General features: G+C 71.8%; 99 protein-coding genes, 1 tRNA gene, 10 pseudogenes and 1 riboswitch (1 of these 111 running past the window's edge). Of the genes and pseudogenes, 56 read left to right on the top strand and 54 right to left on the bottom strand.

Annotated elements, in window-relative coordinates:
- From Sfulv_RS16590 to Sfulv_RS16570, 5 genes and pseudogenes are all read right to left on the bottom strand, one after another.
- A protein-coding gene (locus tag Sfulv_RS16590; protein ID WP_173314715.1) for an acyl-CoA carboxylase subunit beta crosses the window boundary here: on the bottom strand, positions 1-758 show its 5' portion. 850 nt of this gene lie to the left of the window's left edge; only the first 758 of its 1,608 coding nucleotides appear in the window; it begins with the start codon at positions 756-758; its stop codon lies off the left edge, out of view.
- Entirely contained in the window at positions 755-2,476 is a 1,722-nt protein-coding gene (locus Sfulv_RS16585) for an acyclic terpene utilization AtuA family protein (RefSeq protein ID WP_173317925.1), read from the bottom strand. The genes Sfulv_RS16590 and Sfulv_RS16585 overlap by 4 nt, the downstream gene beginning before the upstream one ends.
- 199 nt (positions 2,477-2,675) lie before the next feature.
- The gene (locus tag Sfulv_RS16580; RefSeq protein ID WP_173314712.1) at positions 2,676-3,629 is read right to left on the bottom strand and encodes an EamA family transporter; all 954 of its coding nucleotides are present in this window, start codon (positions 3,627-3,629) and stop codon (positions 2,676-2,678) included.
- A 218-nt stretch (positions 3,630-3,847) separates the two neighbouring features.
- Positions 3,848-6,639: pseudogene (locus Sfulv_RS16575) on the bottom strand (FAD-binding and (Fe-S)-binding domain-containing protein).
- A gap of 104 nt (positions 6,640-6,743) precedes the next feature.
- Positions 6,744-8,462, bottom strand: coding sequence for an LCP family protein (locus tag Sfulv_RS16570; protein ID WP_173314709.1), 1,719 nt, complete (start codon positions 8,460-8,462; stop codon positions 6,744-6,746).
- 313 nt (positions 8,463-8,775) lie between these two features.
- On the opposite strand from Sfulv_RS16570, the gene Sfulv_RS16565 reads away from it, so the two are divergent.
- From Sfulv_RS16565 to serC, 7 genes are all read left to right on the top strand, one after another.
- Positions 8,776-10,269 carry an ATP-binding protein gene (locus Sfulv_RS16565; RefSeq protein WP_173314707.1) on the top strand — a complete coding sequence of 498 codons (1,494 nt, stop codon included), beginning with the start codon at positions 8,776-8,778 and terminating at the stop codon, positions 10,267-10,269.
- Positions 10,266-10,703, top strand: a complete 438-nt coding sequence (locus Sfulv_RS16560) for a roadblock/LC7 domain-containing protein (RefSeq protein ID WP_173314704.1) — start codon at positions 10,266-10,268, stop codon at positions 10,701-10,703. The genes Sfulv_RS16565 and Sfulv_RS16560 overlap by 4 nt, the downstream gene beginning before the upstream one ends.
- The gene (locus Sfulv_RS16555; RefSeq protein WP_173314701.1) at positions 10,700-11,071 is read left to right on the top strand and encodes a DUF742 domain-containing protein; all 372 of its coding nucleotides are present in this window, start codon (positions 10,700-10,702) and stop codon (positions 11,069-11,071) included. The genes Sfulv_RS16560 and Sfulv_RS16555 overlap by 4 nt, the downstream gene beginning before the upstream one ends.
- A complete protein-coding gene (locus tag Sfulv_RS16550; RefSeq protein WP_173314698.1) occupies positions 11,052-11,696 on the top strand; it encodes a GTP-binding protein in 645 nt (214 codons plus the stop codon). Before Sfulv_RS16555 ends, Sfulv_RS16550 begins: the two co-directional genes overlap by 20 nt.
- Entirely contained in the window at positions 11,693-12,940 is a 1,248-nt protein-coding gene (locus Sfulv_RS16545) for a cytochrome P450 (protein ID WP_173314695.1), read from the top strand. The genes Sfulv_RS16550 and Sfulv_RS16545 overlap by 4 nt, the downstream gene beginning before the upstream one ends.
- Entirely contained in the window at positions 12,937-14,145 is a 1,209-nt protein-coding gene (locus Sfulv_RS16540) for a cytochrome P450 family protein (RefSeq protein WP_173314693.1), read from the top strand. Before Sfulv_RS16545 ends, Sfulv_RS16540 begins: the two co-directional genes overlap by 4 nt.
- A gap of 87 nt (positions 14,146-14,232) precedes the next feature.
- On the top strand, positions 14,233-15,351 hold the full coding sequence (gene serC, locus Sfulv_RS16535; RefSeq protein ID WP_173314690.1) for a phosphoserine transaminase: 1,119 nt from the start codon (positions 14,233-14,235) through the stop codon (positions 15,349-15,351).
- Between the two features lie 121 nt (positions 15,352-15,472).
- Here serC and Sfulv_RS16530 read toward each other — a convergent pair whose 3' ends face one another.
- Genes Sfulv_RS16530 through Sfulv_RS16520 form a run of 3 tightly spaced genes read right to left on the bottom strand, consistent with a single transcriptional unit; the run spans position 15,473 to position 17,119 of the window.
- A complete protein-coding gene (locus Sfulv_RS16530) occupies positions 15,473-15,889 on the bottom strand; it encodes a DUF4259 domain-containing protein (protein WP_173314687.1) in 417 nt (138 codons plus the stop codon).
- 13 nt (positions 15,890-15,902) lie between these two features.
- Positions 15,903-16,595, bottom strand: a complete 693-nt coding sequence (locus Sfulv_RS16525; protein ID WP_173314684.1) for a class I SAM-dependent DNA methyltransferase — start codon at positions 16,593-16,595, stop codon at positions 15,903-15,905.
- 11 nt (positions 16,596-16,606) lie between these two features.
- Positions 16,607-17,119, bottom strand: coding sequence for a GNAT family N-acetyltransferase (locus Sfulv_RS16520; protein WP_173314681.1), 513 nt, complete (start codon positions 17,117-17,119; stop codon positions 16,607-16,609).
- 82 nt (positions 17,120-17,201) lie between these two features.
- On the opposite strand from Sfulv_RS16520, the gene Sfulv_RS16515 reads away from it, so the two are divergent.
- Positions 17,202-17,330 (top strand): hypothetical protein, encoded by a 129-nt coding sequence (locus tag Sfulv_RS16515; RefSeq protein WP_371874673.1) that lies wholly within the window; start codon positions 17,202-17,204, stop codon positions 17,328-17,330.
- 10 nt (positions 17,331-17,340) lie between these two features.
- On the opposite strand, the gene Sfulv_RS16510 is transcribed toward Sfulv_RS16515, so the two are convergent.
- Positions 17,341-18,336, bottom strand: a complete 996-nt coding sequence (locus tag Sfulv_RS16510) for a WD40 repeat domain-containing protein (protein WP_173314678.1) — start codon at positions 18,334-18,336, stop codon at positions 17,341-17,343.
- Positions 18,337-18,394: 58 nt separating this feature from the next.
- Here Sfulv_RS16510 and Sfulv_RS16505 point away from each other — a divergent pair, with 58 nt between their 5' ends.
- Positions 18,395-19,090: a GDSL-type esterase/lipase family protein gene (locus Sfulv_RS16505; RefSeq protein ID WP_246353146.1), complete on the top strand. Its 696-nt coding sequence runs from the start codon at positions 18,395-18,397 to the stop codon at positions 19,088-19,090.
- Between the two features lie 131 nt (positions 19,091-19,221).
- Here Sfulv_RS16505 and Sfulv_RS16500 read toward each other — a convergent pair whose 3' ends face one another.
- The 4 genes from Sfulv_RS16500 to Sfulv_RS16485 all read right to left on the bottom strand — a co-directional run bounded on the left by Sfulv_RS16500 (position 19,222) and on the right by Sfulv_RS16485 (position 22,524).
- Complete coding sequence (locus tag Sfulv_RS16500; protein WP_256668955.1) at positions 19,222-19,857, bottom strand: TetR/AcrR family transcriptional regulator; 636 nt, start codon at positions 19,855-19,857, stop codon at positions 19,222-19,224.
- A gap of 134 nt (positions 19,858-19,991) precedes the next feature.
- On the bottom strand, positions 19,992-20,561 hold the full coding sequence (locus Sfulv_RS16495; RefSeq protein WP_173314669.1) for a DinB family protein: 570 nt from the start codon (positions 20,559-20,561) through the stop codon (positions 19,992-19,994).
- Between the two features lie 253 nt (positions 20,562-20,814).
- Positions 20,815-21,090, bottom strand: coding sequence for a hypothetical protein (locus Sfulv_RS16490; protein WP_173310095.1), 276 nt, complete (start codon positions 21,088-21,090; stop codon positions 20,815-20,817).
- A gap of 534 nt (positions 21,091-21,624) precedes the next feature.
- Positions 21,625-22,524, bottom strand: a complete 900-nt coding sequence (locus tag Sfulv_RS16485; RefSeq protein ID WP_173314666.1) for a radical SAM/SPASM domain-containing protein — start codon at positions 22,522-22,524, stop codon at positions 21,625-21,627.
- Positions 22,525-23,254: 730 nt separating this feature from the next.
- On the opposite strand from Sfulv_RS16485, the gene Sfulv_RS16480 reads away from it, so the two are divergent.
- The 3 genes from Sfulv_RS16480 (at position 23,255) to Sfulv_RS16475 (ending at position 25,258) form a co-directional block, all read left to right on the top strand.
- Positions 23,255-24,091, top strand: coding sequence for a helix-turn-helix transcriptional regulator (locus tag Sfulv_RS16480; RefSeq protein ID WP_256668954.1), 837 nt, complete (start codon positions 23,255-23,257; stop codon positions 24,089-24,091).
- Positions 24,007-24,471: an NsdA family TPR-like regulatory protein gene (locus Sfulv_RS31800; protein ID WP_503827470.1), complete on the top strand. Its 465-nt coding sequence runs from the start codon at positions 24,007-24,009 to the stop codon at positions 24,469-24,471. The genes Sfulv_RS16480 and Sfulv_RS31800 overlap by 85 nt, the downstream gene beginning before the upstream one ends.
- Before the next feature lie 370 nt (positions 24,472-24,841).
- Positions 24,842-25,258, top strand: a complete 417-nt coding sequence (locus Sfulv_RS16475; protein WP_173314663.1) for an SSI family serine proteinase inhibitor — start codon at positions 24,842-24,844, stop codon at positions 25,256-25,258.
- A 24-nt stretch (positions 25,259-25,282) separates the two neighbouring features.
- On the opposite strand, the gene Sfulv_RS16470 is transcribed toward Sfulv_RS16475, so the two are convergent.
- Positions 25,283-25,777, bottom strand: coding sequence for a cupin domain-containing protein (locus Sfulv_RS16470; protein WP_173314661.1), 495 nt, complete (start codon positions 25,775-25,777; stop codon positions 25,283-25,285).
- Between the two features lie 71 nt (positions 25,778-25,848).
- Here Sfulv_RS16470 and Sfulv_RS16465 point away from each other — a divergent pair, with 71 nt between their 5' ends.
- From Sfulv_RS16465 to Sfulv_RS16455, 3 genes are all read left to right on the top strand, one after another.
- Positions 25,849-26,637 (top strand): SDR family oxidoreductase, encoded by a 789-nt coding sequence (locus tag Sfulv_RS16465; RefSeq protein ID WP_173314658.1) that lies wholly within the window; start codon positions 25,849-25,851, stop codon positions 26,635-26,637.
- Positions 26,638-26,868: 231 nt separating this feature from the next.
- Positions 26,869-28,845, top strand: coding sequence for a serine/threonine-protein kinase (locus tag Sfulv_RS16460; protein WP_173314656.1), 1,977 nt, complete (start codon positions 26,869-26,871; stop codon positions 28,843-28,845).
- Positions 28,846-28,949: 104 nt separating this feature from the next.
- Positions 28,950-29,948 (top strand): aldo/keto reductase, encoded by a 999-nt coding sequence (locus tag Sfulv_RS16455; protein WP_173314654.1) that lies wholly within the window; start codon positions 28,950-28,952, stop codon positions 29,946-29,948.
- Positions 29,949-30,206: 258 nt separating this feature from the next.
- On the opposite strand, the gene Sfulv_RS16450 is transcribed toward Sfulv_RS16455, so the two are convergent.
- Together Sfulv_RS16450 and Sfulv_RS16445 are read right to left on the bottom strand one after the other, a co-directional pair.
- Positions 30,207-31,541: an MFS transporter gene (locus Sfulv_RS16450; protein ID WP_173314652.1), complete on the bottom strand. Its 1,335-nt coding sequence runs from the start codon at positions 31,539-31,541 to the stop codon at positions 30,207-30,209.
- A 90-nt stretch (positions 31,542-31,631) separates the two neighbouring features.
- A complete protein-coding gene (locus tag Sfulv_RS16445) occupies positions 31,632-32,072 on the bottom strand; it encodes a MarR family winged helix-turn-helix transcriptional regulator (RefSeq protein ID WP_173314650.1) in 441 nt (146 codons plus the stop codon).
- 131 nt (positions 32,073-32,203) lie between these two features.
- Between Sfulv_RS16445 and Sfulv_RS16440 the strand changes: the two genes are divergently transcribed.
- Complete coding sequence (locus Sfulv_RS16440; RefSeq protein ID WP_173314648.1) at positions 32,204-32,419, top strand: hypothetical protein; 216 nt, start codon at positions 32,204-32,206, stop codon at positions 32,417-32,419.
- A gap of 40 nt (positions 32,420-32,459) precedes the next feature.
- Here Sfulv_RS16440 and Sfulv_RS16435 read toward each other — a convergent pair.
- Positions 32,460-33,916, bottom strand: a pseudogene (locus Sfulv_RS16435) (NCS2 family permease).
- Positions 33,917-34,142: 226 nt separating this feature from the next.
- Here Sfulv_RS16435 and Sfulv_RS16430 point away from each other — a divergent pair.
- A complete protein-coding gene (locus tag Sfulv_RS16430; RefSeq protein ID WP_173314646.1) occupies positions 34,143-34,436 on the top strand; it encodes an ABC transporter permease family protein in 294 nt (97 codons plus the stop codon).
- 30 nt (positions 34,437-34,466) lie between these two features.
- On the top strand, positions 34,467-36,887 hold the full coding sequence (locus Sfulv_RS16425) for an HAD-IC family P-type ATPase (RefSeq protein WP_173314644.1): 2,421 nt from the start codon (positions 34,467-34,469) through the stop codon (positions 36,885-36,887).
- Between the two features lie 9 nt (positions 36,888-36,896).
- Here the strand turns inward: Sfulv_RS16425 and Sfulv_RS16420 are convergent, their stop codons facing one another.
- From Sfulv_RS16420 to Sfulv_RS16410, 3 genes and pseudogenes are all read right to left on the bottom strand, one after another.
- Positions 36,897-37,754, bottom strand: coding sequence for a DUF5707 domain-containing protein (locus Sfulv_RS16420; RefSeq protein WP_173314642.1), 858 nt, complete (start codon positions 37,752-37,754; stop codon positions 36,897-36,899).
- Positions 37,755-37,904: 150 nt separating this feature from the next.
- Positions 37,905-41,110 (bottom strand): annotated as a pseudogene (locus Sfulv_RS16415) (sacsin N-terminal ATP-binding-like domain-containing protein).
- A 365-nt stretch (positions 41,111-41,475) separates the two neighbouring features.
- Positions 41,476-42,420 (bottom strand): DUF3027 domain-containing protein, encoded by a 945-nt coding sequence (locus Sfulv_RS16410; protein ID WP_173314640.1) that lies wholly within the window; start codon positions 42,418-42,420, stop codon positions 41,476-41,478.
- A gap of 551 nt (positions 42,421-42,971) precedes the next feature.
- Between Sfulv_RS16410 and Sfulv_RS16405 the strand changes: the two genes are divergently transcribed.
- From Sfulv_RS16405 to Sfulv_RS16390, 4 genes and pseudogenes are all read left to right on the top strand, one after another.
- Entirely contained in the window at positions 42,972-44,423 is a 1,452-nt protein-coding gene (locus Sfulv_RS16405; RefSeq protein WP_173314639.1) for an MFS transporter, read from the top strand.
- Positions 44,420-44,902: a DUF2771 domain-containing protein gene (locus Sfulv_RS16400; RefSeq protein ID WP_173314638.1), complete on the top strand. Its 483-nt coding sequence runs from the start codon at positions 44,420-44,422 to the stop codon at positions 44,900-44,902. The genes Sfulv_RS16405 and Sfulv_RS16400 overlap by 4 nt, the downstream gene beginning before the upstream one ends.
- A gap of 17 nt (positions 44,903-44,919) precedes the next feature.
- Positions 44,920-45,632: pseudogene (locus Sfulv_RS16395) on the top strand (futalosine hydrolase).
- Positions 45,604-46,488 carry a 1,4-dihydroxy-6-naphtoate synthase gene (locus Sfulv_RS16390; protein WP_173314637.1) on the top strand — a complete coding sequence of 295 codons (885 nt, stop codon included), beginning with the start codon at positions 45,604-45,606 and terminating at the stop codon, positions 46,486-46,488. The pseudogene Sfulv_RS16395 and the gene Sfulv_RS16390 overlap by 29 nt, the downstream one beginning before the upstream one ends.
- 44 nt (positions 46,489-46,532) lie before the next feature.
- On the opposite strand, the gene Sfulv_RS31235 is transcribed toward Sfulv_RS16390, so the two are convergent.
- Entirely contained in the window at positions 46,533-46,916 is a 384-nt protein-coding gene (locus tag Sfulv_RS31235; protein ID WP_173314636.1) for a cold-shock protein, read from the bottom strand.
- A gap of 167 nt (positions 46,917-47,083) precedes the next feature.
- Here Sfulv_RS31235 and Sfulv_RS16380 point away from each other — a divergent pair, with 167 nt between their 5' ends.
- Positions 47,084-47,317, top strand: a complete 234-nt coding sequence (locus Sfulv_RS16380; protein WP_173314635.1) for a hypothetical protein — start codon at positions 47,084-47,086, stop codon at positions 47,315-47,317.
- On the opposite strand, the gene Sfulv_RS16375 is transcribed toward Sfulv_RS16380, so the two are convergent.
- Both Sfulv_RS16375 and Sfulv_RS16370 read right to left on the bottom strand, forming a co-directional pair.
- Positions 47,297-47,965: an HAD family hydrolase gene (locus Sfulv_RS16375; protein ID WP_173314634.1), complete on the bottom strand. Its 669-nt coding sequence runs from the start codon at positions 47,963-47,965 to the stop codon at positions 47,297-47,299. The genes Sfulv_RS16380 and Sfulv_RS16375 overlap by 21 nt on opposite strands.
- Positions 47,966-48,033: 68 nt before the next feature.
- Complete coding sequence (locus Sfulv_RS16370) at positions 48,034-49,113, bottom strand: hypothetical protein (RefSeq protein WP_173314632.1); 1,080 nt, start codon at positions 49,111-49,113, stop codon at positions 48,034-48,036.
- A gap of 63 nt (positions 49,114-49,176) precedes the next feature.
- On the opposite strand from Sfulv_RS16370, the gene Sfulv_RS16365 reads away from it, so the two are divergent.
- The 3 genes from Sfulv_RS16365 (at position 49,177) to Sfulv_RS16355 (ending at position 56,282) form a co-directional block, all read left to right on the top strand.
- On the top strand, positions 49,177-51,723 hold the full coding sequence (locus Sfulv_RS16365; RefSeq protein WP_173314630.1) for a helicase C-terminal domain-containing protein: 2,547 nt from the start codon (positions 49,177-49,179) through the stop codon (positions 51,721-51,723).
- Between the two features lie 294 nt (positions 51,724-52,017).
- Positions 52,018-53,661, top strand: coding sequence for a DNA repair helicase XPB (locus Sfulv_RS16360; RefSeq protein ID WP_173314628.1), 1,644 nt, complete (start codon positions 52,018-52,020; stop codon positions 53,659-53,661).
- Between the two features lie 527 nt (positions 53,662-54,188).
- Positions 54,189-56,282, top strand: coding sequence for a HelD family protein (locus tag Sfulv_RS16355; RefSeq protein ID WP_173314625.1), 2,094 nt, complete (start codon positions 54,189-54,191; stop codon positions 56,280-56,282).
- 47 nt (positions 56,283-56,329) lie between these two features.
- On the opposite strand, the gene Sfulv_RS16350 is transcribed toward Sfulv_RS16355, so the two are convergent.
- Together Sfulv_RS16350 and Sfulv_RS16345 are read right to left on the bottom strand one after the other, a co-directional pair.
- On the bottom strand, positions 56,330-56,485 hold the full coding sequence (locus tag Sfulv_RS16350; RefSeq protein ID WP_173314623.1) for a hypothetical protein: 156 nt from the start codon (positions 56,483-56,485) through the stop codon (positions 56,330-56,332).
- Positions 56,486-56,505: 20 nt separating this feature from the next.
- Entirely contained in the window at positions 56,506-57,195 is a 690-nt protein-coding gene (locus Sfulv_RS16345; protein ID WP_173314621.1) for a copper homeostasis protein CutC, read from the bottom strand.
- Positions 57,196-57,435: 240 nt separating this feature from the next.
- Between Sfulv_RS16345 and Sfulv_RS16340 the strand changes: the two are divergent.
- Positions 57,436-59,711: pseudogene (locus Sfulv_RS16340) on the top strand (heavy metal translocating P-type ATPase).
- Positions 59,712-59,770: 59 nt separating this feature from the next.
- On the opposite strand, the gene Sfulv_RS16335 reads toward Sfulv_RS16340, so the two are convergent.
- From Sfulv_RS16335 to Sfulv_RS16325, 3 genes and pseudogenes are all read right to left on the bottom strand, one after another.
- The gene (locus Sfulv_RS16335) at positions 59,771-60,643 is read right to left on the bottom strand and encodes a 5-oxoprolinase subunit C family protein (protein ID WP_173314619.1); all 873 of its coding nucleotides are present in this window, start codon (positions 60,641-60,643) and stop codon (positions 59,771-59,773) included.
- On the bottom strand, positions 60,640-61,323 hold the full coding sequence (locus Sfulv_RS16330; protein WP_246353141.1) for a 5-oxoprolinase subunit B family protein: 684 nt from the start codon (positions 61,321-61,323) through the stop codon (positions 60,640-60,642). Before Sfulv_RS16330 ends, Sfulv_RS16335 begins: the two co-directional genes overlap by 4 nt.
- A pseudogene (locus tag Sfulv_RS16325) lies at positions 61,320-62,068 on the bottom strand (LamB/YcsF family protein). The gene Sfulv_RS16330 and the pseudogene Sfulv_RS16325 overlap by 4 nt, the downstream one beginning before the upstream one ends.
- A gap of 143 nt (positions 62,069-62,211) precedes the next feature.
- Here Sfulv_RS16325 and Sfulv_RS16320 point away from each other — a divergent pair.
- The gene (locus tag Sfulv_RS16320; RefSeq protein ID WP_173314617.1) at positions 62,212-62,892 is read left to right on the top strand and encodes an HD domain-containing protein; all 681 of its coding nucleotides are present in this window, start codon (positions 62,212-62,214) and stop codon (positions 62,890-62,892) included.
- A 66-nt stretch (positions 62,893-62,958) separates the two neighbouring features.
- Positions 62,959-64,203 (top strand): Cmx/CmrA family chloramphenicol efflux MFS transporter, encoded by a 1,245-nt coding sequence (locus tag Sfulv_RS16315; protein ID WP_173314615.1) that lies wholly within the window; start codon positions 62,959-62,961, stop codon positions 64,201-64,203.
- Positions 64,204-64,272: 69 nt separating this feature from the next.
- On the opposite strand, the gene Sfulv_RS16310 is transcribed toward Sfulv_RS16315, so the two are convergent.
- Positions 64,273-64,545, bottom strand: a complete 273-nt coding sequence (locus tag Sfulv_RS16310; protein ID WP_173314613.1) for a DUF4031 domain-containing protein — start codon at positions 64,543-64,545, stop codon at positions 64,273-64,275.
- A complete protein-coding gene (locus Sfulv_RS16305; RefSeq protein ID WP_173314611.1) occupies positions 64,542-64,907 on the bottom strand; it encodes a DUF8819 family protein in 366 nt (121 codons plus the stop codon). The genes Sfulv_RS16310 and Sfulv_RS16305 overlap by 4 nt, the downstream gene beginning before the upstream one ends.
- 74 nt (positions 64,908-64,981) lie before the next feature.
- Here Sfulv_RS16305 and Sfulv_RS16300 point away from each other — a divergent pair, with 74 nt between their 5' ends.
- From Sfulv_RS16300 to Sfulv_RS16285, 4 genes are all read left to right on the top strand, one after another.
- A complete protein-coding gene (locus tag Sfulv_RS16300; protein ID WP_173314609.1) occupies positions 64,982-65,899 on the top strand; it encodes a MurR/RpiR family transcriptional regulator in 918 nt (305 codons plus the stop codon).
- Between the two features lie 93 nt (positions 65,900-65,992).
- A complete protein-coding gene (murQ, locus tag Sfulv_RS16295) occupies positions 65,993-66,970 on the top strand; it encodes an N-acetylmuramic acid 6-phosphate etherase (RefSeq protein ID WP_173314607.1) in 978 nt (325 codons plus the stop codon).
- Positions 66,971-67,019: 49 nt separating this feature from the next.
- Positions 67,020-68,534 carry a PTS transporter subunit EIIC gene (locus tag Sfulv_RS16290; RefSeq protein WP_173314605.1) on the top strand — a complete coding sequence of 505 codons (1,515 nt, stop codon included), beginning with the start codon at positions 67,020-67,022 and terminating at the stop codon, positions 68,532-68,534.
- 128 nt (positions 68,535-68,662) lie between these two features.
- On the top strand, positions 68,663-69,016 hold the full coding sequence (locus Sfulv_RS16285) for a PRC-barrel domain-containing protein (RefSeq protein WP_173314603.1): 354 nt from the start codon (positions 68,663-68,665) through the stop codon (positions 69,014-69,016).
- A 186-nt stretch (positions 69,017-69,202) separates the two neighbouring features.
- On the opposite strand, the gene Sfulv_RS16280 is transcribed toward Sfulv_RS16285, so the two are convergent.
- Positions 69,203-69,436 (bottom strand): hypothetical protein, encoded by a 234-nt coding sequence (locus Sfulv_RS16280; RefSeq protein WP_173314601.1) that lies wholly within the window; start codon positions 69,434-69,436, stop codon positions 69,203-69,205.
- On the bottom strand, positions 69,426-69,668 hold the full coding sequence (locus Sfulv_RS16275) for a hypothetical protein (protein ID WP_173314599.1): 243 nt from the start codon (positions 69,666-69,668) through the stop codon (positions 69,426-69,428). The genes Sfulv_RS16280 and Sfulv_RS16275 overlap by 11 nt, the downstream gene beginning before the upstream one ends.
- 114 nt (positions 69,669-69,782) lie before the next feature.
- Here Sfulv_RS16275 and Sfulv_RS30485 point away from each other — a divergent pair.
- The 4 genes and pseudogenes from Sfulv_RS30485 to Sfulv_RS16260 all read left to right on the top strand — a co-directional run.
- Positions 69,783-70,016: pseudogene (locus tag Sfulv_RS30485) on the top strand (Scr1 family TA system antitoxin-like transcriptional regulator); the annotation flags it as partial.
- A gap of 103 nt (positions 70,017-70,119) precedes the next feature.
- Positions 70,120-72,534: a glycoside hydrolase domain-containing protein gene (locus Sfulv_RS16270; RefSeq protein ID WP_173314597.1), complete on the top strand. Its 2,415-nt coding sequence runs from the start codon at positions 70,120-70,122 to the stop codon at positions 72,532-72,534.
- A 20-nt stretch (positions 72,535-72,554) separates the two neighbouring features.
- Positions 72,555-72,992 carry a hypothetical protein gene (locus Sfulv_RS16265; RefSeq protein WP_173314595.1) on the top strand — a complete coding sequence of 146 codons (438 nt, stop codon included), beginning with the start codon at positions 72,555-72,557 and terminating at the stop codon, positions 72,990-72,992.
- Between the two features lie 16 nt (positions 72,993-73,008).
- Positions 73,009-73,659 carry a hypothetical protein gene (locus Sfulv_RS16260; protein ID WP_173317923.1) on the top strand — a complete coding sequence of 217 codons (651 nt, stop codon included), beginning with the start codon at positions 73,009-73,011 and terminating at the stop codon, positions 73,657-73,659.
- A gap of 87 nt (positions 73,660-73,746) precedes the next feature.
- Here Sfulv_RS16260 and helR read toward each other — a convergent pair whose 3' ends face one another.
- Positions 73,747-75,891 (bottom strand): RNA polymerase recycling motor ATPase HelR, encoded by a 2,145-nt coding sequence (helR, locus tag Sfulv_RS16255; RefSeq protein WP_173314593.1) that lies wholly within the window; start codon positions 75,889-75,891, stop codon positions 73,747-73,749.
- Between the two features lie 433 nt (positions 75,892-76,324).
- Here helR and Sfulv_RS16250 point away from each other — a divergent pair, with 433 nt between their 5' ends.
- Positions 76,325-76,774, top strand: coding sequence for an RICIN domain-containing protein (locus Sfulv_RS16250; protein ID WP_173314592.1), 450 nt, complete (start codon positions 76,325-76,327; stop codon positions 76,772-76,774).
- 12 nt (positions 76,775-76,786) lie between these two features.
- Here Sfulv_RS16250 and Sfulv_RS16245 read toward each other — a convergent pair whose 3' ends face one another.
- Positions 76,787-77,332 (bottom strand): MarR family winged helix-turn-helix transcriptional regulator, encoded by a 546-nt coding sequence (locus Sfulv_RS16245; RefSeq protein ID WP_173314590.1) that lies wholly within the window; start codon positions 77,330-77,332, stop codon positions 76,787-76,789.
- Between the two features lie 126 nt (positions 77,333-77,458).
- Here Sfulv_RS16245 and Sfulv_RS16240 point away from each other — a divergent pair, with 126 nt between their 5' ends.
- Positions 77,459-78,436, top strand: coding sequence for an EamA family transporter (locus Sfulv_RS16240; RefSeq protein WP_173314588.1), 978 nt, complete (start codon positions 77,459-77,461; stop codon positions 78,434-78,436).
- 373 nt (positions 78,437-78,809) lie between these two features.
- Positions 78,810-79,694, top strand: coding sequence for a hypothetical protein (locus Sfulv_RS16235; protein ID WP_371874671.1), 885 nt, complete (start codon positions 78,810-78,812; stop codon positions 79,692-79,694).
- A 23-nt stretch (positions 79,695-79,717) separates the two neighbouring features.
- Here Sfulv_RS16235 and Sfulv_RS16230 read toward each other — a convergent pair whose 3' ends face one another.
- On the bottom strand, positions 79,718-80,164 hold the full coding sequence (locus Sfulv_RS16230; protein ID WP_173314586.1) for an excalibur calcium-binding protein: 447 nt from the start codon (positions 80,162-80,164) through the stop codon (positions 79,718-79,720).
- 248 nt (positions 80,165-80,412) lie between these two features.
- On the opposite strand from Sfulv_RS16230, the gene Sfulv_RS16225 reads away from it, so the two are divergent.
- Positions 80,413-81,708, top strand: a complete 1,296-nt coding sequence (locus Sfulv_RS16225) for a hypothetical protein (RefSeq protein ID WP_173314584.1) — start codon at positions 80,413-80,415, stop codon at positions 81,706-81,708.
- Between the two features lie 11 nt (positions 81,709-81,719).
- Here Sfulv_RS16225 and groL read toward each other — a convergent pair whose 3' ends face one another.
- From groL to thrC, 4 genes are all read right to left on the bottom strand, one after another.
- Positions 81,720-83,342, bottom strand: coding sequence for a chaperonin GroEL (gene groL, locus Sfulv_RS16220; protein ID WP_173314582.1), 1,623 nt, complete (start codon positions 83,340-83,342; stop codon positions 81,720-81,722).
- A gap of 363 nt (positions 83,343-83,705) precedes the next feature.
- Positions 83,706-83,912, bottom strand: a complete 207-nt coding sequence (locus tag Sfulv_RS16215) for a cold-shock protein (RefSeq protein ID WP_173314580.1) — start codon at positions 83,910-83,912, stop codon at positions 83,706-83,708.
- A 450-nt stretch (positions 83,913-84,362) separates the two neighbouring features.
- The gene (locus tag Sfulv_RS16210) at positions 84,363-84,638 is read right to left on the bottom strand and encodes a MoaD/ThiS family protein (protein ID WP_173314578.1); all 276 of its coding nucleotides are present in this window, start codon (positions 84,636-84,638) and stop codon (positions 84,363-84,365) included.
- A gap of 31 nt (positions 84,639-84,669) precedes the next feature.
- Positions 84,670-85,962, bottom strand: coding sequence for a threonine synthase (gene thrC, locus Sfulv_RS16205; RefSeq protein ID WP_173314576.1), 1,293 nt, complete (start codon positions 85,960-85,962; stop codon positions 84,670-84,672).
- Between the two features lie 18 nt (positions 85,963-85,980).
- Positions 85,981-86,108, bottom strand: a riboswitch (SAM riboswitch).
- A gap of 152 nt (positions 86,109-86,260) precedes the next feature.
- On the opposite strand from thrC, the gene Sfulv_RS16200 reads away from it, so the two are divergent.
- Genes Sfulv_RS16200 through Sfulv_RS16190 form a run of 3 tightly spaced genes read left to right on the top strand, consistent with a single transcriptional unit; the run spans position 86,261 to position 88,899 of the window.
- Positions 86,261-87,211, top strand: coding sequence for a glucosyl-3-phosphoglycerate synthase (locus Sfulv_RS16200; RefSeq protein WP_173314574.1), 951 nt, complete (start codon positions 86,261-86,263; stop codon positions 87,209-87,211).
- A gap of 37 nt (positions 87,212-87,248) precedes the next feature.
- Positions 87,249-87,509: a hypothetical protein gene (locus tag Sfulv_RS16195; protein WP_173314572.1), complete on the top strand. Its 261-nt coding sequence runs from the start codon at positions 87,249-87,251 to the stop codon at positions 87,507-87,509.
- Between the two features lie 10 nt (positions 87,510-87,519).
- On the top strand, positions 87,520-88,899 hold the full coding sequence (locus Sfulv_RS16190; protein WP_173314570.1) for an alpha,alpha-trehalose-phosphate synthase (UDP-forming): 1,380 nt from the start codon (positions 87,520-87,522) through the stop codon (positions 88,897-88,899).
- Here Sfulv_RS16190 and otsB read toward each other — a convergent pair.
- From otsB to Sfulv_RS16175, 3 genes are all read right to left on the bottom strand, one after another.
- Entirely contained in the window at positions 88,876-89,727 is an 852-nt protein-coding gene (otsB, locus tag Sfulv_RS16185) for a trehalose-phosphatase (RefSeq protein ID WP_173314568.1), read from the bottom strand. The genes Sfulv_RS16190 and otsB overlap by 24 nt on opposite strands.
- A 76-nt stretch (positions 89,728-89,803) precedes the next feature.
- A complete protein-coding gene (locus tag Sfulv_RS16180) occupies positions 89,804-90,040 on the bottom strand; it encodes a DUF3263 domain-containing protein (protein WP_173314561.1) in 237 nt (78 codons plus the stop codon).
- Between the two features lie 41 nt (positions 90,041-90,081).
- Complete coding sequence (locus Sfulv_RS16175; protein WP_173317920.1) at positions 90,082-91,359, bottom strand: ABC transporter substrate-binding protein; 1,278 nt, start codon at positions 91,357-91,359, stop codon at positions 90,082-90,084.
- 184 nt (positions 91,360-91,543) lie between these two features.
- On the opposite strand from Sfulv_RS16175, the gene Sfulv_RS16170 reads away from it, so the two are divergent.
- Both Sfulv_RS16170 and nagA read left to right on the top strand, forming a co-directional pair.
- Entirely contained in the window at positions 91,544-92,476 is a 933-nt protein-coding gene (locus Sfulv_RS16170; RefSeq protein WP_173314559.1) for an ROK family protein, read from the top strand.
- Positions 92,476-93,630 (top strand): N-acetylglucosamine-6-phosphate deacetylase, encoded by a 1,155-nt coding sequence (gene nagA, locus Sfulv_RS16165; RefSeq protein ID WP_173314557.1) that lies wholly within the window; start codon positions 92,476-92,478, stop codon positions 93,628-93,630. Before Sfulv_RS16170 ends, nagA begins: the two co-directional genes overlap by 1 nt.
- Positions 93,631-93,747: 117 nt before the next feature.
- On the opposite strand, the pseudogene Sfulv_RS16160 reads toward nagA, so the two are convergent.
- Both Sfulv_RS16160 and cdgB read right to left on the bottom strand, forming a co-directional pair.
- Positions 93,748-94,715 (bottom strand): annotated as a pseudogene (locus Sfulv_RS16160) (carbohydrate-binding protein).
- Between the two features lie 143 nt (positions 94,716-94,858).
- On the bottom strand, positions 94,859-96,511 hold the full coding sequence (cdgB, locus tag Sfulv_RS16155; RefSeq protein ID WP_173314549.1) for a diguanylate cyclase CdgB: 1,653 nt from the start codon (positions 96,509-96,511) through the stop codon (positions 94,859-94,861).
- Positions 96,512-96,883: 372 nt separating this feature from the next.
- Between cdgB and Sfulv_RS16150 the strand changes: the two genes are divergently transcribed.
- Positions 96,884-97,390 carry a flavin reductase family protein gene (locus Sfulv_RS16150; RefSeq protein ID WP_173314542.1) on the top strand — a complete coding sequence of 169 codons (507 nt, stop codon included), beginning with the start codon at positions 96,884-96,886 and terminating at the stop codon, positions 97,388-97,390.
- Positions 97,391-97,457: 67 nt separating this feature from the next.
- Here the strand turns inward: Sfulv_RS16150 and arfB are convergent, their stop codons facing one another.
- Complete coding sequence (arfB, locus tag Sfulv_RS16145; RefSeq protein ID WP_173314540.1) at positions 97,458-97,892, bottom strand: alternative ribosome rescue aminoacyl-tRNA hydrolase ArfB; 435 nt, start codon at positions 97,890-97,892, stop codon at positions 97,458-97,460.
- A gap of 184 nt (positions 97,893-98,076) precedes the next feature.
- On the opposite strand from arfB, the gene Sfulv_RS16140 reads away from it, so the two are divergent.
- Positions 98,077-98,652 carry a TerD family protein gene (locus Sfulv_RS16140; protein WP_173314538.1) on the top strand — a complete coding sequence of 192 codons (576 nt, stop codon included), beginning with the start codon at positions 98,077-98,079 and terminating at the stop codon, positions 98,650-98,652.
- Positions 98,653-98,869: 217 nt separating this feature from the next.
- Here the strand turns inward: Sfulv_RS16140 and Sfulv_RS16135 are convergent, their stop codons facing one another.
- Positions 98,870-100,309, bottom strand: a complete 1,440-nt coding sequence (locus tag Sfulv_RS16135; protein ID WP_256668951.1) for a M1 family metallopeptidase — start codon at positions 100,307-100,309, stop codon at positions 98,870-98,872.
- Positions 100,310-100,615: 306 nt separating this feature from the next.
- Entirely contained in the window at positions 100,616-101,173 is a 558-nt protein-coding gene (locus Sfulv_RS16130; protein WP_173314536.1) for a GlcG/HbpS family heme-binding protein, read from the bottom strand.
- Between the two features lie 220 nt (positions 101,174-101,393).
- Between Sfulv_RS16130 and Sfulv_RS16125 the strand changes: the two genes are divergently transcribed.
- From Sfulv_RS16125 to Sfulv_RS16115, 3 genes are all read left to right on the top strand, one after another.
- Positions 101,394-102,716: a sensor histidine kinase gene (locus Sfulv_RS16125; protein ID WP_256668950.1), complete on the top strand. Its 1,323-nt coding sequence runs from the start codon at positions 101,394-101,396 to the stop codon at positions 102,714-102,716.
- Positions 102,713-103,351, top strand: coding sequence for a response regulator (locus Sfulv_RS16120; RefSeq protein ID WP_173314534.1), 639 nt, complete (start codon positions 102,713-102,715; stop codon positions 103,349-103,351). Before Sfulv_RS16125 ends, Sfulv_RS16120 begins: the two co-directional genes overlap by 4 nt.
- Before the next feature lie 205 nt (positions 103,352-103,556).
- Complete coding sequence (locus Sfulv_RS16115; RefSeq protein WP_173314532.1) at positions 103,557-104,057, top strand: hypothetical protein; 501 nt, start codon at positions 103,557-103,559, stop codon at positions 104,055-104,057.
- A gap of 93 nt (positions 104,058-104,150) precedes the next feature.
- Here the strand turns inward: Sfulv_RS16115 and Sfulv_RS16110 are convergent.
- The 3 genes and pseudogenes from Sfulv_RS16110 to Sfulv_RS16100 form a co-directional block, all read right to left on the bottom strand.
- Positions 104,151-104,869 (bottom strand): annotated as a pseudogene (locus tag Sfulv_RS16110) (pentapeptide repeat-containing protein).
- A 172-nt stretch (positions 104,870-105,041) separates the two neighbouring features.
- Positions 105,042-105,518 carry a GNAT family N-acetyltransferase gene (locus Sfulv_RS16105; RefSeq protein WP_173314530.1) on the bottom strand — a complete coding sequence of 159 codons (477 nt, stop codon included), beginning with the start codon at positions 105,516-105,518 and terminating at the stop codon, positions 105,042-105,044.
- Positions 105,519-105,593: 75 nt separating this feature from the next.
- Positions 105,594-106,568 (bottom strand): aminoglycoside phosphotransferase family protein, encoded by a 975-nt coding sequence (locus Sfulv_RS16100; RefSeq protein ID WP_218901248.1) that lies wholly within the window; start codon positions 106,566-106,568, stop codon positions 105,594-105,596.
- On the opposite strand from Sfulv_RS16100, the gene Sfulv_RS16095 reads away from it, so the two are divergent.
- Together Sfulv_RS16095 and Sfulv_RS16090 are read left to right on the top strand one after the other, a co-directional pair.
- Positions 106,539-106,688: a hypothetical protein gene (locus tag Sfulv_RS16095; protein WP_173314526.1), complete on the top strand. Its 150-nt coding sequence runs from the start codon at positions 106,539-106,541 to the stop codon at positions 106,686-106,688. The genes Sfulv_RS16100 and Sfulv_RS16095 overlap by 30 nt on opposite strands.
- A 63-nt stretch (positions 106,689-106,751) precedes the next feature.
- Positions 106,752-108,152 carry an NAD(P)/FAD-dependent oxidoreductase gene (locus Sfulv_RS16090; RefSeq protein WP_173314524.1) on the top strand — a complete coding sequence of 467 codons (1,401 nt, stop codon included), beginning with the start codon at positions 106,752-106,754 and terminating at the stop codon, positions 108,150-108,152.
- Between the two features lie 2 nt (positions 108,153-108,154).
- On the opposite strand, the pseudogene Sfulv_RS16085 reads toward Sfulv_RS16090, so the two are convergent.
- The 4 genes and pseudogenes from Sfulv_RS16085 to Sfulv_RS16070 all read right to left on the bottom strand — a co-directional run bounded on the left by Sfulv_RS16085 (position 108,155) and on the right by Sfulv_RS16070 (position 110,834).
- A pseudogene (locus tag Sfulv_RS16085) lies at positions 108,155-108,618 on the bottom strand (DUF1990 domain-containing protein).
- Between the two features lie 88 nt (positions 108,619-108,706).
- The gene (locus Sfulv_RS16080; protein ID WP_173314520.1) at positions 108,707-109,096 is read right to left on the bottom strand and encodes a peptidase inhibitor family I36 protein; all 390 of its coding nucleotides are present in this window, start codon (positions 109,094-109,096) and stop codon (positions 108,707-108,709) included.
- A gap of 214 nt (positions 109,097-109,310) precedes the next feature.
- Entirely contained in the window at positions 109,311-110,267 is a 957-nt protein-coding gene (locus Sfulv_RS16075) for a hypothetical protein (protein WP_173314518.1), read from the bottom strand.
- A gap of 490 nt (positions 110,268-110,757) precedes the next feature.
- Positions 110,758-110,834, bottom strand: a tRNA-Thr gene (locus Sfulv_RS16070).
- A gap of 201 nt (positions 110,835-111,035) precedes the next feature.
- On the opposite strand from Sfulv_RS16070, the gene Sfulv_RS16065 reads away from it, so the two are divergent.
- The 3 genes from Sfulv_RS16065 to Sfulv_RS16055 all read left to right on the top strand — a co-directional run bounded on the left by Sfulv_RS16065 (position 111,036) and on the right by Sfulv_RS16055 (position 113,607).
- A complete protein-coding gene (locus Sfulv_RS16065; protein WP_173314516.1) occupies positions 111,036-112,172 on the top strand; it encodes an ABC transporter ATP-binding protein in 1,137 nt (378 codons plus the stop codon).
- 263 nt (positions 112,173-112,435) lie between these two features.
- Positions 112,436-112,852 (top strand): hypothetical protein, encoded by a 417-nt coding sequence (locus Sfulv_RS16060; RefSeq protein ID WP_173314514.1) that lies wholly within the window; start codon positions 112,436-112,438, stop codon positions 112,850-112,852.
- A 35-nt stretch (positions 112,853-112,887) separates the two neighbouring features.
- On the top strand, positions 112,888-113,607 hold the full coding sequence (locus Sfulv_RS16055; protein WP_173314512.1) for a nucleotidyltransferase family protein: 720 nt from the start codon (positions 112,888-112,890) through the stop codon (positions 113,605-113,607).
- The last annotated feature ends 37 nt before the right edge of the window (positions 113,608-113,644 follow it).

Here is a 113,644-nt window from a genome sequence, read left to right as displayed (position 1 = left end):
TGCCGGAGCGCGTCCTGCTCGTCGACGGCGTAGTGGTCGGCGAGGCCGGACGTACGGGCGTGCATCTCGGCGCCGCCGAGCGACTCGTCGTCGCTCTCCTCGCCGGTCGCCATCTTCACCAGCGGCGGTCCGCCGAGGAAGACCTTCGACCGCTCCTTGATCATCACGGTGTGGTCGGACATGCCGGGGACGTACGCGCCTCCGGCGGTCGAGTTCCCGAAGACGACGGCGACGGTCGGGACACCGGCGGCCGAGAGCCGCGTGAGGTCACGGAACAGCGCCCCGCCCGGGATGAAGACCTCCTTCTGCGAGGGCAGGTCCGCGCCCCCCGACTCGACGAGGCTGACGCACGGCAGCCGGTTGGCGAGGGCGATCTCGTTGGCCCGCAGGGCCTTCTTGAGCGTCCAGGGGTTGGAGGCACCACCGCGCACGGTCGGGTCGTTGGCGGTGATCAGGCACTCGACGCCCTCCACCACCCCGATCCCGGTGACGAGCGAGGCACCGACCGCGTGGCCACTGCCCCAGGCGGCGAGCGGCGACAGCTCCAGGAACGGGGTGTCCGGGTCCACCAGGAGCTCGATCCGCTCCCGGGCCAGGAGCTTGCCGCGCTCGCGGTGGCGGGCCACGTACTTCTCGCCGCCGCCCGCGAGCGCCTTGGCGTGCTCGGCGCCGAGCTCGGCGAGTTTCGCGAGCATGGCCTCGCGGTTCGCGGCGTACTCGGGGCCGGTGGTGTCGAGGGCGGTGGGCAGGACGGTCATCCGTTCACCTCCGTGGGGTCCAGCAGTGACACGGGGACGGGCAGGCACCGGGACCGCAGCCACTCCCCCAGCGCCTTGGCCTGCGGGTCGAACCGGGCCTGCGCGGCGACGCCCTCACCCAGGAGCCCGTATACGACGAAGTTCAGGGCGCGCAGCCGGGGCAGGACGTGGCGGACGACGGTGAGCGGCCCGGTCTCCGGCAGCAGCTCCTTGAAGCGCCCGACGGTCAGCTCGTGGGCCAGCCAGCGCCAGGCGTCGTCGTCGCGCACCCACACCCCCACGTTGGCGTCGCCGCCCTTGTCGCCGCTGCGGGCCCCGGCGATCCTGCCGAGCGGGACGCGGCGGGTCGCCTGTGCGGAGAGCGGGGGAGGCAGTGCGGGCTCCGCGACCGGGGTGAGCACCCGGGTCCTCCCGGGTGCGGGCACCCGCACCCGGCGCCCGCCGGCCAGGACGGCCAGGTGTTCCACCTCGGCGGCGGGCACGGAGGCGGCCTCGAACACCCCGTAGGGCGCGCCCCTGCCGGGCGGGGCGGTGACGTGGAAGCCGGGGTAGCTGCCGAGGGCCAGCTCGACTGCGGCCCCCGACACGGCCCGGCCGGCCACCTCGGCGTCCTGGTCGCGGACGACGAGCCGCAGGAGGGCACTGGCCGTCTCCTCGCTGTCCGCGTCGGCGTGGTCCGTGCGGGCCAGCTCCCACCGCACCTCGGCGGGGCGCCTGCCGGACCGGTCGAACGCGTCGTCGAGCTGTTCGCGTACGAGCCGCGCCTTCGCCTCGACGTCGAGGCCGGTGAGGACGAAGACGACCTCGTTGCGCCACCCGCCGAGCCGTACGAGCCCCGCCTTGAGCGTGGGCGGCGGGGCCTCGCCGCGCACCCCGGAGATCCGGACCCGGTCCGGCCCGTCCCGCGTCAGCCGTACGGTGTCGAGCCGGGCGGTCACGTCGGGACCCGCGTACCGCGCGCCGTCCGTCTCGTACAGCAGCTGCGCGGTCACCGTGCCGACGTCCACGACACCGCCCGTACCGTCGTGCTTGGTGATGACGCACGATCCGTCGGTGTGGATCTCGGCGAGCGGGAAGCCGGGTCTGCGGACGTCGTGGTCGCCGAAGAACGCGTAGTTGCCCCCGGTCGCCTGGGTCCCGCACTCCAGTACGTGCCCGGCGACCACGGCCCCGGCGAGGGCGTCGTGGTCCTCGGGCCCCCAGCCGAAGTGGGCGGCGGCGGGTCCGGTGACGAGGGCGGCGTCGGTGACCCGCCCAGTGACGACGACGTCGGCTCCGTCCCGCAGGCACGCGGCGATCCCGGCGCCGCCGAGGTAGGCGTTGGCGGCGAGGAACCCCTCCGGTACGGGCAGGCTGTCGCCCTCGACGTGGGCGACACGTACCGGCACACCCACCTCGGCGGCCAGCTCCCTGATCGCGGCGGCCAGTCCGGCCGGGTTGAGCCCCCCGGCGTTGGCGACGATCCGCACTCCCCGCTCGTGCGCGAGCCCGAGCCCTTCCTCCAGCTGCCGCAGGAAGGTGGCGGCGTATCCGCGCCCCGGGTTCTCGAAGCGGCTGCGGGCCAGGATCAGCATGGTGAGCTCGGCGAGGTAGTCACCGGTCAGGACGTCGAGCGGGCCATCGGTGAGCATCTCGCGCACGGCGTCGAAGCGGTCACCGTAGAACCCGGACGCGTTGCCGATCCTGAGCGGGCCCCCCGGCCGCCCCGGCCCCGTCAGCGGGCCGCGCAGATCGTCGAGCACGGGCACGGCTGCGGCGTCGGACACGGTGCACTCCCTCGGGGCGTGGCGGTGTGCCCAGGAGCATGGCAGCGGGCCGATAAACAAGCAAGCATGCTTGCATGATTATGGCGGGAACGGTCAGCCCGCGAAGGCCCGCTCCCCCGTGGACGCGTGAGCCGGGCCGGCCCCTCTCCCGTCAGGCGTCCGCCTTGCGGCGGCCGTCGCCCGTCTGGCTGCGTACCGCGCCCATGCTCGCGCCGATGACCAGGGCGATGGCCAGGGCGTCGGTGGTCGACAGGGCCTGGTCGAGGACGAGGAAGCCCGCGGTCGCCGCGATGGCCGGTTCCAGGCTCATCAGGACCGCGAAGGTGGAGGCAGGGAGGCGGCGCAGGGCGATGAGTTCGAGGGTGTACGGGAGGACCGAGCTCAGCAGGGCGACCGCGGCGCCCAGCGCGACCGTGGACGGGACCAGAAGTGCGGAACCGGCGTCCCAGACGCCCAGGGGCAGCGAGAGGGCGGCGGCCACGACCATCGCCAGGGCCAGCCCGTCCGCCTGCGGGAAACGGCGGCCGGTGCGGGCGCTGAACACGATGTAGAGCGCCCACAGCACACCCGCGCCGAGGGCGTACGCCGCGCCCAGCGGGTCCAGCCCGCCGAGTCCGCCGCCACCGAGCAGGAAGACCCCGGCGACCGCGAGGGCCGCCCAGACCAGGTTGACCAGGCGGCGCGAGACGATCACCGAGAGGGCGAGCGGGCCCAGCACCTCCAGGGTGACCGCGACGCCCAGCGGAATCCGCTCGATCGACTGGTAGAAGAGGATGTTCATGCCGCCCATCACCGTGCCGAACGCGAGGACGGTCCCCCAGTCCGCCCGCGAGTGGCCGCGCAGCCTGGGCCGGCACACGAGCAGCAGGACGACGGCCGCGGCGACGAGCCGGAGGGTGACGACACCGAGAGCGCCCGCCCTGGGCATCAGCAGGGCCGCGATCGCCGCGCCGAACTGCACGGAAAGACCCCCGGCGACCACCAGGGCGACCGGGCCGAGCGCCACTCCCCGGCCGCTCTTCCCGCCGGGCCCGGGCAGCGCGGACACCGCTTCCGGTACGGCGACTGCTGCGGCCGGTTCTGCGGCACTGCGCGGGACGTCCACGGGGGCGGCCTTCCAGAGAGGGATATCAGTGCATTGGGATGCACCACTCAATACAACATACTGCACTCAACGCCTGCGGCTCACCCCTTCACCGTAGAGGCCGCTGCGGATCGGCCACGCCTGGTCCGCCTCGGCCCGTACACCACCCCGCCGCTCAGGGCCTGGCAGGAGCTGGGCCGGGGCACACAGCGGGCAGGTGACCCGGAGTGACCGGAAACTCAAGCCTCCAGCCCTTCCGCCAGCACCTCCGCCAGGTGCCTGGCCCGCCTGCCCGCCAACTGCTCCAGCTGGGTCCGGCACGAGAAGCCGTCGGCCAGGAGTTCCGTGCCGGGCGCTGCCGCCCGTACGGACGGCAGCAGTTGCTCCTCCGCACAGGCGACCGACACCTCCCAGTGGCCGCGCTCGAAGCCGAAGTTCCCGGCCAGTCCGCAGCAGCCCCCGCTCAACTCCCCTGTCAGCCCGGCACGTTCCCGTAGCCGGCGTTCGGCCGCGTCACCGAGGACCGCGTGCTGGTGGCAGTGCGTCTGGCCCGCGACCGGGCGGTCCAGGCGCGGCGGAACCCAGTCGGGCGCGTACTCCTCCACGTACTGGGCGAAGGTGCGCACGGACGCCGCGAGTCCGGCGGCGCGCGGGTCGTCGGGGAGCAGTTCCGGCAGGTCCGTACGGAGTGTGGCGGCGCAGCTCGGTTCGAGCACGACGAGCGGAGTGTCCGGGACCACCCGGTCCAGGGTGCGGCGCATGACCTTCCTCGCCGCGTCCAGCTGGCCCGTCGACACATAGGTGAGCCCGCAGCACACCCCGCGCTCCGGGTGGAGGACGGTCTTGCCCGCCGCTTCCAGGACGCGCACCGCCGCCCGGCCCACCTCCGGCGAGAGGTGCTCGGTGAACGTGTCGGGCCACAACGCCACCACCTCATCGTGTGCCCCGGTCACCGCCCCCCGGGGGACACGCCCGGCGGCCCACCGCCCGAACCGTTCCCGCGCCAGCACCGGAAGGGCGCGTTCCGGTGCGATTCCGGCGAGGCGCTTCACCACAGCGGCGAGCGGACCGATCCGGGCCAGCGCGTTGAGCCCGCCCGCGAACGGGGCCGCGAGGCGCAGCCACCGGGGCAGCCGGCCCAGCGCGTAGTGCGCGGCGGGCCGCAGCCGCCCTCTGTAGTGGTGGTGCAGGAACTCCGCCTTGTACGTGGCCATGTCCACGCCCACCGGGCAGTCGCTCCGGCAGCCCTTGCAGGACAGGCAGAGGTCGAGCGCGTCCCTGACCTCCGTCGACCGCCAGCCGGTCGTGACAAGCTCCCCGGCCAGCATCTCGTGGAGCAGCCTGGCCCGGCCCCGGGTGGAGTGGGCCTCCTCCCCGGTCGCCCGGAACGAGGGGCACATGACGTCCGCCCCCGCCGCCCCCGCCGTACGGCACTTGGCGACGCCGACGCAGCGGCGTACGGCCGCCGAGAAGTCACCGCCGTCGTGCGGGTAGCCGAAGGCCACGTCGACCGGGCGGCTCGGCAGCACGTCGAAGCGGAGGTTCTCGTCGAGTCGGGCGGGGCGGACGAGGATGCCCGGGTTCATCCCGCCGTCCGGGTCCCAGAGGTCCTTGAACCGGGCGAACACGCCGACCAGCTCGTCCCCGTACATACGGGGGAGCAGTTCCGCGCGGGCCTGCCCGTCCCCGTGCTCGCCGCTGAGCGAGCCGCCGTGCCCGGCGACGAGGTCGGCCAGCTCCTCGGAGAAGCGGCGGAACGCGGCCACGCCCCGGGGGCTGAGCAGGTCGAAGTCGACGCGCACGTGGATGCAGCCTTCACCGAAGTGGCCGTACGGCGTGCCGCGCAGTCCGTGCGCGGTGAGCAGGGCGCGGAAGTCGCGCAGGTACGGGCCGAGGCGGGCGGGCGGTACGGCGCAGTCCTCCCAGCCCGGCCACGCCTCACTGCCGTCCGGCATCCGGGTGGCGGTGCCCGCCGCGTCCTCGCGGATGCGCCACAGGGCGCGTCGGGCCGAGGCGTCCGTGACGACGGTGGTGCCGAGGGAGCCATCGGAGCGGGCCACCCGCACGATCCGTTCGGCGTGCGCCCGTGCTTCGGCCGGGGTGGTGCCGCCGGTCTCGACGAAGAGCCACGCCCCGCCGCGCGGCAGGCCGGCCGGTTCGCGTACGAGGTCGGCGGCCATGCCCTCGACGGTGAGGGGGCGGTAGGGGAGGAGGCCGGGTACGGCTTCGGCGGCGGCCGGCTCGTCGGCGTATCCGAGGACGGCGAGTGCGCGGGCCTCCGGGGCCTCCACGAGTCGTACGGTCGCCTCGGTCAGCACGGCGAGGGTGCCTTCGCTGCCGCAGTAGGCGCGGACGAGCCCCGTCCCCCGGTCGTGCTCGGGGAGCAGCGCGTCCAGGGCGTAGCCGGAGATGCGGCGGGGGAGGTCGGGGAAGCGGGTGCGCAGAGGTACGAGGTGGGCGGCGATCAGCTCCGGAAGCCCCTGGAGGGTGTCCGCCCCGCCGCGAGCCTGAGCGCCTCGCCGCCGTAGCGGATGACGGACAGGGCGTGGACGTTGTCGGCGGTGGTGCCCCAGGCGACGGAGTGCGAGCCGCAGGAGTTGTTGCCGATCATGCCGCCGAGGGTGCAGCGGCTGTGGGTGGACGGGTCGGGGCCGAAGGTCAGTCCGTGCGGGGCGGCGGCGGCGCGAAGGTCGTCGAGGATCACGCCTGGCTGGACGACGGCGGTACGGGTGTGGGGGTCCAGCTCCAGGACGGAGCGCATGTGGCGGGTGAGGTCGAGGACGACGCCGGTGCCGGTGGCCTGGCCCGCGATGGAGGTTCCGCCGCCGCGCGGCACGACGGGGACGCCGTGGGCACGGCAGACGGCGAGGGCGGCCGCGACGTCGTCGGCGTCGCGCGGGGCGACGGTGCCGAGGGGGACGCGGCGGTAGTTGGAGGCGTCCATGGTCGTGAGGGCGCGGGCGGACGTACCGAAGTCCACCTCTCCGCGGACTGCGGCGGCGAGGGCGTGGGCGAGGTCGGAGCGGGCCATGGGTTCAGCATGGCGTGTCCGGGGGTCCCGTCCTCAGGCGCCGGACCGGCCGTGTCGTGGTGCCCCGGTCCCTACGGCCCGCTCGGGTTGGCCCCGGGGGCCGTCTACTTCGCGCAGACCGGCTTGTCGGCTTCCACGCGCTGGATGCCCTCCGGGGTCTTGGACGGCGGGGTCAGCGGCGTGCCCGCCGCCGTGAAGTCCGGGCCCAGGGTCAGCCGCATCGGTTCCGTCCCGCCCGAGTCCGTCGTCGTCGGCTTCAGGGCGGAGACCGAGAGGCCCATCAGGTCGGCCAGCCGGCGGGCCTGATCCGCCTGGTCGGGGCCGTAGACGAGCTGCGTCTTCGCGACCTTCTCCGGCGCGTTGGCCCTGTTGCTCGACTGGAGGACACCCTGCGCGTTCTGGAGCCAGTCGATGGCCTCCTGCGCCGACCCGGCCGGCGCACCGCCGTTGTAGACGTCGACCCGTACGTCCGCCGACGCGGCCCGGGGCCCCTTGAGTTTCGCCTCCGCCTGCGCCTTCTTCTGCTTCTTGACGTCGGTGAGGGAGATGTCCTCGCGGATCATCGAGAAGAGCTGCGGTGCCCTGGCCCTGTCCAGGACGACCGTGGCCTTGACCGTCTCGGCCGGGTTGTCGACGACCGGCACCGTCGTGAAGGTGATGTTCTTGACGTCGACGGAGCTCAGCTCCATGCCCAGCTTGCGGAGCTGGTTGATGTCGTCGATCCGCTCGTCGACCGTGAGCGCCTTCGTCGCGGCCTCGGCGAGCTTCCACATCTTCGTGGGGCTGGTGAGCGTCTCGTTGGACTTCAGCTTCCGCATCAGCGAGCCGAGGAACTGCTGCTGGATCTCGATGCGGCTCAGGTCACCGCCGAACCCCACGGACTTGCGGGTGCGCAGGAAGGCCAGCGCCTGTTCGCCGTCGAGCGTGTGCTCGCCCTGGGACAGTTTGAGGTGGGACTTGTCGTCGTCGATGTCCTTGGCCAGGCAGACGTCGACGCCGTCGACCGCCGTGGTCAGCGTCTTCACGGCGTTGAAGTCCGCGACCATGAAGTGGTCGACCTTGACGCCGGTCAGCTCGGTGATGGTGCGCATGGTGCAGCTGGGGGTGCGGTCGAACTGCCCGAGGCTCTCGTTGAACCGGGTGCCCGGCGTGCCCGGGATGTCCTTCACCGTGCCGTCGCTCTGGGTGGTCGGGCAGACCGGGATGTCGGTGATCAGGTCGCGGGGGATGCTGAGCGCGGTGGCGTTGGTGCGGTCCTTGGAGACGTGCAGCAGGATCGTGGTGTCGGCGTGGCCGACGCTGCCCGCGTCGCCGTATCCCTCGTTGCCCGCGCCGGTGCGCTTGTCCGTGCCGATCACCAGGACGTTGATCGCCCGGTCCTGGCTGAAGCCCCCGGTGCCCGCGCCGTCGTCGGCCACGGCGGTGAGGTTGCCGTTGAAGTGCTGGTAGAGCAGGTAGCCGCCGGCGCCGACGGCCACCAGCAGGAACGCGGTGACCCCGCCGGTCCAGGCCAGCGCCTTCTTCTTCCTGGCCTTCGGCTTGGGCCTGCGGCGGCCGGGCGGCTGTTCGGCCGTCTGGCGGGAGGAGCGTCCGCGCGACTGCCGGGACGCCTGCGGGTCCGGTCGGCGGCCGCGCTGGCCGGGCACCGTGGCCCGCTCGCCTTCGGCCGGCCGGCGGCGTGCGGAGCGGCCGGGTGCGGCGGGGGCGGGCGGTTGCTCTGCGGTCGGCGTCAGTCGCAGTTCGTAGTCGCCGGTGTCCGGGTTGAGCACCCACTGGTCAGCGGGGTCGACAGCCTCGCCCCGACCACGGCCTTGCGCGTCCACGGTTCCCTGCTTCCTCGATCGGGCTACTCAGCCTATCCGTCCGGCTCTCCTGGCGATTCGGATGCCGGAAGAAGATGGTCACATCCGGTTTCCCGACCCCGGGGGGCACGTGGTGAGCCTTCACCGGCCCGGTGGCACCCCTCCCGAAGGATCAATCAGAAATGACCACAGAGAATCCCCAAACGAGTCGTCAATTCTCCTATAGTTGCCGAGTCTTGATCAGCAATTCTCAGCTCCAGTTGTGACGTTCCGACCTTCATGGGCTGAAGAATCCCGATTGCCCCGCCCGTACCGTCCGCCCCAAGGACTCCGCTTGCGCCCCATATTCCGGCCGACCGCACTCGCCCTGCTGGTCTCCGCAGCCGTAACCGGTTCCCTGTGCCTGTGGGCGGTCGCCGCCGCCCCCGCGTCGGTACGGACCACGCTGGCCTGGGGAGCGGGCACCGCCGCCGCGCTGCTCTGCGCCGCCGTGACCGTCGCCGTCCACTCCCTGCTCACCGCGCGCGCACTGCGCGCGATGCGGGCCGCCGACGCCCAGCGGTTCACCGCCGAGACCTCACGGCTCGTCTCCTCCTCGGCGGCCGAGGCGCAGCGCTTCACCGCCGAGACCGCCAGGATCAGAGCCGCCGCCGCCACTGAGACCGCCCGGGTCAACGCCCAGGCGGCCGCCGAGACGGCCCGCATCACCTCCGAGGCCGCCGCCGAGTGCGACCGCCTCGGCGCCGAGGTGACACGGCTGGCGGCCCGCGCCAAGCACAGCGAGACCGAGCGGTCCGCCGCCGTCGCCGCCTGCGCCAACGCGGCGGGCCGGATGCAGGCCCTCGCCACGAGCATGCTGGCCGACCTGCGCGAGATGGAGCACCGGCACACGGCCGAGGACGTGCTCGGTGATCTCCTGCACCTGGACCACCGCACCGCCCAGGCCGGCCGGCTGGCCGACTCCATCGCCGTACTGACCGGGGCACGCTCCGGCCGCCGCTGGGCGAAGCCGATCGTCATGGAGTCGATCCTGCGCGGCGCGATGGGCCGTATCGGCAGCTACCAGCGGGTGCGTCTGCACTCCACCAGTGATGTGGCGATCGCCGGGCACGCGGCCGAGGGCATCATGCACGCACTCGCCGAACTCCTCGACAACGCGGCGAACTTCTCACCGCCCACCGCCGAGGTGCACGTGTACGTCGAGGAGGTGCCGGCCGGCATCGTCGTCACCGTCGAGGACAGCGGCCTGGTGATGAGCGAGGTGCAGCTGCGCCGCGCCGAGCGTGCCGTGTCCTCCGCCGCCCAGGACCTCACCGGCATCTCCGGCACCCGGCTCGGTCTCGCCGTCGTCGGCCGGCTGGCCCGCAAGCACGGCCTCACCGTCTCCTTCCGGCCGTCCGCGCGCGGCGGCACCGGCGCGCTGATGATGCTGCCGCACGAGCTCATCTCCCGCGCGGCGCCGACGCCCGAGCCGGTCCCGGCGCACGCGCCGGCGGCGGACACCGCCCCGGTCACCGCCCCGGACACCGTCCGGAGCGCCGCCCCGGGCCCCGTACAGGAGCCCACCGCCGGCTCCCCGCCCCGCGAAGAGCACGGCGCCGCGTCGGAGACGACCGGCTCCCTCCCCCAGTTCGGCGAGAGCGGCCTGCCCAAGCGCCGCCGCGGACGCACCCTCGCCGCCGCCGAATCCCGTAACGGAGGCGTCACCACAGACGCCGACGCCTCCCGGCCCCGCACCACCGACCCGAAGGTCCAGGCAGCCCGCTTCAGCACCTTCAGCAAGGCGGTACGAGCCAACTCCCCGCACCTGGAAGGCGACACCCGATGACCGCGACCACCGACGAGAAGCTCAACTGGCTGCTGGAGGGGCTGCTCGACCGCACGCCCGGCGCCCGGCACGCCCTCGTCCTGTCCAGGGACGGCCTCAAGCTGTGCCGCACCCCGGAGCTCTCCGTCGACCAGGCCGACCAGCTGGCCGCGATCTCCGCCGGCATCCAGAGCCTCTCGCACGGCGCGTCCATCGAGTTCGGTGACGGCACCGGCGGCGTACGGTCCGCGATGGCCGAGTTCTACGGCGGGGTCCTGTTCATCGTCGAGGCGGGCGCGGGTGCCCACCTCGCGGTCGTCGCCTCCGAGGACTCCGACGTGGGCCTCGTCGGCCACAACATGAGCGAACTCGTCGAGCAGCTCGGCGAGCACCTCGTCGCCCCGCCGCGCACCCCCGCCGAAGCCGCCGCCGACGCGGAAACCGCGGACGTATGACGGCGGAACCCCGTCGCCGCCCGGGCCGCGACGACGACCCGGACCGGCTGTACACCCTGACCGGCGGCCGCAGCCGGTCAGGGTCAGCCGCCTTCGACCTGGTGACGCTCGTCGTCTCCGAATGCGAGCCGGCCCCCGGCATGCAGTCGGAGTACGTCGCGATCCTGCGGATGTGCGAGCGGCCCCGCGCCCTCGTCGAGATCGCCGCGAGCCTGAACCTGCCCGTGAGCATCGTGCGCATCATTCTGTGCGACCTGCTCGACACCGGCAGGATCAGCGCCCGCCACCCCCGGACCTCCCGTGTCGCGGACCGCCTCCCCGACCCCGACCTCCTGGAACAGGTGCTCGTTGGACTCCGCAACCTCTGACCGTGACGCCCTGCAGGCGACGGCCGACAACGGCCTCAAGATCGTCGTCGTCGGCGGCTTCGGGGTCGGCAAGACCACCATGGTCCGTTCCGTGAGCGAGATCCGTCCGCTCAACACGGAGGAGACCATGACGCGCGCCGGCGAGGCGGTCGACCACCTCGACGGCGTGCAGTCCAAGACGTCCACCACGGTCGCCTTCGACTTCGGCCGCATCACGCTCGACGCGCACTCGGTCCTCTACCTCTTCGGCGCGCCGGGACAGGAGCGCTTCTGGTTCCTGTGGGACCGGCTGTTCTCCGGCACCCTCGGCGCCGTCGTCCTCGTCGACACCCGGCGCCTCTCCGACTCCTGGTACGCGATCGACCGGCTGGAACACCACGGGACGCCGTTCATCGTCGCGTGCAACGACTTCGGCGGTCCGTTCCACAGCGAGCAGCAGCTCCGGGACGCCCTCGACATCGCACCCGACGTACCGCTCGTCGAGTGCGACGCCCGGGACCGTTCGTCCAGCAAGTACGTACTGATCACCCTGGTCGAACACCTTCAGCAGCTGGCTGCCGCCCGCGCCCCGGAAGCGGCCCTGACGGCGGCCCCCGCCGCCATGACTCCGGAGCCCACCCCGTGAACCAGTGCCCCGTGTCCCACGGCACCGCGTCCCAGCCCGTGCCGCTCTCCGGCCCGCGGTTCCAGGCCGACCCCGTCCAGCTGTACCGGGACATGCGCCGCGACCACGGCGCCGTCGCCCCGGTCGTCCTCGACGGCGACGTGCCCGCCTGGCTGATCCTCGGCTACCGCGAGCTGCACCAGGTCACCGGCGACCCGGTGCTGTTCAGCCGGGACTCCGGGCTGTGGAACCAGTGGGACCGCATCCCCGACGACTGGCCCCTGCTGCCGATGATCGGCCGCGGGCAGCCGTCGATCCTCTACACCGTCGGCGAGCGGCACAGCAGGCGCGCGGCGATGATCAGTGACGCCCTGGAGGGCGTCGACCCGTTCGCGCTCAAGCGGTACGCGGAGGAGTTCGCCGACGGCCTCGTCGACCGGTTCTGCTCCACGGGCCGTACGGACATCATCGCCGAGTACGCGATGCTGCTCCCCGCCCTCGTCCTGGCGAGGATCTACGGCTTCTCCAACGAGACCGGGGCGGCGCTCGTCGGCTCGATCAACGACATGATCGACGGCCGGGAGCGGGCGTTCGCCGGGCAGACGCACCTCGCCACGTCGATGGTCCAGCTCCTCGTGGACAAGCGCGCCGAGCCCGGCGACGACGTGGCGACGCGCATGCTCGCCAACACGGACGGCTTCTCGGACGAGGAGATCACCCAGGACCTCATGGTCATGATGGCCGCGGGCCACCAGCCGACCGCCGACTGGATGGGCAACTCGCTGCGGCTGATGCTGACCGACGACCGCTTCGCCGCCTCGCTTTCGGGCGGCCGGCACAGCGTCGGCGAGGCGATGAACGAGGTGCTCTGGGAGGACACCCCCAGCCAGAACGTCGCCGGCCGCTGGGCCGCCCGCGAGACCCGCCTCGGCGGGCGTCACATCGCCGCCGGTGACCTGCTGCTCCTCGGCATCGCCGCCGCCAACGGCGACCCGCAGATACGGACCGACGGCTCGGCGCTCACCGGCGGCAACAACGCCTTCCTCTCGTTCGGCCACGGCGAGCACCGCTGTCCTTTCCCCGCCCAGGAGACCGCCGAGGTCATCGCCCGTACCGGTATCGAGGTACTCCTGGACCGGCTGCCGGACGTCGACCTCGCGGTGGCCGAGGAGCAGTTGACGCGGCGCCCGTCCCCGTGGCTGCGCGGTCTCACGGACCTGCCGGTCCGTTTCACTCCCACGCCCGCCATCGGAGGCAAGCAATGACCCGGATCGCCCTCGACCCCTTCGTCACCGATCTCGACGCGGAGAGCGCCGCGCTGCGGGCGGCCGGGCCGCTGGCCGAGGTCGAACTGCCCGGCGGGGTGCACTGCTACGCCGTCACCCGCCACGCGGAGGCGCGGGCGCTGCTCACCGACAGCCGGGTGGTGAAGGACATCAACGAGTGGGGCGCCTGGCAGCGCGGCGAGATACCCATGGACTGGGCGCTGATCGGCCTGGTCAACCCGGGCCGCTCCATGCTGACGGTGGACGGCACCGAGCACCGCAGGCTCCGCACCCTGGTCGCGCAGGCGTTGACGGTGAAGCGGGTGGAGCGGCTGCGGGCGGGCATCGAGGCGCTGACGCACGCGAGCCTCGACCGGCTCGCCGCGCTCCCCGAAGGCGAGCCGGTCGACCTGAAGGCGGAGTTCGCCTACCCGCTGCCGATGAACGTCATCAGCGAGCTGATGGGCGTGGACGCCGCCGACCACCCCCGCCTCAAGGAACTGTTCGAGATGTTCTTCTCGACGCAGACGCCGCCGGAGAAGGTCCCGCAGATGATGGCGGACCTCGGCGCCCTCTTCGGCAAGATCGTGGACGGCAAGCGGGCGGACCCGGGCGACGACCTGACCAGTGCCCTGATCGCGGCCTCCGAGGACGGGGACCGGCTCTCCGACGAGGAGATCGTCAACACGCTCCAGCTGATCGTCGCGGCGGGCCACGAGACGACGATCAGCCTGATCGTCAACGTCGTGGAGGCGCTCCAGACCCATCCGGAGCAGCGCGAGCGGGTGCTGAACGGCGAGATCGCGTGGGAGGACGTGATCGAGGAGACGCTGCGCTGGAACTCGCCCACATCGCACGTCCTGATCCGGTTCGCCACCGAGGACGTGCCGGTCGGTGACCGTGTCCTGCCCAAGGGTGAGGCACTGGTCGTCTCCTTCGGCGCGCTCGGCCGCGACGAGGAGCAGTACGGGCCGACCGCCGGCGACTTCGACGCCACCCGCTCGCCCAACCGGCACATCGCCTTCGGCCACGGCCCGCACGTCTGCCCGGGCGCGGCGCTCTCCCGCCTCGAAGCGGGTGTCGCCCTGCCCGCGCTGTACGGGCGTTTCCCGCAGCTGGACCTCGCGGTTCCGGCCTCCGAGCTCCGCAACAAGCCGATCGTCACCCAGAACGACCTATTCGAACTCCCGGTCCACCTGGGCTGACCCGGGGGGGGTCCACGACCCGGAGCACGCGTCTCACCGGACGGACAAGGTCCTCGGCCGTCCACCGGACCGACTACGCTCCGGCTCGTGGCCGACATCCAGATCCCCGCTGACATCAAGCCCGCCGACGGACGCTTCGGCGCCGGTCCCTCCAAGGTGCGGACGGAGGCGCTCGACGCGCTGGCCGCCACCGGCACCTCCCTCCTCGGTACGTCCCACCGCCAGGCTCCGGTCAAGAACCTGGTCGGCGAGGTACGTGACGGTGTGCGCAGCCTCTTCTCCCTCCCCGAGGGGTACGAGGTCGTCCTCGGCAACGGCGGCTCGACCGCCTTCTGGGACGTGGCGACGCACGGTCTGATCGACTCCAAGTCCCAGCACCTCAACTTCGGCGAGTTCTCCTCGAAGTTCGCCAAGGCCGCCAAGCTCGCCCCGTGGCTGGCCGACCCGACCGTCATCGCCTCCGACCCGGGCACGCACCCGGACCCGCGGGCCGAGGCGGGCGTGGACGTCTACGCCTTCACCCACAACGAGACCTCGACGGGTGTCGCCGCGCCGGTCGAGCGGGTCGCGGGCGCCGACGAGGGCTCCCTGGTCCTGGTGGACGCCACCTCGGGTGCGGGCGGCCTGCCCGTCGACATCACCGAGACGGACGTCTACTACTTCGCCCCGCAGAAGTCCTTCGCGTCGGACGGCGGCCTGTGGATCGCGGTGTTCTCGCCAGCAGCCCTGGACCGCGCCGCGCGCATCCACGCCTCGGGCCGCCACATCCCCGAGTTCTTCTCGCTGCCGACCGCGATCGACAACTCGCTGAAGAACCAGACGTACAACACCCCGGCCCTGGCCACGCTGTTCCTCCTGAACGAGCAGCTGAAGTGGATGAACACCCAGGGCGGCCTGGACTTCACCACGGGCCGCACCGCGCAGTCGGCGCGCAACCTGTACGGGTGGGCGGAGGAGTCGAAGCACGCGACGCCGTTCGTCACCGACCCGGCGAAGCGCTCGCAGGTCATCGGCACGATCGACTTCTCGGACGACATCGACGCCTCGGCGGTCGCGAAGGTGCTGCGCGCCAACGGCATCGTCGACACCGAGCCGTACCGCAAGCTGGGCCGCAACCAGCTGCGCGTGGCGATGTTCCCGGCGATCGACCCCTCCGACGTCCAGGCCCTGACGGCCTGCGTCGACTACGTGATCGAGAAGCTGTAGCGGTCACGCCCGCGAGAACGGCCCCGCACGCTCCGGCGCGCGGGGCCGTTCTGCTCCGCGCCCTCGCCTCCCCCGGCCGCGCCCGCCGCACCGGCCGGGAGGGACCGCTCTCACCCGGCCCTCAGACCACCGCCTCCGCCAGCACCTTCCGGAGCCCGGTGACGCCCGCCGCCCACTGCTCGCCCGCCCCCGCGCCGGCCCACAGCCCGGGGAGTTCGGAGTTCTCCCCCACCACCCGGTCCAGGGCACTCACGGCCAGGCCGCGCAGCTCCGGGTCGAGCGGGGGCAGCGGTTCGTCCGGCCCGTACGGGGTGGTCACCGGCGCTCCGCCCGGGCACTGGGCGGCGATCAGCGCGGCGGCGGCCACCGCCACCACGGCCTCCTCGGAGTCGAGGTACTCCTCGCGCCCCGTCCGTGTCACCGCCGTCAGAGCGTCCCGCAGCAGGGCCTCGCGCTTGTCGGACGGCGCGTCGTCCAGGCCACCGCCGAAGTCCGCCGCGGTGTCGTTGTCGAAGTGCCCGATGTCCCAGGTGCCCATGGTGAACTCCCCCTCAGTTGGTGCCCCCATCCTCGCGCGCACCACTGACAACCGGCTTCCTCGCCAGCAGGAACGCCTGCGGGATCTTCTCCGGGAAGTCGCTCCCGGTATCGGCCTCCCGGACCGTCCGGGCCGTGGGCGTCAGCCCCGCCCCGGCCAGCAGCCCGGCCACCCACTCCGGCCGGCGCCGCCGGAAGTCGAGGTCGACGTCCCGCCCCCACGCCTCCGTCAGGCGCAGCACCTCGTCACCCGCCTGGAATGCCAGCAGGAGGTGGCCGCCCGGGGCGAGCACCCGGTGGAACTCGGCGAACGCGCCGGGAAGCCGCTCGTCCGGCACGTGGATCGTGGAGTACCAGGCCAGCAGCCCGCCGAGGCCGCCGTCCGGGAGGTCGAGGCCGAGCATCGACCCCTCGTCGAACCGCAGACCGGGGTAGTGGCGCCGAGCCACGGCCAGCATCCCCGGGGACAGGTCGATGCCGAACACGTCGGCGCCGAGACCGTGCAGAAAGGCCGTCACCCGGCCCGTCCCGCAGCCCACGTCGGCCAGCGGGCCGCCGCCCCCGTTCCGTACGAGTTCGGCGAAGCCCGTCAGCAGGGCCCGGTCCATGGGCTTGGCGGCCAGTTCGTCCTGGAAGCGGGCGGCGTAGTCGTCGGCGAGGACGTCGTAGGAGGCCCGGGTGGCGCTCAGGAAGTCAGCAGTGGTCATGGACGCGCACCCTAGGGGCCCGGCGCTTGTAGGCGCCACCGCACCTCGCCGTCCTCCAGCACGCCGGTCGGCGCGAGCCCGGCCGCCGCCGCCACGGCGGCGGACGCGGCGTGACGCGGGTGGATGTGCGCCACGACCGTACGGACCGCTCCGCCGTCCAGCAGGTGCGTGACCAGGCCCTTCGCCGCCTCCCTCGCGTACCCCCGGCCCTGCCACCGGGTCCCCACCACCCAGGCCACCTCGGCCAGGGGACCGCGTACGGTCGCCTGCACATAACCGACCAGGCGGCCTTCGGCGCGCTCCCGGAGCACCCAGTTCCACCAGAGCTCGGCGGGGTCGGGCGATCCCGCGCTCTGGCGTTCGTACCGGGCCCGCAGCATGTCCTCGTCCTCCGGAGCGCCCCCGGTATAGGTGTGCAGCGCCGGGTCGAGGAGGACGGCGGCCATCTCCCGGGCGTGTCCGGCCTCCAGCGGCAGCGCGTCGAGGCGCGCGGTGGTGAGGGGTCGGGGTCCGTTGATCGGCATGAGGGGAGAGCGTAGGCCGTGCGGCGGCCCGGAGTGACGCGGCGGCCGGTCCGTGCGGCGACGGACGGGCTCCAAGGAGGACGTGCACGCCGCCAGGATGCTCTCTCGCGAGTACCCGGCCCCGCAAGGCGTTCTCGTCCCGCCGGCCCGCAGGTTCAAGCGGGACCGGACGCTCCGCTACGAGCTGCGCCCCCTCACCGACGAGGACTGAACCGGCGGGCTCAGCCGGCCCGGCGCCGCCTTCCCAGGACCAGCGCGCCGACCACCGCCGCGGCGACGACCGCGGCGCCGAGCGTGGCGCTCCCCTTCCGGCCGTCCTCCCCGCCGCCGGCCGGGCCGGTGCCCGCGGTACTCCCGTCCCCTGGCTTCCCCGAAGGCGGCGTACCACCGCCGCCCCCGCCTTCCGTGTCCACCCGCACCACACCGCTGCCCGTCCCCTCCGAGCCGAACATCAGCGCGGAGCCGTCCGCCGTGTACGTCACCGACTCGGCCTGTCCCTGGAACGGCGCGTCCACCCGGTCGTCGTCGCCCAGCCTGCCGTCCTCGAAGGCGTACCGGCGAGCGCTGAAGTAGGACCGCAGCACCAGGTGCCTGCCGTCCGGCGAGAACGCGCCGTCCGTCACCCACGGCACCTCGCCCACCCGCCGGAACACGTTGGTCCCTCCGGTGGAGAGCCGGGCGGGCCCCTCGTAGAGGCCGCCGCCGTCCTCGTTCTTCGAGGCGATGTAGACCCGCCCGGTCCTCGGGTGCACCATCATCGCCTCGGCGTCGCGCGCCCCGTCCGCGTACGTCACGTCGAACTGGGTCGCCCGCACCGTGGCGTCCCGCAGCCGCTTCGGCTCGGGGAGGCGGTAGATCCAGACATGGTCCCAGGACCCGTCGAGGTTGTCGCCGATGTCACCGACGTACAGATTCCCGTCCGGCCCGACCGAGACCGCTTCGACGTCCCGGGGCTCCCCCACCCCCCGCAGGGTGAGCGTCGCGACGGTCTTCCCGGTCCTGGAGTCGACGGCGTACAGGTAGGGGCCGTCCTCACTGTCGTTGTGCGTCCAGTAGACGCCCGGGTGGAGCCGGCTCGCGGCGAGGCCGCTGGACTCCGTGACCCGGGGGTCCTCGATCGTGAAGCTCTGGTCGGCCCCCTCGTCGGCCACGGCCGGGACCGCCCCCGTCAGGACGAGCAGGAGGGCGGCCCCGGCAGCAGTCAGATACGCACGCATGGCACAAGTGTCCACCGTCACGTCGCAGGCCGGAGCCGGGATCGGCAATGATTGCGCCATGCGTTTCCTCTGCGTCGGTGACTCCATGACCATCGGGAGCTCCGGCGACTTCACCTGGCGCTACCGCATGTGGCAGCACCTCGAAGCGACGATGCCCGGCGGCTACGAGATGGTCGGCCCCCGCACGGAGCTGTACGACGCCGGGGCGAACGCCCCCGTCGCCCACGCGTACGGCGACCCCGCCTTCCCTGTCGCCGCCCGCGGGCACCTGGCCGGGTGGGGTGAGGGCTGGCTCCACCTGGCACCGGCGATCGGGCGGGCGGTCGCGGCGGCCCGCGCCGACGTCCTGCTCGTCTCGCTCGGCCTGATAGACCTCGGCTTCTACACGGACTGCGAGCAGACCGCGGCGAACGCGAGGGCCTTCATCGCGGCGGCCCGCTCCGCGAACCCGCGGGTCAGGGCCGTGCTCCTCCCGGTGATCCCGAACATCCGCGCCGAGTCCGACGCCCTCTTCGCCGACGAGTGCGAGCGCTTCAACGTGCTCCTCGCCAAGGCCGTGGCCGACCTGGACGAGCCGGCGTCGCCCCTTCTGCTGGCCTCGCACCCCACGGCGTACGACATCCACGAGGACACCTACGACGGCACGCACCCCTGCCCCTCCGGGGAACACAAACTGGCCGCCGCCTTCGCGGACGCGATGCACCAGGCATGGGGCATGGGCGGTCCGTACGTGGCCGCGGAAGCCGCCGGGTGAGTGCTCCGGGCTGTGCGCGGCCCACCCGCGGCCCCCGGCGGCCGTTCGTACGGCGGGGTGGCTTCACGGACGGTCCTCGTTCCGCGTGCGGGGCGGGGGACCCGGTGCCACGGGGCGTGCCGGCCGCCGCCCTACTCGGTCGTCAGCAGCGTCAGCGCGAGGTGCGTCAGCTCGCCGGACACGTCCTGCGGCCTCGCCCGGCGGGGCCGGCGGCTGTGGTGGGCCATGAGTTCGTGGATCGTGTTGACCATGACGATGACGTCGGCCCTGTGGTCCGTGTTCACCGCCTCGCCGCGCCCCACCGCCCGCGCGGTCGCGGCGGTGTAGAACTCGACCCACGCCTCCCGCCAGCGGCGGCAGTGCTCGTCCACCGCCCGGCTGACACCCAGCACCTCGACGAACGCCACGCGCGCCTCGCGCGGGTCCCGTGTCACGGCGTCCACGTACGCGTCGAAGAGCCGCCGCACCCGTACCGGCGCGGTACACGTGTCGATGTCCACGGCGAGCTGGACGTTCTCCGCCGCGCGCATCCCGTTCGTGGAGACGCGGTTGTGCAGCGCGATCAGCAACCCCTCCGGGGACTCGTACTCCTCCCGGAACACGGCCTCGGCCACCCCGGCCTCCTCGCACAGGGCCTCGACGGACGTATGGGCGTACCCATACAGTCCGAACAACTCAAGCCCCGCTTCGAGCAGTCGTTCCCGCAGGCGCACCCGAAGCCGGTCCCCCGACGCTCCGGTCCGCTGCTTCAGCTTGGTGTCCGTCACCGATTCCTCCTCAGGCCAGGGGCACAGCAGAGGGGTTTCCCTCACCTCTGCCATCGATGCCGAGCCATTCTCCTCGCCCGGGGGACGAGTTCACCAATCCGCCACACCGGCGGACCGATGAACTCGACGCCGCGTCACTGACCCACCCGCCCGTCGACGCACTCCCGCAACAGGTCGGCCTGCCCGCAGTGCCGGGCGTACTCCTCGATCCTGTGCACCATCAGTTCACGGACCGCGACCCCGTCCCTCCCCAGGCGCTCGCCGAGATCGGGGTGTTCGGCCAGCACGGCGTCGGTCGCGGCCTGCTCGCGCTCCAGGGACGCGAACGCGGCGTCCACCTGAGCCTGTTCGGCGACCGCTCCGAGGAAGTCCGCGTCCCGTGCGCCGTAAAGCTTCGGCAGCGGATCGCCTTCGCTGATCCAGTTGCGCCAGTCCCGTTCCACCTCCGCGAGGTGCCGGACCAGGCCGAGCAGCGACATCGTCGACGGCGGCACCGACCGGCGGGCCAGCTGCTCCGCGTCCAGGCCCTCGCACTTCATCAGCAGGGTCAGGCGGTAGTCCCTGAGAAAGTCCAGCAGCGTGGCGAGCTCACCTTCCGTACCGCCGCCTTCGCTGTTACGGGGATCGTCGTCCGGGTCCACCCACATGTCGGGGTAGGTGGTGGCCCGGGTCCATCGTGCGGGCTGATCGCTCATGCGCGCCATGGTCGTCCGCGAAGACCCGGCCCGCCAGTGGTTTTGCGGGCCGCGCGGCCTCGAACCCCGCGCCGGACCCGGGGGCCGCGCCGGGCGCCGACCGTATGTGCGTTCGCCGGGTGGCACCGACGCCACCGGGGAGCCTGCCCCGCCGATCACCTCGGCCCCGCCCGTCCGGATGACCCGCGGGGCCGGGACTCGGCCAGGACGCCCAGAGTCAGTTCGTGCAGCAGCCCCGGACCTCGGTACCGGGGGGCCAGCGTTAGGCGGCGACGGTCTGCGGCGGCAGAAGGAAGAACATGCTGCGCTCGCCGATGCCGGAGCGGACGATCGGTCCGGCCTGGAAGTCGGTGAACTGCATGATCTCGTACGCGATCTGTTCGCAGAGCAGTCCGATCACCCGTACCGCGTCGAAGTGGATTCCGGCGTGCCGCAGGGCGTGCCCGGAGGCGGGGCCCCAGGCCGGTACCGGATCAAAGTGAACTTCGCTGTTCCATGCGCATAGCGTTGCGGCCGACACGTAACGTGACCAGCGCACATGCTCCGCGAGCAGCGGTGTAGGAAAGAGGTGCCCGTGAATCAAGGGAACCCTAGGTTCCCGCGAAGCCCTGACCTGGGGCTATGACCAGGCAGCAAAAAGCCCCGCCCATGCGCCACGGGGGACGGACGCACGGACGGGGCAGTCAAGGGCCTGACGGTCAGTGAGGGGCTTGTACGGGGGCGCTCTGTTCCCTCAGCTCAGACAACCGCCGCTGATACAGGGGGCCGATTGCGTGCGCACCCCTGGCCTTGCTCGGGGTGGCCTGTTCGATCAGGTGATGGGAAACCGCCCTGAGATGAGCGGCCCAAGCAATCACATGCTGTTGAGCCGTCCGCCCACATTCCTGCGGTTCACCGGGGAGACACAACGGGAGTTCCGGACCGAGCTTGTTCGCTGCGTGCCGGACGTACCGAGCGATGGTGAGCCATTCGCCCTCAGTCCGCCGAATGGCGTTGCCTTGCTCCTCCCATCCCCACGGGCCGAAGTCGTCCCCGTGATCGTCCATGTGTGCGCTCCCTCATGATCAGCGGATTAGGCCGGTGCAGCGATGGTAGCGGCGCTCTCCGCTTCTCTGGGGTCGCAGTGCCCGACCGAGGGAACGCAAGGACCGCAGGGGCCGCACATGGGCAGAAATTGCGGAGGAGTGCACGACTGGACGCCACCCTCGTGAACCGCTGTGATCTCGGCCGCAACGTCGGTCATCTGCGCCCCGCCCCAAATATCGGAGATCGGCATTTCCAGCACGTTGCCCATGGTCAGGAATCGACCGAGGACGCACGGCCAAACATCACCGGTCGGCCCGATGGCGCACTTCTCGTGGGCGCAGTGTCCGCACAGGTCTGCAATGGTCGGGGCAGCCCCATTACTTGCCCGTCCGAAAGCGCGGGTCCGGTCTCCGCCAACTGTGCCGACACCGAGCGTCGTAAGGTCCTGCGCCGCTTCCTGTACGCGCTGCCCGCCTCGCACGGCGACGACTCCACCCCGCAGTGGGATACCGAGCGCGAGCGCCTTTTGCACGTTGGCGCGTGTCTTCTTGTGTGCCCCTCGGAGTTGCGTCACCTGGTCGTGTTCCTCGGTGCTGTCCGAGTAGTACGACGTGGCGAGCTTGACGCCGTATTCCGTGAATGCGTCCCACAGTTCCGGGCGGATATGGGTCATGTTCGAGAACACCTCGATACCGAGGTCCCGCCCATGCGCATGCTTGATCAGCGCGGGCAGACTCGGGTAAAGCGTCGGCTCTCCGCCGATGAACTGAACGTCTACGGTGCCCATGTCGGCAAGCTGGTCAATCACGTTCAACCAGTCCTGCACGGCCATGGTTCCGTGCGTTCCCCTGGGCCCGCTGTCCGCGTAGCAGTGATCACAGAATTCGTTGCAGAGTCCTGTGATCTCGAGCCACGCGAATAAGAGTCGGTTGCCGGCAGCGCTCATAGCGTCTCCTTGAGACGGTGGGTGGTTGGTGCCCCGCCCCTGCCGAGATTCGAATGCGTGGGGAAACGAATTCGGATGTGTCCGGCAGGGGCGGAGACCAGAGGCGGCCGGTAGCGGCCAGCGTGAGAATCGCCGTACTGGACGCGGCGACCGTGAAGACGAATACGGACCACCCGAAACGACGTACGTACTTCACGGGTTCTCTTGGAGCTGCACGCAGTGGGGGCATTCGTCGGGGTGGAACGGCGACGGGGGATGCACCGGCCCCGGCAGGCAGACCACGCCAGACCGCATATCCAGCGCGCCGCCGTACTGGTCCCACCAACCCGCCGGTGAGTCCGCGTACGGCCCGTGCGGGTCGTCAATGAGGCTGACCAACTCAGGCTCTGGGAGAGCGCGCGCAGGACGCTCCTGCGCCTTCACGGGAACGCTCATGCGTGCACGTCCTTGAAATGCCGGGCAAGCCTGACGTTGCAGTCACTCACGCCGCTACCGTCACCGTTGGCCCGCGCTCGGTCCCGGTTGTGTGCGAGGTGGTCGCAGTGCGCGCACCCCGGTACGGGCTTGGGGTCCGGCTCCATGCCACAAGGGAGGTCAACGGCCCTGTCCTGTGTCGTCTGAGTGGCGGTCATCTCGTCCCCTTGGTTGGCGATCCGGCGTCCACACTCCGACCGAAATGAATCTCGGTCCAGCGGCCACGTGTCGGCCAACTGTCGGCCAGACTGGACACATGAGCAGCGAAATCGGGGCCAACATCCGGCGCGAGCGTGACCGCCTCAGATGGAGTCAGGCACGGCTGGCGCGTGAGGTGTGCCGGGCCGCCGGCATTGCAGGTGAGCCGGTCGGCCGTCAGGAGGTCAGCCGATGGGAGACAGGCAAGCGCACGCCCCGCGAATGGCTGCCGTTCCTCGCTGCCGCTCTGGGCGTGACCGTGGATACCCTCAGCACCCCTCAGAAGCCCGCTGTGCCCCCTTTGCCGACCCTGGCTGACTTCCTGCCCGAAGAGGACCCGCTAAGCCCGCTGGAAAGCCGTACAGGGCGTCGCGTCGGGATAGGCACCGTGGACGAACTACAGCAGCGCGTTCATGGGCTCAGGCTGGCTGATGACGTGCTGGCAGGTGGGGACCTGATCCGCCCGGCGCTCCGGGACCTTCGGCGCGTTGTGAAGCTGTACCGAGAGAGCACGCACACCAGCGACGTGGGGTGGCAACTCCTCAGACAAATCGGAGAGTTGGCACAGATTGCCGGATGGATTGCCAGTGACGCCGGGCAGCACGAAGAGGCAGAGCGCATTTACCGGCTAGGGATCAGCGCAGCGAGGCAGGCTGAGGACCACACCCTTGCCGGAAACCTCGCTGGATCGTTGGCCTACCAAATGAGCAACACAGGGCGGGAAGCCGAAGGGCTCATCTTGGCTCAGGCAGCGTTCCGGGACTCACAGGCCGAAGCCCCCCGAAAGCGCGCGCGCTGTATCTGGACCGTGTGGCGTGGGCTCACACGAAAGCCGGAGGAACGGAGAACGGGCAACAGGCTGTACGCGCGCTGGGGGAAGCTGGACAAGCTCTGAGCGAGGACAGCGAAGGTACGGAATCACCCGCCTACCTGTATTGGGTCGACGCCGGCGAACTCCGGGTCATGGAATCCCGGGTCTACACAGAGCTTCACCGACCCTTGCGCGCCGTGCCCTTGCTCCGGGAAGTCCTCAGCGGCTATGACGCCACGCATACCCGAGAAATGGCTCTTTACCTCTCTTGGCTGGCCGTGGCGCTGGCTGACGCCAACGAACCAGAAGAGGCGGCAGCCGTAGCCGAGCGGGTCATTTTCCTTGTAACTGACACACCGTCAGCAAGAGTGGCGGAGAGAGTGCGCGTCATTCTCGGTCGCTTGCAGAATTACGCGGACGTGCCGGAAGTCGCTGCCCTACTCGCTGAACACCCGGCAGCCTAGAAACACAGAAAGCCCCGTACCGGCCACCTCGGGACGGCATCGGATGACCCTTCTGTTCTTGGGGAGGAAGCGCACATCGTCGCACGCTCAGTGGGCGGGCCCCGGGCAGGAGGAATCGCAGAGGATCTGATCAACCTTCACTCAAATCTGATTCTCCTGTGCAGCAAAGACCATAAGCGGGTGGATGATCAGCCAGACCATTTCACTGTGGAGCGGCTCCGGCCAATCGAATCGGAACACGACACTTGGGTGCGTTCCAGGATTGATGCCGGGCGGGATCGCGCGGTTCTCGCCCGTCCATGGCTCGAACGCGACGATCCCCAGGTCCGGGCCGGGAGTGACGTGTTCACGGCCAGGTCGTTAACCGACCATGAACAAGCTCACCGCCGCGGTCGCGGCCGTTCTCCTCGGTACCGGCCTGGCCGGTACGGCCCACGCCTCCACCGCCGCCGCCCCCGGCCCCGCCCCCTCGATCGCCGTCGAGGAGGCCCAACTGGCCCTGACCGTCTCCGATGCCGAGGGGACCTGGTCCCGCGCGGTCCTGCTCACGTGTCCCGCTGCCGCCGTCCCCGGCCACCCCGACCCCGCAGCCGCCTGCGCCGATCTGACCCGGGCGGGCGGGGACCTCGACGCGCTGCCCGGCGATCCCCACTCGTGCACGAGGGAGTACGAGCCGGTCATCGCCCAGGTGAGCGGCGCCTACCGGGGCCGGCCCGTGGCGTGGAGCAGGACGTACCCCAACGCCTGTCTGCTGGACGCCGGGACCGGGAGCGTCTTCCGCTTCTGACCGCGAACGGCGCCGGACCCTTCCTCAGCGCCCCGTTCGCCGCTCCCCGCACCCGGCGCAGAACGCCGTCGCCACGCCCTCCGCGACCCGGCCGCACGACGGGCAGACCCGGTCCAGCATGCAGGGCGCCTCGCCGCCCTCGGCCAGGATTGCGGGGGCGGGCGGGGGCGTGACCGACAGGCCGGGGCGGCGGCGGTGGACCGTCAGGTACGACAGCCCTTCCGGGCCCGCAGCCAGGGCGCGGCGGGAGGTGCGGGGCAGCCAGGTGACCGTCGTCGGGGTGAGGTGCAGGGTGTCCCGGCCCGTCGTGAGACGGCCTGAGCCCGCGAGGACGACCACGAGCACGTCGAGGGTGTCCTCCTGGTGCTCGGCCACCTCCGCTTCCGCTGGCAGGTGCACCAGGTTGGCGTCCAGCTCCCTCCGCGTCTCGGCCAGGTGCCATACGGCGCCCCGGTCGCCCGGGGCGAGGGAGGCGAGCACGTCGTCGAGTACGGCCAGTACGCGGGGGGTGGCGGTCACGGCGTCCAGGCTACGCCCGGGTACCGCAAAGCAGTTGCGGCTCCCCGCGCCCTCGCGGATGATCACCTGCCGTGACCACCACCGGACTTCGTCGCCCCGTCGCCCTGATCACCGGCGTCGGACGTACCGTCGGCATCGGGGCCGGGATCGCCCGGCGGCTGGCCGCTTCCGGCTGGGACATCGCCTTCACCTACTGGACGCCGTACGACGAGCGCATGGCGTGGGGAGTCGAAGAGGGCGCCCCGAAGGCCGTGTCCGACGCGTTGGGCGCGTGCGGGGCGCGGTCCACCGCCGTGGAGGCGGACCTCTCGGACCCGGGCGCCCCGTCCAGGATCTTCGACGAGGTGGAGCGGTGTCTCGGCCCGGTCACCGCTCTCGTGCTCAGCCACGCCGAATCGGTCGATTCGGGGCTGCTGGACACCACGGTGGAGAGCTTCGACCGGCACTTCGCCGTCAACGCCCGCGCCACCTGGCTGCTGATCCGCGAGTACGGGCTCCGCTTCCGCGCGGGGGACACGAGCGGCGACGGGGGCGGGCGCGGCCGGATCGTCGCGCTCACCAGTGACCACACCGCCGGCAACCTGCCCTACGGGGCGAGCAAGGGCGCACTCGACCGGATCACGCTGGCCGCCGCCCACGAGCTCGCCCATCTGGGAGTCACCGCCAACGTGATCAACCCCGGCCCCGTGGACACCGGATGGATGACGCCGGAGACCCGGGAAGCCTGTCGCGCGGCCACGCCGCTCGGCCGCCTGGGCACTCCGCGGGACACCGCTCACCTGGTGGAGTTCCTGTGTTCTCCGCAGGGTCAGTGGGTCAACGGTCAGTTGTTGAAGAGCAACGGCGGGTTCGCTTCCTGACCTACGCGCCTCACCTCCTCGCGCCCCGCCTTCCCGCCCTCGCCCATCCCGCCGTGGCCGACCGGGGACAACCCGGTATCCGCTCGACCCGGCGGAAAAGAGGGGGCCGGAACCCACCCGGAGGACAGGGCCGTCCGGGTCGTTGCCGAATCGCAAGTCGCGGTAGGGCCTGCCGGTTTGGGTGTACGTCTACTGTGGGCCTGATCCACGAAGTGCACAGGGGGAGGTCGTATGCCCGGAGAGGACATGGCCGGTGGCGCTGCGGACACCGGTCCCGAGGAGTGGGCGGACGCCCGTCTCCGGGGCGGGGCCGACGCACAGGCGGCGCAGGACCCGCCCGAGACGGTCCGGCATACGGGTCCTCCCGCGCCGGGGATGGTGATCAACGCCCGCTACGAGCTGGTGGCCCCGGTCGGCCACGGCGGGATGGGCGAGGTCTGGAAGGCGTACGACACCAAGCTCCGCCGCTTCGTCGCGCTCAAAGGGCTCCTCGACCGGAACGCGATGACCGGCGCGTCGCAGGCCGAGGCGATGGCGCGGGCGCGGCGCGAGGCGCAGGCCATCGCCAAGATCGAGCACCCGAACGTGGTGACGGTCCACGACCAGGTGGAGACCGACAGCCAGGTGTGGATCGTGATGAAGCTGCTCGACGCCAGGAGCCTGGCGGAGGTGCTGCGGAGCGAGGAGACGCTCACCGTGCCGAGGGCGGCGCGCATCGGGCTCCAGATCCTCCAGGGCCTCCGTGCGGTCCACGCGGCGGATGTCGTCCACCGGGACGTGAAGCCGCACAACGTGGTGGTCGGCGAGGACGGGCAGGCGATCCTCGTCGACTTCGGCATAGCCACCTTCGACGGTGCGCTGGCGGTCACCCAGGCGGGGGCGGTCATCGGCACGCCCGAGTACCTGGCGCCCGAGCTCTTCGACTCCTCGGCGCACGGGCCCCGTACGGCCACACCCGCGTCGGACCTGTGGGCGCTGGGCGTGACGCTGTACGAGATGACCGAGGGCCGCACCCCCTTCCCGGGGCCGAACGCGTGGGAGGTGCAGGTCACCATCGACACGTCCCCGGTGCCGCCCTTCCAGTACGCCGGCCCCCTGGCCCCGGTCATCGAGGGGCTGCTGACCAGGGACCCCCGGCAGCGTCTGAACGCGCCCGAGGCCGAGGCGATGCTCCAGCGGCTCCTGGACCCGAGGGCCGCGATCGCACCCACCCCGTCCGCGCCACCGCCGGAGCCGGACCCGGTGCCGGTCAGGCGCCGTGCGCCGCGCGGCCGCAGGGCGGGAGCGCTGGCGCTGGGTGCCGTCCTGCTGGCCGGGGCCGGCTGGTTCGCCCTGCCCCTGCCGGGTGACGACCCGGACGAGAAGGACGGCAAGCGGGCCGGGTCGGGCGGGAGCGGCACGCGGGAGCGGTGGAAGGACACCCATCCCCTCCTGAAGATCGGCGTCAAGGACGATCAGCCGGGGCTGAGCAAGTTCGACCCGAAGACCCGCACGTACGCGGGGTACGACATCGACCTGGCCTACGAGATCGCCGAACGCATGGGCTACGCGCGTGACGAGGTCGACTTCACCACCGTCGCCACCGACTACCGGAGCACCGCTCTCAAGGTGAAGCTGGTGGACCTCGTCATCGCCTCGTACAGCATCACCGAGGAGCGCAAGACCGCGCCGCCCACCGGCTACAGCGTCGACTTCGCGGGTCCCTACTTCGAGGCGAGCCGGGGGTTCCTGGTGCGCGAGAAGTCGAGCAGGTACGACATCGAGGACACCAGTGACCTCCAGACGCTCCAGGTCGAGGTGTGCACCGCCCGGGACTCCACGTACGAGAAGTGGCTGCCGGAGGCCGGGTTCAAGCTGGTCGAGTCACCGCCCAACACCTACCAGGACTGCCTGGACAAGCTGCTGGACAGGTCCTCGGACATCTACGCGGTGGCCACGGACGACGTGATCCTCGCCGGGTACGTGAAGGAGAACCCGGGCAAGGTGCGCCAGCTGGAGAACGTCGGGGGCGCGGAGGGCTACGGCGTGGGCATGCGCCCCAAGTCGCCGCTCCTCAAGAGCGAGGTGTGCGCCTCCCTGAAGGACATCATGTCCGGCCAGGTCTGGGAGGACCTGTACCGGAAGAACCTCTCCCCGCTCACGGACCGGAAGAACCCGCCCGGTCTGCCGGACCTGACCGAGTGCGAGGTCCAGAGCGCAGGTCCATAGGTGGCTCACCACGGCGGCCGCAGGTGAATCCTTCCGGATGTGACCTTCCGCGCCCGGCGCCGCCTCTTGCTTCGAGCGCGCTCGAAGGCGTTGGCTTGGGTGTCATGAAGTACACGCAGCTCGGACGCACGGGACTCAAGGTCAGCCGACTCGTCCTCGGGACGATGAACTTCGGACCGCAGACCAACGAGTCCGACAGCCACGCCATCATGGACTCCGCCCTGGAGGCGGGAGTCAACTTCTTCGACACCGCCAACGTGTATGGGTGGGGGGAGAACAAGGGACGCACCGAGGAGATCCTCGGCACCTGGTTCGCCGGGGGCGGTGACCGCCGCGACAAGGTCGTCCTCGCCACCAAGGTCTACGGGAACATGGCCGCCGCGGACGGGGACGCGTGGCCGAACCACGACAAGCTCTCCGCGCTCAACATCCGCCGGTCCGTCGAGGCCAGCCTCAAGCGGCTCCAGACGGACCACATCGACCTGTACCAGTTCCACCACATCGACCGGTCGACCCCGGTCGAGGAGATCTGGCAGGCCATCGACGTACTGATCCAGCAGGGCAAGATCCTGTACGCGGGTTCGTCGAACTTCCCCGGCTGGGGGATCGCCCAGGCGAACGAGACCGCCAGGCGGCTCGGTTCGTACGGCCTCGTCAGCGAGCAGTGTATCTACAACCTGATGCAGCGCGGCGCCGAGATGGAGGTCATCCCGGCCGCGCAGGAGTACGGCCTCGGTGTCATCCCGTGGTCGCCGCTGCACGGCGGGCTGCTCGGCGGCGCGATCCGCAAGGAGCGCGAGGGCGGGGGCGCCCGGTCCACCTCGGGGCTCTCCGGTGAGGCGCTGGCCGACCCGAAGGTGCGGGCGCAGATCCAGGCGTACGAGGATCTGCTCGACAAGCACGGCCTCGAACCCGGCGAGGTCGGTCTGGCCTGGCTGCTGACCCGGCCGGGCGTGACGGGGCCGATCAGCGGCCCGCGCACGCAGGAGCAGCTCGACTCGGCTCTCCGCGCGATCGAGCTGGAGCTGCCGGACGAGGTGCTGGCCTCACTGGAGGAGATCTTCCCCGGCCCGGGACCGTCCCCGGAGAACTTCGCCTGGTAGCCGGTGGCAGGCAGCCGGCGCGACCAGTAGTCAGTGCGGCCGTGGCGGCCGTCCTCGTTCATCCTCCGAGGGCGGCCGCCACGGCGACGACGAGGAACATGAGCACGAGTACGGCGGCCATGATGCGGTTTCTGGTCTTCGGGTCCACCCACCGAGCGTAACCGCCCCGCCGGGCGCCCCGGCGCCGAGGCCGCCCACGACAGGTCCGCCGCCCTCCTCCCCAGGTCGTCCCCGCGGGAGGAGGGCGCTTCCACGTGCTCAGGCCGCCGTCGCCAGCTGCTCGCGCGGGACGAACCGTACGTGCGGGTGGCCCGGGCGCAGGTCGACCTTGAGGCGCAGGCCGCCCACGCGGGCCAGGGCGAAGCCCACGCCCAGGGCGGCGAGCAGCGAGAAGACGCCGCCGGCCGCCATGCCCGTCCGGACCCCGTAGGCGTCGCTGATCCAGCCGACGATCGGGGCGCCCACCGGCGTACCCCCGGCGAAGACCATCATGTAGAGGCTCATCACCCGGCCGCGCATCGCGGGATCGGCGGCCATCTGGACGCTCGTGTTCGCGGTGATGTTGGTGGTCAGGCCGAGCATGCCGATCGGGACCAGCAGCAGCGAGAACATCCAGACGGACGGGGACAGGGACGCGGTGATCAGCAGCAGGCCGAACGCGCTGCCCGCGACCACCAGCATCCGCAGCCGGGTGGAGCGGCGGCGGGCGGCGAGGAGGGCTCCGGCGAGCGAGCCCAGGGCCATCAGGATGTTGAAGAACGAGTACATCCCGGCGCCGCCGTGGAAGATCTCGTCCGCGAAGGCCGACAGCCAGATGGGGAAGTTGAAGCCGAACGTGCCGACGAAGCCGACCAGGACGATCGGCCAGATCAGCTCCGGGCGGCCCGAGACGTACCGCAGGCCCTCTCTCAGCTGGCCCTTGGCGCGGGGCACGGTGACCGACGCGTGCATCTCGTCCGCCCGCATCATCAGCAGGCAGACGAGCGGGGCCAGGAACGAGAGCCCGTTGAACATGAAGGCCCAGCCGCTGCCGACCGTCGTGATCAGGACGCCCGCGACGGCGGGGCCGATCAGCCGGGCGGACTGGAAGTTGGCGGAGTTCAGGCTGACCGCGTTGCGGAGCTGCGCGGGGCCGACCATCTCGGAGACGAACGTCTGGCGGGCCGGGTTGTCGACCACGGTGACCATGCCGAGCAGGAAGGCGATCAGGTAGACGTGCCAGACCTCGACCGCGCCCGAGAGCGTCAGGGCGGCCAGCGCGAGACCGCACAGGCCGAGCATGGCCTGGCTGACGAGGAGGATCTGCTTCTTCGGGAGGCGGTCGGCGATGACACCGCCGTACAGACCGAACAGGAGCATGGGGAGGAACTGCAGCGCCGTCGTGATGCCTACGGCGGTGGCGGACCCGGTGAGGCTCAGGACGAGCCAGTCCTGCGTGATGCGGGACATCCAGGTACCGGTGTTGGAGATCACGGCGCCCGTGGCGAACAGGCGGTAGTTACGGATCTTCAGCGACGAGAAGGTCCCGCCGGTCTTGCTCTCGTGGGTGGAAGTCGGTGCGGGGGCGGAGTCTGCTCCGGATCCCGTACTCAAAAGGGTTCGCCTCCTCGGGTGTGTACGGCGTTCTGCGTGACGGGGACGTGACTGCGGGCGCTCCGGCGGTGGACCGGGGCGCCCGTGGGGTCACAGGTGGGCGAGCTTCTCCAGTACGGGGGCCGCGGCCCTGAGCGTCGCCCACTCGTCCTCGTCCAGGCCGTCGACGAGATGGGTGAGCCAGACGTTCCGCTTGGCGCGGCTCTCTTCGAGCATGGCTTCCGCCTGCTCGGTCTGGCTGACCATCTTCTGCCGACGGTCATCGGGGTGCGGTTCCAGCCGGACCAGTCCCTTGGCTTCCAGCAGCGCGACGATGCGGGTCATCGACGGAGGCTGTACGTGCTCCTTGCGGGCCAGCTCACCGGGGGTGGCGGAACCGCAGCGGGCGAGAGTGCCGAGCACCGACATCTCGGTGGGGCTCAGCGACTCGTCGACTCGCTGGTGCTTCAGGCGGCGGCTCAGCAGCATCACGGCGGAGCGGAGGGAGCTCACGGCGGCCGCACTCTCGCCGTCGTGGATCGGGTCAGGCATGTTCGTTAGCGTAACTCATTACCTACGCTAAAGACCACTTGGCCGTACGCAAACAAGACACTGCTCACCCGAACGAGTGAGACCGCTCCGCAAAGTGACGCGAGAGGCTCGCGGCCGTAACCCTGCTTCCCATGGGATCGACAGTGCTCAGCCTGCGGATGGACGGTGAGCTGCTCGACCGGCTCCGGCGCCATGCCGCCAGACGGGGAATGAGCGTCCAGGACTACGTGGTCCGCACGCTCGTCCGCGACGATTTCGACGAACGCTTCATGGCGGCCGTCGACGAGACGGAGAAGTTCTACGGGGCGGACCCGTGCCCCGTAAACCCGGGCGACCGGGTCACGTAGCGCGAATCCGCCCCGCAGGGGGTGCGGCGAGGAGTGCCCGTCACGTCAGGCCGAGCGCCGGCATCGCGTAGTAGAAGACGAAGACCGCCGAGACCACGTACATGGCCACCGGGACCTCACGGCCCCGTCCGGCCGCCAGGCGCAGCACGCAGAAGGCGATGAAGCCGACGCCGATGCCGTTGGTGATCGAGTACGTGAACGGCATCATCATCATCGCGAGGAACGCCGGGACCGCGAGCGTGTAGTCGCTCCAGTCGATGTCCCGTACCGAGCCCGCCAGGATCAGGAATCCGACCGCGAGCAGGGCGGGCGTCGCCGCCTGCGACGGGACCATGGTCGCCAGCGGCGTCAGGAACAGCGCCACCGAGAACAGCAGACCGGTCACGACGCTCGCCAGCCCGGTGCGGGCTCCCTCACCGACGCCTGCCGTGGACTCCACGAAGCAGGTGGACGCCGACGAGGAGCTCGCTCCGCCGGCGGCGACCGCGATGCCGTCGACGAGCAGCACCTTGTTGATGCCGGGGAAGTTGCCGTCCTTGTCCATCAGCTCCGCCTCGTCGCCGACACCGAGGATGGTGCCCATCGCGTCGAAGAAGCAGGAGAGCAGCACGGTGAAGACGAACAGCGCGCCGGTGAGGTAGCCGACCTTCGCGAAGCCGCCGAAGAGGCTGACCTGGCCGATCAGCCCGAAGTCCGGCGAGGCCACCGGGTTGCCCGGCCACTCGGGGACGGTGAGCCCCCATGCCTGGCCCGGCAGGTCCGCGAGCGCCTCGATGACCAGCGCGACGGCCGTCATGGCCACGATGGAGATCAGGATCGCGCCCGGCACCTTGCGCACGATGAGCGCGAGCGTCAGCAGCGAGCCGAGGACGAAGACCAGCACCGGCCAGCCGTTGAGGTGGCCGTCGCCGCCGAGCTGGAGCGGCACCGTGGTGTGGGCGAGGTCGGGGATGCGGGAGACGAAACCCGAGTCGACCAGGCCGATCAGCATGATGAAGAGGCCGATACCGATCGCGATGCCCTTGCGGAGCGACTTCGGTACCGCGTTCATCACGCGCTCCCGCAGCCCGGTCGCGACCAGGAGCATCACGACGACGCCCGCCAGGACGACCATGCCCATGGCGTCAGGCCAGCTCATCCGGGGGCGAGCTGGAGGGCGACGACGGTGTTGACGCCGAGCCCGGCGGCGAGCGCGATCGGCACGTTGCCGATGACGCCCATCAGGAGCGTGGAGAACGCGGCGGTCAGCACGGTGGCGGTGACCAGCTGGCCGTTGTCGAGCTGGTTGCCGTACATGTCCTTCGCGCTGCCCAGGATGATCGGGTTCAGCACGATGATGTACGCCATCGCGAAGAAGGTGGCGAATCCGCCACGGACCTCGCGGGCGACCGACGACCCCCGCTCGGAGATCTTGAAGAACCGGTCCAGGCCGCCGTGCGGCTGCGGAGCCGGCGGCTGCTCGGAGTCGACCGGAGCGGTGGCCGAGGGGGCATGGATGACCTCAGTCGTACGTAGGAGAAGGCACGGGACACACGGGACGAGGAAAAAAAGCGAAGGGCCGCTGCTCGCCTTTGGACGATCCGACGAATGATTCGAGACAGTCCCAGGCGGATTCAGTATGAATATATAAGTCGAAGATCGCTATCTCCGCGCGTAGACCCCTGGGCCGACTGCCCGCAGGCGGCCCGGCACCACCCGCACAGCAGCCCCCTAGACTGAGCCCATGGAGAAGTGGACACCGAAACACGAGGCGCCCGAGCCCCTGGAGGGCCCCGTCGTCGCCACCGTCACGGGCGGCACGATCCTCTGGTTCGTCCTCTTCCTCGTCCAGCTGCCCTTCTACGGCTGGTTCGACGACCGCGGACACACCTGGTGGATCTGGACCCCGCTCGCCGGTGCCGGCCTCGGCCTGATCGGCATCTGGTACGTACGGGGCCGTGAGGCCGCCCTCACCCGCGAGGCCGCCCGCGCGCACGCGGGTGCCGGGGACGCGGAAACCGGCCCGTCCGGGGGGTGAACCGGGCGTTCCGCCCTTACGGTCGGAACCATGACGCAGCGCATCGACGCCGGCTCGGAACTCGACCCCGTACACCCGATGCGGCCACCCGTGTCGGCCCACCGGGCGCACGGCCTGACGGCGGCCGAGGTCGCCGAACGGATCGCGCGGGGCGAGGTGAACGACGTACCGGTGCGCTCCTCGCGCTCCGTCACCGAGATCGTCCGCGCCAACGTCCTCACCCGCTTCAACCTGATCATCGGCGTGCTCTGGGCGATCATGCTGTTCGTCGCGCCGATCCAGGACAGCCTCTTCGGCTTCGTGATCATCGCGAACACCGGTATCGGCATCGTCCAGGAGTGGCGTGCCAAGAAGACCCTCGACGGCCTGGCCGTCATCGGCGAGGCGAAACCCACCGTGCGCCGCGACGGGACAGCCGCCGAGCTCTCCACCTCCTCGATCGTCCTGGGGGACGTCATCGAGCTGGGCCCCGGTGACAAGGTCGTCGTGGACGGCTCCGTCGCGGAGGCCGACGGCCTGGAGGTCGACGAGTCGCTGCTCACCGGTGAGGCCGACCCGGTACTCAAGCACCCCGGCGACCAGGTGATGTCCGGAAGCTTCGTCGTGGCGGGCGTCGGCGCGTTCACCGCGACCAAGGTCGGCCGCGAGGCGTACGCCGCCCAGCTCGCCGAGGAGGCGTCCCGCTTCACGCTCGTACGCTCCGAGCTGCGCAGCGGGATCTCCACCATCCTCAAGTACGTCACCTGGATGATGGTGCCGACCTCGGTGGGCCTGATCATCAGCCAGCTCGTCGTCGAGGGCGACGACTTCAAGGACTCGGTGGCCCGGACCGTGGGCGGGATCGTCCCGATGATCCCCGAGGGCCTGGTCCTGCTCACCTCCGTCGCCTTCGCGATCGGTGTCGTACGCCTGGGCCGCAAGCAGTGCCTCGTCCAGGAGCTCCCCGCCATCGAGGGGCTCGCCCGGGTAGACGTGGTGTGCCTCGACAAGACCGGCACGCTCACCGAGGGCGGCATGGACGTCTCGGGGACCCGGCCGCTCAACGGCTGCGACGAGGCGTACGTCAGGCAGGTGCTCGGCGCTCTCGGCGCTTCCGACCCCCGGCCCAACGCCAGCCTCCAGGCGGTCATCGACAGCTACCCGCAGGACGGCGGGTGGCGGTGCACCGGGACGCTGCCCTTCTCATCGGCCCGCAAGTACAGCGGCGCCGCGTTCGACGAGGGCGGCGGGCGGAGCTCGGCCTGGCTGCTCGGCGCACCCGACGTGCTGCTCCCCGGGGACGACCCGGCGCTCACCGAGATCGACCACCTCAACGAGCAGGGGCTCCGGGTGCTGCTCCTCGCACGGGCGGCCGGCGCGCTGGACGCCCCCGGCGTCGCCGAGGGGGCGGAGCCGGCCGCGCTCGTGGTGCTGGAGCAGCGGCTGCGTCCCGACGCCCGGGAGACGCTGGCCTACTTCGCCGAGCAGCACGTGGCGGTGAAGATCATCTCGGGCGACAACGCCGTCTCGGTCGGCGCGGTCGCCCGCAAGCTCGGCCTCGCGGGCGCCGAGCACACCCTGGACGCCCGCCGGCTGCCCGCCGACCGCGAGGAGATGGCGGCGGCCATGGAGCGGAACGCGGTCTTCGGACGGGTCACCCCGCAGCAGAAGAGGGACATGGTCGCCGCCCTCCAGTCACGCGGCCACACGGTCGCGATGACGGGCGACGGCGTCAACGACGTCCTCGCGCTGAAGGACGCGGACATCGGCGTCTCGATGGGCTCGGGTTCGGAGGCGACCCGTGCGGTGGCCCAGATCGTGCTGCTGAACAACAGCTTCGCGACCCTGCCGTCCGTCGTGGCCGAGGGCCGCAGGGTCATCGGCAACATCACCCGTGTCGCCACGCTGTTCCTGACGAAGACCGTCTACTCGGTGCTGCTGGCGGTCCTGGTCGTCTGCTTCCAGGTGGAGTACCCGTTCCTGCCCAGGCACCTGACGCTGCTGTCGACGCTCACGATCGGCGTACCCGCGTTCTTCCTGGCCCTGGCCCCGAACAAGGAGCGGGCCCAGCCGGACTTCGTACGCCGGGTGATGCGGTACGCGGTTCCCTCCGGCGTCATCGCGGCGGCGGCCACCTTCACCACGTACCTGGTGGCGCGGCACCACTACGCCGGGACCGGCGCCCTCAGCGCCGAGACGAGCGCGGCGACACTCACGCTGTTCCTCGTCTCGATGTGGGTGCTGGCGATCATCGCCCGCCCGTACACCCCGTGGCGGCTCTGCCTGGTCGCCGCGATGGGAGGGGGGTTCCTGCTCGTCCTGGCCGTGCCGTGGCTCCAGGACTTCTTCGCCCTGAGGCTGGTGGGCGCGTCCATGCCGTGGACGGCTGTGGGGATCGCGGCGGTCGCGGCGGCTGCCCTCGAATGCGTCTGGCGACTGGTCAGCCGCCGCTATCCCGCTCAGGTGTGGTGACCCGGCCGACTAGCGCACGTCGACGTAGTCACCGGCGGCCGAGACGGCCGGGGTGGTGGACGTACCCGCGAACGAGTAGCGCCAGTAGCCGTCCGCCGACGCCGTGACCGAGGTCTTCAGCGAGCCGGTGGAGCTGGACGTGACGGTCTTGACCGTCGTGTAGGTGGAGGTGCCCACCTTGCGGAACTGGAGCTTCACGGGCTGCTGGGTGTAGCCCAGGTAGGTGCCGGTGTTCCAGTTGGCGCGCGTCAGGGCGCCGGTGACCGTGAGGGCCTTGCCCTTCGCGACGGGCTCGGGGCCGGCGTTGACCGTCAGCTTCGAGAAGCGCTGGAGGTAGGTCTTGGAGATGTAGTCGCTCTCCCCGATCTGCCCGTCCCTGGACACCACGGCGGCGCCCACCTTCCAGGTGCCCGCGTTCGTGTTGTACAGCTCCGCCGGGTCGAAGGTGACGGTCATCCGGCACGTCGTGGTGGTCGCGTTGTCCTCGGCGCAGACGGCGTTCTCCTCGTCCTGGAGGATGCCGTAGCTGTTCGGGTCGTCGATGCTCGCGCCGTTCCAGACGTATCCGAAGATGTCGTACACGCCGCTCGGGTGGGTGGCCGTGATGGCCAGGCTGTACCTCTGCTTCGACTTCGTACCGACGACGACCGGCTTGCCGCCGTTGACGACGGCCTTGGTGAAGACCGGGAGCTCCTCGGCCGCGGCGGAGGAGCTCGAACCGGCGAAGCGCTCGGCGCCGGCCTTCGGCATCGAGAGTTTGTGGTCGTTGGACCACGTGCGGCCGTCGTCGGCCTGCGCGGCCGGGACGACGAGGGCGGACAGAGCCAAGGCGCCGGAAACAGCGGCAACGGTGGCACGAATACGCATGTGTTCCCCAGTGGAGAAAGGGGTCCCGCGGTCTGTGGCTCACCCTGCGGGGCCCGTGTGGTCTATGAGTCTGGTGACTCGATAGACCAGACGGGTCTGCGTAGCGAATGGTTGTACGAGTCATGAACCTGACGTGAAGATCACACGACCTCAGTCGAACCAGCGGTCCCGCGCCAGCTCCTCCGTACGGGAGGGGTCCTCCAGCAGCGCGGCCACCTCGAAGCGGCGCGGCCACTGCCCGGCCGCCCAGGCCAGCCCCGCCGCGACCCCCTCCAGCGTGGCCGCGTGCACCACCCCGTCCGGGGTGCGGCGCCAGTCCAGCTCGACTCCGCCCGCCCGCAGTTCCTCGTGCTCGACGTAGGTGTGCGGGGTTCCGGCGCCGAGCAGGGCGCGCACCGGGTCGGGTACGCGGTGCTCCTCGCCCTCGCTCGTCACCTCGGCCTCGACCGTCTCACCGAGCCTGCGCACCTGGAGGATCTCCGCCAGCTCGGCGGCGCGCGCCGGGGCCACGGGCAGCAGCGGCAGCCCGGCGGTGAGCGGCAGCAGGTCGGGCGCGTCGGCGATCACGGCGTCCGCCGCGTCGACGACCCGCACCTCGTCGTCGACGACGGCCCGCAACTCGTCGGCCAACGTGACCTGCTCCGGGTCGAGTCCGGCCAGGGCGGTGTACAGGGAGTGCAGCTGTACGGGGGCGACGGGCCGCTCCTCGTCCGCGAGCCTGCCCAGCAGCTCGGCCGCGCCGCCCGGTTCGTCCAGGAGGGCGTCCACGGAGGTCCGCACACCGAGGGCGCGCAGCACCTGGGCGTCGTCGAAGCCGGTCGCGTCGACGGAGTCGTAGAGCCCGGCCAGCCGCGGGTCGCCGCCCGCGGCCCGCAGCCCGGCGGGGCGCCGGCCGTCGAGCACGGGGTGGTCCCGCAGCCACCAGGCGGTGTACGGGCGCACGGACCGGGTCGTACCGTCCGGGAGGAGCACCCGCACCGGCTGGGTCAGCGCGTCGCGCAGCGGGGGCCGGGCGAGCATGGCGAGCGCCTGCGGCCAGGCGTCGTCGTCGACGAGGTCCAGGTCGCGCACGGCGACGAGTTCCGTGGCGACGGGCGGCACCGGGGTGTCGGGCAGCTGGTCCAGCACGTCCTCGCACCACACGTCGACGGCGTCGAGCAGACCGGCGTCGTCCGGTTCGGCGAAGTCGCTGTCGCGCGGCTCCAGGTCGTCGGGGTCGAGGACCACGTCGGTGGCCCGCACGAGTGCGAACGTGGCCAGCACCCCGCAGGCGGTGAGCGGCTGCTCGCCCCAGCGGTCGGCGAGTTCCTGGTCGCAGAGGGCGAGTTCACCCTCGCGCATGATCTCGGCGAACGGGCTGGCGGGCAGCACGAGTTCACCGGCGGGCGCGGGCTCGCCGTCCTCGTCGGGGAGGGCGAGCGCCCCCAGCCAGGGTTCGTCCCCGGGGGCGAGCTCCGCGTCGCGTACGAGCGTGAGGACGGTCTCCGCGAGTTCGTCGCCGTCCAGCGCGTCCTCGTCCCACACCTCGCCCGCGTCCATCGAACCGGCGACGGCGGCCCGCACCTGCGGGGTCGTCAGGACGGCACGCGGCGTCGCGGGCAGGGCGCCCAGCTTCTCCAGGAGCGGGTGGGCGGCGCCCGGATGGGCGACCTTCAGCCCCAGGCGGGAGAGCCGGCCCAGCACGGGCCCGGTGAGGGCGTCCGGGAGCGGCAGGAGGACCTGGCGGGGGCCGATCGTCGTACGGGGCTTCTCCTGCTCCGGCGCGTCGGGGTCCCCGGCGAGCGGGACGGGCAGCCCGGAGAGCCGGTCGGGGTCGACGCCCGCCAGGCTGTCGTAGAGCCGCCGCCACCACTCCGGCTCCCGTTCGAGTCCGGCGAGGCGGTCGATGGCCTCGGTCAGCGGGACCCGGGCGACGCCGAGGCTGCGCAGTTCGGCGCGGCGTTCCAGCCCGGCGGGCAGCAGGCAGGGCAGCACCTCGGCGAGTACCCGCACGGTCTGTGCGCCGACCCCCTCCACGACCTCGGCCTCGACGGGCCGCAGCGCGGTGGTGGTCCGGCCGGGGCCGCCGTCGCCCGGGGTCTCCCAGCTGGCCCACTGGTCGGGTTCGGCGGACGGCTCGCGGGGTGCGGCGGGCTCCAGGAACGCGATGCGGGGCAGCCGCTCAAGGATCGCGCCGCGCAGCGCGCCGTCCAGTTCGCCCTTGCCGAGCGGGCCGGGGACGAGGTCGATCGTGGTGGTGGAGACGGGCTGCCATCCGGCGAGCAGTTCCGCGTACGCGTCGGCCGCGCGCTGCACCAGGTAGTCGGTGAGCGGGCCGGGGGCGGGGTGGCGGCGGGTGGTGTCGAGCGGCAGCGAGGCGATGAGCAGGGCGGGCACCCCGAGGGGTTCGTCGGTGGGCGTCGGGGCGTGCACGACGGCGGCGGTACGCGGGAACCGCGGGGCGCCCTCCGCGTCCACGGGGACGGCCCAGGTGACCGACCAGTGCGGGCGCAGACGCTCCTCGACGGGCCGGTCGATGAGCAGTCCGGGCTCGACGGGGCCGTGGACGGAGACGGTGCGCCAGCGGGTGAGGCCGCGCGCCGAGTCGTCGACGTGGGTGTAGGCGCCGTGCCGGGAGCGGCGCAACGTCCTTACGCCGTCCGGGGTTTCGATGACGATCTCTTCGAGACCGGGGAGCGCGAGGAGCAGGGCGTCGTCCACGGCGGTGAGCAGCCGGCCGACGAGGTCCTCGGCGCCGCCGTCGCGCAGCGGGAGGACGACGACCGTGTCGTATCCGTCCGGCGCGGTGCCCTCGGCGGGCAGCGGGAGCCGGAGCAGCGGTACGTGGCCGTCGCGGCGGCGCAGCTCCTCCCCAGGCCGGGGCTGCCGACCGCGGCCTGCCGGGCGAGGTCGCGCGCCTCGGGGAGGGACCAGCGGACGCCGCCGTGGCGGCCGATGACGGCGGGCTCGTCGCTGACGGCGAGGACAGCGGCGAATCCGACGCCGAACCGCCCGACCGCGGACTCGTGTCCGTCCCGCTTGGCGGAGGCGCGCAGGGTGCTCAGCGACTCGACCCCGGTCGCGTCGAGCGGGGCACCGGTGTTGGCGGCGGCGAGGACGGCGGGCGTGTCCTGTACGCCGGGGGTCGCGGGGCGCAGGGTCAGGCGGAGCCGGCCGGGTACGCCCGCGCGGGCGGCGGCGTCGGCGGCGTTCTGGGCGAGCTCGACGACGAGGCGGTCACGGTAGCCGCCGAGGACGAGGTCCTCCTCGGCGTTGGCGTCCTCACGGAACCGGGCGGGCCCGGCGCCCCAGGCATCGAGCACCCCGCGCCGCAGCCGTGCCGTTCCGAACGGATCGGCGCCCTCGGTCGCATTCATGCCCACGCTCTGACTCCGCTCTGTGCTGCGGGTACCCGGTGTACCCATGACGCCAGTGTGCGCCCGAAGGTACCGCGAGCCCGCGGCGAGCGGTGCGGAGCACGTGCCGGGAGTGACCGGATGTCCTCGTCCCGGGCGCCCTCCGGCGGAGGAGCGCAGGACTCCCCCTCGACTCGCGGAACCGACGGAGCCAGGGGGTTCCGCGAGCACTCCGGGTGCGCGCCCGAAGGGCGTGGTCCACGGCGTCCGGCGCGTGCGACCGCACCGCGGAGTACCGGCCGTCTACCGGACGTACTCGGCCGGTGCGACGACGAGGGGCATGCCTGCCAGGCGTCGCGGGCCGGGCGGGGATTCGCGGACACCCCCTAGGAGTGGCCGAGATCCTCCGGCGATCCGCCATCGTCCACCGGCACCGACCCGCTGTCCCGCGCGGGCCGCAACGGATAGTCGTCCACCTGCAAGGTGTCCAGCGCGTGGGGCGCCGGCTTCGGCGGCTTCGGCATGACCGCGGCCTCCGAGTGCCCACCGCACCCGTACGACAGGGAGACCACCCGGCCGTCCGCCGGAGCGAACTCGTTCGCGCACACCCCGAACGCCTGCTTCAGCGAGCCCGACAGCGGGACCAGGAAGGCGCACGTGTCACACGCGGCGGGCGCCGCCTGCGCCATCGGGGTCTTCGCGCCGTACGCCTCTTCCCACCGGTCGGCCGCCACATGCAGCCCGTACCGGGAGAGCACCCGCGCACGCCGTATGCCCAGCTCGTCCGCGACCGCGCCGATCGAGCCGCGGCTCGGGGTGCGGGGCAGCGTCGTCAGCTCCGCGTCCTCCGCGTCGACGAGGTCGGCCAGGTCCTCGGAGAGGCGGGCCTCCTCGGACTCGACGGAGTTCGGCGGGGGCTCGTCCTCGCCCGTGTAGCCGGGCTCCAGGCGGAGGTCCTCCGCCTCGGTGGGCAGCAGGTCCCCCGGCCCCATGTCACCGGGCCGCAGCCGCTCGCTCCACGGCACCCACTCGGGGGCGAGGAGGGCGTCGGGGCCGGGCAGCAGCACCGTCTCGTCGAGGGTGATGTTCTTCGCGCGGGAGGCCCTGGTGAGCGTCACCGCCCAGCGCCAGCCCCGGTAGCCGGGCTCCTCGCACTCGAAGAAGTGCGTGACGACCCGGTCCCCCTCGGAGATCAGGGACACATGTTCACCGACCACCCCCGGCGAGGCGGCCTCTTCGGCCGCCGCACGGGCGAGGTCTACCGCCTCGGCGCACAGACGGTCGGGCGCGGGGGTACGGGCAGTACGGCTTCGCGTCGTCGCAGCACTCACAGGTCTCGCTTCTCTCCATACGCCGTGTGTCGAGCGCGCCAGCTGCTGCACGATTGCCGATTTCGGCCATGACAGCTGCGGACGGAGCGGACCTGGGGGCCGCGTCGACGTCCACACCCGTTGTGCCTGCCTCGGGCGCGCCTTCTGTCACCCATTCTGCGGGATCGCCGAGAGGCGCGCGGCCAAGAACAACCGTCGGTGGCGCGTTACGCACGCTACCCTCTCCGCCGCTCTCCGCCCACCTGCGTGTCCCAAACGAGGCCGTATCCGGTGCGGTGTCCGGTGCCACGGCCTCCGGCGTGTCCCAGGCCGGAGGCGTCGCGGACCCGATTCCGGGCGGTTTCCGGCCCGGAGAATTGCCTCGCGATCCGCGGCGTCCCCACCGCGTGCGCCCCGCCGGACGCCGCGCCCACCGTGCCGCCGGGTGGCCCCTCCCCGTCCCGTCCCCCGCCCCGCCCGGCACCCCGCCCGCTGACCCGACAGGGCGTCGTCCGCCGCGCGGCCGCGCGGATCATGGTTCAGCACGCCGGTGGTTGGGGCACTATGACGGGGTGGCTGCCGCCAGGTCGCAGGAAGGACCCGGCCCGCTGAGCACGGTGGGCCGGTCGATGGGCCGCGCCCTGCACCGGCCGTTCACGGGTACGGCGAAGGGCATCCGCAAGGCGACCCACGCCCACGGCGCGGGTGAGTCGGGGCTCGGCAAGCTGATCGAGCTGCACGCGGTGAACGGCGCGGGTGACGTCATGATCACCATCGCGCTCGCCTCCACGGTGTTCTTCTCCGTACCGACGGACGAGGCCCGCGGCCGGGTGGCGCTCTACCTCGCCGTCACGATGCTCCCCTTCACCCTGCTCGCCCCGGTCATCGGTCCTCTGCTGGACCGGCTGCCGCACGGCCGCCGCGCCGCGATGGCCGGTGCGATGCTCGCCCGGGCGATCCTCGCGATCGCGATGTCGGGGGCGGTCGCCACCGGCGGCCTGGAGCTGTATCCGGCGGCGCTGGGCGTCCTGGTGTGCTCCAAGGCGTACGGGGTCGTGCGCAGCGCCGTCGTGCCACGGCTCCTGCCACCCCGCTTCTCCCTGGTGAAGGCCAATTCACGGGTGACCCTCGCGGGCCTCCTGGCGACCGGGGTGGCGGCCCCCATCGGGGCCGGGCTCCAGAGCGTCGGCTCGGCGTGGCCGCTCTACGGCGCCTGCGTGATCTTCGTCGCCGGGACGTTCCTCGCCTTCACGCTCCCGCACAAGGTCGACTCAGCCAAGGGCGAGCGCAGGGCGCGCCTGATCGTCCCGCACCAGGAGGAGCAGCCCCGTCCGCAGCCCGCCAGGAAGGGCGGCAGCACCAGGGTCGACGGCGACAGGCGGGCCCGGGAGAGGCCGCCGGGGCTGCGCTCCGTCGGCCCCTCCGTCCTGCACGGCCTCCAGGCCAACGCCGCCCACCGGGCCCTGTCCGGCTTCCTCATCTTCTTCCTGGCGTTCCTGCTGCGCGAGCACCCGCTGGCCGGCCAGAGCGCCGCCGTGTCGCTCGGCATCGTCGGCGTGGCGGCGGGCCTGGGCAACGCGTGCGGTACGGCGGTGGGCTCCTGGCTCAGGGCCCGCGGCCCCGAGGTGATCATCGCGACCGTGCTGGGCCTCGCGCTCGGCGTCGCCGTGCTCACCACGGTCTTCTTCTCCACCGTCATGGTCGCCGCGCTCGCCTCGGTCGCGGGCTTCACCCAGGCCCTGTCCAAGCTGTCGCTGGACGCGATGATCCAGCGGGACGTGCCCGAGGAGGTGCGGACGTCGGCGTTCGCGCGCTCGGAGACCCTGCTCCAGATGGCCTGGGTGATCGGCGGCGGTATCGGCATCGCCCTCCCCCTCAACTCGGTGCTCGGCATGTCGGTCGCCGTGGGCATCCTCTGCCTGGGCGCCGCGACCGCCGTACGGGGGCTGCTGGGTGCCGCGCGGCGCGGCACGCCGCACCCCGCGCGGCGTGAGCCCGGGCGACCGATAGCCTTCCGCCCATGACCGTTGCGTTCTTCTCAGGTAAGGGCCGCCGAACGGGCGTCGCCCTCGGTGCCGTCTCCGCGGGCCTCCTCGTCCTGTCCGCCTGCGACAAGCCGACGCCGCTCGCGACCGTGACGGTCGGCGACACGTCCAAGGGCGCCGAGGCGTCCTGCTACAACGACGGCAAGCCTCTCAAGGAGTCGGTGATCCAGGGCTGCCTGAACGACAAGAAGGCGGAGCACACCGTCCAGGTCGCGATGGACGACAAGGTCCGCTTCGGGGTGGACCCGGAGATCGCCGACACCGGCTGGACGCTCTTCATCAACGGCCAGCAGGCCGAGCAGGAGCCGTACAAGAAGACCTACCGGTCGATCCCGGGCAGCGCCTTCTTCTCCAGCCAGACCGGCGAGACCACGAACCAGACGCAGATCAGCATCGTGGAGACCAAGGGCAAGAAGCTCACGGGCATCTGGCACTTCCAGTTCAAGAAGACCTCCTGACCTCGCGGGACCCCGCCGTGCGCGTGCTCGTCGTGACCGCTGTCCCCGTCGAGAGGGACGCGGTCACGCGTGCGTTCGGGGACGGAGGGCCGCAGGTGCGTTCCGTACCGGGTGCGGAGCTCCACCGGGCCGGTGGCCTGGACGTCCTGGCGGGCGGCGCGGGTCCGGCGGCCGCGGCGGCCTCGGCCGCGTTCGCGCTGGCCGCCGCCACCGTCCCGTACGCACTGGTCGTCTCGGCCGGTATCGGTGGCGGCTTCCCGCCCGCACCGCCCGGTTCGCTCGTCGTGGCGAGCGCCGTCGTCGCCGCCGACCTGGGGCGGAGACCCCGGACGGGTTCGTCCCCGTCACCGGTCTCGGCTTCGGGCGCGACCGGTATGTACCGCCGGCCTCTCTGGTACGTACGGTGGCATCGGCCACCGGTGCCGTGTCCGGCGAGATCCTGACCGTCTCCACGGTGACCGGCAGCGCGGCACGCGCCGAGGCGCTGCTCGCCGCGCACCCGGGCGCCGTCGCCGAGGCCATGGAGGGGGCCGGTGTCGCCGAGGCCGCCGAGCGGTTCGGCGTACCGGTGCTGGAGCTGCGGGCCGTCTCCAACGCCGTCGGTCCCCGCGACCGGGCCGCCTGGCGCATCGGCGAGGCCCTCTCCGCGCTCACCGGGGCCTTCGGGAAGATCGCCCCCGTACTGGAAGGCTGGACTCCGCATGACCGACGACCCGACTGCCCCCGCTGACCCCTCGGCCGCCGGCGCGAAGCTGCGCATCGCCTTCTCGCCGTGCCCGAACGACACCTTCGTCTTCGACGCCTGGGCGCACGGCCGGGTCCCCGGAGCACCCGCGCTCGACGTCACGTTCGCCGACATCGACCTCACCAACGGCATGGCCGAGCGCGGCGAGTTCGACGTGCTGAAGGTCTCCTACGCCGTCCTGCCGTGGGTCCTGGAGGAGTACGCGCTGCTGCCCTGCGGCGGTGCGCTCGGGCGGGGCTGCGGGCCGCTGGTCCTGACGCGGGAGCCGGGCGCCGATCTGACGGGCCGCACGGTCGCCGTGCCGAGCGAGCGCTCCACGGCGTACCTGCTGTTTAGGCTGTGGGCCGCCGAGGTCGTGCCGGGCGGGGTCGGCGGGATCGTCGTCATGCCGTTCGACGAGATCATGCCGGCGGTGCGGGACGGCCGGGTCGACGCGGGGCTCGTGATCCACGAGGCCCGTTTCACCTACCGGAATTACGGCCTCCACAGCCTCGCCGACATGGGCGAGCACTGGGAGGCGGCCACGGGGCTGCCGATCCCGCTCGGCGCGATCATCGCCAAGCGGTCGCTGGGCCGGGAGATGCTGGAGAAGTTGGCCGATTCGGTCCGTACGTCGGTACGGATGGCCTGGGACGATCCGGAGCGGTCCCGGCCGTACGTGCTGGAGCACGCCCAGGAGATGGACCCGGCCGTGGCCGAGCAGCACATCGGGCTGTACGTCAACGAGTTCACGGCGGATCTGGGCGAGGCCGGTTACGCGGCGGTCCGCGGACTGCTGACGCGCGCCGCGGCCGAGGGCCTGGTTCCGCCGCTCGGCCGGGACGCGCTGACGTCTCTCTGACCGCCCGGGTGCGTGGGGCTGCTCCCTGGGGGCAGCCCGCCGGGCTACACGTCGAGCTGGTCGGCGACGGCGCGGAGCAGACCGGCGATCTGGGCGCCCGCCGCCTTGTCGGGGTAGCGGCCCCGCTCCAGCATCGGCGTGATGTTCTCCAGCAGCGTCGTCAGGTCCTGCACGATCGACGCGAGCTCGTCCGGCTTGCGGCGCTGCGCGGCCGCGACGGACGGGGTGGGGTCGAGGATCGTCACGGAAAGGGCCTGGTCACCGCGCTGGCCCGCGACGACGCCGAACTCGACCCGTTGGCCGGGCTTGAGTGCGTCGACGCCGGCGGGGAGGACCGACGAGTGGACGAAGACGTCGGCGCCGTCGTCGCGGGACAGAAAGCCGAAGCCTTTTTCCGGATTGAACCATTTGACCTTACCCGTGGGCACGTCTGTCCTCGTCCTCGTACTCGTCGGTGCGCGGGAGAGCCGGCAAACGGCTCCGGATAGCAGTACAGCGGGTCCCCATGACCCGCCATGCCCCAGGCTAATGGCCCAGGGGCCGGTGACAAGACGTCGCCCGATGGTTCCTCCGGGCTGGGAACTACCCTGGCCGGGTGAGTACTACTCCTTCCGGCGCCGGTGACCGGCTCGTACAGGTCGGCGCGATCGTCTTCTTCGTCGGCGCGGTGGCCACACTGGTCACTGTGGCCCCGCTGTTCCTGGGCACCGACCCCTTCCCGACCATCGCCTACGCGGTGTCCATGCTGATGGGCGTGGGCTTCCTGATCGCCGGGGCGGGGGTCGTGCGGAGCGTGTGGCTGAGCAGGTCAGAACCGTCCGGCACCTGACGCGGCCACCCAGGCGGACAGCCGGGCGGGGAAACCGGTGAGGTCGGGCAGGACCGCGTCAGCGCCCGCCGCCCACAGCTCCTGCGCGTCGCACGGGCCCGTCGTGACGGCGACCGACAGGCAGTTCGCGGCCTTCGCGCCCCGGACGTCCGCCGTGTGGTCGCCGACGTAGACGCCCGCGCCGTGCGCGAGAAGCGCCTCGGCCTTGGCCTCCGCCCAGAGCCGGCCGATGACCGCGTCCGGTTCGATGCCGAGGTGGGCGAGGTGCAGCTTCGCGCTCGGCTCGTGCTTGGCGGTGACGACGATCGCCCGGCCGCCCAGGGCCCGCACGGCGGCGACGGCCTCCCGGGCGCCGGCCAGGGCGCCGGTCGGGGTGATCGCGTGCGTGGGATAGATCTCGCGGTAGCGGTCCGCCGCCGCGGCGACCTCGGCCGCCGGGAACCAGTTGGCCAGCTCGTGCTCGACCGGCGGCCCGAGCCGGCTGACCACGAGGTCGTAGTCGACGGGGACCCCCGTCTCCTCGGACAGCGCCCGGTAGTTGGCCCGGATGCCGGGCCGGGAGTCGATGAGCGTCATGTCGAGGTCGAAGCCGACCGTCGGCGGGTTCATGGGCGGGGTCTGCTGCGGGGTCTGGGGATGCGAGGCCATGCGGCCCATTGTGCCGACCCGCCCCCGGTCAGCCCTCACCCGTTCGGCCGTGCGGGCCGTGGCTGGACTCAGGCCGCTCTGCGGGAGCGCCAGACCAGGTAGAGCGCCGAGGCCACCGCTGCCGTGCGGAGAACCACCGGCCAGGTGGCCGTGAGGGCTTCGCCCATGCCGCTCTCCGGGATCGGGGCACCCCATCTGCCCTCCAGGCGGCCCCAGAGCCAGACCAGGGCTCCCGCGACCACGAGGCCGGGCAGGCCCATGACCGCCCACTTCGCCTCGGCCCGCGACAGTCTGCGGGAGCTGTAGGCGAGCAGCCAGCCGCCTGCCAGGGCCAGCCACGAGCCCATGACGGCGCCCGCGACCAGCAGGGCGGCGGCCAGGAGCAGGAGGGGGTGCGTGAGGCGCAGGCGGGCGGTGTGCGCGGTACCTGCGGTGTCCGCCGGTACGTCGGCGGTCCGCTCGACCAGTTTCCTGCGGCGGCGCAGGCGCGGTCTCCGGCGGGGGCGGGGGGCCGGTTCCTCCGCCGCCTCCTCGGTCTCCTCCCGCGCCTCGTCGGGATGTTCCACGGGCGGCGGTCTCAGCATCTCCGGGATCTCCACCCCGCCGAAGAAGCCCGGCACGCTCACCCCGTCGCCGAGCGGCCCCGGTTCGACCCGCCACCACTCGGCCCCCGCGCCCGGCGCGGACGGCGCGCCGTCCAGACCCGACATGTGAGGGGCCTGCGGCGACGGCCAGCCCGGCACCGGGTCATCCGGCTCCTCCGACCCCTCCGCGGGGGCCGGAGGAGCCGGTGCCGACGCGCCCTTGCGGGAAGTGTCTTTGCGGAGCAGTCCGCGTCGCGGCCGGGGCACGGCGGGCGGGCTCTTCGCCTCCGGTTCCGCCGCCGTGCGCGGCGCGGGCAGCGACACCGTCCCGTCGGCCGACCTCGCCGCCGCGGCGACCAGTTCGTCCGGGTCCCCGAGCCTGCCGATGATGCGCCGCACCACCGTGGGGGAGTCCGCGCCCGCCGCCCCGCGCTGCCGCTCGATCTCGACCCGGAGCGTCGACACGAGCCTCATCCGCACGCCCGAGGACAGCTGTTGCTGCTGGGCCAGGTCACCGACCCGGCTCAGATAGTCGTAGACGAGCTGGTCGCTCTCGATACCCACTCGGTCGTTCCCCTCTACCCGCGCTGCCCCGACCGTAGCGTTTCAGCGGCTACCGTGGGACGGATGGGGACGACCACACCACCGCGCACGCTCGCCGAAGCCCTGCGCGCCAGGGGCGACGAATCGCTGGCACGGCTTCTGCGTGCCCGCCCCGACCTGCTCAGCCCTGTGCCGAACGACATCACCCAACTCGCCACCCGGGCAGGCACCCGGGCCTCCGTCGTCCGCGCCCTGGAGCATCTGGACCGCTTCGCGCTCCAGACCGCGGAGGCGCTGGCCGTCGCGCCGGACCCGGCTCCGTACGGCACGCTGCTCTCCCTCCTGACGGGTGACGGCCAGGACGACGGCGACCACCGCGACGACGCCGGCGCCGCGATCACCGCCGCGCTGCCCGCCGCCCTCGCGAACCTGCGCGAACAGGCCCTGGTCTGGGGCGAGGACGAGCGGCTTCGCCTGGTGCGTACGGCACGCGAACTGCTCGCCCCGTCCCCGCAGCACCCCTCCCCCACCGGGCTCGGCCCGACCGTCGCCGAGGCCACCGCGGGCATGTCGCCCGGCCGGCTCCAGGAGATCCTGACCGCGGCGGGACTGCCCGCCACGCACGACCCGGTCTCCGCGGTGACCGCGCTCGCCGGGCTGTTCACCGACCGGACGCGGATGGCGGCCCTGCTGGACACCGCGCCGGTCGAGGCGCTGTCCGTACTGGACCGGCTGGTGTGGGGCCCGCCGTACGGGGAGGTCACGCCGAACCCCACCCCTCCCGTGAAGTGGCTGCGCGACCGGGGGCTGCTCCTTCCGGTGTCGACCCGCACCGTCGTACTGCCGCGCGAGGCCGCGCTCCATCTGCGGGCAGGGCGCGCCCACCGCGTACCGGAACCGGTGGCGCCGACCGTCGAGGCGGCCGCCGAGCGCGATCCCGAGGCTGTGGACAGGGCAGCCGCGGGCCAGGCGTTCACGGCGCTGTCCACGATCGAGGAGCTGCTGAAGCTCTGGAACGGCGGCGGCCCCGCCATCCTCCGGGCGGGCGGGCTGAGCGTGCGCGAGCTCAAGCGCGCCGCCGCCGCGATGGACGTCTCCGAGCAGGTCGCCGCCTTCTGGGTCGAACTGGCCTACGCGGCGGGGCTGCTGGCAGCCGACGGGGAGACCGACGAGCGGTACGCGGCGACACCCGCGTACGACGACTGGCTCGAACTCCCCGTCCAGGACCGCTGGGTCCGCCTCGCCACCGCCTGGCTCGCCGCCACCCGCACCCCCGGCCTGGTCGGCGGTCAGGACGCCAAGGGCCGGGCGCTCTCCGCGCTCGGCCCCGAACTGGACCGCTCCGCCGCACCCGAGGTACGCCACCGGGTACTGGCCCTGCTCGCCGGGCTGCCCCCCGGGACCGCGCCCGACCCGGCCGGCCTGCTGGCCCGGCTGCGCTGGGAACGCCCGCTGCGCACCGGAGCCCGGGGCGGGCCGGCCACCCCGGCCGGTTCCTCCGCGGGTACCCCGTCCCGGGCCGCGGGCACGGGGTACAGCGCGCCGCCGGCCGCCGCGGCCACCGCCCCCGGCGACACGTCCGACCTGCGCTCCCGGCTCGCGCTGTGGACGCTCAACGAGGCGGAACTCCTGGGCGTCACCGGCCGGGGCGCCCTCTCCTCGCAGGCCCGCGCCCTCCTGGCCCAGGGCCCCGGGGAGGCCGCCGCACGCCTCGCCCCGCTCGTCCCCGAACCCCTCGACCACGTGCTGCTCCAGGCCGACCTGACGGCCGTCGCCCCGGGCCCCCTGAAGCGGCCCCTCGCCGAGATGCTGTCGGTGCTCGCGGACATCGAGTCGAAGGGCGGCGCGACCGTCTACCGCTTCACGCCCGGTTCGGTACGCCGGGCCCTGGACGCCGGGCAGGCCGCCACCGACCTGCACGCCTTCCTCGCCGCGCACAGCCGTACGCCGGTTCCGCAGCCGCTCAGTTACCTCATCGACGACGTGGCCCGCCGCCACGGCCATCTGCGGATCGGCTCCGCCTCCGCCTACGTGCGCTGCGACGACGAGGCCGTACTCAACGAGATCCTCGCCGACAAGCGTTCGGCGGCCCTGCGGCTGCGCCGGCTCGCACCGACCGTGCTGGCCGCCCAGACCGATCCGGCGTCCCTCCTGGAGGGGCTGCGGGAGATGGGTTTCGCACCGGCCGCCGAGTCCGCCGAAGGGGACGTCCTGATCACCCGGGCCGGTGCCCGGCGCACCCCGCCCCGCTCGGCCCCCACGCCGGTCCCCGAGGGGCCTCCCGTCCCTGACGACACGCTGCTGGGCGCCGCGGTCCGGGCGATCCGCGCCGGGGACACGGCGGCCACGGTCGTCCGCAAGGACGGGGCGGAGGCGGCGTCGGCCGGCTCCCTTCCCCGTACGACCGCAGCCGAGACCCTGGCCACGGTCCAGGCCGCCGCCATGACGGGCTCCGCGGTGTGGATCGGCTACGTCAACGCGGAGGGCTCGGCCAGCCAGCGGGTGATCGCCCCGGTGCGGGTCGAGGGCGGCTTCGTCACGGCCTTCGACCACACGGCCGACGAGGTCCGGACGTACCCGCTCCACCGCATCACGGGCGTCGCGGAACTGGCCGACGACACGGGGGCCTGACTCGGGGGCATGACTTGGGGGCCTGACGCTAAAGCCTGCCCCTCGCCGTGCCCGGCGGGTCCGTGCCCGCCGCGCCCCGACCGGCAGAAGGCCCTCCACCGGGCCGGGCGGCCGCCGCTCGCCTCGGTCCCGGGCGGCCGGACGGACCGGAGGTCTCCCGGCTCCGGGCGGCGGCGGTGTGACGGAGCCGTCCGCAGCCCGCGCCTCCGAGCCACGCACCGATGGCCCCGCATGCGGCACACTGGACGTTTGGCCGCATCCGTGGCCGCACCCCCGCAGAAAGGGCCGAGGCGCGTGACCGGACCTCTCATCGTCCAGAGCGACAAGACGCTGCTCCTCGAAGTCGACCACGAGCTGGCGGACGCCTGCCGTCGCGTGATCGCCCCCTTCGCGGAGCTGGAGCGTGCGCCCGAGCACATCCACACCTACCGGGTGACCCCGCTCGGCCTGTGGAACGCCCGCGCCGCCGGGCACGACGCCGAGCAGGTCGTCGACGCGCTGGTGGAGTACTCCCGCTACCCCGTGCCGCACGCGCTCCTGGTCGACATCGCCGAGACGATGGCGCGGTACGGCCGCCTCACCCTCTCCAAGCACCCGGTGCACGGCCTCGTCCTGACCACCACCGACCGTCCGGTACTGGAGGAGATCCTCCGGTCCAAGAAGGTCGCGCCGCTCGTCGGAGAGCGCATCGACCCGGACACCGTCGCCGTGCACCCCTCCGAGCGCGGGCAGATCAAGCAGACGCTGCTCAGGCTCGGCTGGCCCGCCGAGGACCTCGCGGGTTACGTCGACGGGGAGGCGCACCCGATCGAGCTGGCCGAGAACGGCTGGGCGCTGCGCCCGTACCAGAAGCAGGCGGTCGAGGGCTTCTGGCACGGTGGCTCCGGAGTCGTCGTCCTGCCCTGTGGCGCGGGAAAGACACTGGTCGGAGCCGGTGCGATGGCCGAGGCGAAGGCGACCACGCTGATCCTGGTCACCAACACCGTCTCGGCCAGGCAGTGGAAGAGCGAGCTGGTGAAGCGGACCTCGCTGACCGAGGAGGAGATCGGCGAGTACAGCGGTACGCGCAAGGAGATCCGGCCGGTCACCATCGCCACGTACCAAGTGCTGACGACCCGCCGCAAGGGCGTCTACCCGCACCTGGAGCTGTTCGACTCCCGTGACTGGGGCCTGGTGATCTACGACGAGGTGCACCTGCTGCCCGCTCCCGTCTTCAAGTTCACCGCCGACCTCCAGGCGCGGCGGCGGCTCGGCCTCACGGCGACCCTGGTGCGGGAGGACGGGCGCGAGTCGGACGTCTTCTCGCTCATCGGGCCGAAGAGGTTCGACGCCCCGTGGAAGGAGATCGAGGCGCAGGGCTACATCGCGCCCGCCGACTGCGTCGAGGTACGGGTCAATCTGACCGACACCGAGCGCCTCGCCTACGCGACGGCGGAGGCCGAGGAGAAGTACCGGTTCTGCGCCACCACGGCGACGAAGCGGAAGGTCACGGAGGCCCTGGTCGCCAAGCACAAGGGCGAGCAGACCTTGGTGATCGGCCAGTACATCGACCAGCTCGACGAGCTGGGTGAGCATCTGAACGCCCCGGTGATCAAGGGCGAGACGAGCAACGCCCAGCGCGAGATCCTCTTCGACGCCTTCCGGCAGGGCGAGATCAGTGTCCTGGTGGTGTCGAAGGTCGCCAACTTCTCGATCGACCTCCCGGAGGCCACCGTCGCCATCCAGGTGTCGGGGACGTTCGGCTCGCGTCAGGAGGAGGCGCAGCGGCTCGGGCGGGTGCTGCGGCCGAAGGCGGACGGGCACGAGGCCCGGTTCTACTCGGTGGTGGCGCGCGACACGATCGACCAGGACTTCGCGGCGCACCGCCAGCGGTTCCTGGCCGAGCAGGGTTACGCGTACCGGATCGTGGACGCGGACGAGCTGCTGACGGAGAGCTGACCGGCCGCCGCCCGCCGGCTCGCCGCCCGCCGTGCGGTTCAGCGGTGGCGGCGGGCGCCCGCCTCCTGCGCGTACTCGCCGAGGACGGCCACGCGGAACGCGGTGGGAGAAAGACCCCGGCGGCGCGCAGTGCGTCCCCGGCGCGGTGGGGGCGGTGCTGACCGGTGACCGCGCTCGCGCCGTGCGCGGGCCCGGGTCTCCGGGGGTGCGGAACCACTGTGCTCATGTGTTCCATGGTGCTCCTGTCCGGCCCGGTGGGGCACCGGGCCGCGGGCGTGACCGCCGTTCCGGCGCGGCGGGGCGCGCCCTTTCCCGTTCGACCGGGCGGGCCGCCGTGGATACAATCGCCGGTCTGCCCGCCTCCCGCACCGTGGTACCGGCCCTCCGCCGGCAGCCGGGGGAGCGCCGCCGGCCGGACGGAAACCGGCCCGCACCCGCGCGAACGTCCCTGAGCGGATCACGTCGCCCTCCCGTCGTACCGGAGGCCGTGGTCCGCCTTCCACGCGTTGAAAGTCGGAGGCGACACCGTGCCCGCGCACGAAGCAGAGAGCGACACCCCCACCACCGGGCCGATCGGCTCCCCGGACCCCCTGACACGCGAACGCGCCCGTCTGACCGCCTCCCGTGCCGCGCTCCGCGCGATGCGTGAGGACGTGCAGGCCCTCGACCTCCGCGACGTCACCGCGAACTGGGTCAACTCCGTCGTGCTCCAGGCGCAGATGGACGACCGCGTCAAGGCACTCGCAGACCTCTCCCACACCCCGCTGTTCTTCGGACGCCTCGACTATCTGCACCCGGTCGGTGCGGAGCGGGCGGAGGGTGCCGGGGGCGAGCGGTTCTACATCGGGCGCCGCCACGTCCATGACGCCCACGGCGATCCGATGGTCATCGACTGGCGCGCGCCCGTCTCCCAGCCGTTCTACCGGGCGTCCAGGAAGGACCCGCAGGACGTGGGCCGGCGGCGACGGTTCGGTTACACGGGCGGCGAGCTGACCGCGTACGAGGACGAACACCTCACCGGCCCGGCCGAGCCCGCGCGGACCAGCAGGCTCCTCCAGGCGGAGATCGAGCGGCCCCGCGTCGGCCCGATGCGCGACATCGTGGCCACGATCCAGCCCGAGCAGGACGAGATCGTACGCGGCGGGCTCGGCGGGACGGTGTGTGTGCAGGGAGGGCCCGGCACCGGGAAGACCGCGGTCGGCCTGCACCGGGTCGCCTACCTGCTGTACGCGCACCGCGAGCGGCTGGCCCGCACCGGGACCCTGGTGATCGGGCCGAACCGGTCCTTCCTCCACTACATCGAGCAGGTGCTGCCCGCCCTGGGTGAGCTGGAGGTGAAGCAGGCCACCGTCGACGACCTGGTGACGGCGCACGTCGAGGTGCGTGGCACGGACGACGCCCCGGCCGCCGTGGTCAAGGGCGACGCCAGGATGGCGGAGGTCCTGCGACGGGCGATCCGTTCGCACGTGTCGCCGCCGGCCGAGCCGGTCATGGTGGTGCGCGGTTCGCGCCGCTGGCGGGTGCCCGTGCACGAACTGACGGAGATCGTCGACGAGTTGCTGGCCCGCGACATCCGCTACGGCGCCGCCCACGAGGCACTCCCGCAGCGCATCGCACACTGCGTCCTGACCCGGATGGAGGAGGCGGGCGAGGCTCCCGACGACCGGGTGCAGAACGCGGTGGCCCGCACCCCCGCGGTGAAGGCGGCCGTCAAGGCGTGCTGGCCCGCCGTCGACCCCGCGAGACTGGTGCTGCGGCTCCTCTCCGACCCGGAGTTCCTCGCCGCGCACGCGGACGGCCTCCTCACCGACGAGGAGCAGAAGAGGATTGTCTGGTCCAGGCCGCCGCGCGGCGTGAAGTCGGCGAAGTGGTCGCCGGCGGACGCGGTGCTTATCGACGAGGCGAGTGACCTGGTGGCCCGTACGCACTCGCTCGGCCATGTCGTCATCGACGAGGCGCAGGATCTGTCACCGATGCAGTACCGGGCGGTGGGCCGCCGCTGCTCGACCGGTTCGGCTACGGTGCTCGGCGACCTCGCGCAGGGCACGACACCGTGGTCGACGGAGAGCTGGGAGCAGGCGCTGTTCCACCTGGGCAAGCCGGACGCCCTGGTCGAGGAGTTGACCGCGGGCTTCCGTGTGCCCCGCGAGGTGATCGCGTACGCCTCGCGGCTGCTGCCCGCGATCTCGCCGGGCCTGGCCCCGGTGGAGTCGGTGCGTGAGTCGCCGGGCTCCATGGCGGTACGGCAGGTGGCGGACCCGGCCGGGCTGGCCGCCGCGGTGGTCGCGGCCTGCGAGGAGTCGCTGGCCCACGAGGGGTCGATCGGCCTGATCGCCGCCGACGCCCGGGTCCCGGCGCTCGCCGCGGCCCTGGAGGCGGCGGGCCACGCGTACCTCTCACCCGGTGACGAGACGACCGCCGAGTCCCGTCTGACGCTGGTCCCGGCCTCGCTGGCGAAGGGTCTGGAGTACGACTACGTGGTGCTGGACGACCCGGCGGCCGTGGTCGACGGCGAACCGGACGAACGCACGGGCCTGCGCCGCCTGTACGTGGCGCTGACCCGGGCGGTCTCCGGTCTGATCGTGCTGCACGCGGCCCCGCTGCCGGAGGCTCTGGCGTGACGCCGCCGGTGTGAGCCCCGGCCGTCCCGCCCTGCGCCGACCCCGCCCTACGCCGTCCCCGGCCGTGATCCGTCCGGCCGGGGCGCGGGGACGGCCGCGACCGTCACATTCCCGTCGGGCAGGTACGCGATGAGCACCTCGCCCCCGAGCGGGTGGAGCCAGAAGAAGGTACTCCGGTGGCTTCCGTAGCCGTGGGCGCGCACGCTTCCCTCCCTCCCGGCCCTCACCCGTCCAGGGCCGCTCGCCACTTCCGTACCGCCGCCGTGTCGACCGGTGACGACCAGCCGCCGGGACGGGCCGCCCCGCCGATGTGGACGGCGTCGACACCGCCGGCGAGCAGGCGCGGGAGGTGGTCGAGACGGAGGCCGCCGCCGACGAGGATCTGCGGCTCGTAGCCGGGTGTACCCGAGCGGGACGCCTCGGCCAGCAGGGTCGGGACGCCTTCATCGACGCCGCTCGCCGCGCCCGCCGTGAGGTAGGTGTCCAGACCGGGGAGGTCGGCGAGGGTCTTGCGCAGGGCGTCGCGGTCGGCCGCGCGGTCGATCGCCCGGTGGAAGGTCCACCGGCAGCCGTTCAGCTCGGCGACGAGCCGTTCCACGGCGACCAGGTCGGCGTGACCGTCCCGGTCGAGGAAGCCGAGGACGAACTCCTCCGCCCCCTCGGCCCGCATCTCGCGGGCCTTCTCCACCAGTACGTCCATGTCGCCGGCGGCGAATCCGTCCGCGACCCTGAGCATGACGCGCAGGGGAAGGTCCACCGCGGACCGGATCTCGGCGAAGGTCTCGCGGGACGGTGTCAGGCCGTCCGCTGCCATGTCGGCGACCAGTTCGAGGCGGTCCGCACCACCCGCCCGGGCAGCGATCGCGTCCGCCGCGTCGAGCGCGATCACCTCCAGGACTGCACGGTTGCTCATAGGTCCCCATTCCTCCAGATAACAGCCATAGGTCTAGTCCAATGCCAGCCTACGGGTCGCACGCCGGAAGGTGCGGCTCCCCATGTAAACGTGCGGAGAAGGTGATCCGCGAGACCGCACCGCCGAGGGCGCGCGCACCGCTTGCCTTCGATAGGGGCCGGGGGTATACATAGGGGGAGCAGATACCCCTAGGGGGTATAGTGATCTGGTATCAGTGGAAGAAACATCCGGGAGGAACCCGTGTCCGCGCACACCGCCACACCCGACTCCGCCGAGGCCGGCGCCGCCGCCGAGGTCGAGCTCGCCATCGGCGGCATGACCTGCGCCTCGTGCGCGGCCCGGATCGAGAAGAAGCTGAACCGGATGGACGGCGTCGAGGCGACCGTCAACTACGCCACCGAGAAGGCCAAGGTCAGCTACCGGGGCGCGGACATCTCCGTACGGGACCTGATCGCCACCGTCGAGGCCACCGGGTACACCGCGCTGGAGCCCGCTCCCCCGGCACCCGCCGGGGACGCCGCCCCCGCGAGCCCGAGGCCGACGAGCTGCGCCCGCTGCGGCAGCGGCTGCTGACGGCCGTCGCGCTCGCCGTGCCCGTCATCGCGATGGCGATGATCCCGGCGCTCCAGTTCGACTACTGGCAGTGGCTCTCCCTCACCCTCGCCGCCCCCGTCGTCACCTACGCGGCCTGGCCCTTCCACCGCGCCGCCTGGACCAACGCCCGGCACGGCGCCGCCACGATGGACACGCTGATCTCGGTCGGCACCTCGGCCGCGTTCCTGTGGTCGGTGTGGGCGCTCTTCTTCGGCACCGCGGGCATGGTGGGGATGACCCATCCCTTCGAGCTGACCATCGGCCGCAGCGACGGCGCCGGGAACATCTACCTCGAAGCCGCCGCGGGAGTCACCGCGTTCATCCTGGCCGGGCGGTACTTCGAGGTCCGCTCCAAGCGGAAGGCGGGAGCCGCGCTCAAGGCACTCCTGGAGCTCGGCGCCAAGGAGGTCACCCTCGCGCGCGACGGCGCGGAAGTGACCGTCCCGGCCGCCGATCTCCGGGTCGGGGACCGTTTCGTGGTCCGGCCGGGCGAGAAGATCGCCACCGACGGCACCGTCGTCGACGGCTCATCGGCGGTCGACGCCTCCATGCTCACCGGCGAGTCCCTGCCCGTCGACGTCACCCCCGGAGACCCCGTCACCGGCGCCACCCTCAACGCGGGCGGCCGGCTCGTCGTCGAAGCCACCCGGGTCGGCGCCGACACCCAGCTCGCCCGGATGGCCAGGCTCGTCGAGGACGCCCAGAACGGCAAAGCCGCCGCCCAGCGCCTCGCCGACCGGATCTCCGCCGTCTTCGTCCCCGCCGTGATCGCCCTCGCACTCGGCACGCTCGGCTTCTGGCTCGGCAACGGCGCCGGACTCACGGCCGCGTTCACCGCCGCCGTCGCCGTACTCATCATCGCCTGCCCCTGCGCCCTGGGCCTCGCCACCCCCACCGCCCTCATGGCCGGCACAGGACGCGGCGCCCAGCTCGGCATCCTCATCAAAGGACCCCAGGTCCTCGAAACCACCCGCCGCATCGACACCATCGCCCTGGACAAGACCGGCACCATCACCACCGGCCACATGACCCTCCTGCACATCCACACCACCCCGGCCACCACCCAGAACGACGCACTCCGCCTCGCCGGAGCCCTCGAACACCACTCCGAGCACCCCATCGCCCAGGCCATCACCACCCACGCCACCACCCACCTGGGCACCCTCCCCACCCCCCAGAACTTCACCAGCCTCCCCGGCCTCGGCGTCCACGGAACCGTCGAGGGACACGCCGTGCTCGTCGGCCGGGAACGACTCCTCGCCCAGCGGGAGATCCACCTGCCGGTCGAACTGGCCCGCGCCAAGGCCGCGGCCGAGGCCGCCGGGCGTACGGCGATCACGGTGGCCTGGGACGGGGAGGCACGGGCGGTGCTCGAAGTCGCCGACGCGGTGAAGGACACCAGCGCCGAGGCGATCCGCCGGCTGCGGGCCCTCGGGCTGACCCCGATCCTGCTCACCGGCGACAACGAGGCCGTCGCACGGGCGGTGGCGGCCGAGGTCGGGATAGACGAGGTGTACGCGCAGGTCATGCCGGAGGACAAGGGCGGCCTGGTCAAGCGCCTCCAGGCCGAGGGCCGTTCGGTCGCCATGGTCGGCGACGGCGTCAACGACGCCGCCGCCCTCGCCCAGGCCGACCTGGGCCTGGCGATGGGCACGGGGACGGACGCCGCGATCGAGGCGAGCGATCTGACACTCGTACGCGGAGACCTGCGGGCCGCGGCGGACGCCATCCGGCTGTCGCGCCGGACGCTCGGCACGATCCGCACGAACCTGTTCTGGGCCTTCGCCTACAACGTGGCCGCGCTGCCGCTCGCCGCCGCGGGACTGCTCAACCCGATGATCGCGGGGGCCGCGATGGCCTTCTCCTCGGTCTTCGTGGTCGGCAACTCACTGAGGCTGCGGGGCTTCAAGGCGGCGGTGTAGGCCGGTCGGGGAACGGTCGGGGGCGGGTGGAGGGACGGGCCCCGCCGCGGGCGTCCCCCTCACCCCAGGACGAACCGCACATCCGCCCCCGGCCCCACCCGCGCCGCCCCCGCGAGCGCCCGCTCCGGTACGACCCCGATCACCGGGTAACCGCCCGTCGTGGGATGGTCGTTGAGGAACACCACAGGCCGCCCGTCCGCCGGCACCTGGACCGCCCCCAGGACCACGCCCTCGCTCGGCAGCTCATCGCCCCGGGCCCGCTCCAGCGCGGGCCCGTCCAAGCGCAGCCCGATGCGGTTGCTGCGGTCCGAGACCCGGTACACCGCCGTGGTCAGCGTCCGCAGCGCGGTCTGCGTGAACCACGTGTGCCGGGGCCCCGGACGCACCGGGAGTACGAGCCCGGCGGGCGCCGCCCCCGGCCAGGGCACCGCGTCCGGGACCGGCGGACAGGAGCGCCCCGGCCGCCCCAGCGGCAGCACGTCCCCCTCGCGCAGAGGCGCGGGCCCCAGCCCCGAGAGCAGGTCGGCGGAACGGCTGCCCAGCACCGGATCGACCGCCACTCCTCCCGCGAACGCCAGATAACTCCGCAGTCCGCTCACCGCGGGCCCCGCCTCCAGGACCGCGCCTTCCGGTACGCGGACGGGCGCGCCCCACGCCGCCGCCCGGCCGTCCACCGTCACCCGGCACACCGCACCGCCCACGACGGCGACCACGAACCCGCCCGTCGCCACCGCCCGTACCGCGCACCCGGTGACCGTCGTCTCCAGCGCCGCCGCGGACTCCGCGTTGCCGACGAGCCGGTTGGCGAGGCGGTACGCCGGAGCGTCCAGGGCCCCGGCCCGCCCCACGCCCAGGTGGGCCCAGCCGCCACGGCCCTGGTCCTGCACGGTGGTCAGCGCCCCGGCCCGCACCACCTCCAGCCCCCCGGTCACCTCCGCGCCCCCGGAGGCACGGGCACCGGCACGAACCGCACCCGCGTACCGGGAACCAGCAGCGCGGCCGGTTCGCGGGCCGGGTCCCAGAGCGTGCCCGGCTCCGGCATCCGCCCGATGAGCTGCCAGCCGCCCGGCGAGTCACGCGGATACACACCGGTGTACGGCCCCGCGAGGGCCACCGCCCCCGCCCCGACCCGGGTACGGGGCGTCGCCCGCCGCGGCACCCGCAGATGCTCCGGCAGCCCCGTCAGATAGCCGAATCCGGGCGCGAACCCGCAGAACGCCACCCGGAACGCGGTCTCCGCGTGCGTCCTCGCCACCTCGGCGACCTCCACACCCCACGCCTCGGCGACGTCCGCCAGGTCCGGGCCGTCGTAGACGACGGGGATCTCGACCTCGTCCCCCGGCGCCCGGCGCAGCTCGGGAACGCGCCAGGACGCGATGTCCGCCGCGAACCGTTGCGGCCCCGGACCGCCGCCGGGGTACGTGATGCCGTCCAGGAGTACGGTCCGCGCCGCGGGGACCATGTCGCGCACGGCGGGCAGCTCCCCGTCCGCGCGCCGCCGCAGCAGCTCCGCGTAGAGGGCTTCCGCCTGCTCCCCCGACGCGCACTCGACCAGCAGGGCGTCCGTCCCGACGGGCAGCATGCGCAGGACGGAGAAGGCCGGCGTACTCATACGAAGGACCGCACGCCGACGCCCGCGTCCTCCAGCGCGGCCCTGACCCGGCGGGCGAGCGCCGCCGCGCCCGGGGTGTCGCCGTGGACGCACAGGGAGCGGGCGGCGACCGGTACGCGCGTGCCGTCGCGTGCCGTGACGCTCCGGTCGAGGGCCATCCCGAGGCTGCGGGCCACGACCTCGTCCGGGTCGTGCACGACCGCCCCGGGCTCTCCGCGCGGCACGAGCGTGCCCTGCGGGGTGTACGCGCGGTCGGCGAAGGCTTCCTCGACCGGGGTGAGCCCGGCGGCCCCGGCCCGGGCGAGCAGCCGGGAGCCGGGCAGGCCGAGGACCGCGAGCCGCCCGCCCGCCAGCACCACGCCCGCGACGACGGCGGCGGCCTGCTCGTCGTCCCGGACGACCCGGTTGTAGAGCGCGCCGTGGGGCTTCACGTACGAGACCGCCGATCCGGCGGCCTCCGCGAAGACCCGCAGGGCCCCGATCTGGTAGGCGACCTCGGCGGTCAGCTCGGCGGCGGGCACGTCCATCCGCGGCGCCCGAACCCGGCGAGATCGCGGTACGAGACCTGGGCTCCGATCCGTACGCCCCGCTCCGCCGCCACCTCGCAGACGCGCCGCATGACGGAGGGGTCGCCCGCGTGGAATCCGCAGGCCACGTTGGCGCTGGTGACCGTGGCGAGCAACGCGTCGTCGTCGGTGAGCGTCCACTGCCCGAAGCCCTCGCCGAGGTCCGCGTTGAGATCGATGCCGGGCCCCCCGCCGATGTCCGTGCCCGTATCCGTACCTGTACCGGTATCCGTATCCGCATCCGTGCCGAGGTCTGCCACAGCCGCAAGCTAGCGAGTGTCCGACCGTCCGACAAGCGCGACTCCCGCTCTAGAGTCGCCCCATGACCGACAGCAGCGACCACAGCGACCCGGGCGACAGCGCCGGGGCCCGCCTCCGTACCCGCTGGCGCGAGACCCTTCTCGCCGTCCGGGACGGCGCCGAGGACCCCGACCCGCTGCCGTACGCCGACAACCTGCTGGCCCGCTGGGCCGAACCCCAGCGGCGCTACCACACCACCGCCCACCTGGCCGCGGTCCTGGACCGGATCGACACGCTGGCCCGCCATGCGGCGGACCCGGACGTGGTGCGCCTCGCCGCCTGGTTCCACGACGCCGTCTACCGCCCGGACCGCTCCGAGAACGAGGAACGCAGCGCCGTACTGGCCGAGCGCGCCCTGTCCGAGGCGGGCGTGCCCGCCGACGCCGTCGCCGAGGTGGCCCGGCTCGTACGGCTCACCGTCACCCACGACCCGGCGGACGGCGACAGCGACGGGGAGGTGCTGTGCGACGCGGACCTGGCGGTCCTGGCGTCCGGCCCCAGGGAGTACGCGGAGTACGCGGCCCAGGTGCGCGAGGAGTACGCCTTCGTACCCGACGAGGCGTTCCGCGAGGGCCGGGCGGCGGTGCTGCGCCGGCTCCTCGGGCTGCCCTGCCTGTTCCGCACCCCGCACGGGAGCGAGGTGTGGGAGCCGAGGGCGCGGCAGAACCTCACGACCGAGCTGGAACTGCTGTCGGGAATGTGAGCGCCGGAGGGGGCGTTACCGCATGTCATGCCCGACTCCGTCTCCCGCCCCTCCCGTCGCGCCCCCATGCCCTTGGCCGTCTACATCCTGGGGCTCTCGGTCTTCGCCCTCGGTACCAGCGAGTTCATGCTGTCCGGGCTGCTGCCACCGATCGCCGACGACATGGACGTCTCCATTCCGCAGGCCGGCCTCCTCATATCGGCCTTCGCGATCGGCATGGTGGTCGGCGCCCCGCTGCTCGCCGTGGCCACGCTGCGGCTGCCGCGCCGCACCACCCTCATCGCGCTGATCTCGGTCTTCGGCCTCGGTCAGATCGCGGGCGCGCTGGCTCCGACGTACGAGGTGCTCTTCGTGTCGCGTGTGGTGAGCGCCTTCGCCTGCGCGGGTTTCTGGGCCGTCGGGGCGGCCGTCGCCATCGCGATGGTGCCGGTGAACGCGCGGGCGAGGGCCATGGCCGTGATGATCGGCGGGCTGTCGATCGCCAACGTGCTGGGCGTGCCGCTCGGGGCGTTCCTCGGTGAGCACCTGGGCTGGCGTTCGGCGTTCTGGGCGGTGGGCGCGGCGTCCGCCGTGGCGCTGGCCGGGGTGGCGACGCTCATCCCCCGTATCCCGCTCCCGGCCGAGAAGCCGCAGCTCAAGCGGGAGATCTCGATCTACCGGGACCGGCAGGTCCAGCTCTCCGTCGTCATCACGGCGCTCGCGGCCGGTGGTGTCTTCTGCGCGTTCAGCTACCTCTCGCCGCTGCTCACGGATGTGGCGGGGCTGGGATCGGGCTGGGTGCCGTGGGTGCTGGGGCTGTTCGGTGCCGGCGCGCTGATCGGTACGACGATCGGCGGCCGGCTCGCGGACGCGCACCTGTTCGGGGTGCTGCTGAGCGGGATCACGGCGTCCATGGTCTGTCTGGTGGCGCTGGCCCTGTTCGCCTCCAGCCCGGCCGTCGTCGTCGCGCTGGCCTTCCTGCTGGGACTCTCGGCGTTCTTCACGGCGCCCGCGCTCAACGCCCGCATGTTCAACGTGGCGGGCGCGGCCCCGACCCTGGCCGGTGCGACGACGACGGCCGCGTTCAACCTCGGCAACACCAGCGGGCCGTGGCTGGGCGGCACGGTGATCGACGCGGGCCTCGGTTTCGCGGCGACGGCTTGGGCGGGGGCCGCGATGACGGTGCTGGCGCTGGTGACGGTGCTCTTCTCGCTGCGGCTGCACCGGGGAGCGGGCACCCCGGCCCGCCTGGTCGCCTCGGCGAAGTCCCCGGCGGGCGCGGACACAGCGGACACAGCGGATGACGACCCGTGGGTGAAGACACCCGGGTAGGAACACACGGCTGAGGACTTACGGCTGAACGCTCGGCGCCCGTGCCGGCGGAGCGCCGCGCCCCTGCCGCTATCCCGGCGCGGGGCGCCCCTTCGGTCTGCGCAGACCCGCCGCCGTCAGGCGGCGCACCAGCTCCTTCGACCCGACCTCGCACGCGCCGCCCCGCACGGCCCTGGCGTACCGCTCCGCCGGTACGTCGTAGTGGTCGCGGTCGAAGGCGCGCGGCGGGCAGCCGATCGAGGCCGCGAACGCGTGCAGCTCGTCGAACGAGACGTCACTGACCAGGTGCGACCAGAGCAGCCCGTGCCCCGGCCAGTCCGGCGGGTCGATGTAGAGCGTCAACGTCGCAGCACCCCGCCGAGGCCGCCCACGGGGGCGACCCGCACGGCGGCCTTCGTGCAGACCCACTGCGGATCGGGGCCGAGTTCGGGTTCGACGTCGAGCGCGTGCGGGCCGTCCTCGCAGACCGGGCACAGGGGCCAGCGCCCGTACCTCTCCAGCAGGGCGTCCTGCACGTCCTGGGCGATCAGCCCGGCGACGAAACCCGCGCCGTCGGGCCACTGCTCGACCCACCAGCGCCGGTGCGTCACGGCGTCCTCGACCAGCGAGACGATCTCGGCATCGGCGACGTCGCCCGCGACGAGATCGGCCATGACAAGGGCCCGGGCCGAGTGCAGCGCCTGTTCCAGGGGGTTCATCTCCATGCGGCCATTGTCCCTCGAAGGAAGAGGCGCCAGAGGGGCTTGACGACCCCACCCATTGAAAATATCTTTCAAATGTGACCAATGAAGTGAAGGAAAGTTTCAAGGGCGATTCGCCGCCCGCCCCTGCCGCTCTGGCGGCCAAGGTCCGGACCCTCGCACCGTCCATGACCCGCTCCATGCAGCGGGTCGCCGAAGCCGTCGCGGGGGACCCTGCCGGGTGCGCCGCCCTCACCGTCACCGGTCTCGCCGAGCTCACCGGCACCAGCGAGGCCACCGTGGTCCGCACCGCCCGCCTCCTCGGCTACCCCGGCTACCGCGACCTGCGCCTCGCGCTCGCCGGCCTCGCCGCCCACCAGCTGTCCGGCCGCGCCCCGGCCGTCACGGCCGACATCACGGTGGACGACCCGATCGCCGAAGTGGTCGCCAAGCTCGCCTACGACGAGCAGCAGACCCTCGCCGACACCGCGTCCGGCCTGGACACCGTGCAGCTCGGCGCCGCCGTCGCCGCCGCGTCGACCGCGCGCCGCATCGACATCTACGGCGCGGGCGCCTCCTCGCTCGTCGGCCAGGACCTCGCGCAGAAGCTCCTGCGCATCGGCCTGATAGCCCACGCCCACGCCGACCCCCACCTCGCGGTCACCAACGCCGTACAGCTCCGCTCCGGTGACGTGGCGATCGCGATCACCCACTCGGGCTCCACGAGCGACGTCATCGAGCCGCTGCGGGTCGCCTTCGACCACGGGGCGACGACCGTCGCGATCACCGGCCGCCCCGACGGCCCGGTCTCGCAGTACGCGGATCACGTCCTGACGACGTCCACGGCCCGCGAGAGCGAGCTGCGGCCCGCCGCCATGTCGAGTCGCACGAGCCAGCTCCTGGTGGTGGACTGCCTGTTCATAGGCATCGCGCAGCGTACGTACGAGACGGCGGCCCCCGCGCTCGCCGCGTCGTACGAAGCGCTCGCGCACCGCCACAGCCCGCGCACGCGCTGACCACGCCGTCCGGCGACCGCGCGCCCCGGCCCCCGGGCTACCGCACCACCGATCCACCGAACGTACGAGATCGAGAAAGCAGAGCCGCTCTCCATGACCTCATCCACTGACACCGACGCCGACACCGCCTCCCCCGCCGTCTCCGCCGGATACGGGGAGCTGCGCGCCGAGCTCGCCACGCTCACCACCGAGGCGTTCCGCCCGGAGCTCGCCGACATCGACCGGCTGCCGACGCGGGAGATCGCCCGGATCATGAACGGCGAGGACAGCACCGTCCCCGCCGCCGTCGCCGACAAGCTCCCGCAGATCTCCGCCGCGATCGACGCCACCGCCGCCCGCATGGCGCGCGGCGGCCGGCTGGTCTACGCGGGCGCCGGTACGGCGGGCCGCCTCGGCGTCCTCGACGCCAGCGAGTGCCCTCCCACCTTCAACACCGACCCGTCCGAGGTCGTCGGCCTCATCGCGGGCGGCCCGGGCGCCATGGTCAAGGCGGTCGAGGGCGCCGAGGACAGCAGGGAACTGGCCGCCGCCGACCTCGACGCACTCGCCCTCACGGAGAACGACACCGTCGTCGGCATCTCCGCCTCCGGCCGCACTCCGTACGCGATCGGCGCCGTCGAGCACGCCCGCGCCCTGGGCGCGCTGACCATCGGCCTGTCCTGCAACGCGGACTCGGCGCTCGCCGCCGCCGCCGAGCACGGCCTCGAAGTGGTCGTCGGCCCCGAGCTGCTCACCGGCTCCACCCGCCTCAAGGCCGGTACGGCGCAGAAGCTCGTCCTCAACATGATCTCGACGATCACGATGATCCGGCTCGGCAAGACGTACGGGAATCTGATGGTCGACGTCCGTGCCTCCAACGAGAAGCTGCGGGCCCGCTCCCGCCGCATCGTCTCGCTGGCCACCGGCGCGTCCGACCAGGAGATCGAGGCGGCGCTCGCCGCCACGGACGGCGAGGTGAAGAACGCCATCCTGACCATCCTCGGCCAGGTCGACGGCCCCACCGCCGCCACACTCCTCAGCGAGTCGGACGGCCACCTCCGCGCCGCCCTCGCGGCCGTACACACCACCTGACCCACCCGGCACCGCTCCCGTACCCCCGCACAGCAAGGCACCACGCCCCATGGCTACTGAAGACAAGAACCGCGCCACCGCCGCCGCGATCCTCCCGCTCGTCGGCGGCGCCGCGAACGTCAGCTCCATCGCCCACTGCATGACCCGGCTCCGCCTCGGCCTGCACGACCGCTCGCTGGTCGACGACGAGGCGCTCAAGGCGATCCCCGCCGTGCTGGGCGTGGTCGAGGACGAGACGTACCAGATCGTCCTCGGGCCCGGCACGGTCGCCCGGGTCACTCCGGAGTTCGAGCGCCTGGTCGAGGAGGAGCGGGCGGCCGCCCCCGTCGTCCACACCTCCGAGGAGCTGGCCGCCCAGGGCGCGGCGATCAGGGCGCGGCAGAAGGCGAGGAACGCCACCCCGTTCAAGCTCTTCCTGCGCAGGATCGCCAACATCTTCGTCCCGCTGATCCCGGCCCTCATCGGCTGCGGCATCATCGCCGGCCTCAACGGCCTGCTGGTCAACCTGGAGTGGCTGCCCGCCGTCACCCCCGCCCTCGCCGCGATGGCCTCCGGCTTCATGGCGCTGATCGCGGTCTTCGTCGGCTTCAACACGGCGAAGGAGTTCGGCGGTACGCCGATCCTGGGCGGCGCGGTCGCGGCGATCATCGTCTTCCCGGGCGTCGCCAGGGTCGACGCGTTCGGCCAGCAGCTCTCCCCCGGCCAGGGCGGTGTGCTCGGCGCGCTGGGCGCGGCGGTCCTGGCGGTGTACGTGGAGAAGTGGTGCCGCCGCTGGGTGCCCGAGGCCCTGGACGTCCTGGTCACCCCGACGCTCACGGTGCTGGTCTCCGGCCTGGTGACGATCTTCGGGCTGATGTACGTGGCGGGCGAGGTCTCCTCCGCGATCGGTACGTTCGCCGACTGGCTGCTGTCCAACGGCGGCGCGGGCGCGGGCTTCGTCCTGGGCGGTTTCTTCCTCCCGCTGGTGATGCTGGGCCTGCACCAGGCCCTCATCCCCATCCACACGACACTCATCGAGCAGCAGGGCTACACGGTCCTCCTCCCGATCCTCGCGATGGCCGGCGCCGGCCAGGTCGGTGCGGCCGTGGCCGTCTACTTCCGCCTCCCCCGCAACGAGTCGATCCGCCGCACCGTCAGGTCGGCACTCCCGGCGGGGCTGCTCGGCGTCGGTGAGCCGCTGATCTACGGCGTCTCGCTCCCGCTGGGCCGCCCGTTCATCACGGCGTGCGTCGGCGGGGCGTTCGGCGGCGGCTTCGTCGGCCTCTTCAACCAGCTCGGCGACACGGTCGGCTCCACGGCCATCGGACCGTCCGGCTGGGCGCTGTTCCCCCTCCTGGACGGCAACCACGGCCTGGGCTCCACGATCGCGGTCTACGCGGGCGGTCTGGTGGCCGGTTACGTCGCCGGCTTCGTCGCCACCTACTTCTTCGGCTTCAGCCAGGACCTCCTGACGGAGTTCGACGTCTCCCAGGAACCGGCTCCGTCGAAGATCGCGGCCGGCGGCCCGGCCGACCCGGCCGGTACGGGCCCGGGCTCCCCGGCGAAGGAACCCGCGGGGGTCTGAACGCCGCCGCCCCGCGACGGGCAGGTGTGAGGCCCTCGCATCCGGGCAGGCGATATTCCGAGCGGCACCCACCACCATCTCGGTGGGGGCCGGCACGCCGAATTGAACCGTCTAGGAAGGAGCCGAATATGAGCGACAACCTGTGGGGTTACCAGCCTTCGAGCGGGTACACCGCCGGCGCCGACTTGACCGGATACGCGGTCGAGGCGACTGACGGAAGCATCGGCAAGGTCGACAAGCACTCCGACGAGGTCGGCTCGGCCTACCTGGTCGTCGACACCGGAGTGTGGATCTTCGGCAAGGAAGTCCTGCTGCCCGCGGGCACGGTCAAGCACGTGGACACCGAGGACCGGAAGGTCTACGTGAGCCTGACCAAGGACCAGATCAAGGACTCGCCGGAGTTCGACAAGAACAAGCACACGGACGACCCGGGTTACCGCGAGCAGCTCGGCGGCTACTACGGGAGCCCCGGCGCGGTGTGACCTGGCGCGCACGACGCCACCCGGCGGGGCCGGCCCTGAAGAGGGTCCGGCCCCGCCGTTCGTGTGAGCCCTCAGGCCACCGGGCCGAGCGGCTCCGGCCCTCCACCGGGGCCGGTCGTCCCTGGCCCCTCGACCGCCGGCCCCGACGCGGAGACGTTCGCTGGTCCGGTGCGGAGTCCGGGTCACTCACGGCAGTCGCCCTTCCCGGTTGATCTCCGTCACCCGGGCTCTCAGCACCAGCCCCGGCGGCGCGGGCCGGAGGAGATCCGGCGCACAGTCCCACTCGGCGCCGCCGCCCGGGGGGCGCAGTTGTACGTACGGTCCGACGCGCCCCAACACCCGTCCCACCCGCCCGTCCCGGGTGTCCACGGCGTACGACCCCAGCTCCGGCGTACACGGTTCGAGCACCTCACCGCTCATGGCCGACCGCCTTCTCCTCCAGGACCTCGCTCAGCCGCCGGGCCGTATCGAGGTTGCAGCAGCCGAGGTCGACCAGCGGCGACGGCTCGTTCCCCGCGCACGACACGGGATCGATCCGCAGCGAGGGCAGCTTCACGCCCACGTCGGCGAGCCCTTCCCTCAACCGCCGCACGGCATCCTCCGCCATCCGCACCCTGCCCGCCGCCGCCCGGCGCCGCTCCGTCGCTGACATGCCGTTCCACCTTCCACCCTGAGTGATGAGAATGCCTACCCGGAGTGTCCAACGCGCGGCTGGCCTGGAAGAGGCGCTGTCCCGACAACCGCACGTGTGTCACAGGGAGTTGCCATGCCAGGTCCCCGGAAGCTCGCCCCCCTCCTCACCCCGCGCGCTCCTCGGCGCAGAGCTCCGTCACAGCCGCGAGCAGGCGGGCCTCTCGCAGGACGAGCTCGGTGCCCCGCTGTTCGTCAGCGGCTCGTTCATCAAGGAGTACGCACCGCTCTACTCATCCCCGGCCTGTTGCAGACGGAGACGTCCGCGCGAGCCGTCTGCCGTGCCTACCAGCCAAGAGCGAGCGAAGAGTTCCGGGACGTACCGTCGACGTCACAGCACCACGCCTTCGGCGTGCCGCGATCGCGACGCAGCACCGAGGCTCGGTGCCACTCCCGTACGGAAAGGTCGGACGTTGGACGACAAGGTCCTCGACGCTCAGAAGTGGGTCAACGCAACCTACGGCGGCGTCTCCGGTTACACACGCTGTTCCGAGGACGGCCGCACCAGTTGGTCCACCATGAACGCCCTTGTCATGGGCCTTCAGCACGAACTGGGCATCAGCCCGGTGGTGGCCAGCTTCGGTCCCACCACCATGACGAAGCTCCAGGCCCTGGGCGACATCGGCTTCGGCTGGAACAAGAACGCGAACATCGTCCGCATCATCCAGCACGGCCTGTTCTGCAAGGGCTACTGGGGAGCCAACGACTACGGCGGCTACGGCGCCGTGACCACCGAGGCGGTCAAGGCCCTCCTCATCGACATGGGTCTGCCCGACGGCGGCACCGGCACCGCCGGCGGCGTCACCACGCCGAAGATCTTCAAGTGCATCCTGAACATGGACGCCTACATCAAGGTCCCCGGCGGCACGGACGAGGTCCGTTCGATCCAGCGTTGGCTGAACAGTCGTTACTGGACCAAGTCGGCCTACAGCATCGGCCCCTGCGACGGGATCTACTCCCGTGACGTGCAGAAGGCGCTGATGATCGCCATTCAGTACGAACTCGGCATCGCCTCCCCCACCGGCAACTTCGGACCTGCTACCCAGACCGGGCTGCAGGGCAAGAACTTCGGTGAGGGAAGCTCCGGCCTCTGGGTCGAACTCTTCTCCGCCGCGTGCGTGTTCAACTCCCCGGTCCCGAGCGGCACCAGCGAGGGCGGCACGCCCACCACCTGGCGCAGCAGCTACGACTCCAAGCTGCGCGAGTGGGTCGAGATCTTCCAGGCGTTCTCCAAGCTCACGGTCACCGGTCGCTCCGACTACCAGACGTGGGCGCAGCTCCTGGTCTCGATGGGTGACCCGGACCGTCCCGCCACGGGCTCCGACACCCGGTTCGAGATCACCGCGTCCCGGGCGCAGTGGCTGCGGAACAACAAGTACGAGATCGTGGGCCGTTACATCTTCGACCCGCCGGGCTCCACCCTGGACAAGGAGATCAAGCCGGGCGAGCTGAACACGATCTTCAGCAACGGGCTGAAGGTGTTCCCGATCTACCAGGACAACGCCCGCGAGCTTGCCGACTTCACTTACAGCCAGGGCTATCAGCACGCTCTCAACGCCCACAAGCTGGCCGCGGGCTATGGATTCAACCGTGGCACCGTCATCTACTTCGCGGTGGACTACGACGCCACCCGCGAGGAGATCGACGCGGCGATCGTGCCGTACTTCCACGGTGTGGCCGCTGGGCTCGCGTACAACGGCAAGCGCTATGTGCACGGTGTCTACGGTTCGCGGAACGTCTGCACCGTGGTCAGCCGGCAGACCGGAGCCCGCTTCTCGTTCGTCTCGGGTATGTCCTGGGGTTTCTCCGGCAACCTGGGCTTCCCGATCCCGGCCAACTGGTCGTTCAACCAGATCAAGGAATTCAAGGTCACCAACGGGTCGGACGTCTTCGATCTCGATCGCGACGTGATCTCGGGAGTCGACCTCGGCCAGAGCAGTGTGAACAAGCCATCCGGTCCGGCGGACGCCTTCATCGACTACGTCCAGCGCCTGTACGACATCGCGGTCGCCTATACCGGCGACCGCAACCCGAACCAGCTGGTGATGGAGTACATCCGGCACAAGGCGTACGGCGGCGGCGACTGGGACTTCCTGATCGGCTCGTACGACGCGGCGTTCGTCGACTACGCCAACCGGCAAGGCATGTCGGTCATGGCCGACTTCGTCGACCCGTACACCGCCTACGAGCTGAGCGCCGAGCACCTGATGGCTTCCGCCAACGGGCACTTCGTCGCCTGGATGCCGAGCAACCCGCGTTCGGTGAACGAGGGCGACGTCGCCGGCTGGGGCGGTGACCTGCTCACCCTCTATGCCGACTGGCGCCACGCCGACGACCAGTACCCCGACGGCCGCAACTTCGTACAGCTGAAGATGGCCAAGGTCGGAGTCGCGTCGAGCTTCGGGTACAACGACCTGATCGAGGATGCCGACGCGTGGCTGCTGGCCAAGGCAGTACGCGACGGCAAGACGATCGTCCAGGCCGTCCGCGACCTCTACAACGGAGGCGGCGGTCTGACGCGATTCAGCCGTTACTGGAACGGGCGCTTCAGCGGCAATGCCACGGACGCCAAGTTCCTGGCACACAATATTCTCACCGCGGCTGACGACAAGGAAGTCCTGGCCGCGCAGGTCGGCCTGGTGACGGTCCGGGGCGGGATCAAGACGCTCCCGGCCATGCTCGGATACGACGAACTGGAGCCTTTCGAACAGGGTTTCGTCGATGTACTGCTGGCTCGCACCGGCACCGAGCAGAGGCTGCGCGCCACCTACGAGACGAACCACGCGAAGTACCTCAAGGCCGCAAAGAGCCGCGCGGCCCGTAAGTGAACGAAGGGACCACCCCGTAAGTGAACGCCGTCTCGGCACTGGCCGCCATCGCACTACCCCCGCTCGTCCTGGCCGTCTTTGTGTTGAGCGTCTGGAAGACCGCACGAGGACTGCCTGCCCGCCGGTGGCGACACCCCGGATGGTGGGTGTTCCCAGCCGTCGTACTGATCGGCATCGGCTGTGTCGTGTGGTTCGTCGGGGCGTTCTCCGGCGGTTTCGACGTGCGGGAGGCATGCGCGGCGCGCGGTGTCCCGTACGACGACGCCTACCGGACGGAGAACTGGCGCGAACCCTCGCAGTGGTTTCCGTTGCACAACAGGTGTGACGCCGATCATGACCTGGTCCCCGCCTTCGTCAACCCCTCTCTCGTGGCCATCGCCGTGATGCTCGTCGGCTGTGCCGCGGGTGCCGTTGCGACGGCGATCATCGGAAGGAAGAGAAGTGAGAAGCAAGATTGACCGGCGCGGTGTCCTGATGGCGGGCGCCGCATTCGGGGCCGTCACGGCCCTGGCCACCCTCCCTGGCACCGCACACGCCGCCCCAGGTGTTCCGTCGGCCGACGGTGCCCGGGGGCGAGCCTGGCCGGGCGCGAAGTCGGCGAACGGCTGGCCCGTCCTGGAGGCGGCGGAACTCCTTCACATCGAGGGCTCGGGCCAGTCGGTGCGTCTCGCCGACGGTGACGCCGCGGTGATCCTGCTGCACGTGGCCCGCCGGTTCCATTACGAGATCGACCAACTGCGCACCGGCGACGTCACCGGCCACTCCACGACGCGCGAGGTCGTCGAGGACTACGAGTCCAACTACCTTTCGGGAACCGCGCTGGCCATCCGGCCGCTCGCGTACCCGGTCGGCGTCAAGGGCGGCCTGTACCCGAACGAGCTCGTCGTGGTGCGTGACATCCTCGCCGAGCTGGACGGCGTGGTCAGGTGGGGCGGCGACCTCGCCACTCCCAAGGAATCCCACTTCGAGATCGCGTACCGGCCGGGCCACCCGAGGGTGAAGGGCGTGGCCCGGAAGATCCGCGGGTGGCAGGCGGGTCCCGGCAGTGCGGGGGCGGGCACTGTCGATGCCTTCGACCCGAAGCGCCGCAGCAGGTCCCAGGCGTTCGCACGCCGGGTGGCCTAGCTCATCCGCGCTTCGCACCGCCGGTGAGGGGGTGAGGGTCCTGCCGTCGGCAAGACCCTCACCCCCTCCCTTTCGAGCGGCGGGCTGTCAGGAGCTCGTGAGGATCACGAGTCGCTGGGTCGCCCGGGTCATCGCCACATAGCGGTCGACCGCTCCCTCGATGCCCGCGCCGAACGACTCCGGGTCGACCAGGACGACGAGGTCGAACTCCAGGCCCTTCGACAGGGACGGCGTCAGCGAGCGGACGCGGGACGTCGGCCGGAAGGTGGGATCGCCGATCACGCAGGCGACCCCCTCCGCGTGGGCGTCGAGCCACGTGTCGAGGATCTCGGGCAGATCCGCGGCGGAACCGTGGACGACGGCGAGGTCGCCGCTGCGGATGGAGGTCGGCACGTTGGCGTCCGGGAGCACGGCCCGGATGACCGGCTCCGCCTCCGCCATGATCTCGGCCGGCGTCCGGTAGTTGATGCTCAGGGAGGCCAGCTTGACCCGGTCGAGCCCGACCCGCTCCAGCCGTTCCTGCCACGACTCGGTGAACCCGTGCCGGGCCTGCGCACGGTCCCCGACGATGGTGAAACTGCGCGAAGGGCAGCGGATCAGCAGCATCTGCCACTCCGCGTCGGTCAGTTCCTGTGCCTCGTCGACGACGACGTGCGCGAACGGTCCTGCGAGGAGGTCCCGTTCGATGTCGAGGGTGGCCGCCCCGTCGAACAGGGTCTCTTTGAGGTCCTGGCCGCGCAGCATCGTCAGCGCGCCCTCACCGTCCTGGTCGGTTTCGATCAGGCCGTCGATGACCTTGGTCATCTGCTCGCGTTCGGCGGCGACCGACGCCTTGTGCCTGCGCGTACGCCGTGACGCGGCCGGGTCGCCGAGCCGCTGCCGTGCCGCGTCCAGGATCGGCAGGTCGGAGACCGTCCAGGCGTGGGCGTCCTCCCGCTGGAGCCGCGTCACGTCCTCGCGGCTCAGCCAGGGGGCGCACTTGCGCAGATAGGCGGGTACGGTCCACAGGTCCCCGACCAGGTCGGTCGCTTCGAGCAGCGGCCACGCGTTGTCGAAGACCGCGAGCAGCTGCCTGTTCTGGTGGAGCGACTTGCGCAGCGGCTCGGCCGTGTCCTCGTCGTCGTGCTTGTCGACCAGGATCGTGAGCAGTTCCTCCCAGATCTGGTCGCGCGCCTCGTTGTGCGGGATGCCCGGTGCCGCGTCGAACGCGACGGCCCAGTCCCCGGCGGTCAGCCGGATGTCGGACCAGTGGGTCGTGACGGTCATGCCCGTGGTGGGCGGCTCCTCGTAGAACCTGACGGCCGCCTCGACCGCCTTCACGAGGTCGGCGGACGACTTCAGGCGGGCCACGTCCGGGTCGGTCTCGGCCGCCGCCTCCGCCCCCTCGGGGACGAGGTCGCGCAGCGTGCAGGTCTGCACGCCCTCTTCGCCGAGGCTCGGCAGGACGTCGGCGACGTATCCCAGGTACGGCTGGTGGGGGCCGACGAACAGCACGCCGCCCCTGCGGTGACCCAGGCGCGGGTCGGAGTAGAGGAGGTAGGCGGAGCGGTGCAGGGCGACGACGGTCTTCCCCGTACCCGGGCCGCCGTCGACGACGAGAGCGCCGCGCGAGCTCGCGCGGATGATGGCGTCCTGATCGGCCTGGATGGTGCCGAGCACGTCACGCATCCGCTCGGACCGGTTGGTGCCCAGGCTGGCGATGAAGGCGGACTGGTCGTCGAGCGCGGCCCGCCCCGCCATACCGTCCGGGGTGAAGACCTCGTCCCAGTAGTCGCTGATCCGGCCGCGTGTCCAGCGGTACCTGCGGCGGCTGGCCAGACCCATCGGGTTGGCGTGGGTGGCGCCGAAGAACGGCTCGGCGGCGGGAGAACGCCAGTCGAGCAGCAGCCGGCGGCCCTCGCTGTCCGTGAGGCCGAGCCGTCCGACGTACACGGGCTCGGAGTCGTCCTCGCCGACCATGTGCCCGAGGCACAGGTCGAGGCCGAAGCGGCGCAGTGCGCGCAGGCGGGCGGTCAGCCGGTGGACCTCCAGGTCCCGGTCCATCGCCTGCTGGCCCGCGCCGCCGGGTGACCTGCGGACGACGGCGAGGCGGTCGGAGAGTTCGGCGATCGACTCCTCCAGGCTCTCCGCGATGGCCGCGAAGTGCTGCTCGTCGCCGGAGATGAGCGCCGGGTCGGCCTTGGCGGCCAGACGATCGGGAAGGTCGAAGGCGCTGGTGTTCGAAGTACGCACTGAGTAAAACTCCCATTTCCGCAGGTTCCGGCCTCAGCGAGCGATTGTGAGGCATGACCCGGGCCTTGCCGCAAGCCCCCCTGTGCGCTATAAGTTGAGAGTGGAAAGAGGTGAGTATCTCCCTCTTCCCCTCGCCCCGGTCCGCGGACAGGACGTCTCGCACCGCCATCGCGGCCACTCGCACGTCGTACCCGTCGGGTACACCCTCGACCCTGATGATGTCACCCCCGGCATGCCGCGAGCGCGGGGGTGCGCTCTCCTGGCACGCGGGGAGGTCCCACCAGCCCCGCGCCCGGCGCGAAAGGTCTTACGGAGCACGAACCGGGGCGCGCGAGGTAGCGCACGGTGTACGGATGGCTACGCTGCGGAAGCCTCAGGGGTACGAGGCGGCGCACCCGCCCCGCGTACGTCACCGACAGAACAGGAAGTCCCCGTGACCGGAGCCCCGTTCCGCACCGCCGTCGCCACCCTGACCCTCGCGCTGCTGCTGCCCGCGGCCCACGCTTTCGCCGCCCCCACCCCCCAGGAGGACCCGCGCTTCACACTCCGGAGCAACCAGAGCGACCGCTGCCTCGGAACGGACGGCTCGGCGCTGGCCATGACCGGCTGCGACGGCTCCCCCGGCCAGGTGTGGATGGCGAACGACGACGGCCAGTTCGAGAACGTCGGTACGGGAGTCTGCCTGCACAGCGACGAGGCCGGGGCGCTCTCCGTGGGCCCGTGCCTGGACATCCCGATCCTGACGTGGACGCCGCACACCCACGACCGGGTCGTCAACGCCGGTACCGGCTTCTGCCTCACCGCGCGGGACCAGGCCGTCTCCTCCTCGGCATGCGGTTCCGACCCGTCACAGACCTGGACCCTCACCCCGCCCGCCGCCTGAGCCAGGAGGCGCTCAGCCCAGACGGGTGTCCCCCAGTGACATCAGCAGCCGCCGCAGCGCCCCGTCGAGCGCCCGGCGGTCCTGCGCCGTCAGCCCCTCCAGCATCCGTTCCTCGTTCGCCACGTGATCGACCACGGCCCGGTCGACGACCTCCAGCCCCGCGCCGGTCAGCCGTACGCGGATGGCCCGGCGGTCGGCGGGGTCGGGGTGACGCTCGATCAGGCCCTTGCGTTCCAGCCTGTCGAGGCGGTTGGTGATCGCGCCGGAGGTCACCATCGCGGACTTCAGGAGGCCGCCCGCGGTGAGCTCGTGCGGGGCCCCGACCCTGCGCAGCGTGGCGAGTACGTCGAACTCCGCGAACTCCAGGCCGTGTTCGGTGAAGACCGGCTTCATGCCCTTGCTCAACAGCTGTTCGGCCCGCTTGATGCGACCCACCAGGGCCATGGCGTCCAGCCCGGCCGGGCTCATGTCCGGGCGTTCGCGGCGCCACTGGGCGCGCAGTTCGTCGATGGCGTCGACCTCGGCCCCCGGCTGCGGGGCCTCCTCACGCTCACTCATTCCGCGCTCCTCCCTCAGCTCAGCCGAATACCTCAACGTTCAGATACTTGACGTTCGCAGACCCTTGGCTCACACTTATCTCAACGTTGAGAATAACAGCGTTGAGGAGAACCGAGGGGAAGCGCCATGCCCACCACCACACCCGCAGCACCCTCGATCCCCGGCACCCGGCGCCCGGCCTCCCAGGCCCCCGGCGCCCCTCGCCCTCCCCGCGCCTCCGCCCGGGCAGCCATCGGCATCGCCGCGCTCGCCGCCATCGGGCCCGCCACCTGGGGCACCACTTACGTCACGACCACCGAGCTCCTGCCCGCCGACCGCCCCCTCCTCGCCGCCGCCCTGCGCGCGCTGCCCGCCGGACTCATCCTGCTCGCCCTCACCCGGCGCCTGCCGCGCGGCGACTGGTGGTGGAAGGCGACCGTGCTGGGGATGCTCAACTTCGGCGCCTTCTTCCCGCTGCTGTTCTTCGGCGCGTACCACCTGCCCGGTGGGGTCGCCTCGACGGTCAGCGCGGTCACGCCGCTGCTCGTGGCGGGCTTCGGAGCCGGAGTCCTCAAGATCCGGCCCACCCGCCGCACGCTGACCGCCGGGCTCGTCGGAGTCGCGGGCGTCGCACTGCTCGTCCTGCGCGGGAACGCCGAGGTCGACCCCGCCGGGATCGCGGCCATGCTGGCGGCCACCGTACTGATGGCGCTCGCCGTCGTCCTGAGCAAGCGGTGGGGGCGCCCCGAGGGCGTCTCGCTGCTCGCCCTGACCGGCTGGCAGCTGACCGTGGGCGGCCTGGCGCTGGCGCCCGTCGCCCTCCTGGGCGAGGGGCTGCCCGACCACCTGACCGGCGCGAACATCGCCGGGTACACCTATCTCGGCGTGATCGGCACGGCGGTGGCGTACGCCCTGTGGTTCCACGGCATCGAGCGCCTCCCGGCCTCCTCCGTCTCCTTCCTCGGGCTGACGAACCCGGTCGTCGCCACCCTCGCCGGCCTGCTGTTCCTGGGGCAGACCCTCACCGCCTGGCAGATCGGCGGCCTGGCCCTGGTGATCGGGAGCGTCGCGCTCGGCCAGAACCTCCGCCGGTCCCCCCGCAGGCGCACGCCCCGGACCCCCTGAGCACCCCCACCACCGGGGCCCTCGCCCGGGGCCACGAGGCCCAGCCGCCACGAGGCCGAGCCGCCTGGAACCGGGCCGCCGCACGATGTGGTCCCCGCTCCCAACGCCCATGGCCGGCCGGGGCCCGGCCGACCGCGCTAGACGGAGATCCTCCCGGCTCAAGGGGCGAGTTCCGAGCCTTCTTTACAAGGATTGGGTGGATGGGTCAGTTGTCCCACCCGCCCGCCCTGAGCGGCGCCTTGACTCTTTGTGACCGACTTGCCACGGAAGGTCATCACGCTCTAGCGTGCGTCGAAACGACAAAAAGACGACCCCCGCCGGTGCTGGAACACCTGACAGGGGTCTGACCACCAGGATCAGAACGGTTGACCCCATGGCTGACGCTCAGCTTAGTGCCGCCCCCCGCGCCCCGCACGTATCCCCGCCCGCAGCACCGCACCCGATGACCAACCCGGGTTACGGCAAGCGCTCGGCGCCGTACGAACGCCCCCGTACCGAAAACGACTTCGGGCACCTGCTCCCCCGGGACGCCTCCATCGCCGCGTTCATCGACCGGCTTCCCGAGGGCTCCGACATCTCCGTGAAGACGCTGGCCAAGGCCCTGCCGTACGGGCAGTGCGCCGTGCGGACCTCGCTCAACCGGCTCCAGGACGCCGGGCATCTGCGCCGGGGCAGCGAGTGCGTCGCCACGGAGGAGGTCCTGCTCTGGGTGACCCGGACGTTCTTCTCCCGCACCGCCCGCGACGACGCCTGGTGGGCCGCGTTCGCCCGGGGCGACGTACCGAAGGAACAACAACGGCCCACCCGCTCACGGGCGTTCATCCTGCTGGCCTCGCTCGGCCGGGCCGCACCCACCCTGACGCTCTCCTCGGCGGACTGCGTGAACCTGGAACCGCAGGTCAGCGAATGGTTCGAGCGCGGTGCCACCGAAGCCGAGCTCCTCCACGCCCTGACCGCGGGGCTCCCCACCCCGGTCCACCACGCCGCGTCACTCGTCCGCAGGCGCCTGCGGGACAAGTTGCCACCCGAACGAGTCGCTCCGGCCCACCGGACCGTCCTGCGCACTCTGGAGTGCAGCGAGTGCCAGGCCCCGGGCCGCCCGGAAGCCCTGCTCGGTGGCCGCTGTGCCCCCTGCCGGGGCGCCGCCCGCGACACCCACTTCGGTCCACCCGGTGCCGTACAGGCCCCCGAGGTGAGAGCCCGCGTGAACAGCGTCCGGGCGGCAGTGGTCCCCCGCTCGGAGCGGACGTTCCGGTGACCGTGCGGCACGTCCGGATCGTGTCAGCCACGCCGCCGGCGCCGGGTGACCGTGTAGCCGAGGGCCCCGGCTGTCGCGCCGACCGCGAGGGCCAGACCGATACCGGTCTCCCCGTCGCTCGGACCCGACGCGCCACCGAGGCCGCCCTGGGCTCCGCGCGTCGGCATCGTGGTGGGGGTGGTCGGCCGGGGGGTGGGGGTCACCGGCCGGGGGGTGGCGGTGGGGACCACGGGCTGGGGCGTGGGGACCCTGCCCCGCCTGGGCAGGGCCTCGCAGGCGATGCCGTCGTCCGCGCCCCGGTCCTCGTCGAGGCGGTTCGGGTCACTCGGATCTCTGTCGAACTCGGCCTGCGCGTCCTCCTGGAAGACGAAGTCCCGGCAGTCGAGATCCTGGGCGGAAGCGACGCCTGAGAGAGGGACGACGGACGAGACGGCGAGCGCTATGCCCGCCACAGCGGTACGACGGTTCATGGGGAGCCTCCTGGTAGCGATGGCCTCGACCTGAACCTAGGAGAGAGCGTGCCGCACGGCGCGGCACGCTAGTCCGAACGGTGATCACGAAACCTCCGACCAGGCGAAATGGCCCGCAGCCGAACCGAGGCGGCCGGTCTGCGCGAGCAGCGCGGACCGCCGGGCAGCGGACAATGCCCCAGGCCCAGAACCTGCCCACGCCCGCGTCGTTGGCCGTGTCGACGAACGCCGCCTTTCTGAGGACGCCCATGCGCCGACGCATCACCGGGACCCGTGCCGGAATCCTCTGCTCGGTGCTCGTCATGGCCACGTTCGTCGGATGCCAGCTGACGTCGCTGACCGGCCGGGACTCCCCCGATACGAAGAACTACCTCTCCTACGCCCTCCGGCTGAGCGGCGAGAGCCGCGCGTCGGCCACCGCCCGCGCCATCGACTACACCTGCGTGGACGAGGCCGCGCAGCGGTCGGCCCGGGAGTGCGTGCGGAAGCTGACGGCCTCGGCCGCGTACTGGACGCGGCACGGCAACACCTCCGGCATGACCGGGCCGTTCCTCAACACCCGCTTCATGTCGATCTACGAAGCGCGCCCCGGCTATCCGCTGCTGCTGGTGCCGTTCATCGCCGTGTTCGGTCTCGTCCTGGGCGTGTGGCTGGCCGGGGTGGCCGTCGCGCTGGCGGGCAGCCTGTTCGTCCTGGCCACCCTGCGCGCCGCCGGGGCCGGCGGGGCGGCGGCCCTCTGCGGGCAGGTCCTCTACCTGACGCTGCCCACCGGCACGGTCGCCATGCTCCCCATGGCGGACGGCCTCACCCTGGCCTGCACGTCGGCGGTGGCGCTCGGCTGCACACTGGTCCTGGACGGGAAGCGCCGGACGGCCGGGGCCCTCCTCGTCACCTGCGGTCTCTCCGTCGCCTTCCTGGCGCGCTACTCGCAAGCACTCCTGCTGGCAGGCGCCCTCGCGGCGGCGTTCGCCGGACTCGCCTGCCACCGCAAGCGCCGGGGCCGCCCGCACCGGCCCGCGCTCGGCCTCTTCGTCCTGTGCGGCGGTCTGGCCGCCGCCATGCAGCTGACCACGTACGTACTGGGCTGGCCCTCGGGACACGACAGCGCCCAGGACCTCCTGACCCACCACTACCAGCACCCCGACGTGCCCGATCCCTGGCCCGCGTTCCTGACGGCGGAGCGGGTCTTCTGGTCCGCCTGGGTTGACCACCAGCTCAGGGAACCGTTACTCCTGATCACCCTCACCCTGGCCGCCTGCGCGACACTCCGGCGGCCCACCTGCCTCGGACTGCTCGCCGCCGCCACGGCGGCCGGGGGCGTACTCAACCAGGCGGGGCACCCCAACCTCGACATGCTGGCCGGGCAGCGCCTCATCGTCCTGGTCTGGTTCCTCCCGGTCCTGGCGATCCCCCAGCTCCTGACGCCACGCATCGGGAGCGGGTCCCCTGACGAAACGGCCCCGGCCCCCGGGACGAATCCCAGGGGCCGGGGCCGGCAACCTACTGCTACGGCTGCGACTGCGCTACCGCGACTGCACCACTGATCCGGGAGGGATCAGAAGTCCATGTCGCCGCCGGGCATGCCGCCCGGAGCGGCCGCGCCGGCCTTCTCGGGCTTGTCGGCGATGACGGCCTCGGTGGTGAGGAAGAGCGCGGCGATGGACGCGGCGTTCTGCAGAGCGGAGCGCGTGACCTTCGCCGGGTCGATGATGCCCTCGGCGATCATGTCGACGTACTCGCCGGTCGCGGCGTTGAGACCGTGACCGATCGGCAGGTTGCGCACCTTCTCGACGACGACTCCACCCTCAAGACCACCGTTGACGGCGATCTGCTTGAGCGGGGCCTCCAGCGCGAGCTTCACGGCGTTGGCGCCCGTGGCCTCGTCACCGGTCAGGTCGAGCTTCTCGAAGACGGCCGTGGCCTGGAGCAGAGCCACGCCACCACCGGCGACGATGCCCTCCTCGACAGCGGCCTTGGCGTTGCGCACCGCGTCCTCGATGCGGTGCTTGCGCTCCTTGAGCTCGACCTCGGTCGCGGCGCCGGCCTTGATGACGGCCACGCCGCCGGCCAGCTTCGCGAGGCGCTCCTGGAGCTTCTCGCGGTCGTAGTCCGAGTCGGAGTTCTCGATCTCGGCACGGATCTGCTTGACACGACCCTGAACCTGGTCGCTCTCGCCCGCACCGTCGACGATCGTGGTCTCGTCCTTGGTGATGACGACCTTGCGAGCACGGCCGAGCAGGTCCAGGCCGGCGTTCTCCAGCTTGAGACCGACCTCCTCGGAGACGACGGTGCCACCGGTGAGGATGGCGATGTCGCCGAGCATGGCCTTGCGGCGGTCGCCGAAGCCCGGAGCCTTGACGGCGACGGACTTGAAGGTGCCACGGATCTTGTTGACGACCAGGGTCGACAGGGCCTCGCCCTCGACGTCCTCCGCGATGATCAGCAGCGGCTTACCCGACTGCATGACCTTCTCGAGCAGCGGAAGGAGGTCCTTCACGTTGCTGATCTTGGAGTTGACGATGAGGATGTACGGGTCGTCGAACGACGTCTCCATACGCTCCATGTCGGTCGCGAAGTACGCCGAGATGTAGCCCTTGTCGAAGCGCATACCCTCGGTGAGCTCAAGCTCCAGACCGAAGGTCTGGGACTCCTCGACGGTGATGACGCCTTCCTTGCCGACCTTGTCCATAGCCTCGGCGATCTTGGCGCCGATCTCGGTGTCAGCAGCGGAGATGGAGGCGGTCGAAGCGATCTGCTCCTTGGTCTCCACGTCCTTCGCCTGCTCCAGCAGAGCGGCGGAGACGGCCTCGACGGCCTTCTCGATGCCACGCTTCAGAGCCATCGGGTTGGCACCCGCGGCGACGTTGCGCAGACCCTCGCGGACGAGAGCCTGGGCGAGAACGGTTGCGGTGGTCGTACCGTCGCCGGCGACGTCGTCCGTCTTCTTGGCGACCTCCTTGACCAGCTCCGCACCGATCTTCTCGTACGGGTCCTCGAGCTCGATCTCCTTGGCGATGGAAACACCATCGTTGGTGATCGTGGGCGCGCCCCACTTCTTCTCGAGGACGACGTTTCGGCCCTTGGGGCCGAGGGTGACCTTGACGGCGTCGGCGAGCTGGTTCATCCCGCGCTCGAGACCGCGCCGTGCCTCCTCGTCGAACGCGATGATCTTGGCCATGTGAAGTGGTCCTCCCGGACAGGGGTGGATTCTCCGGACCGAGAGGCGCCCGCGACGGACGGCCAGCGTGCTGCGCGGTTCCTTGCCCCACGCAGCCTGCGGGCCTCACCGGCCCGGTCCAAGTTTCTGTCACTCTCACCTGGAGAGTGCTAATGCCAATGATTAGCACTCGACCCCTGCGAGTGCAAGCGCCCCCTCGGGATGTGGACAAAGAGGGGGCGTGTCCCGCACCCGACACGCCCGGCGCACGCCCCGTCGCGTCCCAGGCGCGTCCCGGACGCACGAGGACGCACGAAGGGCCCGCACCCCTGGGGGTACGGACCCTGCGCGCGTGAGTGGTGTCGTTGGCCGACCGTGCCGAGCTCAGCCGACGGCGAGCTTGACCATGTCCGCCTGCGGCCCCTTCTGGCCTTGCGAGATCTCGAAGTCAACTCGCTGACCCTCTTCGAGGGTGCGGTACCCGTCCATCTGGATCGCGCTGTAGTGGACGAAAACATCCGCACCACCGTCGACCGCGATGAAGCCGTACCCCTTCTCCGCGTTGAACCACTTGACGGTGCCCTGAGCCATGCCTAACTCCCCTATTACTGGCCCTTGCACAGGACCGCACTTCGCGGGCCCGGGTCAGAACTCACCCTCCGACAGGAGAGGGTGCGTGCGCCGGAACGCGTCGACCGCGGCCGAATGTATCTGCCCAACTGCCCTCTGCAACAGGTCAGTCGGACGAGAAATCCGGGCACGACGGATCGCCCCTTTAGGAGAAATCCATGAGGTTCCTGGGCAAGTCGGGCCCGACAAAGGTCACTTATGACTCAAGGGGGTCGCACACTTTGGCTGCTTCTTATCGGGGCCAGGCGCATTCTCATATGCGGGTGGCACAGGCAGCGGAGGGGACTTCCCAACTCTACCGCGCCTAACCATGCAGAATTGCCCCTCCGCTTCTCTCGCGGAGGGGGCAACAGGGGTCACACTGCGAAGTCGGCGGCCGTGCGCGCCGGCCCCGGGGGGCCTGCGGTCCGGTCAGCCTCCGGCGACGGCCGGGATGATCGAGACACCGGCACCGTCCGGGGTGGCCGCTTCGAGGCCGCCCTCGAAGCGCACGTCGTCGTCGTTGACGTAGACGTTCACGAAGCGGCGGAGCTTGCCCTGGTCGTCCAGGACGCGGGCGGCGATGCCCGGGTGGCTCTGCTCCAGGGAGGCGATGACCTCGGAGAGGTTCGCGCCCTCCGCCGAGACCTCGGCCTCGCCGCCCGTGTAGGTGCGGAGGATGGTGGGGATGCGGACCTTGACGCTCATGGGGTGGGTGCCTTCCTTCGGTCTCGGGTGGTCAGCTGGTGGCAAGGCCGGCGGCGCGGAACGCGTCCAGGCTGGGCCGGATCGTCGCGGTCGCCTGCGAGGTCGCGGCCACCGCGTCGAGCGTCTTGAGACCGTCACCGGTGTTCAGCACGACGGTGGTCAGCGTCGGGTCCAGCAGACCCGCCTCGATCAGCTTCTTCGTCACACCGACCGTCACCCCGCCCGCGGTCTCGGCGAAGATGCCCTCGGTACGGGCCAGCAGCTTGATCGCGTCGACGATCTGCTCGTCGTCCACGTCCTCCACGGCCCCACCGGTACGGCGGGCGATGTCCAGGACGTACGGGCCGTCGGCCGGGTTGCCGATGGCGAGCGACTTGGCGATCGTGTTCGGCTTCTGGGGGCGCACGACGTCGTGACCGGCCTTGAAGGCCGCCGACACCGGGGAGCAGCCCTCGGCCTGGGCGCCGAAGATCTTGTACGGCCTGTCCTCGACGAGGCCCAGTTTGATGAGCTCCTGGAGCCCCTTGTCGATCTTCGTGAGCTGCGAACCGGAGGCGATCGGGATGACGAGCTGGTCGGGCAGCCGCCAGCCGAGCTGCTCGCAGATCTCGTACGCGAGGGTCTTGGAGCCCTCGCCGTAGTAGGGGCGCAGATTGACGTTGACGAACCCCCAGCCCTCGCCGAGCGGGTCGCCGATGAGCTCGGAGCAGAAGCGGTTGACGTCGTCGTAGTTGCCCTCGATACCGACCAGCTCACCGCCGTACACCGCGGCCATGACGACCTTGCCCTGCTCCAGGTCGTGCGGGATGAAGACGCAGGAGCGCAGACCGGCACGGGCGGCGGCGGCGCCCACCGCACCGGCGAGGTTGCCGGTGGAGGAGCAGGAGAGGGTGGTGAAGCCGAAGGCACGGGCGGCCTCGACGGCGATCGCGACGACGCGGTCCTTGAAGGAGTGCGTCGGGTTCCCCGAGTCGTCCTTGACGAACAGGCCGCCGGTGACGCCCAGCTCACGGGCGAGGTTGTCGGCCTTGACCAGCTTGGTGAAGCCGGGGTTGAGGTTGGGCTTGTCCGCCACGTCGGAGGGGACCGGCAGCAGCGGCGCATAGCGCCAGATGTTGTCGGGTCCGGCCTCGATGCGCTTCCTGAGCTCGTCGGGAGAGCCGCTCGGCAGGTCGTACGCCACTTCGAGCGGCCCGAAACAGGAGGCGCAGGCGAAGAGCGGACCGAGCTCGAAACGCTCGCCGCACTCGCGGCAGGAGAGCGCCGCGGCGGGACCGAGGTCCACGGTGGAGGGGTTGTTCGTCAGTTCAGTCTGCACAGCCATGCTGGCGGAGGCCCTTTCTCCTCATCTTCCTCATGGCGCATTTCGCCATAAGACGGATTTGGCACCTTCCCCACCGTGACCTCGCGGTCGGTGGGGGGGTTGCCGGGACTTCAACGGGCCGTTCCCTCAGTCCCTCTGGATGAGCGCTATGGCGCTGGATCACCGATCCAGGCGTTTGTCACGGGCGGACCCCCGAGATGCGAGGGTCGTCCGCGTTGTTCAAGACTGTATCCGAAGCCCCGGACGGTTGAACCAGTCGTCCGAACCGCGAGATGGATCACACGCAGGGAGATTCGACGTGATCGAAGAGGTGGAACGTTGGCTGACCAGGCGTTCCTGGTCGGCCGCCGATCGTCCGCTGGATCGTCTCGTGGCCGCCAGGGCCAGGGACCCGCACCGCGGCAGCATCAGCGTCGTCCTGCCCGCCCTCAACGAGGAGGCGACGGTCGGCGACATCGTCACGACGATCCGGCGCGAGCTGATGGAGCGCGTGCCGCTCATCGACGAGCTGGTGGTCATCGACTCCGGATCGACGGACGCCACCTCGCGGGTCGCCACGGAGGCGGGCGCCCGGGTGGTCCACCGGGACGCGATCCTGCCCCGGATACCCGCCCTCCCCGGCAAGGGGGAGGTCCTGTGGCGGTCGCTGCTGGTCACCAGCGGCGAGATCGTCTGCTTCATCGACGCGGACCTCAAGGACTTCTCCGCGGACTTCGTGTCCGGGACCGTGGGGCCGCTGCTCACCGATCCCCCGGTGCAGTTCGTCAAGGCGATGTACGACCGGCCGCTGCACAACACCGCCGGTCAGGGCGGCCGGGTCACTGAACTGGTCGCACGGCCGCTGCTCAACCTGCACTGGCCCCAGCTGGCCGGTTTCGTCCAGCCGCTCGGCGGTGAGTACGCCGTGCGGCGCTCCCTGCTGGAGCAGCTGCCGTTCCCGGTCGGTTACGGGGTGGAGCTGGGCCTGCTCATCGACTCTCTGCACCTGGTGGGGCTGGACGCGCTGGCCCAGGTCGACGTCGGCGTGCGCAGACACCGCAACCAGGACAGCCAGGCGCTGGGCAGGATGGCCGCCACGATCTACCGCACCGCCCAGGCGCGGCTCTCCCGGAGCCACCTCGTACGGCCGGTCCTCACCCAGTTCGAGCGGGGCGAGAACGGTTTCGTGCCGTGCACTCACCCGGTCGACACGGAGGAGCGGCCTCCGATGCGGGACATCGAGGAGTACCAGGTCCGTCGCGCGGCGTAGTCGGTAAAGTCATAAAAGTCCCCTACATTTCACTTTTATGGCTTTTCCTCGACTGAGCGCCCCGCGCCCGCGCCGACTGCCCGTCCACGCCGCCGCCCTGCCCGCCCTGCCCGCCCTGCCGGCCCTGGCCGACGCCGGAGGCACCGATGAGCGGCTGTGGCTGCTCGGGGCCTCGCGTTCGCCCTGGCCGGGGCGGGGGCGGTCGCGCGGGCGGCGGCGCGCGGCAGAGGCCGCGGACGCGGCCACGGCTGACGGCCGGAGGCCGCACGGACGTTTGCAGGGTTACGGAACGGGCTAGGTTCCGGTACATGGTCTCCGAGCACGCTGCCCAGATTCTCGTCGCGTCCAACCGCGGCCCGGTGTCCTACACCCGGGGCGAGGACGGATCACTCACCTCCAAACGGGGCGGAGGCGGTCTCGTCTCCGGCCTCAGCGCCGTCGACGACAAGCTGTGGGTGTGCGCGGCCCTGAGCGAGGGCGACCGCGAGGCGGTCAGGCAGGGCGTCGCCGAACCGGGCGTACGGATGCTCGACATCGACGCCGGGCTCCACGCCGACGCGTACAACGGCATCGCCAACTCGGTGCTCTGGTTCGTCCACCACATGCTGTACCAGACCCCGCTGGAGCCCGCGTTCGACGCCGGGTTCCGGCGGCAGTGGGCTTCGTACGAGGCGTACAACCGTGCTTTCGCCGAGGCGCTCGCCGAGGAGGCGGGCGAGGGCGCGACGGTCCTCGTACAGGACTACCACCTGGCGCTGGTGCCGGGCATGCTCAGTGAGCTCCGCGCCGATCTGCGGATCGGGCACTTCTCGCACACCCCGTGGGCGCCCGTGGACTACTTCCGCCTGCTGCCCGACGACATCGGCGAGAAGCTGCTGCGGGGCATCCTCGGTGCCGACCGTGCGGCGTTCCTCACCCGGCGGTGGGCCGACGCCTTCATCGGCTGCTGCACGGAGATCCTGGGCGGCACCGGAGGCACCCGGATCGGGGTGCACGGGCTCGGGGCGGACGCGGAGTTCCTGCGCCGCCGCGCCCACGAGGCCGATGTCGACGAGCGGATGGCGGCCCTGCGGGAACAGGTGGGCGCCGGCCGGCGGACGATCGTGCGGGTGGACCGGACGGAGCTCTCCAAGAACATCGTGCGCGGGCTGCTCGCCTACCGCGCGCTGCTGGAGGAGCACCCCGAGTGGCGCGAGCAGGTCTCCCACATCGCGTTCGCCTACCCCTCGCGGCAGGACCTCGCGGTGTACCGGGAGTACACCGCGGCGGTGCAGACGCTTGCCGACGAGATCAACGCGGAGTTCGGGACGCCCGGCTGGACGCCCGTGATCCTGCACGTCAAGGACGACTTCGCGCGCTCCCTCGCGGCGTACCGGCTGGCCGACGTGGCCCTGGTGAACCCGATCCGGGACGGGATGAACCTGGTAGCCAAGGAGGTCCCCGTGGTCTCCGACGACGGCTGCGTCCTGGTGCTGTCGCGGGAGGCGGGGGCGTACGAGGAGCTGGGCGACGCCTCGATCGTGGTCAACCCGTACGACGTGACGGGCACGGCCGAGGCCCTGCACCAGGCCCTGTCGATGCCGTACGAGGAGCGGGCGGACCGCACGAAGGCCCTGGCCGCTGCCGCGACGGCGCTGCCGCCGCAGCAGTGGTTCCTCGACCAGCTAGAGGCGCTGCGCGAGGGCTGACAGGAAAGCGACGACGTCGGAGGGGCCGGGCACCAGCAGGTCGGCCCTTTCGGCGAGTTCGGGGACCTCGGCGCCGCCGCTGCAGACCAGCAGCCCGGGGATGCCGTCCGGGCCCTCGGTGCGCAGCTTCTCCACGGCGGCGAAGGCGGCGAGGTCGCCGAGGTCGTCCCCCGCGTACAGGACGGACTCGGCGTCCGTCTCCCGTACGTACTCGGCGAGCGCGACCCCCTTGTCCATGCCGGGCGGGCGCAGCTCCAGGACCAGGCGGCCCGGTTCGACGATCAGCCCGTGTTCGGCGGCGAGCCGTCCGAGGGGAGCGCGGAGCGCGTCGAAGACGGCCTGCGGGTCGTCGGCCCGCCGGGTGTGTACGGCGACGGCCTGCCCCTTCTCCTCCACCCAGCTGCCGTGCCACGCGTCCAACCCGTGCAGCACACCAGGGAGTGCGGCGCGCACGGCGGCGACGCCGGGGTGCGGGGCGGGGGCGTGCACGGTGCCGGAGACGGCGTCCCAGCGTTCGGCGCCGTAGTGGCCGAGCACGACGAGGCGGTCGAGGCCCGGCACCCCCGCGAAACCGCCGTACCGCACGGCGACATCGGCCGGGCGGCCGGTGATCACGGCGACGGACGCGACGCGTGGCGCGAGTGCGGCGAGCGCGGCGACGGCGCCGGGGTGGGCGCGGGCCTGTTCGGGGTCGGGGACGATGTCGGCGAGTGTGCCGTCGAAATCGAGGGCGACCACGGCTCGGTCCGGCCGGGCCAGGATGGCGGCGAGACCTTCGAGGCCGGCCGGGGTGGTCGGGGTCGGCAGGTGATCGGGGTGACTGCCCATGCTCCGACCTTATAGCGGCGGCCGCTGCCCCGGGGCAGCACCCCGGGGCGGTTGACCACCGGGGTGCGGGGCGGAGTCAGCGGCGGGCGCGGCGGGCGGCTCTCACCGCTCGCAGGCGGTTCACCGTCACCGGGTCCTCCTCCAGCGCCCGCACATCTTCGATCAGCGCGTTCAGCAGCTGGTAGTAGCGGACCGGCGACATCCCGAGCTCCTCGCGGATCGCCCGCTCCTTCGCGCCCGGTCCCGCCCAGGACCGCCGCTCCAGGGCGAGCAGGGCCCGGTCCCGGTCGGAGAGTGGGGGGTGGTCGGTCATATGAACAACCTAATCGGCCGCACGGACAACCGCGCCCCCGCCTACTCGGCCTGCTCCGCCTGCGTCGCCTTCCGCGCTATCTCCGCGAGCACGCCCGCCGGGTCGCCTCCCGGCTCCACAGCGGTGCCGATGCTCTCCTTGAGTGCCTCGCTGGCCTGCGCCCAGGACGTCTTGGCGTACGGGTAGAACTGCGAGTTCGGCAGCGCCGCCAGGAACTCCCGCAGCGGCTTGTGCCGGGCGTCCGTCTCCATCTGCGCGGAGGCGCTGTCCGTGACGGGCAGCATGTCGTACTCGTCGGCGAACGCGAGCACGTTCTCGTCCTCGTACGCGAAGTCGAAGAACTTGCCGATCTCCGCCCGGTGCTCGTTCTGCTTGAAGCCCATCATCCAGTCGGCCACGCCCATCGAGCCCCTGCTCGGCCCGTCGACGCCGGGCAGCGGCACCATGCCGACCTCGACGCCCTCCTTCTCGGCGTCCTCCATCAGCGTGGGGTGCCCGTTGAGCATCCCCACCTGGCCGCGCGTGAACGCGTCGAACGCCTTGGCCCGGTCCAGCTTGCCCGGGGCGACGGGCCCGGTGAGCCCGCTGCCGACGAGGTCGTCCCTCAGCCAGGTGAGCGTGGCGATGTTGCGCGGGGAGTCGATGTCGTACCCGCCGACGTCGTCCGTGTAGCCCCCGCCGCCGCTGAGCAGCCACATCAGGGTCTCCGCCTGGGACTCCTCCGGGCCGAGCGGCAGCGCGAAGGGGTAGCGGACGCCGCGCTCCTTCAGCCGGGCCGCGTCGCGCTTGATGTCGGACCAGGTTTCGGGCGCGTCGAGCCCGGCCTCACTGAAGAGCTTCTTGTTGTAGAAGAGCAGCCGGGTGCTCGCGATGAACGGCAGTCCGAACTGCTCGCCGTTGACCTTGCCCGCGTCGCTCAGCGAAGGCAGGAAGTTGGCCTGCGTACGGATGGCGAGCATCTGGTCGGCCGAGTAGAGCTTGTCCTTCTTCGCGTAGTCGGCGTACGCGCCGATCTGCGCGATGTCCGGGGCCTCGTTGCGCGCCACCATCTCGGAGACCTCGCGGTCGACGTCCTTCCACGCGTACACGTGCACGTCGACCTTGATGCCGGGGTGCGCCTCCTCGAACTTCCTGGCGAGGTTGTTCCAGTACGTCTCCGAGGTGTTCGCCGCGCTGGTGCCGTAGTCGGCCGCCACGAACTTCAGAGTGACGTCACCGGAGCCGCTGCCGCTCGCGCAGCCCGACAACGTTGCCGTCATACCCAGTGCGGCCAGCGCCGCGGTCACACCCAGAAAGCGCCGCTGCACGGCCTCGCCCATCCTCATCGAATACATCACTTACCAGCCCCCGCCGAAGGGCGATTTTCCCCCACGTTCACCCAGAGGTCTACACCACACCAGTCTCGCTTCGGCAACGTATCGGGTCCGGCTGTTTTGTATGCAGGCGCAACAAACCGGGATAGTGGACTAGACCTTTTGCGGCCGACCGGCGAAACTGTCTCCCGTGAGACATGTCATCGCCCTCGATGTGGGCGGCACAGGAATGAAGGCCGCCCTGGTCGGGGCCGACGGCACGCTCCTCCACGAGGCGCGGCGGGCCACCGGCAGGGAGCGCGGTCCCGACGCCGTCGTGGAGACGATTCTCGCGTTCGCCGCCGAGCTGCACGCGTACGGCGTGGAGCACTTCGGCACCGGCGCGGTCGCCGCGGGCGTCGCCGTGCCCGGCATCGTCGACGCCACGAACGGCATCGCGATCTACGCCGCCAACCTCGGCTGGCGCGACGTCCCCATGCGCGCCCTGCTCGCCGAACGGCTCGGCGGCCTGCCCGTCGCGCTCGGCCACGACGTCAGGACGGGCGGCCTCGCCGAGGGCCGGATCGGCGCGGGCAGGGGCGCCGACCGCTTCCTCTTCGTACCGCTGGGCACCGGGATCGCCGGCGCCATCGGCATCGCGGGCACCATCGAGGCGGGCGCCCACGGCTACGCGGGCGAGATCGGCCACATCGTCGTCCGGCCGGACGGCCCGGACTGCGGCTGCGGCCAGCGCGGCTGCCTGGAGACCCTGGCCTCCGCGTCCGCGGTGACCCGGGCCTGGGCCGCCGCGTCGGGCGACCCCGACGCGGACGCGGCGGACTGCGCGAAGGCCGTCGAGTCCGGCGATCCGGCCGCCGTACGGGTATGGCGGAACGCGGTCGACGCGCTCGCCGCCGGACTGGTCACCGCGCTCACACTGCTCGACCCGCGCACCCTCATCATCGGTGGCGGTCTCGCCGAGGCCGGGGAAACCTTGTTCACACCACTGCGTGCGGCTGTCGAGGAACGCGTCACGTTCCAGAAGCTGCCTCACATCGTTCCGGCGGCCCTCGGGGACACCGCCGGATGCCTGGGCGCAGGGCTGCTCGCCTGGGATCTTCTCTCCACGGAGGTATCCGCCTGATGGCCGGACGCGCAGACAGCACAGTTCTCGCAGGGGCCCGGGTGGTACTGCCGACCGGGACGGTCGACAACGGCCGGGTGATCGTCGAGGGCGGCCGGATCGCCGGCAGCGCGACGCGGGACGCCCGTACCGTCGACCTCACCGGCCACTGGGTCGTGCCCGGCTTCGTCGACATGCACAACCACGGCGGCGGCGGCGCGTCCTTCACCTCCGGCACCGTGGAGGAGGTCCTGACCGGCGTCCGTACGCACCGCGAGCACGGCACCACCACTCTGGTGGCCTCCACCGTCACCGGTGAGATGGACTTCCTCATCGAGCGCGCCGGCATCCTCTCCGAGCTGGTCCAGCAGGGCGACCTGGCGGGCATCCACTTCGAGGGCCCGTTCATCTCCCCGTGCCGCAAGGGCGCCCACAGCGAGAGCCTGCTGCGCGACCCGGACCCGGCCGAGGTCCGCAAGCTGATGGACGCGGCACACGGCACGGCCAAGATGTTCACCCTCGCCACCGAACTGCCCGGGGGCATCGAATCCGTACACCTGCTCGCCGAGCACGGGGTGATCGCGGCCATCGGGCACACCGACGCGACGTACGAGCAGACCGTCGAGGCGATCGAAGCGGGCGCCACCGTCGCCACGCACCTCTTCAACGCGATGCCGGGCCTCGGCCACCGCGCCCCCGGCCCGATCGCCGCCCTGCTCGAGGACGAGCGGGTCACCGTCGAGCTGATCAACGACGGCACGCATCTGCACCCCGCCGCCCTGGAGCTGGCCTACCACCACGCGGGCGCCGCCCGCGTCGCGCTGATCACCGACGCGATGGACGCGGCCGGTTTCGGCGACGGCCGGTACCAGCTGGGGCCGCTCGCGGTCGAGGTGAAGGACGGTGTCGCCCGTCTGGTGGAGGGCGGCTCGATCGCCGGCTCCACGCTCACCCTGGACACCGCGTTCCGCCGGGCCGTGACCATCGACCGGATTCCCGTGGACGACGTCGTCCGGTCCATCTCCGCCAACCCGGCGCGGCTGCTCGGCGTGTACGACGAGGTCGGCTCGCTGGAGCCGGGCAAGGACGCGGACCTGGTGGTCCTGGACGAGGAGTTCGTCCTGCGGGGCGTCATGCGCAAGGGCGAGTGGATCATCGAGCCCGGCATCGGATGACCTCACGGACGGGCCGCCGGCATCGGGCAGCGGGCGGCCCGTCCCCCGGGAACGCCGCGTCCCGGCCCGCGCGAGGCGAGGACCGGGACGGCGGCGGCCCCGAAGGGCGGGGCGGGACTACTTGACGTGGCCCGCCTTCAGCGAGAGCTGGTCGAGATTGGCGTCGCACTGGTCGCCCGTCTGACAGGAGAGCCCCAGCGTGTTCGTGCCCTTGGTGAGGTTCACGTAGGCGTACGTGTTGGTCCACCCCTTCGCCAGATCGCCCTCCGGGGCGTTCGCGAAGTTCTTCATGTTGATGGAGCGGGGCGCCTCGCCGTTGACCGTGAGGGTCGTCTTGGCGTCCTTGCCCGGCACGCCGTAGGTCACGTACAGCGTGTACGGACCGGCCTCCGGCACTTCGACCGTCCAGGTGGCCGAGCGGCCGACCTCGTTGAGGCTTATGTACTGGCCGTTGGCGCTCTTGGCGCCCTTGACCGTGTTCTCCAGGGAAGCCGTGCCACCGAGCGTCAGCGTCGCCGCGTCCTGCTCGGGGAGCTCGACCGGCTTCTCCCGCGGCTTCTTGGACTCCTGCGCCTTCGGGGACTCCTCGACCTCACCGGCGGGCCCCGCCGACGAACCGGCCTGGTCCTTCTTCTTGTCCGCGTCGCCCTCGTCCGAGAGGAGGGCGACGCCGATCCCGATGAGCACCACCGCGACCACGGCGACCGCCGCGATCAGCAGCGCCTTGGTGTTGGGACCGCCGCGGCCCGGGCCGGCGCCCCGGCCGCCCTGCTGGTGACCCTGCGCGCCGCCGTTACCCGGATGCGTCTCGGGGCCGCGTGCTGCGGATGCGGCCGGCCGTACGGCGCCTGGGGCGGCTGGCCGTAGGTCTGCTGGTGCGGGACGTGCTGCCCGTACTGGCGCTCGCCGACGGTCCGCACCTGGTGATACGAGGTTCTGGGCACGCCGGGCTGAGCGGCCGGTCCGGGGTAGCCGTAGCCTCCCTGGCCGCGCGCGTGGGCGCCTGCCGCCTGTCCGTCCTCGTACAGGTAGCCGAACGGATCGTCGTCCTCGGGCTTGCTCGCGCCGTTGTTTCCGGCCGTCATCCCTGGGTCACTCCTCACCATGTCGCCAGCCGTCGCCGACCGGCCGAGCCTACCCCGAACGGAGTACGCCTCTCATTGCCGCTGCCACCGCGGGACAGCGTCGGAAACCGGGGCGGGGTAGGGGGATGGCCGTGCCGTGAACCTCAGCCGGCTCTGCGGTGAACCTTCGACCGGGAGCGCTTCTCGACGTACATCCGCTGGTCGGCGGAGCGCAGGACCTCTTCCGCGGTCATGCCGCACTCGGCCCAGCCGATGCCGAAACTGGCACCTACCCTGACCGCCCTGCCATCCACCCGGATGGGCGGAATGATGGCATTACGCAAGCGTACGGCCAGATCCGCGGCATCCGCCGCCCCGAGACCGTCCGCGAGGACGACGAATTCGTCACCCCCGAGCCGCGCGACCGTGTCCCCGTCCCGCACACACGTGCTGAGCCGCCTGGCCACCTCGATGAGGACGGCGTCCCCGGTGTGATGTCCGAAACGGTCGTTGATGGACTTGAAGCCGTCGAGGTCGCAGAAGAGGACCGCGAGGCCCTTGGCACCGTCGTCGCGCTCGCTGTCCGGCGCCGTCGTGTGCACGTGGTGGTCGTACGGGCCGCCGGGCACCGGGTCCGCGTCGTAACCGTCCGCCTGGTAGCCGTGCACGCGGGAGGCGTCGGCGTCGCCGTACGCCGCGTCCAGCGCCTCGATCGCGGTGGTCGCCACCGAGTGGGGCCGCTCACAGAGCCGGGCACCGAGCCTGGCCCGCAGCTCCGCGCTGTTGGGCAGGCCGGTGAGCGCGTCGTGCGAGGCGCGGTGCGCGAGCTGGAGCTCGTGGCGCTTGCGCTCCTCGATGTCCTCGACGTGGGTGAGGAGGAAGCGGGGGCCGTCCGCGGTGTCGGCGACGACGGAGTTGCGCAGCGAGACCCAGAGGTACGTGCCGTCGCGGCGCCCGAGCCGCAGCTCGGCACGGCCGCCCTCGGCCGACGTACGCAGCAGGGTGCCGATGTCCTCGGGGTGGACGAGGTCGGCGAAGGAGTAGCGGCGCAGCGCGGAGGCGGGGCGGCCGAGGAGCCGGCACAGGGCGTCGTTGGTGCGCAGGAGCCTGCCGTGCTGGTCGCCGCCCATCTCGGCGATGGCCATGCCGCTGGGCGCGTACTCGAACGCCTGGCGGAAGGACTCCTCGCTGGCGCGCAGGGCCTGCTGTTCGCGTTCGAGCCTGACCAGGGCTCGTTGCATGTTCGCCCGGAGCCGGGCGTTGCTGATCGCGATCGCGGCCTGGGAGGCGTACATCTGGAGCGCCTCGCGCCCCCACGCGCCGGGCCGGCGCATGTTGCGCGGCCGGTCGACGGATATGACGCCCAGGAGATCCTGTCCGCCGCCCGACGCGTACATGGGGGCGTAGAGGCGGTCCAGGGGGTGCCACTCGTCCTCGAAGCGGGGCTCGGGGCCCTCGGTGTGCCACTGGGGCACGTCGTCCTCCAGGAGGACCCACCCCTCGGTGTGGGGTATGAAGCGCAGCCCGTCCCACGCCTCACCCATGGACAGCCTGCGCTCCCACGACTCGCGGGAGCCCACGCGGCCGGTGATCAGCGCCTCGGCGGCGGAGTTGCCCGCGAACGCGGCGACGACGAGGTCACCGTCGGGCCGTACGAGATTCACGCAGCCCAGTCCGTAGCCGAGACCGGAGACGGTGCCGTCGGCCACGGTTTGCAAGGTGTCCGCCAGACTCCGCGCCGTGTTGAGATCAGCGACGGCCTGGTGCAGCTGCCGCATGGTCGCAAGGCGGACGTAGGGTTCCGACTCGGCCTCCATCGCTCGCACTCCCCGAGACCTCGGCAGCAACTCCAGGTTTCATATCGACGTACTTGTTGCAGTGTCACGGTCACTGAATCACAGTGAGCTGCGCACCCGGTACACAGGGTCAACAAATATTGCCCTCTGTGAGCCAAGTCACAACAGATCGTGAAGGAGACTCCGATCGTCACCGGGCCTGTCCGTCGTTTTCTTGAACACACACATCCGTCCCGTGCGGGCCACCGCGGCGGGCGCCTGCTGCCGGGGTCCTAGGACCTGGCTGGTCCCCTGGTCCGATGCGCCCTGGCGCCGCACGCGACTAGCGTGCCCGGTGTGCTGCAGACGACGCCACCCACCCCGCGCCCTGAGCCGATCCCCCATGCTGAGGGGGTGAGCAACGACGAGTTCCGCGCCGCACTCGCCCGGCTGGCCGCGGGTGTCGTGCTGGTCACCGCCCAGGAGCCGCCCCTGGACGAGCACGGCAGAGGCGAGGACGTCGGGATGACGGCGACCGCCTTCATGTCGGTCTCCCTGGACCCTCCGCTGGTCCTGGTGAGCCTGCGCAACGACTCCCGGATGGACGACCTGCTGGCCGAGCAGCCCCTGTGGGCGGTCTCGGTCCTCGCGGAGAGCCAGCGCCAGGTCGCGAGCCGGTTCGCGATGAAGGGCCGGATCAGCGACCGGCTGCTGTTCGCGGACGTCCCCTGCGTACGGGGCGAGGTGAGCCGGGCCCCCCTGGTCGGCGGAGCGCTCGCGACGCTGGAGTGCCGGACGGAGCAGCGGGTCCCGGCGGGTGACCACACCCTGGTGATCGGGCGGGTGCTGACGGCGGAAGCGCCGAGCGCGGACGGCGAGCCGCTGACGTACTTCAAGGGCCGCTACCGGCAGCTGGGCTGAGCGGGCGCCGGCTCGCCCCGCTCCCCGGCCGGTGCGCCCCGCCTTCCGCCTCCGCGCCCGCCCGTCCTCACCAGTCGCGGCCGGAGCGTCCGCGCTTGGTGTCGCCGCGCTGCTTCTTCTCCCGCAGCCTGCGCTCGTTGATCCCGCGTGGAACGCGGCGCTTGACGCGCGCCTTGGGGGGCGGCGCCGTGGCCTCCGCGAGCAGGGCGGCGAGCCGGACGGCGGCCGTCTCGCGGTTGCGCCACTGGGAGCGGTGCTCGGACGCCCGGACCGCCACCACCCCGTCGGCCAGCCTGCCCGCCAGCCGTTCCAGCGCGCGCGCCTTCCACACCTCGGGGAGCGACTCGGTCGCCGCGAGGTCGAAGCGCAGCTCCACCTGGGTGTCGCTGGTGTTGACGTGCTGCCCGCCGGGCCCGGAGGACCGCGAGAAACGCCACATGAGCTCGGCCTCCGGCAGGGAGACCGCACCGCGGATGACATAGGGCCCGGACATGGCACCCATGTTCCCCGCCCCGGAGCCTGTTCGTCACCTTCTTTTGCCGGGTCCGCCACCCCGGTTGGGCCAGAAGTTCGGCAAAGAAAGTAAAGGGAACAGGAACCTCGTGGTCAGTCGTCTGCGTTAGGACGGGTGACGGTAGCTTTCGTGATGGCACGAAGCCCGTACACGACGAGGAAAGGGACTTCCCATGGCAGTAAGCCTGTCCAAGGGCGGCAACGTCTCGCTCACCAAGGAGGCACCGGGCCTTACCGCCGTCACGGTCGGCCTCGGCTGGGACGTCCGCACCACCACCGGTACCGACTTCGACCTCGACGCCTCGGCGATCGCGGTCAACACGGCCGGCAAGGTCTTCTCCGACGGCCACTTCGTCTTCTTCAACAACAAGGCGACGCCGGACCAGACCATCGTCCACACCGGTGACAACGTCACGGGCCAGGGCGAGGGCGACGACGAGCAGATCAACGTGAACCTGGCGGGCCTGCCGGCCGACATCGACAAGATCGTCTTCCCGGTCTCGATCTACGACGCCGAGAACCGCAGCCAGAACTTCGGCCAGGTCCGCAACGCCTTCATCCGCATCATCAACCAGGCCGGTGGCACGGAGCTCGCGCGCTACGACCTGAGCGAGGACGCCGCCACCGAGACCGCCATGGTCTTCGGCGAGCTCTACCGCAACGGCGCCGAGTGGAAGTTCCGCGCGGTCGGCCAGGGTTACGCGTCGGGTCTGCGCGGCATCGCCCAGGACTTCGGCGTCAACCTCTGATCCCACCGCTCGGGGTGTCCGGCGCCAGGGCGCCGGGTCCGTCCAAGTGCTCCGGGAGCCCCCGGCCGCGTCCTGTCGGCCGGGGGCTCCCGTGCGCCGGGCACGTGGGGTGCGCCGCCCGTGCGCGTGCGGGGTGGGTCAGGGTGTGACCGGCTCGGGGGTGGTCAGGGCGTGACCGGCTCGGGGGTGGTCAGGGCGTGACCGGCCCCGGGGGTCGTCAGGGCGTGACCGGTGCGTCCGGGTCGTCGGGGCGCCCGTCGCCGTACAGCCAGGTGTCCCACAGCGCGTCCAGCTCCAGGCCGGTCCGCTTCTCCGCGTAGGCGGTGAAGTCGTCCGTCGACGCGTTGCCGTGCCGGTGGGCCGTCGCCCAGCCCTTGAGCAGGGCGAAGAACACCTTGTCGTCGTCCACCGCCTGGCGGAGCTTCTCGAGCACCATGGCCCCGCGCCCGTACACCGGCGCGGCCGACAGATCCGCGGCGCCCGGCGGGTCCCCCGGCGGAAAGGCCCAGTTGACGTCCTGAAGGAAGGCGGCGTCGAAGCTCTGCCGGGTGGGGACGCCCTCGGTGTCCTCGGCCCAGAGCCACTCCGCGTACGTGGCGAAGCCCTCGTTGAGCCACATGTCCCGCCAGGTCGCGGGGGTGACCGAATCGCCGAACCACTGGTGCGCCAGCTCGTGGACCAGGAGCCCGGTACTGGGCGGGCCGGGGAAGACCGGCCGGTTCTGGGTCTCCAGGGCGTATCCGGCGTCGTCCCGCCGGTCGATGACCGCGCCGGTGGAGGAGAAGGGGTACGGGCCGAACCTCCGGGCCGCCCACGTCAGCACCTCCGGGATGCGGTCCAGGGCGGACGCGCTCGCCCGCGCCACTTCCGGGTCCACGGCGGTGAACACCTCGACGCCCTCGCGGGTCCGGGAGCTCTTCGTCGCGTAACGGCCGATCGCGACCGTCGCCAGATAACTCGCCATCGGTTCGGGTGTGCGCCAGCGGTAGGTGGTACGGCCTCCGGACGTCCGCCGGGAGACCGGTTCACCGTTGGAGACGGCCGTCAGCTTCTCCGGGACGGTGACGGCGACGGTGTACGTCGCCTTGTCGCTCGGGTGGTGGTTGCCGGGGAACCAGGCCATGGACCCGGTCGGCTGGCCGAGCGCGAGGGACCCGTCGGCGGTCTTCAGCCAGCCCTCCTGGGACCGGTCCCGGTCGGTGACGGTCCGCGGGGCGCCCGCGTAACGGACGACCGTACGGAACGTCCGGCCCTCGCGCAGCCGGCTCTCCACGCCGGCGTCCGGACGCAGGGTCAGTTCGCTGCCCGCGCGGTTGACCGCGGCGGGGCGCCCCTCGACGGTGGCGCCCGTGACGTCGAGCCCGGCGAGGTCGAGGTTGAAGGAGCTGAGGTCCTGGGTGGTGCGGGCGGTGATCGTCGCCGTGCCGCGCAACTCGTCCCGGCCGGGGCGGACGTCCACGTCCAGGGCCAGGTCGTAGTGCGTGACCTCGTAGCCGCCGTTGCCGAGCCGGGGGAAGTACGGATCGCGCAGCCCGGCCGCGCCGGGCTCGCCCTCCACCCCTCCGGCGACGGCCGTGCAGGCGGTGGTGCCGGTGGTCAGGGCGAACAGCAGGGCGGCGGCGGGCGCCGCGCGCCGCATCGGAGTTCGCTGATCCACACCGGTGATCCTATGTGCGGAATGTCGGATTGAGCGCGTCCGGGATGCCGCCCGGAGCCGAGGCCGCGCCGGGTGGCGGGACCTTCGACGTCGGGGGACGGCGAGGGGGGGAGGCGCCCGCCGCCGATGGCCACGCCGCCGGTGAGCGGGGCTCTTCTCCCGCCGGTCCTGCGCGGCGGGGTCCGTCCCGCCGTCGCCCTCGATCACGCCCTCGCGCTGCCTCCGGTGCGGGCGGCTTCGAGCGGGTCGTGATCGAGGGCGTACGCGCTACTCGCCGGGAGGCCGGAGGGCCGGTCCTCGTGTCCGCTACTTGGTGAGCGAGGCGACGCCGGCCCGTGCGAACTTCTCGTCGAGGTCGCCGCTCGGGGCGCCCGCGACACCGATGCCCGCGACGGGGGCACCCTTGACCTGGACGGGTGCGCCGCCGCCGAGGAACAGGGTGCCGGGAATGTCCTTGAGCGTCGGGGCCTGCTCCAGGCGCTTGACCAGCTCGGAGGTGGGGGCGTTCCAGGAGACGGCGGTGAACGCCTTCTTCTCCGCCGCCTCGTAGGACTGCGGGCCCGCACCGTCTCCGCGCAGCGTCACCAGGGTGTTGCCGTTGCGGTCGACCACGGCGACCGAGACACGCTGGTTCTCCTTCTTCGCGGCGTCCAGCGTCGCCTGCGCGGCCTCGGTCGCGGCGGCCACGGTGAGGTGCGTGGTCTGCTGGAGGTTCTTGTCGGCGGCGTCGGCCCTCACGGCGGCGGCGGGGGCGGCGGCCGGGGCGGAGGCGTTCGCGGACACCGCACCGAACGTGCCGGCGCCCAGGGCGGCGGCAGCGACGGCTCCGGTGAGGACTCGGGTACGCATCGACGACTTCTTCATGGCGGGCTCCTCGGATCAGTGGTTCGGTGTTTCGCTCTGCTATCGATCCTCCGGCCGGAACCGGCCCCGTACCGTCGGCGTACCGGCTCGACGAAGCGCCCGTGACGGTTGACGGCCCCATCGGCCGATCGGTTGATGCGGCGGTCCTCCCCAGGGGCCACCATGGGAGTGTCCGCGCAGGTCGGCGCGGGAACGGCAGATCGGCAGGACGGGGGACGAGGTGCGGCACGGAAGCGAACCCGGCCTGAGCACCGACCCCGACGCCCGGTGGCTCGCGCTCCTGATGCACGCCGCGTTCTTCCTGCTGCTGGGCGCCTCGCTCGCCCGCTTCCTGCTGCGCCATCCCGGCGAGGCCCGCACCCCGTGGATCATCGCCCTGTCGGTGGGTCTCGCCGCGCTCTACCTCCTGGGCCCGGTGCTCGGCTCCCGGCCCACCCCCCGCCGCCTGGTCTGGCTGAGCGGCCTGGTCGTCGTCTGGATGGTCCTGGTTCTCCTCGCGCCGAGTTACGCGTGGTGCGCGGTGCCGCTCTTCTACACCGGGCTGCGCATCCTGCCGCCGCGAGCCGCGTACGCCCTCGTCGCCCTGCTGACCGTGTTCGTCGTCGTGGCGCAGCTGAGCCTGGCCAACGGGTTCGACCCCAATCTCGTACTGGCCCCGCCCGCCGTGGCGGCCGTGGCCACCGCCGTCTTCGTGCAGATGCAGCGCCAGGCGGCCCGCCAGCGGGAGCTGGCAGTGCGCCAGCGCGAGCTGATCGACGCCCTGCTGCGCACGCGGCGCGAACTGGCCGCCACCGAGCGGCGCGAAGGGACCCTCGCCGAACGCCAGCGGCTGTCCATGGAGATCCACGACACCCTGGCACAGGGCCTGTCGAGCCAGCAGATGCTGCTCCAGGCCGCCGACCGCACCTGGGAGGCCGACCCGTCCGCCGCCCGCCGCCACGTCCTCACGGCGACGGGCATCGCGGAGCGCAATCTCGCCGAGGCCCGCCGCTTCGTCCACGATCTGGCCCCGGCCGATCTGGCGGAGGGCGGCGGCCTGGAGGAGGCACTGCGGGCCCTCGCCGCCCGCGAGAGCGTCCCGGGCCGGATCACCGTCCGCTGCCATGTGGAGGGCACCCCGCACACAGCGCTGCCCGACCGGGTCCAGTCCGCGCTGCTGCGGATCGCGCAGGGGGCTCTCGCCAACGTCCGCGAGCACGCGGAGGCGTCGGCGGCGGCCGTGACCCTGACCCACCTCGACGACCGGGTCGTCCTCGACATCGCCGACAACGGCCGCGGTTTCCTCCCCTCCGCGCCGGTGGTCCGGCCGCCCGGCGGAGTGCGCGGACACGGGCTGCCCGCGGTGCGTGCGCGCGTCCAGCAGCTCGGGGGGACCCTGACGATCGAGTCCGCACCGGGCGAGGGCACGGTACTGACGGCGGCGATCCCCCTGTACCCGACGACTCCGCCGCCACCGCCCGAGCCGATACCGCCGCCCGAGCCACTGCCCGAGCCACCGCCCAGACCGATGCCACCGCCCACGTCACCGGAGGAACCCGTATGACCGCGAACGCCCCCGGAGCGGTGCGCATCCTGCTCTGCGACGACCACGCCGTCGTACGGGCGGGGCTGCTCGCCCTGCTCGGCAGCGAACCGGACATCGAGGTCGTCGGCGAGGCGGGCAGCGGCGAGGAGGCCGTCGCGCTGGCCGCCAAGCTCACCCCGGACGTCGTGCTGATGGACCTGCAACTGGGCGCGGGGATCGACGGCGTCGAGGCCACCCGCCGCATCGCGGACACCGGCGGCGTCCACGTCCTGGTCCTCACCACGTACGACACGGACGCCGACATCACCCGGGCGATCGAGGCCGGTGCCACCGGCTACCTGCTCAAGGCCGAACGGCCCGAGGAGCTGTTCGCCGCGATCCGCTCGGCGGCGCTGGGCCGCACGACGCTCTCGCCACCGGTCGCCAGCCGGGTCATGGCCCGCATGCGGAAGCCGCTGCCGACCCTCACCGAGCGGGAGCTCGACATCCTGGGCCAGCTCTCGCAGGGGCTCGGCAACCGGGACATCGCCCGCGCGCTGTTCATCAGCGAGGCGACGGTCAAGACGCATCTGGGCCGCATCTACGACAAGCTCGGCGTCGACACCCGCGCGGGCGCGGTCTCCGTGGCGAAGGAACAACGCCTGCTGCCGTAGATGAGCCGTGCCGGATCGGGGCGTACAGGAGCGGGCCATGCGTGAGCGGGCCGGACGGAAGAGGGCCGTACAGAAGGGGGCCGCCGTACAGGAGCGGGCGGGCCATGCAGGAGCGGGCTGGACAGGAGCAGGCCCGTCCGGCGATCCGGGACGGCCGTCCCGCTCGTGGCCCGGCCCACCGCGCCGGGCATGACACCATCGTCATGTGCTCGACATCGGTTACTCCCTCTCCCGGCGCTTCCCTGATCCTCCCCAGACCGACTACCGCCGCGCGGACGTCCGCGCGCTGCGGCACGACCTGTTCTCCGGAGACGTCTACCTCGCGGACACCAAGGCGGACCGCGAGTTGTCCACAGCCTGGGGATGGGTTCCGGTCCTCGACTTCGCGTGGGCGCTGTGCGACATCGTCGAGCAGATCGACCAGGACCCCCGGGGCAACCGCTCGCACCGCCAGCAGTACGCCGAGCTGGACTTCACCGAGTCCTCGGACCGGATGATGTTCGAGCGCCGCTTCGGCTGGGTGGACGTCGATGCCGACTGGATGCCCGGTGACGAGCCGCCCCTGACCTTCGGCCACTCGCTTCTGCGCCGCGAGGCCCGCGACTTCCTGCACGACCTGATCGCCGACCTGGCCGACATGCACGAGGGCCTCGCCGACAACCCGATCATCTGGGACCTCCAGGCCCGCTTCCCCCGCCTGCGATAGCCGATGCGGCCCCGGTGGCGGACCTCGGTGTCAACCCCCGGTCGCGAACCGGTCTTGACCCCGGTGGCGAACCCGGCGGCCCCGCACACCCCGTCACGCCTCCACCCGCACCCCGATCTGCGCCGCGAACGCCGGGGCCAGCTCCATCAGCTGCGACGGACTGATCACCGCCCCCGCCAACCGCTCCACGCCCCGCGCGATGTCCAGCTCGGCGACCGTCCGCAGGTCCACCGACTCCATCCGTACGGCACTGAAGTCGGCCCGCCTCAGCACGCAGTCCCGGAACTCCACCCGCACCAGATGGGCGCCCCCGAAGTCCGGCTCGGACAGCACACAGCCCTCGAACACCACGTCCTTGAGCCGCGCCTTCCGCAGATTGAGGTAGTCGACCTTCCCGCCGCGCACCAGCACCCGCTCCAGCACCGCACCGTGCAACTGCACGCCGCCCAGCCGGGCGTCCACGATCTCCACATCGCGCAGCGACGCCCCGCGAGGCCGGTGCCCACGCCCCGTACCCCCGTCAGCACCGAGTCGATGAACCGCGCTCTCGTGAGCTCCGTACGGTCCAGGGCGCAGCCGTCCAGCGCGCAGTCCATGAAGCGGGCGCCGGGACCCGACTGGTCGGCGAGGTCCACCGCCTCGAAGCGCACGCTGTCGTAGTCCCCGTCCGGCTCCAGCCCCTCCCCGTCGTACGCGACGAGGGGTGGCAGCCGGACCTCCGCGCGCCGCGCAACCGCGACGGTGTCCTTGCCGCCCGTGTCCCTGCCGCCTCTGCTACTGCCCCTGCCGCCCCTGCTGGTGGTTCCTGCCATGCCCCCATCGTGACGTGCCCCACTGACAACGCCCCGGCGCAGGCGCCGCAGCGAGGGGTTGACCTCAAGTGCCCATGAGGTCGGAGACCGGGGCGCGGCAGCCGAGAACCCGACGGTCCCGGGCCGCGAGGTGGTCACCCCATCCCGCCCGGAACCGGCCCGGCCCACCCCATCACTTCCCGGCGAGCTCCTCCAGCGCGCCGTCCGTCAGCCGGTACACCGTCCACTCCTCCTGCGGCCGGGCGCCCAGGGACTCGTAGAAGGCGATGGACGGTGCGTTCCAGTCGAGGACCGACCACTCCAGCCGCCCGTAACCGCGCTCCGTACAGATCCGCGCCAACTCCGTGAGCAGCGCCTTCCCGTGGCCGCCCCCGCGCCGCTCCGGGCGTACGTAGAGGTCCTCCAGGTAGATACCGTGCACGCCCCGCCAGGTCGAGAAGTTGAGGAACCACAGGGCGAAGCCGACGACCTCGCCGTCCTCGTCGGACACGGCGATGTGCGCGTAGGCGGCGGGCCGCTCACCGAACAGTGCCTCGCGCAGCTGCTCCTCGGTGGCGTTGGCCTCGTCGAGGGCCTTCTCGTAGTCGGCCAGCTCACGGACCATGGCGTGGATGGCGGGGACATCGGCGGGAGTCGCGGTACGAATCATGGGGGCAGCGTAGACACTCGCCTCCGAACACCCATACGCACGCGTCGCGGAACTCCTCCGCACGCGTCACGGGACTCACACGCCCGCGTCGCGGCCGAGGAGCAGGCAGCCGATGACGACCTGCTGGGGTGCCATCCGCGACCCGCCCTCCCGCACGCCCCACAGGGCGTTCTGCAGGATGCGCCCCAAGGTCCAGGCCCGCGCCCGGTCGCGGTCGCGCGCCATGCCCAGCGCCTCCGTCAGCACGTCGAAGCGCCACCGCACCTCTCCGGCGTCGAACCGGTTGACCAGCGCGGGAAGGAGGTCGAACCCCGGGTCCCCGGCCAGGGGCTTCGGGTCCAGGGCGAACCACTCCCCCGCCCGGCCCTCCTCCGCTCGGCCCGCCAGGACGTTGTCGAAGTGCAGGTCCCAGTGGAGCAGCCGGTCCCCCGGTTCGCCCGCCACCTCCCGTACCGCGGCCGCGCAGTCCTCCAGCAGCCGCCGCTCCCCCTCGTCCGCCAGTGCCGCCACCGCCCCGGGTGCCTCGCCGAGCATCCGGGACGCCGCGTCGCCCAGTCCGCGCATGTCCGCAGGGGCCGGTACGGCCGTCAGCCGCGCCAGCAGTGCCGCGAGGACCCGCACCGCCTCCCGCTCGTCGGCCATCGCAGACAACGGCCGCCGCTCGTCCAGCCGTTCCAGCAGCATGGTGCCGGTCTCCGCGTCGTGGTCCAGCAGCACCACGGCCCCCGCACCCGCCGCGGCCCACGCCCGCAGCGCCACCGGTTCCCCGGCCGTCTCCTCGTCCCGCGCCTGGAGCTTCAGCGCGGCCCGCCGCCCGTCCGCCTCCCGCACCACCGGGAGCACCAGTGCGCACACCCCGTACATGACGTCGCCGTCCCGGCGCAGCTCCCAGGTGTCGAGGAACCGCCCGGCGAGCCCGGGCAGCGCGGCGGCGAACGCACGCCCGGGCGCACCCCCGTGCGCGGACAGAGTGGCGATCAGCTCATCCGGGACGTCGATCACGCCGTCGATCCTAGGACCGTGCGTCACTCCCCGGTGCACCGAGACCATCCGGCCGCGCGCCCTCACGCCGAGCTGGGGCTCTTCACCGCCGTACTGACCGGCCTCACCTGCTACCTCCTGGTACGAGGTCTCCTCAGGGCCGGGACGGAACGGGCCCCGGCGCAGTAACGTCCCGCCACAGAAGCTCGGCCGAACACCGGACAACCGGACAACCGGACAAGCAGGGGAGACATGAGCACCGTCAGTACCGTCAACGGCGGCATAGCGTTCTGGTACGCGCAGGAGGGCACCCCCGCCCCCCGCGAACCACTGCCGGGCGACGCGAGCGCCGACGTCTGCATCGTCGGCGGCGGGTACACCGGACTCTGGACGGCGTACTACCTGAAGAAGGCCGTCCCCTTCCTCAACATCACCGTCCTGGAAGCCAAGTTCTGCGGTTACGGCGCCTCCGGGCGCAACGGCGGCTGGCTCTACAACGGCATCGCCGGCCGCGGCCGCTACGCCGAGCTGCACGGCCACGACGCCGCCGTCCGCCTCCAGCAGGCGATGAACGGCACCGTCGACGAGGTCGTCCGGGTGGCCGCCGAGGAGCACATCGACGCCGACATCCACCGGGGCGGTGTCCTCGAAGTCGCGTACACCCCCGCCCAACTGGCCCGGCTGAAGGCGTTCCACTCCGTCGAGACCGCCTTCGGCGAGACGGACCGCGTCCTGCGCGGTGCCCGCGAGACGGCCGAGCGCATCAGGATCACCGGAGCCGTCGGCTCGTCCTGGTCCCCCCACGGCGCCCGGCTGCACCCGGCGAAACTGGTCAAGGGCCTCGCCGACACCGTGGAGGCCCTCGGCGTCACGATCCACGAGTCGACCCCGGTCACCGAGATCAGGCCCAAGCACGCCGTCACCCCGTACGGCACGGTCCGCGCCCCCTACGTCCTGCGCTGCACCGAGGGATTCACCGCCGGCCTCAAGGGCCAGAAGCGCACCTGGCTCCCGATGAACTCCTCCATGATCGTCACGGAACCGCTCCCCGAGCGGGTGTGGGACACCATCGGCTGGGAAGGCCGCGAGACCCTCGGGGACATGGCCCACGCCTACATGTACGCCCAGCGCACCGCCGACGACCGCATCGCCATCGGTGGCCGCGGCGTCCCGTACCGCTTCGGCTCCGCCACCGACAACGACGGGCGCACCCAGCCGGCCACCATCGAGGCTCTGCGTGATCTGCTCGTCCGCTTCTTCCCCACCACCGCCGGCTCCCGGATCGACCACGCGTGGTCGGGGGTCCTCGGCGTCCCGCGCGACTGGTGCGCCACGGTCACGCTGGACCGCACCACCGGCCTCGGCTGGGCGGGCGGGTACGTCGGCTCGGGCGTGGCCACGGCCAACCTCGCCGCCCGCACCCTGCGCGACCTGATCCAGCAGGACTCCGGCCAGGCGGGACCCACCGACCTGACGGCCCTGCCGTGGGTGAACCACAAGGTCAGGCGCTGGGAGCCGGAACCCTTCCGCTGGCTCGGCGTCCACGCGATGTACGCGGCCTACCGCGCGGCGGACCGCCGCGAGACGGCCTCCCCCGGCCTCGGCACGGACCCGCTGGCGAAGGCGGCGGACCGGCTGGCGGGCAGACACTGAGATCAGCGCCGGAGCGCGCGCCGGTAGCGAGCGCGGTAGACGCGCTGGGCCACCAGCAGCAGCGGGAACAGGTGCCGCCACACACCCCCGGGCGCCCGGTTCGTCAACGACCGCAGGGTCAGGACGACCCGGCCGTCCGGAGCCCGGCTCACCACGAACGCCTCCTCGCCGGAGACCGGGTGGCCGGGCAGCGTGCCGTACGCGAACCCGCACCGCTCAGGTGTGTCGACGACGGCGACGACCAGCACCGGCTCGTGCACGGCCAGGGGACCGTACGCCGCGGTGATCCGGTAAGCGGACCCTTCCGAGACCCGCTCCCCGGCGTCCCCCAGCGGCGTCACACGGAAACCGCTGCGGCGCTTGATCCCCAGCGCAGCACGGCATCGGACGCGGCACGCCAGTCGTCGTCCCCACGCCCGATGACCACGGACCGCTCGTACCGCCGGTACCCCGGGACCCGCGTCACCCACCGCGCATCCCCCGGACGCGTCGCACCGGCCGGGGCGTAGGTGAGGGAGTCGGCCGGATCGTCCGAGGGACCCGTCACAGCGAGCTCAGCCGCAGGAGGTGCGGGCGAACTCCACGGACGCGTTCTCGTTGTAGGTGTTCACCAGGTTTCCGGACTGGTTGTAGCCGAAGGAGTCCCACGGGCCGCCGTAGTTGGAGCGGAAGTACACCGTCACCGGACAGAGCGTCTTGTTCCACGCGGAGGCGGCGTTGTTCTTCACGTACTGACCCTCCCCCGCCCCGTCGGTCGTGAACTTGTAGCCGGCGAGGTCACTGACACTGTTGTTCAGCGTGAGGCGCGAGCCGCCGAGGCCCGAGTTGTAGTAGAGGCAGAAGGTCCCCGACGAGCAGGTGGCCGCCTGAGCGGAGGTGGCCAGGGCCGGGACGAGCAGTGCGGCTCCGAGCGCCGCGGCGACCGAAGAAAGAATACGGTTCACAGAAATTACTCCGTCATCTCGCTACTACGAACGGCTGAGCGCAAAGGGTGCCCCTTAGCGCCGGTGCTCCCACTCTTCTCCACACACGGAATTGAGTGAGAGAGTTCAGGTGTCGGTGCACTGACCGCCCGACAGGTAAATTCCCGGGTACGGGCTACGGTCACGGATTTCGCTACACGCCGACGCGGCAGGGCGCCTGGCGCCCGCCGGCCCGTCAACGGTCACCGAGAGCGGAAGCAGCCCTCGCGAGTTGGCCATTCTTCGCCTTGAGCGCTGCCGAGAAGTCCGGACCCTTTTTCTCGATCATGCTCTTCTGCAAGGCGGCCTCGACATCGAACCAGATACCGATGAGGTTCGTACTCCGCTTGCAGCGGATATCGGCCTGGGCCACATCGCGTTCTTTCGGGGTGGGTGATTTCCCTTGGAACGCGGGGTCACTCATCGCGGCCAGCGGGTCGGGATACGCGTACCCCTTCTCCTTCATGCACCGGGACCAGGAACCGAGCGCCCGCACGACGCGCGCGTCGGACCGGGAGGCGTCGAAGCTCTCGAAATTGGTCCTCCGAGCCACCTCGCTCGGCCCCGTGTGGCCGGTGGTCCCCCCGGCGATTCTTCCCGTCGCCTCACCGGCGCAGCCACCCACCGGAACCGGCACACCGTTGACCCGGAGTCCGCCCTGGCCCGCGGAGGCGGGATCGGCTTCCCCATGCAGGGCGCTCGTGAGCTGCGTCTTCTCCGCGCCGCTCAGCGAGTCCAGCTGAGCCGCGAGGGAGCGCGGAGGCGGGGTCCCGGTGTCGCCGAGCCGGTATCCGTTGACCTTCGCTTCGCCCAGGTCCGATATCCCGTACCGGCGCTCCATGACATTGCGAGGGCCGGGCGCGGGGCCGGGCGATTCGATGCCGTGGCCCAGCCCCAGGCGCCGCAGGCATTTCCCGATGAGCGCGAAGCGGCCTTTTTCGAGGCGGACCGTCTCCGCATTCGAGAACAGGTATTTCTCTATGGGGAGATGCAGGTCTTCGCTCTTCGTCAGGGGGGCAGTACGTTCTCCGGCATTTCCCGCCGAGCCCGGATCGGCCGACGAACAACCAGTCGTCGACACGGCGAGGAGACAGACCAACCCGGCCGTGCCCATACCCCAGAACCTTTTGGCGAAACGTTTTTTCACTGCCACTGTTCAATCCCCCGACGGCCTTGACGACCGGTTGAACGACCTCTACGGACATCGCCCTGAATTGTCGTCAGAATGTGCGCCGCACCACACGTGAATACCGGCCCCGCTGAACTCTCTCTTCATCCAAGCACGCCTTCGACTCATGATCAAAGACCAAGCGATAATTCGGCTGAAAACTGCTCTTGCCACCCCGCGCCCCCGCAAGGCACCAACGGCCGGCACGCCGAACCGCGGAGTGACCAAGGCCGATTCAGATGCCACCTCCCGGCCGGAACGACACCGCCCCGCCACCCTCACAGCCGGCCGCGTCGAAGCCCCGCCGACGGACACCGCGCCCGACCCGACGCCCGCACCCCGACCCGGCCGGACCGGACCGGACCGGACCGGACCGGAACAGTCGGACAGGACCGGACCGGACGACCGCCACGCCCTCCGGCATCCCGGAAACCACGAAGTCCCAGCTCAGAGCGCATCTGAGCTGGGACCTGGCTGGAGCCCCCTGTCGGATTCGAACCGACGACCTACGCATTACAAGTGCGTTGCTCTGGCCAGCTGAGCTAAGGAGGCATTGCCGGAGCAGTGTATCCAACGTCCCGGCGAGGACCGCGCGCGTCCCGGCGTGGACCGCGCGGCATATTCGAGTGTTCTGGACTACTGACAGATTCGAGATGGCCAGGTAGCGTCGCGGCAGGTTCACTCCGGTGGACCAGACCACTCCCATACTCGGATCGTCCGGCACGTTCCTGCCGGTTGAGGAGAAGTACCCCCATGGCCAGTGTCACGTTCGACAAGGCGTCCCGCGTCTACCCCGGCTCCACGAAGCCCGCGGTGGACCAGCTCGAGATCGACATCGAGGACGGCGAGTTCCTCGTCCTCGTCGGTCCCTCCGGTTGCGGCAAGTCGACCTCCCTGCGCATGCTCGCGGGTCTTGAGGACGTCAACGGCGGCGCGATCCGCATCGGTGACCGCGACGTCACGCACCTGCCGCCGAAGGACCGGGACATCGCCATGGTGTTCCAGAACTACGCGCTCTACCCGCACATGTCCGTCGCGGACAACATGGGCTTCGCGCTCAAGATCGCCGGTGTGAACAAGACCGAGATCCGGGCGAAGGTCGAAGAGGCCGCCAAGATGCTCGACCTCTCCGAGTACCTCGACCGCAAGCCGAAGGCGCTCTCCGGTGGTCAGCGCCAGCGTGTGGCGATGGGCCGTGCGATCGTGCGTGAGCCGCAGGTCTTCCTCATGGACGAGCCGCTCTCGAACCTCGACGCCAAGCTCCGTGTCTCCACCCGTACGCAGATCGCGTCGCTCCAGCGGCGCCTGGGCATCACCACGGTGTACGTCACCCACGACCAGGTCGAGGCCCTCACCATGGGCGACCGGGTCGCGGTCCTCAAGGACGGTCTGCTCCAGCAGGTCGACTCGCCGCGCAACATGTACGACCGCCCGGCGAACCTCTTCGTCGCCGGCTTCATCGGCTCCCCCGCGATGAACCTGATCGAGGTCCCGATCACCGACGGCGGCGTCAAGTTCGGCAACAGCGTCGTCCCGGTCTCCCGTGCGGCCCTCACCGCCGCCGCTGACCGCGGCGACACGACCGTCACGGTCGGCATCCGCCCCGAGCACTTCGACATCGTCGAGCACGGCGGCGCCGCCGCGACGACGCTCTCCAAGGACTCGTCCGACGCCCCGGCCGGCCTCGCCGTCTCGGTCAACGTCGTCGAGGAGCTCGGCGCCGACGGCTTCGTCTACGGCTCCTCCCGCGTCGGCAGCGAGGTCAAGGACCTGGTCGTCCGCGTCGGCGGCCGTGCCGTCCCGGAGAAGGGCACCGAGCTGCACGTCGTGCCGCGCCCGGAGGAGCTGCACGTCTTCGCGACCTCGACCGGCGAGCGCCTCACCGACTGACATCACCCGAACGACTGACGTCTGGCCACCACCGACGTCGCCGTGCCACGCGAACGGCCCCGCATCCCCGCATCGCCCGGGTGCGGGGCCGTTCGCGTGACACCCCAGGTTTGGGGTTTCGTTCCCGGCCGCGGCAAATACCGCGGCACACGCGGCATTTCACCCGCGGCCGTCAACCTGGAATTCGAAGAGACTCCTCGAACCCTCCCCCGCAAGAGTGACGAAATGTCTCCAAATCATCACTGACCGCTACGCTCGCCTGCGTGAACCACACCGCGCGCCGCATCGGCCGAACTCTCGCTCTCGTCCTGCCCGTCGTCATGGTCCTCTCCGGGACCCTCGCGGTGACCCGCGTGCCGTGGGCGGCGGCCAACCCCGAGTCCCAGCTGCTGACCGCGGCATCGGAGACCGTGTCCAAGCAGCCCGCCAAGCCCCGCACCCCCCAGGACATCCTGCGCGACAAGCTGCTCCTGGAGCTCCAGGAGAAGGACCCGGCCGTGGCGTTGACGAGCCTCCAGCGCACCGTCGAGGCCCGCCCCTCTCTCGCCCGCCACTGCATGTCCATCGCCAGGGCGCTGGGCAAGGCCGCGGTCGAGCAGTACGGCCCGACGCGCGCCCACCGCTTCTCCCGCCCGGTCTGCGACACCTCGTTCGCCTCGGGCGTCGCCCAGTTCAGCTGACCGCCGACACGCGGGCGCGGCATATCGTGCCTCGCATGCAAACTTATCCGACACAGGCCGTGATCCTGGCAGGTGGCCAGGGCACGCGACTGCGCCCGTACACCGACGACCGCCCCAAGCCGATGGTCGAGATCCCGGGAACCGGGACCCCGATCATCGGCCATCAGCTGTCCTGGCTGGCCGCCGAGGGCGTCACGGACGCCGTGGTCTCGTGCGGCCATCTCGCCGAGGTGCTCCAGGACTGGCTCGCCTCCGCCGTACTCCCCCTGAACGTCACGACGGTCGTCGAACCCGAGCCGCTGGGGCGCGGCGGTGGCCTCAGATACGCCGCCGCCCGGCTGCCCGAGCCGGACCAGCCCTGGTACGCCTCCAACGGCGACATCTGGACCCGCTTCTCGCTGCGCGAGATGGCCGCCTTCCACGCCGAGCGCGACGCCACCGCAACCCTGGCCCTCGCCCGCCCCCGCATCCCGTGGGGCGCCGTGGAGACGGACGCGTTCGGACACATCACCGACTTCATCGAGTCGCCGCCCTCGCCGTATCTGATCAACGCCGGTGTGTACGTCTTCTCGCCCACGTTCACCACACTGCTGCCCGAGCGGGGCGATCACGAGCGGACGACCTTCCCCGGTCTGGCCCGCGAGCGCCGCCTCGCCGGGTACCCGCTGCCGCACGGGGCCTACTGGCGGGCGATCGACACCGCGAAGGACCTCACCGAGGCGGCCAGGGAGCTCGGGGCGCACACAGGCCCGTAGCGGTCACCACGGGTGCGTACGCGCGCACGTGTGAGGG

Origin of the sequence: Streptomyces fulvorobeus (assembly GCF_013167895.1) — a bacterium.
GTDB classification, from domain to species: Bacteria; Actinomycetota; Actinomycetes; order Streptomycetales; family Streptomycetaceae; genus Streptomyces; species Streptomyces fulvorobeus.
The sequence above is the reverse complement of the archived record's forward strand: the minus strand, read 5'-3'. Positions and strand labels throughout refer to the sequence as shown.

Excerpts from the sequence above, each read along its gene's own strand:
- Sfulv_RS16560 (WP_173314704.1), top strand. The coding sequence starts at position 10,266 with ATGACCGCGACCACCGACGAGAAGCTCAACTGGCTGCTGGAGGGGCTG.
- Sfulv_RS16555 (WP_173314701.1), top strand. The coding sequence starts at position 10,700 with ATGACGGCGGAACCCCGTCGCCGCCCGGGCCGCGACGACGACCCGGAC.
- Sfulv_RS16540 (WP_173314693.1), top strand. The coding sequence starts at position 12,937 with ATGACCCGGATCGCCCTCGACCCCTTCGTCACCGATCTCGACGCGGAG.
- Sfulv_RS16530 (WP_173314687.1), bottom strand. The coding sequence starts at position 15,889 with ATGGGCACCTGGGACATCGGGCACTTCGACAACGACACCGCGGCGGAC.
- Sfulv_RS16525 (WP_173314684.1), bottom strand. The coding sequence starts at position 16,595 with ATGACCACTGCTGACTTCCTGAGCGCCACCCGGGCCTCCTACGACGTC.
- Sfulv_RS16520 (WP_173314681.1), bottom strand. The coding sequence starts at position 17,119 with ATGCCGATCAACGGACCCCGACCCCTCACCACCGCGCGCCTCGACGCG.
- Sfulv_RS16510 (WP_173314678.1), bottom strand. The coding sequence starts at position 18,336 with ATGCGTGCGTATCTGACTGCTGCCGGGGCCGCCCTCCTGCTCGTCCTG.
- Sfulv_RS16505 (WP_246353146.1), top strand. The coding sequence starts at position 18,395 with ATGCGTTTCCTCTGCGTCGGTGACTCCATGACCATCGGGAGCTCCGGC.
- Sfulv_RS16495 (WP_173314669.1), bottom strand. The coding sequence starts at position 20,561 with ATGGCGCGCATGAGCGATCAGCCCGCACGATGGACCCGGGCCACCACC.
- Sfulv_RS16485 (WP_173314666.1), bottom strand. The coding sequence starts at position 22,524 with ATGAGCGCTGCCGGCAACCGACTCTTATTCGCGTGGCTCGAGATCACA.
- Sfulv_RS16480 (WP_256668954.1), top strand. The coding sequence starts at position 23,255 with ATGAGCAGCGAAATCGGGGCCAACATCCGGCGCGAGCGTGACCGCCTC.
- Sfulv_RS16475 (WP_173314663.1), top strand. The coding sequence starts at position 24,842 with ATGAACAAGCTCACCGCCGCGGTCGCGGCCGTTCTCCTCGGTACCGGC.
- Sfulv_RS16460 (WP_173314656.1), top strand. The coding sequence starts at position 26,869 with ATGCCCGGAGAGGACATGGCCGGTGGCGCTGCGGACACCGGTCCCGAG.
- Sfulv_RS16455 (WP_173314654.1), top strand. The coding sequence starts at position 28,950 with ATGAAGTACACGCAGCTCGGACGCACGGGACTCAAGGTCAGCCGACTC.
- Sfulv_RS16445 (WP_173314650.1), bottom strand. The coding sequence starts at position 32,072 with ATGCCTGACCCGATCCACGACGGCGAGAGTGCGGCCGCCGTGAGCTCC.
- Sfulv_RS16440 (WP_173314648.1), top strand. The coding sequence starts at position 32,204 with ATGGGATCGACAGTGCTCAGCCTGCGGATGGACGGTGAGCTGCTCGAC.
- Sfulv_RS16430 (WP_173314646.1), top strand. The coding sequence starts at position 34,143 with ATGGAGAAGTGGACACCGAAACACGAGGCGCCCGAGCCCCTGGAGGGC.
- Sfulv_RS16425 (WP_173314644.1), top strand. The coding sequence starts at position 34,467 with ATGACGCAGCGCATCGACGCCGGCTCGGAACTCGACCCCGTACACCCG.
- Sfulv_RS16420 (WP_173314642.1), bottom strand. The coding sequence starts at position 37,754 with ATGCGTATTCGTGCCACCGTTGCCGCTGTTTCCGGCGCCTTGGCTCTG.
- Sfulv_RS16400 (WP_173314638.1), top strand. The coding sequence starts at position 44,420 with ATGACCGTTGCGTTCTTCTCAGGTAAGGGCCGCCGAACGGGCGTCGCC.
- Sfulv_RS16390 (WP_173314637.1), top strand. The coding sequence starts at position 45,604 with ATGACCGACGACCCGACTGCCCCCGCTGACCCCTCGGCCGCCGGCGCG.
- Sfulv_RS16375 (WP_173314634.1), bottom strand. The coding sequence starts at position 47,965 with ATGGCCTCGCATCCCCAGACCCCGCAGCAGACCCCGCCCATGAACCCG.
- Sfulv_RS16365 (WP_173314630.1), top strand. The coding sequence starts at position 49,177 with ATGGGGACGACCACACCACCGCGCACGCTCGCCGAAGCCCTGCGCGCC.
- Sfulv_RS16345 (WP_173314621.1), bottom strand. The coding sequence starts at position 57,195 with ATGAGCAACCGTGCAGTCCTGGAGGTGATCGCGCTCGACGCGGCGGAC.
- Sfulv_RS16330 (WP_246353141.1), bottom strand. The coding sequence starts at position 61,323 with ATGAGTACGCCGGCCTTCTCCGTCCTGCGCATGCTGCCCGTCGGGACG.
- Sfulv_RS16320 (WP_173314617.1), top strand. The coding sequence starts at position 62,212 with ATGACCGACAGCAGCGACCACAGCGACCCGGGCGACAGCGCCGGGGCC.
- Sfulv_RS16315 (WP_173314615.1), top strand. The coding sequence starts at position 62,959 with ATGCCCTTGGCCGTCTACATCCTGGGGCTCTCGGTCTTCGCCCTCGGT.
- Sfulv_RS16305 (WP_173314611.1), bottom strand. The coding sequence starts at position 64,907 with ATGGAGATGAACCCCCTGGAACAGGCGCTGCACTCGGCCCGGGCCCTT.
- murQ (WP_173314607.1), top strand. The coding sequence starts at position 65,993 with ATGACCTCATCCACTGACACCGACGCCGACACCGCCTCCCCCGCCGTC.
- Sfulv_RS16290 (WP_173314605.1), top strand. The coding sequence starts at position 67,020 with ATGGCTACTGAAGACAAGAACCGCGCCACCGCCGCCGCGATCCTCCCG.
- Sfulv_RS16285 (WP_173314603.1), top strand. The coding sequence starts at position 68,663 with ATGAGCGACAACCTGTGGGGTTACCAGCCTTCGAGCGGGTACACCGCC.
- Sfulv_RS16280 (WP_173314601.1), bottom strand. The coding sequence starts at position 69,436 with ATGAGCGGTGAGGTGCTCGAACCGTGTACGCCGGAGCTGGGGTCGTAC.
- Sfulv_RS16275 (WP_173314599.1), bottom strand. The coding sequence starts at position 69,668 with ATGTCAGCGACGGAGCGGCGCCGGGCGGCGGCGGGCAGGGTGCGGATG.
- Sfulv_RS16260 (WP_173317923.1), top strand. The coding sequence starts at position 73,009 with ATGGCGGGCGCCGCATTCGGGGCCGTCACGGCCCTGGCCACCCTCCCT.
- Sfulv_RS16245 (WP_173314590.1), bottom strand. The coding sequence starts at position 77,332 with ATGAGTGAGCGTGAGGAGGCCCCGCAGCCGGGGGCCGAGGTCGACGCC.
- Sfulv_RS16240 (WP_173314588.1), top strand. The coding sequence starts at position 77,459 with ATGCCCACCACCACACCCGCAGCACCCTCGATCCCCGGCACCCGGCGC.
- Sfulv_RS16235 (WP_371874671.1), top strand. The coding sequence starts at position 78,810 with ATGGCTGACGCTCAGCTTAGTGCCGCCCCCCGCGCCCCGCACGTATCC.
- Sfulv_RS16230 (WP_173314586.1), bottom strand. The coding sequence starts at position 80,164 with ATGAACCGTCGTACCGCTGTGGCGGGCATAGCGCTCGCCGTCTCGTCC.
- Sfulv_RS16225 (WP_173314584.1), top strand. The coding sequence starts at position 80,413 with ATGCGCCGACGCATCACCGGGACCCGTGCCGGAATCCTCTGCTCGGTG.
- groL (WP_173314582.1), bottom strand. The coding sequence starts at position 83,342 with ATGGCCAAGATCATCGCGTTCGACGAGGAGGCACGGCGCGGTCTCGAG.
- Sfulv_RS16215 (WP_173314580.1), bottom strand. The coding sequence starts at position 83,912 with ATGGCTCAGGGCACCGTCAAGTGGTTCAACGCGGAGAAGGGGTACGGC.
- Sfulv_RS16210 (WP_173314578.1), bottom strand. The coding sequence starts at position 84,638 with ATGAGCGTCAAGGTCCGCATCCCCACCATCCTCCGCACCTACACGGGC.
- thrC (WP_173314576.1), bottom strand. The coding sequence starts at position 85,962 with ATGGCTGTGCAGACTGAACTGACGAACAACCCCTCCACCGTGGACCTC.
- Sfulv_RS16195 (WP_173314572.1), top strand. The coding sequence starts at position 87,249 with ATGGCTTTTCCTCGACTGAGCGCCCCGCGCCCGCGCCGACTGCCCGTC.
- Sfulv_RS16190 (WP_173314570.1), top strand. The coding sequence starts at position 87,520 with ATGGTCTCCGAGCACGCTGCCCAGATTCTCGTCGCGTCCAACCGCGGC.
- otsB (WP_173314568.1), bottom strand. The coding sequence starts at position 89,727 with ATGGGCAGTCACCCCGATCACCTGCCGACCCCGACCACCCCGGCCGGC.
- Sfulv_RS16180 (WP_173314561.1), bottom strand. The coding sequence starts at position 90,040 with ATGACCGACCACCCCCCACTCTCCGACCGGGACCGGGCCCTGCTCGCC.
- Sfulv_RS16175 (WP_173317920.1), bottom strand. The coding sequence starts at position 91,359 with ATGGGCGAGGCCGTGCAGCGGCGCTTTCTGGGTGTGACCGCGGCGCTG.
- nagA (WP_173314557.1), top strand. The coding sequence starts at position 92,476 with ATGGCCGGACGCGCAGACAGCACAGTTCTCGCAGGGGCCCGGGTGGTA.
- cdgB (WP_173314549.1), bottom strand. The coding sequence starts at position 96,511 with ATGGAGGCCGAGTCGGAACCCTACGTCCGCCTTGCGACCATGCGGCAG.
- arfB (WP_173314540.1), bottom strand. The coding sequence starts at position 97,892 with ATGGGTGCCATGTCCGGGCCCTATGTCATCCGCGGTGCGGTCTCCCTG.
- Sfulv_RS16140 (WP_173314538.1), top strand. The coding sequence starts at position 98,077 with ATGGCAGTAAGCCTGTCCAAGGGCGGCAACGTCTCGCTCACCAAGGAG.
- Sfulv_RS16130 (WP_173314536.1), bottom strand. The coding sequence starts at position 101,173 with ATGAAGAAGTCGTCGATGCGTACCCGAGTCCTCACCGGAGCCGTCGCT.
- Sfulv_RS16120 (WP_173314534.1), top strand. The coding sequence starts at position 102,713 with ATGACCGCGAACGCCCCCGGAGCGGTGCGCATCCTGCTCTGCGACGAC.
- Sfulv_RS16105 (WP_173314530.1), bottom strand. The coding sequence starts at position 105,518 with ATGATTCGTACCGCGACTCCCGCCGATGTCCCCGCCATCCACGCCATG.
- Sfulv_RS16100 (WP_218901248.1), bottom strand. The coding sequence starts at position 106,568 with ATGGTCTCGGTGCACCGGGGAGTGACGCACGGTCCTAGGATCGACGGC.
- Sfulv_RS16090 (WP_173314524.1), top strand. The coding sequence starts at position 106,752 with ATGAGCACCGTCAGTACCGTCAACGGCGGCATAGCGTTCTGGTACGCG.
- Sfulv_RS16065 (WP_173314516.1), top strand. The coding sequence starts at position 111,036 with ATGGCCAGTGTCACGTTCGACAAGGCGTCCCGCGTCTACCCCGGCTCC.
- Sfulv_RS16055 (WP_173314512.1), top strand. The coding sequence starts at position 112,888 with ATGCAAACTTATCCGACACAGGCCGTGATCCTGGCAGGTGGCCAGGGC.